The following is a 113,318-nucleotide window of genomic DNA, read 5'->3' on the forward strand; positions in this document are numbered from 1 at the left end:
CGGTGCTTGTTTTATAAAAAATATTTTATGAAAGCAGCGTCCTGTGGTAGTTGTTTATTTTGTTCTCCGGTGGAATTTGAGATAAAAGGGCCAAAAGATAAGGGTTATGTGTATGGGTAACTGTTTTTTAGAAGGATGACAGGGAGGAGAATGGCTTGAGCTTCTGGACTTATCGGGAACATCTGAGCATGGCGAACCGGCTTCGCAGGTCGTATTATGAGTTGCTGAGGGATCAGCTGGATTATCAGATTATTCAGTATGCCCTTGTGGATTCCTATGCCAATTTCAAGGCGAGAAAGGTTCCCTATCCCTTTGTAGAGCGCCGTGAGCTGAAGCCGAAAGCCCGGATTCCCAGCCTTGAGTATGATGCCCAGAATGCTTTTCTGGTAATTTTTGTGGAAGACACCATCCCCGCCATCCATAAAAAATATATCCGTTTTTTTGATGATAACAAAACGACAAAGGTGAATCTTCTCCGTACGAAAACCCTGTCCCTTGCCAATGAATTTGACCGGAGTCAGAAGTATGTTGAATCTGCTCAGTTTATGGATGTGCTGAGGGAGCTTCTTCCCGTTGACTATGCTCTTCTGGTTCAGCGGGATCCCATGAGCAGGGGGCGTGACCGCTTCAGTCTTTCCCATTTTCATGTGCGTATTGACTGGCCCATTGCCGATGCCGCAGAGGACATGGCGCGCAGGCTCCGATATATTTCCAAGGATTTATATGAGAAAGGAGACAAATACGCAGAAGATGTTCAGAAAAAGTTTTTTGAATACTATGCCCAGCCCGTAATGGCTGGAGGACGAAGGACAGCAGCCATTGTGGCGGCTCAGTATCTGCGCAGACTTCCCTGTATTTCTACGGTATATGCCGGGAGCAGTGAGTCCCGTTCTCTGATCCGGCTTTCTGAACGGGGAGTGAGTAAATCCACCCTTGTGCGGTTTTCCGATGAGGAAACCCGCACCCTTGCGGATGAAAATCATATGTCCGTATCCACTTTCCGGAAGCATTATGCCGTTGCAAGGGAAGGGAAAAATTCGGTATTTGTCCTGCAGGTTCTCTATTCCCGTACCCAGCATGCCAAGCCTCCTGAGGACGGAAAGCTCCGGGAAATCAATCCGGATCCGTATTGGGTTACGGTGGGATCCCAGCGTATTCTGCCCATGGTGGATGCCTGGATGTACCCCCCCCTGCCTGTGAACCTGATTTATGCGTAATGGAGCTCCCGCATCATGGCAATTTCATCGCAATCGGGAAACTTGACGCAATGGACGCAGTCGGACCAGATTTTTAGTGGCAGGTCGGCTCTGTCAATACGTTTGAAATCCAGTTTCTCAAAGAAGACGGGCTGGTATGTCAGGGTAAAGAGCTGGGTGATGCCAAAGCTCCGGGCCTCCTCCACCAGAGTTTCCACCAGTTTTTTCCCCATGCCTTTGCGCTGATGGGTTTCGTCCACAGCAAGGGAACGGATTTCTGCCAGATCTTCCCAGCAGAACTGCAGGGCACAGCAACCCGCCACAGCACCGGTTTCCGGTGAAAGATAGACCACAAAATCCCGAACATGGTCGTAGAGTGCACTCAGCGGCCGGGGTATCATTTCTCCCCTGTTACCGAAAAGCTGCAGTAACCGGTATATGGACTGAATATCTTTCACTGTGGCATGCCGGATCATTCTCTGTTCTCCCTGAGGATAAAAAGTTTAAAAAAAATCCTTTACGTCTTTTTGCTCAGTGCGGCAAGCCTAATGTTACAGAGGTGTCGTTCAGGATGGTCTGCGCAAGAGCACCGGGCTGCCTGTTTCCGGGATGTGGCGTTTCAGACCTGGAGGTATGGAAAAATATTCCGGTCGGGTCGAGGGGCCTGTTTCAACCATAATATCTCTCCATATGGGAAGGGCCGTTCGAGCACCGGTTTCCATATGACCAAGGGTGGAGTTATCATCACAGCCTGTCCATACACCCATGGCCATGGCCGGAGAAAAACCAACGAAAAGTCCATCTCTGTAATTGTCCGTACTGCCGGTTTTACCGCCCAGGGCCCGATCCGCTGCCTGTGCACGGCGGCCTGTTCCCTCATGAATAACTGCCTGAAGCATATCGGTCATAATGGCCGCACTCTCCTGGTCCATAACAGCACGGCTTTCCCGTGGAGATGAATACATATGCCTGCCATTGCTGTCTTCAACGCGGATGATGCGCCAGGGGCGGTGTAACATGCCTCCGGAAGGGAAGACGGCATAGGCGCGGGTAAGCTCCTCAAGGGTCACCTCCGAGGTCCCGAGAGCAAGGGAAAGATTGGGTTGTAGAGGACTGTCTATGCCGATTCTATGGGCGAAACGGACGGCTTCTTCCGGCCCGATCTGGTCGATGAGCCGTATGGCAGGGATATTGCGGGAAAGGGCCAGTGAGGTTCGCAGAGTTATATCGCCCATGAAAGTACGGGAGAAATTCCTTGGTGCCCATGTGCGGCCCCGACTCTGGGAAAAGATCACAGGGGTGTCACTGATGATCTGGGTTTGCTCCGCACCTTTCTCTATGGCGAGGGCAAAAATCAGTGGTTTGAAAGCGGATCCGGGCTGCCTTCTGGCCTGCAAAGCCCTGTCAAAGGGGCTGCGTCCATAGTCTCTGCCGCCTACGTGGGCAAGGATGGCTCCCGTATGGACATCGATGGCGAGAACCGCGCACTGCGGCTGTGCCTGATTCCCCTGTTTCTGCATTCGTGCATCCAGCGAGGCCATATGTACCTCAACAGCTTTTTCAGCAGCTGTCTGTACACGGCTGTCGAGGCTGGTATGAACCGTGAGTCCGGATCGGTACAGGTTGTCCGGTCCTACTACTTCTTCCAGTTCCGACCGTACCTGTTCGAGAAACCATGGCGCACGACGACTGGAAGGATGGGGGGTACTCACAAGTTGCAGTGATTCTGATAAAGCCCCATGAAGCTCTTCAGGGCTTATAATCTCCGTTGCCTGCATCTGGCGAAGCACCATATTACGGCGTGCCATTGCCCTCTCAGGATTGGCAATGGGGGAATATCGGGAGGGTGCTTTCGGCAGGCCTGCAAGCAGGGCAGATTCCCCCAGAGTGAGGTCTTTTGCATTTTTTCCAAAATACCGCCGGGCGGCAGCTTCCACCCCATAGGTCCCACTGCCCAGATAGATCTGGTTCAGGTAGAGGGTCAGTATTTCTTCTTTTGTGTAACGTCGTTCAATCTGAAGGGCCAGAAAAGCTTCGCGGACTTTTCTGGTCAGATTTTTGTCCGGTGAAAGAAAGAGGGTTTTGGCCAGTTGCTGGGTGAGTGTACTGGCACCCTCGGCATAGCCTCTGGACTGAAGGTTTCTGATGACAGCCCGGAGAATTCCTTTGGGATCAATTCCGTGGTGGGAGTAAAAGTTTCTGTCTTCCGTGGCAATAAGGGCCTGTTTCAGCGCTTCCGGTATCTGGTTCGATGCTACGGGCAGACGGTTTTCAGCATAAAACTGGGCAAGGAGGACCCCATCGCTGGAATAAACCCGGGTTACAGCAGAGGGCTGATAGCCTTCCAGTATACTGATCTGGGGAAGGTCCCGCATCAGGCCAATGGTAAGCCCTAGTGCCATGCCGACAAAAAGCCCGGGTATGCACCAGAGCAGCAGGGTTCGTTTCATGTGGTTTCCTTGTCAATAAAAATGGACCTGGGCAGAAAAGTGCCGCGAGGTCCATGGCGTCAATGGGCAGTAAGATCTATCAGGTCAGTTTCTGTATACTGGCTGCAAGGTCCGCATCATCAAAGGGCTTATGCATGACCATGGAAATGCCTATCCCTTTCATGCTTTCCGTATCAATGCGTGCATTGGGCTGGCCCGAATGCTGTCCCACAAAGTCGCTTTGGGTGGTAATCATGATGATGGGGAGTTCTGTTTCGGGGTAGCGGCGTCTCAGCTCTTTGGTCAGCTGAATACCGTTGATATCTGGCATGTTGAGATCAGTGATAAGAAGATCAGGTTTTTCCTGAAGGGCGGCTTCAATGGCCCGGGACGGGAAGTCGAACAGAAGAGGTGTATGGCCCATGGCATGCAGCTTGCTCTTGTAGATACGCAGCATCATTTTGGAGTCATCCACAACAAAGATTCTAAGACCCCTTGCCTCTTTCTCGGGCGGAACAGCTGCCATGATTTTCTGGGCCAGGTCGTCCAGTCCCTGACCTTGGATCAGTGTAAGATAATGGGTACGGGTGTCCGGATGGGCAGTGGATGCGAGATGCATGACTGCCATGGAACTGAAGGTCTCTTCACGGATAAGGTTTTCAAAGGCTTTATCTGCACCGGCATCAATGAGGGTGGCCACAACCTGACGTGCGCTTTCATCCTTTGCGGCAATCATGTTCTTAAGACCTGCGGTCAGAATGGGTGAAAGATTTTTATCCACGGCACGGGCTGCTGCCAGACGAACCTGTTCTTCAGGATCTTCAAGCCCCGTAGCCAGGCTTATGGCTGCTTTAGCAGCAGGCAGCCGTTCCATGGCTTCGTAGGCAGCAAAGCGCACGTTGGCATTGTCCGGCTTACGGTAAAGAATTTTCTGAATGGCTGGAATGGCGCTTTTATCACCGATATTACCGAGAACGTTAAGGGTGTGGACCAGGGCATCATCATCGGTTTCCTTGAGATTCTCCACCACCACGGGTACGGCTTTGGGACCGATGGCAACGAGTTTATCGATGGTCCAGTTGCGAACATCCACATAGTGGGAGTTGAGCAGTGCGGTGAGGCGTTCCAGTGCGGTCTGGTCCTGAATTTCTCCCAGTGCTTCAATGATCAACTGGTCCGTTCGGTTGTTGCCCCGTATGGCTTCGGACAGAAGGTGTATGGCCGTAGGGCCGCCTATCTGAGCCAGTGCAAAAATGGCTTCCTGTTTGAGTTCCTCATCACCGTAGAAAATAAAGTCTGCGATGGCGCGGATGCAGGTTTGAGAGGCCATGAGGCTCAAAGCCTTAATGGTTTCCCTGAGAAAATCCGGGTTTGATTTTTGGGAAAGAAAACCGGATAGCAAGGGAATACTTTCTTTAACCTGCAACTCGCCTGCAATACGAATCAGCGGAAGACGCCTGTCCAGGCTTTCAGCCCGCAGCTCCTGCACCAGCAGATCCTGACAGGCGCAGGATTTGTCGAGCAGAAGGTCGTAAAGACGGTTTTTGACACTTGCATCGTTTATGGGCAGCTCCAGCATATAGCAGAGAACGGGGTGTACCACCCGGTCTTCAGCTTTGCTGATTTCATACAGGGTGCGAATCTGACTTTTTGCTTCAATTCTGGGAAGAAACTGGAGCAGAGCTCTGGCTTTGACCATATCTTTGCCTGAGATGCAGAACTTCAGCTCATCAATGAACTCAGAAATGCTGATTTTGGTCATATTTTATCTCCGGCGGAAGAGGTGAAGGCATTGAAAGGCTGCTATGGCTGTCCTCTGAACTGGTAAAATACGGAGTTCAGGTATTTTTTAGGTTCAAAAAGTGCTGTTTCATTGCTTAGGGATTCTGTGGAACCGATGAGAAGATAACCATCTGTTTCCAGTACGCCCGCAATTTTCTGGTACAGGAGTTTGCGGTCCTGAGGGCTGAAGTAAATGGCTACATTCCGACAGAAGATAATATCAAATTTTCCAAATCCGGTAAAAGGTCTCATGAGGTTCATTTTACGAAAGGAGGCCATGGCCCGGATTTCATCTTTGATGCGCCAATGTTCACCGTCCCGGTTGAAATATTTCTGCAGTCTTTGCGGCGTAAGACCACGGGCTGCTTCGAATTTATTATAGCGACCATAGCTGGCCTGGGCAACGGCAGCATCGGATATATCCGTTCCCACAAGGTGGATATCATAATCCTTCAGGTTCAGTCCCAGTTCTTTCAATACCATGGCTATGGAATAGATTTCCTGACCTGTGGAGCTGGCGGCGCTCCAGACTCGGATCGGAGTTCTGCCTCCGAATTTTTTTCCGGCCCGACTCCGTTTGTCAATGAGGTCCGGAATAATCTTGTGCTGAAGCAGATCAAAGGGGTGCTTATCCCGGAAAAAATAAGTCTCGTTTGTCGAAATGGCATCGATGACATTTTTTTCAAGGGTTTTTTGAAAATCCCTCTGAATTTTCTGGTAAAGATCCGTAAAGGTTTTACACCCTTGTTCTTCCAGAAGGGGGTGCAGGCGAGTTTCCACCAGATACTCTTTTCCCGGGGCAAGGGCAATGCCGGATATCTCGAGGATATATTTTGAAAAGAGGGTAAATTCTTGGGGAGTTATTTTAATCATGGGCCACCGGAGTTTAAGGGCGAACGGTTTTTAGAATAGCCGAAGCAATATCATTCAGGGGCACCACAATATCCGCTGTTCCGGATTCAATGGGCTCTTTGGGCATGCCGAATACGGTGCAGCTCGCTTCATCCTGGGCGATGATGTGAGCGCCGGAGTTTTTCATTTCCTTAATGCCTGCTGCACCATCATATCCCATTCCAGTCATGATGACACCCGTTGCCCGCCCAACATAATGGCTGGCCACAGACCGGAAAAGGTAGTCTGCCGAAGGACGACAGCTGTTTTCCGGAGGATCATCCGTAATCTTGATCATTCGGTTTTTTCCGTCTCCTGCTGCGACAACCCTCATCTGTCTGCCGCCAGGTGCTATATAGGCTGTATTGTTCCGCAGGATTTCTCCCTGCTCCGCTTCCTTGACCTCTATGGTGCATTTGGCATTCAGGCTTTTGGCCAGAGAAGCGGTAAAGACAGGAGGCATATGCTGAACAATAAGAATGGGGACTCCCATATCACCGGGCAGCATGGGCATCATGCGGGCCAGTGCATTGGGACCTCCCGTCGAAATACCTATGGCGACAATCTCCGAACGGGATTTGCGCATGGATAGTTTCTGCATCCGCTGGGTAATGTCTGCTGGAGATGGGCTGCGGGCTGTGACGGATGCGGTCTGTCCTGTGCGCAGGCTGTTTCCCACTGGTGGAGGAGTGACTCCTCGCAGGCGCTGCCGTATATCTTTTCTGCGCTGAAAAGTCTGGATAATGGGTACCAGAATACTGCGAACGGCTTCCAGATTTTCCGTCATGGTGCCGCTTTGGGGTTTTGGAACAAAATCAAAGGCACCCAGTTCCAGAGCCCGTATGGTGATATCCCCACCTCGGGTGGTCAGGGTGCTGAGCATGACCACCCCAACATCGGGAGATATACGGTTCAGTTCCTCAAGAACTTCCAGCCCATTCATTTCAGGCATCTCCACATCCAGGGTAATGAGATCCGGTTTCAGGGATGCAATACGGGAAAGGGCTATTTTTCCATTATTGGCGCTGCCAACTACCTGTATGCCGGGTATGGTGGAAAGGATATCGCTGACTATTTTCCGGTATACAATGGTATCATCAACAACGAGAACACGAAGCTGGCTCACGGATAATAATTTCCATTTAGTAAGGTCATGGTAAGGACATCAAGGGCCGGTAACCCGGGAGGTCAGACTGCCAATGGCGGTTGGTCCGGATGGTTTGCTATCAGTGTTCGTCCAGAACGGCGTTGATATCGAGAAGGCCGATGAGTTTTTTTTCTGTCTTGAACACTCCGTGAAAGAAACGACCCTGTACTCCTCCAATATTGGAAGGCGGTGGTTCAATGCGGGAAGCTTCCGCCACCAGTACATCACTGATGCTGTCCACAAGGAGGCCGATCTGTTCGTCTTTGAAGTCAACAATGATGGTACGGTTGTCTTTGCCAGGCTCAATGGATGAAAGCCCGAGCTTGATGCCAAGGTCAATGATAGTGACAATTCTGCCTCGGAGATTGAGTACGCCCTGAACGTATTCGGCAGCCTGGGGTACGGTGGTTACTTCGGTCTGTTTGTTGATTTCCTGGATTCTGAGTATGTCAATACCACAGAGGGCATCTCCGATATAGAAAGTGGCCAGTTCCAGTATTCCGTTTTCAGAAGTGTTTTTTTCCGCATGTTTTTGCATAGTTATTTTCCTCACAAGGCACCGGTAGGAAAGCCTCTGGGGCATGGACCTGCCCCACGGGGCAGGTTATACGCTGCTGGCCATGCAGTCCCGTATGGAAATGAGCAGTTTTTCCCGGTCCAGTTTAATCTGATAGTCATCAATGCCCACAGCCTGCCCCTTTAATATGTCTCCTTCCCCTGCAAGGGAAGTGAGGGCAATGACCGTCAGGTGGGAGAATCGGACATCTCCTTTGATTTTACGGGTAAGTTCAAAGCCATCCATGTTGGGCATTTCAAGATCTGTGAGGACAAGGGTAACTTCATCCATGTGTTTTTCCAAAAGGTGGAAGGCTTCCACCCCATCTTCGGCAACAATCACATCATACCCGTCTTCCTTCAGAAAACTTGTAACCTGGTTGCGGAAAAAAGCCGAGTCTTCCGCGAAAAGAATTTTGGAACCTCCCAGGCTTTTTCCTTCTCCTCCCAGCATAACCGGACTTGCGGAGAGCCCCGTGAACCATTCCGGGTTCAGGGTTTTGACGACTTCAAAAATATCCACCATCAGGGTGGTTTTCCCGCCAATAATCATGGAGCCCATAATACCCGGTTGTTTCAGTGTGGACGCATCCACGTTGAGGGTGGCTTCCACGGCATCCACAGGTGGGCTGACCATGAGTCCAATCTCTTTACCCGCAAATCTGAAAACAATCACCTCCACCTGTTCTCTTTCGGGCAGGGGTTGGATATTGGCTACTTCCCCCAGTTCATGCAGAGGCAGTGAACCTCCCCGGTACTGCACAACCCGTTTCCCCCCAACGTATTCAATGTCGGTGTATTTGATGCGTTCTATGCGCTCCACGAGGTTCAGAGGGACACCGAACTGTTCTTTTTCTGAATTGCGGAAGAGGAGCAGGGAGGCTTTGTCTTCCTGTCGCTGAGTACTTTCAATGAGTTCTTTTTCCGCGTGGGCCAGGGTTTTGGATGCCCCGCTGGAAGAAAGAGTGGCCATTTCCGCAAGGGAAGCCACGTCCAGAATCAGGGCAACCCGTCCGTCGCCCATAATGGTTGCTCCCGCATAGCCTTTGCAGTCTTTCAGATGGCGGCCCAGGGGTTTTACGACAATTTCTTCAGAATCCCGGAGTTGATCCACCACCAGCCCATAACGGAAGGTTCCTGTGGACACAACGGCTATATTGATGGCGCTGTCTGCTCTGAACCGTCGGTCGGTCTGTTTTCTTGGGGATTTTTCTGTTTTGGAGGATTGCTTTTCCTGATCAGAATCCAGCTGGGGAGACCGACGGTCGGCGATGTTGACCCGCCGGTCGGGTTTTTCTTCCCCTGTTTCAGGATCAATATAGGTTTTGGGAAGGCCAAGAACCTCCGAAAGATCCAGAAGGGGAAGCAGTGTGCCACGGAGGCGAACAACGGCCGCTTTGCCTACTTTCTCGATGCGGTCCTTTACCTGAGCGGCCGGAATACGGAGGAGCTCATTGAGGTTCACCTGAGGAATGGCATAGCGTTCCCTGCCCACGGAAATGATCTGGCTGGGAATAATGGCAAGAGTGAGCGGAAGTTTGATGCGAATGATGGTGCCGGATCCGACTTTGGAATCAATATCCACAATACCGCCAAGACGGTCCAGATTGGTTTTCACCACGTCCATTCCCACGCCGCGGCCGGATACATCCGTAACCTGCTGGGCCGTTGAAAATCCGGGGAGAAAAATCAGGTTGATTTTTTCCTTGGCACTCATGGTCTGTACGTCCTGCTCCGTAATCAGTCCCTTGGAAAGGGCAGAGCGGGAGATGGCTTCAGGATCAAGTCCCTTGCCGTCATCTTCGATTTCAATGTTCACCTGTCCGGCTTCGTGGAAGGCTTTCAGGCGTATGGTACCGGCTCGGGGTTTGCCGCTTCGCTGGCGTATATCAGACGTTTCGATACCATGGTCCACGGAGTTTCGGACCAGATGGGTCAGTGGATCATTGATGGCTTCAATGATGGTTTTATCCAGTTCAACCTCTTTTCCTTCGATCTTGAGGTTGATTTCCTTGGCGAGGGATTTGGAAAGATCCCGTACCACTCTGGTAAATTTATTGAAAACGTTGGCAATGGGCTGCATGCGCGTGCGCATGATTGCTTCCTGAAGTTCGGAGGTGATCATGTCGATCCGCTGGCCAGCAGCTTCAATTGCCTGGGAGCTGCTGGTGGAGATGCCCTGCGTGAGCTGGTTACGGCTGAGAACGAGCTCTCCTGCAAGGGTCATCAGGGTATCCAGCAGATTTACATTGACACGCAGGGACGCCTGAACCTTCTGTTTGTCATTCCGGGTGATATCGAGGCCTTCATCATCTCCGTCATCGGCGGTTTCCTGAAGTGGCGCAACATTTGGTACTGTCGGAGGGGGAGGTATCGGAGGCGCAGGCCTTGCCGGTGCGGCTGGAGGCATTTCCTTAGTGCTGGTTTCCTGTTTCCGGGCTGGCGTAGCGGGATGAGCCTCCTGTGCCGGTGGGCTTTTTGAAACGACCTTACTGGGGTGATCCGTAACCGTCAGTCTTTCCTGTGTGGCTTCAGGGGAAATATGGTGAACATATTCGGGATCCAGATCCACAAGAATGGAGGCCATATCCGGCTCAATGATGGATGCAAAAAGAACGAGGAACGGAATTCTGCCGGGCAATTCATCCTCCAGAGTACCGACGGCTTCAAAATTAATTTTTGAGTCCAGTATAATACCGCTGTTCAGGAGAGACGTGATGACATCCAATGGAGTTTTGTTTTTTTTCTGGATGTCCTGAAGCATATCAAATTCAAGGAGATAAAGGAATTTTCCGTGTTTGAATGCCTGATCAAGATCGAAGCGGGATGCTTCGAGCTGTGCGCTTCCCAGAGGATGCTGAATATGGACTTTTTCTCCCACGGTCTTTTTCTCCGCTTCCGGCAGTGAATCCTCCGTAATGGCAACCAGCGCCTGCAGCAGGGGATCAATATTGACATCATTGCTTGTTTCCACCTCCTGGATGAGCTCGCGGAGACGGTCAAAGGCCTGCAGAAGCACAGAGATGGTTTCCGCTGTTGGAACAAGTTCACGGCTGCGGACGAGTCCCAGAATATTTTCCAGGTTATGGGACAGATCTTTAATGGTACCAAGCCCCATAAAACCAGCCCCTCCTTTAATAGAGTGGGCCGCCCGGAACACGTTATTGACAAGATCCTCATCAATGTCAGCACCCTGAGATTCGATGGACAGCAGATCATTTTCAATGTCAGAGAGGTGTTCCAGGGACTCTTCAACATACATGCGCAGGGTTTCGTCATCTTCGAAAATCATGGTGCGCCTCCAGGTGTTACGGATCAAGGATTGTATTCCCCTGCCTGATCATGGAATACGCGGAGCAGGGTGAGGGGTAAGGAGGGGAGTCGGGAGTGTCTGCCGTTGTCACAAGCAGATCTTTTTCCTGAAAGAGGAGCATTCCGGCTTCCCGTTTTTTAGCCAGAAACTGGCTCAGGCCATTCTGAAGACATAGGGAAACGTCTGTTTTATCCATTATAGGGAACTATATCAGTAAAAAAATGGTTTTGGCAAGGGGGGTGAAGAATTCGTATCAGGCTGAATGGAGGGTGGTTGTTTTTCAGGGTGATCAACAGGCGTTCATTGGGGCGGGCCGTGTCAACCGGGGAGTCGGAACCGGATGTCGTCATGGCACAAATATGGTCTGTTGCAGGAGGGAGTCCCGGGCGGAGAATTTCAACCGCATCCCCAATGACAAAACGGTTCCGACAGATGATTTCATGCTTCCCTTCAAGACCAGGGGTCAGTATGTTGCCGATAAAGAGCGCCTTGGGTCCTTTTCCAGCCGTATTCCATGTGTCTGGGGCTGTATCCTTGCTGTTTCCCAGATAAAAACCCGTGCCGTAGCCACGGTGATGAAGGCTGTCCAGTCTTCTGAGCCATTCGGGATCCGTTTTGTATGTGCTGGGGTTTTTGTAATAAAGATCGATGGCCTCCCTGTAAGCCCCAACCGTAACAGCCAGATAGTGAATGCTTTTCATGCGGCCTTCTATCTTGACCGATGATACGCCTGCACGGATCAGATCAGGGAGATGGTCGATCATGCACAGATCTTTGGAGTTAAAAACATAGCTGCCTCTGCTGTCTTCATGCACAGGAAAATAATGTCCCGGTCTCTTGGCTTCAACAACGGCATAACTCCATCGGCACGGGTGGGCGCAAAGACCCCTGTTGCTGTCTCTGTCTGCCATATAGCTGCTCAGAAGGCACCGGCCGGAGTATGCAATACACATGGCACCGTGGATAAAGCATTCAACTTCAATTGTTTCCTTGCAGAGGGTATGGATTTCAGCAAGGGAAAGTTCTCGTGCTGCATTGATTCGTGTCACACCATTGTCAGCCCAGAAGCGTACGGCCCCGCTATTGGTGGTGTTCGCCTGCGTGCTGAGGTGCAGCGGTATGCCAGGGGCGTGTTGTCTGGCAAGGGCAATCACACCAGGATCGCTGACAATCAGGGCATCGGGAGAGCAGGCCGCAAGCTCTTCAAGATAGTGCTGTAAATCGGCCAGTTCGTGATTTCTTGGGTAGACATTGCAGGCTACATAAACTTTTGCATTGCGCTGGTGGGTATAGGTAATGGCTTTTTGGATGTCAGGCAGAGAGAAGTTGCCAGAGAAATTTCTAAGGGAGAAGTTTTCTCCTCCCAGATAAACAGCATCGGCTCCGTATTCAATGGCTATTTTGAGTTTTTCCATGTTGCCGGCTGGTGCCAGCAGTTCCACGGGCTTCGGCAGGGAGATCGGATTGTTTTGCATAATAGCCCTGAGCTGCTCTGTTGCAGTCTGTTTCTGGATGGGATGACCGCAGAGGCCCCGGGAAGGACGTGGTAATCCTTGGCTGTCAGGCTGTCTGTAAACGGCGGTACACGAATGTGGTGCCCCCGGCAGGAATCGAACCTGCGCTCAAGGATTAGGAATCCTATGCTCTATCCACTGAGCTACGGGGGCTGACAAACAAAAAAAATCTTATACCGGATTTTTTTTAAGCGCGCAAGAAAAATGCCTGTCTGTGCGTTTGCCCTGTAAGCTTTTCCGGAAGGGCGTACAGAACCGTCTTCCGGAAAAGGAGAGATTATTCGATGAAGAGTTGTTGGCCGGGATAGATGGTGCTCTGGCGGCTCAGGTTGTTGATCTGCAGAAGCCGTTGCAGGGGCATGTTGTGTTTCAGGGCAATGGTGAAGGGTGTGTCGCCTGCCTGGACGCGGTATGCCTGTCTTTGGGTATCAAGGTTCTTTACCTGTTGTGCACCGCCTGGGATGCGTAGTCTCTGGCCTATCTGCAGCCTTGTGTGGGGAAGCTGGTTGGCTGCAATAATGTTCTGTGTGGATATGTTGAATCTTCTCGAGATGTCCCAGAGGGTATCTCCCTTCTGCACCGTATAGGAAAGGGTCTGGCGTTCCTGGGCGGAAGACGGGGCTATGTTTCTACCGGGTGAAGCGGCAACGGTCTGTGAAGAAGAACCGGAAGGAATTTTTATGACCTGGCCGGCCCGGATCAGGTTGGCTCTCTGGATGCCGTTCTCTGTCATGAGCTGGCGAACGGACACTTTATAACGTGCAGCAATGGTTGACAGGGCCTCGCCCGGCTTGACCCTGTGGTGGAGATAGGCTCTTTGTGGTGGTGTGGCTTCCTCAATGGATTCAATGGAAGCCAGAAAGCGGTCCGTGTATCCTTGGGGTATCTTGAGTGTATAGGTCTCATTGGGCAGGAGATCATAGCGGAGTTCAGGGTTGAGTTCTTTGAGATCTTTCAAGGCTATGCCAGTGACAGATGCGATGGATTGCAGGGTAACCTGCCGTTCCACAGACACATTTTCATAGGCAGGTGGGGCGTCCAGCTGGTTGGGGTCAAAACCGTACTTTTCCATATTCTGCAGGATGTGAATGGTTGCCAGAAATCGGGGTACGTACTGTGCGGTTTCTCTGGGGAGCTTGGTGTAAAGATCCCAGAAATTGTCGAGGTAATTAACATTCTGACTGCGTATGGTCCGGAGCACCCGGCCTTCGCCACAATTGTAGGCCGCCAGTACCGTTGGCCAGTCACCGAAAAGTCTGTGTAGCTCGGTGAGATAGGCAACGGCTGCATCGGTTGCTTTTTCTGGGTCCATGCGCTCATCAATCAGAAGATCCCGTTTCAGGCCGAAACGGACACCCGTGGATGGAATGAACTGCCATAGTCCAAGGGCACGTGCACTGGACAGGGCTTTGACCTGGAACCCGGACTCGATCAGGGGGAGCCAGGCAAGTTCTTCGGGAAGGCCAGCCTCATTGAGTTTTTCAAGAATCATATCCATATAAATGCCTGATCTCCGATAGGCTCTTTCAAAGAAAAGGCGTTCCTGGCCGGTAAAGCGGTCAATTTCCCGCTGCACATATACGTTGTCCGGGATTTGAATGGCGCTCTGTTTTCCCTCCACACCAATGGTTCTGGATGAGTACACTTCTAGAATACGACGAGCTATGGTCAGTCGAATATCATCTCTTTGCTGAAGATCCGTTGGTGTAAGGGTTTCTGCCCGCATAATGAGGTCGTAGGCCTGGTCCAGTGACTCCAGAGCCGAGTCGTATTCTCCCGCCATCCAGAATTCATTGGCGGTGTCGTAAAAATCCAGTGCCTGGTCAAAGGGGCTGGTTATGGTTTTTTCTGCGATTACTACAGGTGTTTTTCTGCGGGATGCGGGAGTAGCTGCAGGTGTGCTTTGCGCTTTGCCGGGGCTGCTGATTTTATCTTCATCGGCCAGTGCTGATTCCGGTGGTGTGGTTTTGGAGTTGCTGGCTGTGGGATTTTGCAGGGAAGCGCAGCCGGAATAGAAAAGAAGGCTGGAGCAAAAAAAACAAAGAAATAAACGCTTCATGCCGGATTAACCTCTATGGTGGGTTTCAGAGTCTGAAGCCTGGGCCTCGGTGTGGCAGCAAAGGGCCTGTGATGGTTTCGATTGCCTTGTTCATAAAAAGTGAGGCAGTCTGGTTTTCCCTGCAGCGCATGTTTGTGGTAAGCCCTGATGCAGGGGAAAGCAGTCGGTAGTTTTCAGAGAATTGATTCTGTTTTTTTCAAAAACATAAAAAAAGTAGCGTAAGGTGATTGGCTGTGTCAATGGAGAATTGGTTGGTGGACCACAGGCGGGCAAAAAATCGGTCTGGTGTTGTCATGGCTTTTGGGATGCGAAGCCGCCGGAATAATTTGGAACGTGTTTTCATAAAATAATTGTCAGAATGTTTATATTAAGGTAAAACCAAAAATTGGTGCCATTTTTTTCAGGTTTTTAAAAAAAAAGCTTGTCAAAAGCCGGTTGGATCGTTTACAAGGAGGCGTTGTCTTTTTAGGCCAACGTAGCTCAGCTGGCCAGAGCGGCTGACTTGTAATCAGCGGGTCGGGGGTTCGAATCCCTTCGTTGGCTCCATAAAAGACGGTGGGGTTCCCGAGCGGTCAAAGGGAGCAGACTGTAAATCTGCCGGCCAAGCCTTCGGAGGTTCAAATCCTCCCCCCACCACCACAACGGTCCTGTAGAAGGTTTGTTTGCAAAAACTGCTTGCATTCAAGCCGCAATTGTACTACATGGCTGCCTGCAAAACGAAAGAAAGGTTCTCAAAAGGAATCTTTTGGGCGGGAGTAGCTCAGTTGGTAGAGCGTCAGCCTTCCAAGCTGAATGTCGCGAGTTCGAACCTCGTCTCCCGCTCCAGTTAAATCTATCAGGTGTCTTTGGCCTGATGTTTTGAAGGCAATAAGCGTGTGCCCATGTAGCTCAGTTGGTAGAGCGCATCCTTGGTAAGGATGAGGTTCACCAGTTCGATTCTGGTCATGGGCTCCATTTGTTGCTTATTTTTTATTTGAGGTTTTCGAGTGGGTCCGACGTCGTGTGTAGAGGCGGACGCAATCCTTCGGAGAAAACGATCAAGCAGGTTTTTTTAGGAGGCGAATAATGGCTAAGGCAAAATTTGAGCGCACGAAGCCGCATGTGAACGTCGGGACCATTGGGCATATCGACCACGGTAAGACTACCCTGACGGCAGCGATCACCAAAACCTGTTCCATGAAAGGTCTTGGTCAGAAAGTTGACTATGATAATATCGACAAAGCTCCCGAGGAGCGTGAGCGCGGTATTACCATCTCTACTTCCCATGTGGAGTATGAGTCTGTTTCCCGTCACTACGCCCACGTGGACTGCCCGGGGCATGCGGACTACATCAAAAACATGATCACGGGTGCCGCGCAGATGGATGGTGCGATTCTTGTGGTTTCTGCCAGCGATGGTCCCATGCCGCAGACCCGGGAGCATATTCTTCTTGCCCGGCAGGTTGGTGTACCCCGTATCGTAGTGTTTCTGAACAAGTGTGATATGGTGGACGATGAGGAGCTTATCGAGCTTGTTGAGATGGAGCTTCAGGAGCTGCTGGACAAGTACGACTTTCCGGGAAGTGACACCCCCATCATCCGGGGTTCTGCTTTGAAAGCTCTTGAGTCTGATGATCCAGACTCAGAAGACTGCAAGTGCATCTGGAACCTTCTCGATTCCGTTGACAGTTATATTCCGGAGCCGGAGCGTGATGTTGATAAAACCTTCCTTATGCCTGTGGAAGACGTGTTTTCAATTTCAGGTCGCGGGACCGTTGTCACTGGTCGTATAGAGCGTGGTATTGTCAAGCCGGGCGACAACGTAGAGATCGTCGGACTTCGTGACACCATTAAAACAGTGTGTACCGGTGTCGAGATGTTCCGAAAGCTTCTGGACGAAGGTCGTGCAGGTGACAACGTTGGCCTTCTTCTTCGCGGTACCAAGCGTGATGAGGTTGAGCGTGGTCAGGTAGTTGCCAAGCCCGGCAGTATTACCCCGCATACGAAGTTTAAGGCGGAAGTATATATCCTTTCCAAGGAAGAGGGTGGACGTCATACTCCATTCTTTAGCGGATATCGTCCCCAGTTCTTCTTCCGAACGACAGACGTTACCGGTATTATGAATTTGCCGGAAGGCGTTGAGATGATTATGCCTGGTGATAACGTTACCATTACGGCTGAGCTGATAGCTCCCATTGCTATGGAAAAAGAGCTGAGATTCGCCATTCGTGAAGGTGGCCGTACTGTAGGTGCGGGCGTTGTTTCCGAAATTATTGCCTAATCCAAGGAGAGTCCGGTGAGAGTCATTGTAACGCTGAACTGCACAGAGTGTAAGCAGCGCAACTATACTACGACCAAGAATAAGCGGACCACTCCGGACAAACTGGAGTTCAGCAAATATTGCAGATTTTGCAAGCATCACACCAAGCACAGAGAAACTAAGTAGGTTCTTTTTTTTGATGGATATGAAAAGTCTGTCGACAGTGTTTGTGTCGTCGGCAGACTTTTTTGCAGGCCAGTAGCTCGAATTGGTAGAGCGGCGGACTCCAAATCCGTAGGCTGGGGGTTCGAGTCCCTCCTGGCCTGCCACCTTCAAAAGTGCAAATTGGTGTTTATGGCTGAAAAACGGGGCAAGGTGCTATGGGACGCTTACTGAAAAAAAAGACGGATAAGCAGCTTCAGAAGACGAGGTTGAAGGCGAAAGCCAGCCAGGAAGAAAATGCTGAGTCCCCCGCTGGAGATATACTCGCCCGTAAATCGGGTGAGGTCAGCACCCAGGCAGAGAAAGCACCCAAAATCCCTTCCGGAAGCCGCTCGGTTGCCAAGCCTGATAAGAAGACGGCTGTAGCCAGGTGGCTTGAATTTTTTCAGGAGGCTCGAGCAGAGCTCGGCAAGGTGGTGTGGCCGTCAAGAAAGCAAGCGATGGCGTCCACAGGGGTTGTGATTGTTTTGGTGATTATATTATCCTTTTTTCTCGGGATTGCCGATGCTGTCCTCACCAGGCTGGTCCAGCTGGCATTAAATTGAATTTATGGGGGGGCATATGGTTAAGAGATGGTATGTTGTGCATGTCTATTCGGGCTTTGAGGGTAAGGTAAAGCACTCTCTGGAAGAACGGATTGCAAGTTCCCCCCTGAAAGAGTATTTTGGCGAGATTATAGTTCCTACGGAAACTGTGGTGGAGTTGGTAAAGGGGGAGCGAAAAGAATCTTCCCGCAAGTTTTACCCCGGTTATATTTTGGTTCAGATGGCCTTGACGGATCTGACCTGGCATTTGGTGAAGGATACCGGAAAAGTTACTGGTTTTCTTGGTGGGCGGGATAAGCCATCACCTATTACCGATGCAGAAGTTGAGCAGATCCTCCGGCGGATGGAAGCGGGAAAACAGAAGCCGCAGCCAAAATATCATTTTGAACCCGGCGATGAAATTCGGGTGATTGACGGACCCTTCACGAACTTTAATGGTACAGTTGAAGAGGTCAACCCGGAAAAAGGGAAGATCAAGGTCTTTGTAAGTATTTTCGGCCGATCCACTCCCGTTGAGCTGGAGTTCGTACAGGTTACCAAGCTTTAAGGGTTAAGGAGTACAGAGCAAGATGGCAAAAAAAGTGATGGCGCAAATCAAGCTCCAGGTCTCTGCGGGGAAAGCGAACCCCTCTCCCCCCATCGGTCCGGCTCTGGGGCAGCATGGCGTTAATATAATGGACTTTTGCAAGGCCTTTAATGCACGGACACAAAATGATGTGGGAATGATTATCCCCGTCGTGATTACAGTCTACCAGGATCGTACGTTTACCTTTATCACCAAGACGCCACCAGCGTCCGTACTCCTGAAAAAGGCCGCGAAAATAAATTCGGGTTCCAGCAATCCGAAGCTGAACAAGGTGGCTAAGATCAGCCGGAATGAGGTTGAGGAAATCGCCAAGCTCAAGATGCCGGATCTGAATGCTTATGACCTGGATACTGCCGTGAGGATTGTTGCCGGCACTGCCAGAAGTATGGGCATCGAGATCGTTCAGTAAAATAAGGAGTCGTCAAAGATGCCGAAGCGCGGTAAAAAATATCTAGAGACCGGTAAAGGTCGTGATTTCACAGAACGATTTGCCTTAAGGGAAGGTATAGAGCTTGCCCTTGATGCTACCTACGTGAAATTTGATGAAAGCGTTGATGTGGCTGTTCGTCTTGGGGTCGATCCAAGGCATGCAGATCAGATGGTCCGAGGGACATGCATTTTGCCCAACGGGCTTGGTAAAGAAGTACGTGTGCTGGTTTTTGCCAAAGGCGAAAAAGCTAAAGAGGCTGAGGAAGCCGGTGCAGACTATGTAGGCCTTGAAGATCTTGTTGAAAAAATTCAGGGCGGCTGGTTTGATTTTGACAAAGCCGTTGCCACTCCGGATACCATGGGTTTTGTTGGGCGTATTGGTAAGCTTCTCGGTCCTCGCGGATTGATGCCGAATGCCAAAACAGGTACCGTTACCTTTGATGTCTCCCGCGCAGTCAATGAGCTGAAAGCAGGTAAGATAGACTTCAGGGTAGAAAAAGCAGGTATCGTCCATGCTCCGATGGGAAAAAAATCTTTTGGTCCTGAAAAGCTGGAAGAAAATATTCGGGCTTTCCTTGATAGTATCGAGAAGCTGAAGCCTTCTGCTGCCAAGGGTGCCTATATTCGTGGGATGGCTATCTCCACAACCATGGGCCGGGGTGTACGAGTTGATACCCTTGCTCTTAAGTAAAAACTGTCTGTATTCAGGTGAAATGACGGGAGGATGTAAATTCCTCCCTGCTTTTTCATAGCCGGAAATTTCGGTTACTGTCCAAGACAGTAGGTACACATGGAGTGTGTAAACGGCGTTGCCGACCTACCGAGACAGATCATGTTTTGGGTTTGGCCGGCACCTCCATGAAATTTAAAAGAAAGGGGGTGTTAGGAAATGAAGTTATCCGAAAAAGAAGCGATTGTGCAGAAACTGCAGGAAGGTCTCGCCAGCGCACAGATTACTATCATTACGGATTATGAAGGTCTCAATGTTGAGAAGCTTTCCAGTCTCAGGCGTGAACTGCGCGAAGCTGGTGCAGAAATCCATGTAGTGAAAAATACACTGCTGAGACGTGCTTCCGAAGGAACAAGTGCAGATCTTCTACGAGAACACTTTACGGGACCCAGTGCAATCTGCTATAGCTCAACAGATCCTGTCCTGCCTGCAAAGGTTCTTACAAAATTCGCAGAAGCTAATGAAAAGCTGGAAATCCGGGCGGCTGTTCTGGAAGGAAAGCCTTTGACTGTTGCTGACTTGAAAGCATTGTCAGAGTTGCCCAGCAGGGAAGAGCTCCTTGCTCAGGTTCTGTCTGCCATGATTGCTGTTCCTACAGGTTTTGTGCGAGTTATCAATGCAGTTCCCAGTGGTCTGGTGAATGTCCTGACGGCCATCAAGGACCAGAAGGAAGCCGCCTGATTTACGCTTGGTTGATAGAGACAAACTCTTATTTCTTATTATATGAATTTATACAAAAACGCTTGTTTTTTGGAGGCTTGATCCATGGCTGAAATTACCAAACAGGATGTAATCGATTTTATTGCTAACATGACCGTTCTTGAGCTTTCTGAGCTTGTGAAAGAACTGGAAGAAAAATTTGGTGTGTCTGCAGCCGCTCCCGTTGCCATGGCAGCCATGCCTGCAGGTGCAGCAGCTGCTCCTGTTGAAGAGAAAACAGAGTTTGACGTTATACTTGTGGCCGCTGGTGACAAAAAAATTAACGTTATTAAGGAAGTCCGTGCCATTACAGGCCTTGGCCTCAAAGAAGCCAAAGACCTTGTGGAAGGTACTCCTGCTCCAGTCAAAGAAGGCATTGCCAAAGAAGAAGCTGAAAAGTTCAAAGCCCAGCTTGAAGAAGCCGGTGCAAAGGTCGAGCTCAAGTAGCCGACTCCTGTCTTGTCCTGTCGTTTTCACCATCCGTTCACATAAACGCTTTTGCGGAACGCAGTCCGTGGGCTCTTGCTCGCGGACTTGTTTCGCTGTTGCGTAAGCAATCGGGGAGAAGCCATGTCCGGAAGCCCTCTGGCAAACAAGCGTGTGAGAAAGCGTTTCGGCGGAAAACACACCATCATTGATATCCCGGATTTAATAGGGATGCAGCGCGAATCTTATGAAAGATTTCTGCAGATGGATGTGTCGCCGGACCAACGTCGGGACATAGGTCTGCAGGCGGTTTTTAAATCAGTCTTTCCAATCAAGGATTTCACGGGAACCGCTTCCCTTGAATTTGTTTCCTATGATTTTGGTGAGGTGAAACATTCCGTCAGCGAATGTATACACCGTGGAATGACCTATGAAATATCCGTGCGTATTCGGGTGCGTCTTGTGGTGTATGACGCTGATAAAGATGCAGGTACCACTACCATAAGGGATATCAAGGAGCAGGAAATTTATTTCGGTACGGTTCCGCTGATGACCCCACGGGGCACCTTTATTATCAACGGTACTGAAAGGGTCGTTGTCAGCCAGCTGCACCGGTCCAGCGGTGTTTTCTTTGACCATGACAAAGGAAAGACCCATTCAAGCGGAAAAATTATTTATACGGCGAGGGTTATTCCTGTCCGCGGTTCCTGGATTGATATGGAGATTGATCCTAAGGACATTGTCTATATCCGCATTGACCGACGCCGCAAGTTTCCCGTTACCATTTTGTTCAAGGCCTTTGGGTATACTAACGAAGACCTTTTATCTTATTTTTATTTAAAAGAACGCATAGAGGTTCGGGGCTCAGAGTATTTTAAGGCTTTTAATGAACAGAGCCTTAAGGGTCAGAGGGCCAGTGAAGATGTTTTGGATCCTGATACTGGAGAAGTGATTGTCCGCAAAGGCCGCTTCTTTACGAAAAGGGCCATCCGTCAATTGCGCACGCTGGGTGTAACAGAACTTAAGGTGAACCCGGAAGAGCTCCTTGACCGCGGTGTTGCAGCAGATATTCTGGATCCTGAAACCGCTGAAATTATAGTAAAAGCCGGCGATATGCTGGAAGAAGAAATTCTGGAACGTATGCTGGAAAGCGGTGTTGCCGAGTTTGAGCTGCTCTTCGTGGACGCCAACTACAGTGCGGATTGTATACGCAAAACCCTTGTTGCAGATAAAACAGTATCCCGGGAGGAAGCTCTCGTTGAAATTTACCGGAGACTACGGCCGGGGAACCCGGCAACTCCAGAGGTGGCGTTGGAGTTTATTGACCACCTTTTCTTCAAGGCTGCCTACTATGATTTTTCGGGTGTGGGTCGTTTAAAGATGAATCATCGGCTTGGAATTAACACCCATATTGATGTACGCACCCTGCGTAAAGAAGATATTCTGCTTACGGCGAAAACACTGGTGGAGCTCCGTGATACCCAAGGGCTTGTGGATGATATTGATCATCTGGGGAACCGCCGGGTGAGGGCCGTCGGGGAGCTGCTCGAAAACCAGTACCGGATCGGCCTTGTGCGCATGGAAAGGGCTATCAAAGAGCGGATGAGCATGCAGGAAGTAGATACTCTCATGCCCCACGATTTGGTAAACCCCAAGCCTGTATCGGCCGTAGTGAAAGAATTTTTTGGAACCAGTCAGCTTTCACAGTTTATGGATCAGACTAACCCTTTGTCTGAAACCACCCACAAACGGAGATTGTCTGCTCTGGGACCGGGTGGACTTACACGCGAACGTGCCGGTTTTGAGGTGCGTGACGTGCATCCATCGCATTACGGTCGTATTTGTCCCATTGAAACTCCTGAAGGACCGAACATTGGTCTGATTGTTTCTTTGTGCACCTATGCCCGGGTAAATGATTTCGGTTTTATAGAAACACCTTATCGCATGGTGCGCGAGGGGCAGGTCTCCAAGGATGTTCGTATGCTGTCGGCTTTTGAAGAAAAAGAGCATCCCATTGCCCAGGCAAATGCTGTGGTGGGCGAGGATGGAAGGTATGTTGAAACCCAGGTTACGGCAAGAATAGCCGGAGAGTTTCAGATGGTTCCGGCGGGGGATGTGGAGATGATGGATATTTCTCCCAACCAGCTTGTGAGCGTTTCGGCCTCTCTAATCCCTTTTCTGGAAAATGACGATGCCAACCGTGCCCTTATGGGATCCAACATGCAGCGTCAGGCCGTACCACTGACCCGTAGTGAAGCTCCCCTTGTGGGAACGGGTATAGAAGGTGTTGTTGCCCGCGATTCTGGTGTTGCCATTGTGTGTGGTCGTGATGGAGTGGTGGTGGATGTGGATGCTTCCAGAATTGTCATTAAACATGAGCTGGAGGAGCATGAGTCACTGGATAAACAGGTGACTATCTTTAACCTTTCCAAATTTACCCGTTCCAATCAGAATACCTGCTTTAATCACAGGCCGATTGTCCAGCTGGGACAGTCCGTTGTGAAAGGTGAGGTGTTGGCGGATGGTCCCTCAACCGAGCAGGGTGAACTGGCTCTTGGTAAAAACCTCACGGTAGCTTTCATGCCATGGGGAGGGTACAACTTTGAAGATTCGATTCTTCTCAGCGAGCGCCTGGTGCAGAATGGCGTTTTCACCTCCATTCATATTGAGGAGTTCGAGGTGGTTGCCCGGGATACCAAGCTGGGTAAGGAAGAGATAACCCGGGATATTCCGAATGTGGGTGAAGAGGCTCTTAAGGATCTTGATGATTCCGGGATTATCCGCCTGGGAGCAGAAGTTGTCCCCGGGGATATCCTTGTGGGTAAAATTACGCCTAAGGGTGAAACTCAGCTTTCCCCTGAAGAAAAATTACTGCGGGCCATTTTCGGTGAAAAGGCCGGAGATGTCAAAGATACCTCACTGCGTGTACCGCCCGGAGTTGAGGGCGTAGTCATTGATGCAAAAGTATTCTCCCGTCGAGGCGTGGATAAGGATGAGCGAACACGAAGCATCGAGGATGCAGAAATACGTCAGTATGAAAAAGACCGGGATGACCGGATTGCTATTATTGAAGATGCTGCCCTTGAAAGAATCCGTGTTCTCCTGACTGGTCAGATTGTTCAAAGTGATCTGCGTAAGGCCAAAAAAGTTTTGCTGGCTGCAGGAACACAGCTTGACCAGGCTGCCATGGAAGGCCTTTCCGTTGTACAGCTTGAGGGCCTTGTGGTGGAAGATGCGGCTGTTACGGAACGGGTTCATGCCGTAATTGACCGGTGGAGAAGCGAGATAGATAATTCACGTCAGGTTTTTGAGGAGCAGGTCAGTCGATACGAGAAGGGGGATGATCTCCCTCCGGGCGTGATCAAGATGATCAAGATTTATGTCGCTATGAAGCGTATTCTTTCCGTCGGAGACAAAATGGCCGGACGCCATGGAAACAAGGGTGTTGTTTCCCGTATCCTGCCTGTGGAAGATTTGCCCTACTTTGAAGATGGAACGCCGGTTGACATGGTTCTTAACCCTCTTGGGGTACCATCGCGTATGAACGTTGGGCAGATACTTGAAATTCATCTTGGCCGCGCTGCACGTTGCTTGGGTAATCAGGTGGAAGAGATGCTCGGAAAGAAAGATACGGCAGCTCTTCGGGAAAAAATGGGGTGCATATTCAGGGGGCAGGAAGAAGTGGAAACGCGTCTTGCTGAACTGGATAATGAAGGGGTGCTGAATTTGGCAGCCCGTTACAGGCGGGGTGTTCATATGGCCACTCCTGTTTTTGACGGCGCACAGGAAGCGGAGATCAAGGGACTTCTTTCCGAGGCTGGTGTCAGCACCTCGGGTCAGGCTACGCTTTATGACGGCCGGACAGGAGAAGCTTTTGACGGGCCCATTACCGTGGGAACAATGTATATGTTGAAACTGCACCATCTGGTTGACGATAAACTGCATGCCCGTTCCATTGGCCCTTACTCTCTGGTGACCCAGCAGCCGCTTGGGGGTAAAGCCCAGTTCGGTGGTCAGCGTCTCGGAGAAATGGAAGTCTGGGCCATGGAAGCTTATGGTGCTGCCCATGCACTTCAGGAGTTTATCACGGTAAAATCCGATGACATGGCGGGCAGGACACGCATGTATGAGAAAATAGTCAAGGGACAGAACGTGCTGGAGCCCGGGCTGCCGGAATCGTTCCGGGTGCTCACGAAAGAGCTTCAGGCACTGGGCCTTGATGTCAACCTGATCGAAGGCGCATAAGGAGGAGGGACCCTTGGAAACTCTGTACGATTTTTTTGCCAAGCCGACGGACCCGAGGAAATATTCGGGTGTTCAGATTTCCCTCGCTTCTCCCCAGACGATAAGGGACTGGTCCTTTGGTGAGATTACCAAGCCTGAAACCATCAATTACCGCACCTTCAAGCCGGAGCGGGATGGCCTCTTCTGTGCTAAAATATTTGGTCCTACAAAAGACTATGAGTGTAACTGCGGCAAATACAAACGTATGAAACACCGGGGTGTTGTTTGTGAAAAATGCGGTGTTGAAGTCATTCAGTCCAAGGTACGCAGGGATCGCATGGCTCATATTGAACTGGCCTGTCCTGTGGCGCATATCTGGTTTCTGAAGAGTCTTCCCAGCAAGATAGGGAATCTTCTGGACATTACGTTGAAAAGTCTTGAGAAAGTACTGTATTTCGATTCCTATGTAGTGATTGATCCCAAAGAGACCGGCCTGGCGCGGCTTCAGATGCTTTCGGATGAGAAATATTACGAAGCTCAGGATCTTTATGGTGCCAGTGCCTTTGAAGCTGGAATCGGTGCGGAAGCCATTCAACGCCTTTTGGAAACCCTGGATCTGGAAACGGTATTTCATCAGCTGCGTGAAGATATTGCGGCAACTGCTTCTGTAGCCAAACGTCAGAAATTATCGAAGCGGCTGCGCATTGTGGATGCCTTCCGTAATTCCGGAGTGAACCCCGTATGGATGATTATGGAGGCAATTCCCGTGCTGCCTCCGGATCTGCGGCCTCTGGTTCCGCTCGAAGGCGGACGGTTTGCTACTTCCGACCTGAATGATCTGTATCGCAGGGTGATTAACAGGAACAACCGCCTGAAACGTTTGATGGATCTTAAGGCTCCTGATATTATTGTTCGGAACGAGAAGCGAATGCTGCAGGAAGCCGTGGATGTTCTGTTTGATAACGGACGGCATGGTCGTGTGGTTACGGGTACCAACAAGCGCCCTCTGAAATCACTTTCCGATACCCTTAAAGGCAAGCAGGGTCGTTTCCGGCAGAACCTTCTCGGCAAACGTGTGGATTATTCAGGTCGATCCGTAATTGTTGTTGGGCCGAATCTTCGGCTTCACCAGTGTGGTCTTCCCAAAAAGATGGCTCTGGAGCTGTTTAAGCCTTTTATCTATCATCATCTTGAGCAGAAGGGCCTGGTCTCTACGGTCAAGAGTGCTAAAAAGATGGTGGAAAGAGAGACGCCGGAGGTGTGGGATACCCTTGATGAAGTGGTCAAGGAATATCCAGTGATGCTCAACCGTGCTCCAACCCTTCACCGTCTGGGGCTTCAGGCCTTTGAGCCTGTCCTGATTGAAGGGAAAGCCATACGCTTGCATCCCCTGGTCTGTACGGCATTTAACGCAGATTTTGACGGGGACCAGATGGCCGTCCACCTGCCTCTTTCCGTAGAAGCCCATATTGAAGCCCGCGTACTGATGCTGGCGAGCAATAACATCTTAAGCCCTGCCAATGGGGAGCCCATAATTATACCGACTCAGGACATTGTTCTGGGGCTGTATTACCTGACCCAGAAAATAGCGGGTGTTAGGGGCGAAGGTGCCTGTTTTGCTAACGTGACGGAGGTACGACAGGCCTTTGATGCCGGTGAAGTGGATATGCATGCAGCCGTCACGGTACGCCTGAAAGATGGTTCGCGTGTTGAAACCACAACCGGGCGCGTTCTTCTCTGGGAGCTGATACCTGATGGTATGGTGTCGAGTTTTAACCACATCATGGTTACTACACCGGAAGACCGTGATAGGGTGGCTAAAGCCCTGGAGGGCGGAGCCCGGTTTACGGAGATCGCTCAACAGTATTCCAAGAGTGCGGATGTCTATCATAATGCCTATATCGGATTCCTTGACCCTAAAGAATTTACGCGTATTTTTGCCCTGAAAGGTGAGGCCGTGCAGAAACTCTTCGCCATGGAACCTGGGTTTTTGAGCGGGGCCATGGAAGAAGGCGGAAGATTCCACTTCTTTGAAGTGCTTGAACGGCAGATGGAGATCCCCTTTTCCGTAGTGAACAAAGTCATGGATAAGAGTACGATCCGTAAACTAGTGGATTACGCCTACAGAAACCTTGGTCCCAAGGGTACGGTTATTCTTGCCGATCGGCTTAAGGATCTGGGTTACGGGATTTCCACCCAGGGCGGCCTTTCCGTTGGCATTGATGACATGATCATTCCGGAAGATAAGTGGGATATTCTCAAAAAGGCTGAGGAAAAAGTGACGGAAATTAATCGTCAGTATACCGAAGGCCTGATTACCCAGGGTGAGAAATATAATAAGATAGTCGATATCTGGGCCAAAGGAACGGATGATATAGCCAACTCCATGATGGAGGGAATGAAAAAGACCAAACGGCACGAGCATGCTGAGGAAGGCGCTGTCGAGCGCATGAATGCCATCTTCATGATGGCGGACTCCGGCGCCCGAGGTTCTAAGGACCAGATGCGTCAGCTGGCTGGTATGCGTGGTCTTATGGCCAAACCCTCCGGCGAAATCATCGAAACTCCCATCACTGCCAACTTCCGGGAAGGACTGACGGTTCTTCAGTACTTCATCTCCACCCATGGTGCCCGTAAAGGTCTTGCGGACACGGCTCTGAAGACGGCCAACTCCGGCTATCTTACCCGTCGTTTGGCCGATGTTGCGCAGGACTGTGCCGTTACGGAGACGGACTGTGGATCCGTACATGGTATTGAGGTCCAGGCTCTCACCGAAGGCGGAGAAGTTATCCAGCGTCTCGGGGAGAGGGTGCTTGGCCGTGTTACCCTTGAAGATGTCCTCGATCCTTTTACGGATGATGCCATTGTTCCCGCTAACGTTGAAATAGATGAAAAGGTTCTTGAAACAATTGAAAATGCAGGGATTAACAGTATAAAAATACGGTCTGTACTTACCTGTCGTGCCGACAGGGGTGTCTGTGCCCGTTGCTATGGCCGGGATCTTGCCTACGGGCTGCCTGTAGAAGTTGGGCAGGCGGTGGGTATAATTGCCGCACAGAGTATCGGAGAACCAGGCACTCAGCTGACCATGCGTACCTTTCATATCGGTGGAACGGCTTCCCGTCGGGTGGAGCAGGCCGACCTGAAAGCCCGCATGGAGGGTGTTGTCCGCTTTGACGGCATTCAGGTGGTGGCCAATGCAGAAGGGAATCGCGTGGTCATGAATCGCCGTGGTGGTGAGTTTGCCATCGTGGGTGACACGGGGCGAGAGCTGGAGCGTCATCGGGTTATTTATGGTGCTACCGTCAAGGTTGAGGATGGGCAGAGGGTAAAGCCCGGAGATCTGCTGGCTGCCTGGGATCCTTTTACAACGCCCATTATTACGGAAGTACCCGGTGTTGTAAAATATGCGGATATTTATTCCGGAAAGACCATGCAGGAGCAGGTGGACCCCGTAACTGGCAAGGCCAGCCGAACAATCATCGAATCCAAACTGGCGGATATTCGCCCCCGTATTTCCATCCGTGATGAAAGTGGTAAAACGGCTGTGCTGCCGACGGGCTCCGGTATGGCCCGCTACTTTCTCCCCATCGGGGCCGTTATGATGGTCGAGGAAGGCGATGAGGTTCGTGCTGGAGATATTCTCGCCAAACTTCCTCGTGCCACCACTAAAACCAAGGATATTACAGGTGGTCTTCCCAGGGTAGCGGAGTTGTTCGAAGTCAGAAAGCCTAAAGAAACAGCCGTTCTGAGTGAAATTGATGGTTACGTGACCATATCCAAGGGGACCAAGGGTAAGCAGAAGGTCACCATCAAGCCGGTGGATGTGGGAGAAAAATGTGAGTATCTGATTCCACGAGGTAAGCATATCAATGTGTATGATGGTGACTATGTACGAGCAGGAGAGCAGCTTTGCGGTGGTTCTGTGAATCCTCAGGACATTCTGAACATTAAGGGTGAAATTGCGCTTGCTGCATACCTTGTGGACGAAGTGCAGGAAGTTTATCGTCTGCAAGGCGTGCGTATCCATGACAAGCACATTGAAGTGATTGTCCGGCAGATGATGCGCATGGTTAAAATTGTAGATGTGGGTGATACGGACTTTATTCTTGAAGAGCAGATTGACCGTCAGGTGTTTGAAAATGTGAACCGGGATGTGGTGGCAAAAGGTGGAATGCCTGCGCAGGGGGAGCCTCTGATTCTTGGTATCACGAAGGCTTCTCTGTCGACGGAAAGTTTTATTTCAGCTGCATCCTTCCAGGAAACCACCAAAGTTCTGACTGAAGCAGCGATAAGGGCAAAAACAGATGCCCTGCGTGGGCTTAAGGAGAACGTAATTATGGGTCGCCTGATTCCAGCAGGGACAGGGGTTGACGAGTACCGTAATCTGGAAATCCGGGTCCTGGAAGATATTGTTGCTATGGCAGAAGAAGAATAGGTTATTGACAAGTTTAATATGTATGTATAAAAATAAACATTTTGTCGTAATGGTGTTTGGGTCCATTGGAAAGGAGAGTATAAAAAAATGCCAACCATTAACCAGCTCGTTCGCAAGGGGCGGAAGCGTATGATCAGCAAGATCAGTACGCCAGCACTGAAGGGCGGGCCGCAGAAGCGGGGGGTCTGTACCCGTGTCTATACCACAACACCGAAGAAGCCGAACTCAGCCCTTCGGAAAGTGGCAAGGGTCCGGTTGACCACCGGAGTTGAGGTGACAGCCTACATTCCCGGTATTGGTCATAACCTTCAGGAGCACTCTGTTGTGCTTGTTGCAGGCGGCCGTGTAAAAGACCTTCCAGGTGTGCGCTATTCCATCGTTCGTGGGGCACTGGACACCCTGGGTGTTGCGGACCGGAAGAAGAGCCGGTCTCTGTACGGTGCTAAAAAACCCAAGTGACGAGAAAAGAGAGAGTATAGGGAATGCCCAGAAGAAGAGAAGTTCCGGAGAGGAAAGTTATTCCGGACGCAAAGTATGGCAGCGTCCTCATGAGTCAGTTCATTAATAAGCTGATGCGGGATGGAAAAAAAAGTACAGCAGAAGCCATCCTCTATGATGCCTTTGATATTCTGGCTGAAAAAAGCGGCGAGCTTCCGCTGGAAACCTTTGAAAAAGCGTTGGAAAATGTAAAGCCGATGCTGGAAGTAAAATCCCGCAGGGTAGGGGGGGCTTCCTATCAGGTGCCGACGGATGTTCGTCCTAAGCGTCGTACGGCTCTTGCCATTCGGTGGTTGATCACCTACTCCCGCGCGCGGAGTGAAAAAACCATGGCCAGCCGTCTGGCGGCCGAGTTCCTGGATGCGGCCAACAAGCGTGGTGCTTCTGTAAAGAAGCGTGAAGACACCCACCGTATGGCTGAAGCGAACAAGGCCTTTGCCCATTACCGCTGGTAGTCGGCAGCTGTAAGCGGAATAGCCGGGATTCTTGAAAGAATAACGATATGACAGACCGGCGCGAAGAGTAAGAGTTCGATCCGCGGGCAATGGTTGGGTACACTCCGCATGAAATGAAGAAAAGACAGGCTGGAGTTGCCGTAGCGTTGCCAATGGCAGGCTAACAGAGAAACCAATGGAAAATTTGATACTATGATGAACGCGAAAATCAGAATCAGGCTGCGGGCCTACGATCACAAGTTGCTGGATCAGTCTGCGCTGGATATCGTGGATACCGCTAAGAAGACCGGTGCCAAGATAGTCGGCCCGATTCCGCTTCCGACGAGCATAAACAAGTTTTGTGTTCTTCGGTCTCCCCATGTCAACAAGAAGTCCCGGGAGCAGTTTGAGGTCCGGACTCACAAGCGCATGCTTGACATTCTGGAGCCGACCCAGCAGACGGTCGATGCTTTGATGAAGTTGGATCTGTCTCCCGGCGTAGACGTGGAGATCAAACTGTAAGAGGAAGCTTGGATCATGTGCAAAGGACTGATCGCAAAAAAGCTGGGGATGACCAGGATTTTTAACCAGGATGGGAACAGCATTCCCGTTACCGTCGTCCAGGCCGGTCCCTGTGTTGTTACCCAGATTAAAACTGTTGAAACCGATGGGTACAATGCGCTGCAAGTAGCCTATGGCCCTAAAAAAGAGCAGCGTGTGAACAAGCCCATGAAAGGGCATTTTGCCAAAGCAGGAGAGCATTGCTTTTCTGTGGTGAAAGAGTTTGCAGTGGAAGATCCTACTCAGTTCACGCTGGGCCAGGAGGTCACGGTAGACCTCTTCAAGGTTGGGGATCTTGTGGATGTGGTTGGGACCACTCAGGGTAAGGGGTTTGCTGGTACCGTAAAGCGCCACGGTTTTCATCGTGGACCGGTAACCCATGGTTCCCATAATGTTCGTGAACCCGGTTCTGTAGGATGTTCGGCATGGCCCTCCCGTATTGTGAAAGGCAAGAAAATGCCCGGTCACATGGGAGTAGAGCGTAAAACGGCCAGAAACCTTCAGATAGTAGATATCCGCCCCGAGGATAATCTCCTCCTGATCAAGGGCGCAGTCCCCGGTCATAAAACCGGAATCCTCGAGATCAAGAAGCGGAAATACCAGAAATAGCTTCCGTCCGGTGCGTCGGGACTGCGGCGTTTGGATATGATGAGGAAACACCATGGCTGTCGTTGATGTTTGGAATCAAAAAGGCGAGAAAGTTTCCGAATTGGAACTTTCGGATAGCGTCTTTAATGTGGAAGTGAAGCCTGCTGTGCTGCATGAGGTTGTGAAAATGCAGCTGGCAACAAGGCGGGCAGGGACTGCGTGTGTAAAAAACCGGTCCGATATCAAGGGTTCTACCCGGAAGCTGTTTCGTCAGAAGGGAACCGGTCGTGCGCGTCGGGGAGATATCAAGTCACCCCTGCTGAGAGGAGGCGGAGTGGTCTTTGGCCCGCACCCCAGGTCCTATGCGTACAGCCTGCCCAAGAAGATCAGGCAGCTGGCTCTGAAGATGGCGCTTAGCAGCAAGCTGAAGAATGACAATGTTAAGGTGCTGGATGACCTTTCACTGGACGGAATCAAAACTAAAAATTTCGTTTCGGTAATGGAAGCCTTGAAAACCCGAAAAACTCTCATCGTTATCAGTGAGGAAAATCGGAATCTGGAATTGTCCGCACGGAACATCCCGGGTGTGAAGGTTCTGAAGTCAGAGGGGCTTAATGTCTATGATATTCTTCGCTATGATGACCTCCTGTTAGTGCCGTCATCGGTTCAGAGTATCGAAGGGAGGTTCGCATTATGAATACCCATGACATTCTCATTCGTCCCCTGAACACGGAAAAAACCAACATCCTTCTCGAAGAAGGCAACAAGGTTACCTTCGAGGTGGCTCCTGAGGCAAATCGTATCGAAGTGAAGAAAGCTATCGAGACGGTTTTTAACGTTAAAATTCTGTCCGTTCACATCCTGAATATTAAAGGCAAAGTGAAGCAGCGTGGCAGAATTGTAGGCAAGCGGAAAGATTGGAAAAAAGCGATTGCCACGTTAATGCCTGGGGAGAAAATCGAATTTTTTGACGGCGTATAAGCAGAGGGCATCCAATGGCAATTAAGAAAGTAAAGCCTACATCGGCGGGTCGCAGAAGTCAGGAGTATTCTGCGTTTGACGAGATTACCAAAACCACGCCTGAAAAAAGTCTGCTGCGTACCCTCAAGAAGAGCGGTGGCCGGAACGTCAATGGACGTATAACCTGTCGGCACCGGGGTGGCGGACACAGACGGCATTATCGTATTGTAGATTTCAAAAGGGACAAGGAAAATATTCCGGCTAAAGTTGCGGCCATTGAATACGATCCCAACAGATCGGCGCGCATTGCTCTTCTTCACTATGCAGACGGTGAGAAGCGTTATATACTTGCCCCGTTCAATCTTAAGGTGGGAGACACGGTTCAGGCTGGTGAAGCAGCGGATATCCGCCCTGGCAACACGCTTCCACTAGCCAATATTCCCTTGGGTACCCATATCCATAATATTGAGCTAAAAATGGGCAAAGGCGGTCAGATTGTCCGGGCAGCCGGTGCCTCCGCTCAGCTTATGGCAAAAGAAGACGGCTACGCCCTTGTGAAGCTTCCTTCAGGAGAGGTCCGTATGGTCCTTCTGCGTTGCAAAGCCACCATCGGTGAGCTTGGCAATAAAGAACACGCCAACCTTTCTCTGGGAAAAGCCGGGCGAAAACGCTGGATGGGTGTTCGGCCCAGCGTGCGTGGTGTGGCCATGAACCCCGTGGATCATCCCATGGGTGGTGGTGAAGGCCGTTCTTCCGGTGGGCGTCATCCCTGTACTCCCTGGGGCAAACCCACAAAGGGCTACAGAACCCGTAAGAACAAGGCCACCGACAAGTACATTGTACGACGGCGTTCCAAATAACCGTCTAACACCGGTGTGATGCCGGTGCACAGGGAGATTTTTCATGCCTCGGTCGCTGAAAAAAGGTCCGTTTGTGGATCAGAGTCTTTTTAGAAAAGTAGTTACGGCGCAGGAAGCCAGAAGTAACAAGGTTATTAAAACCTGGTCCCGGCGCTCAACCATTCTTCCCGAAATGGTCGGCCTTACGCTGGCTGTTCATAACGGCAAGAAGTTTATTCCGGTTTTTATCTCGGAGAACATGGTGGGGCACAAGCTTGGTGAGTTTTCACCTACGCGGACTTACTATGGTCATGCTGCGGATAAAAAATCCAAAATGAGGAAGTAAAGGATGGCGGAGATGGAGGTTAAAGCAGTTACCCGATATGCACGCATCTCTCCCCAGAAAGTACGCATGATCATCGATGCTGTTAAAGGGAAGCCGGTGGATGCGGGGATTAATGTGTTGCATTTTATGCCGCAGAAAGCTGCCGGGATTCTGGGAAAAACGCTCAAGTCTGCTGTGGCCAATGCGGATCAGCAGGAAATCGACGTCGACTCCCTTTATGTGAAAAATGTATTTGTAGACCAGGGACCATCCCTCAAAAGATTCCGCCCCCGTGCTCGCGGAAGGGGTTCCCGGATTCTGAAACGGACCAGCCATATCACGGTCATCGTTGCCGAGAAGACGGCCTAGGAAGGAGGAGAGGTTGGGTCAGAAAGTTAATCCGACTGGACTGAGATTGGGAGTCATTAGAACCTGGGATTCCCGCTGGTATGCTAAGAAGAATTATGCGGACTTTATTTATGAAGATTTTAAAATCCGTACTTTTCTGAAAAAGCGTCTGGGACATGCCGGCGTATCAAAAATTGAAATTGAACGTTCCAACAAACGCGTACGCCTGCGAATTTTTACGGCACGCCCCGGAATTGTGATCGGGAAAAAGGGAGCGGAAATCGCTCAGCTGAAAAAAGATCTGGGCAAGGTGATTTCACAGGAAGTCCTGATTGATATTCAGGAAGTACGTAAGCCTGAGTTGGATGCACAGCTGGTGGCAGAAAGTGTTGCCCAGCAGCTGGAGAGGCGTGTGGCCTTCCGTCGTGCAATGAAAAGAGGCGTTTCTTCCGCCATGCGTTTTGGCGCGGAGGGTGTGAAGATTATTTGTGCAGGCCGCCTTGGGGGCGCAGAAATGGCCCGGACGGAGTGGTATAAAGAGGGACGTATTCCCCTGCATACACTGCGGGCGGATATTGATTACGGTTTCGCCGAAGCCAAGACAACATACGGACAGATTGGTGTGAAGGTATTTATCTTCAAAGGCGAAGTACTGAGCAAGGACAAAGTTCAGGCGGCTGCCGCTCGGTAGGTCGCTTCAGGAGTTTATGAGACATGCTGAGTCCCAAGAGATTTAAGTTCCGGAAACAGCAGCGTGGCAGAATGAAGGGCGCAGCTCAGCGCGGAGCAACTTTGAGTTTCGGAGAGTTCGGCCTGCAGGCCCTTGAGTGTGGCTATATCAACTCCCGTCAGATTGAATCCGCACGTATCGCCATGACCCGCCATGTCCGGCGTGGCGGGAAGATGTGGATTCGGATTTTTCCGGACAAGCCCATCACAAAGAAGCCTGCTGAAGTTCGTATGGGTAAAGGGAAAGGCCCCCATGATAGCTGGGTGGCTGTAGTCAAGCCCGGACGTATTCTTTATGAAATGGAAGGAGTGCCCCGGGAGAAAGCCATGGAGGCCTTACGTCTGGCGTCCTACAAACTTCCGGTTAAAACCCGGTTCGTAGAAAGAGGCGATTGGCAATGAAAGTAAGTGAATTGAGATCGCTTGGCGTGAAAGAGCTTGAGGCAAAACTGAAAGATTTCAGGCAGGAACACATGAACCTGCGCTTCCGTCATGCGACGGCACAGCTCGATAATACGGCATCCCTCAGGCTGATAAAAAGAGGGATTGCTCGCGCCATGACGGTGATCCAGGAACGGAAATCCAAAGGGCAGGATGCGTAATGAATGAGCGTGGAATGAAACGACAGCAGCTTGGTGTCGTTGTCTCGGACAAAATGGATAAGACCGTAGTTGTCCGGGTTGAGCGGGTAATCAAGCACAAACTGTATAAAAAGTATGTGAAATCGCATAAAAAGTATGCGGCCCATGACGAGGAAAACGCCTGCAAGACAGGGGACCGTGTAGTAATCACGGAAAGCCGCCCCATGAGCAAGAGCAAACATTGGCGTGTCAGTAAAATTGTCGATAAAACGGCTTGATATAAGGAAAGATCGCCATGATTCAGGCTGAAAGCAGACTTACGGTGGCAGACAATTCCGGAGCCAAGGAAGTATACTGTATTAAGGTTCTCGGAGGATCTAAGCGGCGCTATGCCGGCATCGGTGATGTTATTGTGGTATCTGTCAAAGAAGCAATCCCCAATTCAAAAGTAAAAAAGGGGGATGTGCAGAAGGCAGTGATCGTAAGGACATCCAAGGAGATATCCCGACCGGACGGATCAAAAATCCGCTTTGATGATAATTCCGCTGTCTTGATTAACAACAACAGAGAACCCATCGGCACCCGTATCTTCGGACCTGTAGCGCGTGAGCTGCGCGCAAAGCGTTTTATGAAGATTGTCTCCCTGGCGCCCGAGGTCCTCTAACCGGCTGGCCGTAAGGAGAATCGAGTCCAAAATGATGGTAAAAACGCATATAAAAAAAGAAGATAAAGTCAAGATCGTTGCCGGTAAAGATGAAGGTAAGATCGGCAAGGTCCTCAAGGTGATCCGTAAGGATAACCGGGTGATCGTAGAGAACATCAATAAGGTGAAACGCCACGTTAAGCCGGATATGAAAAACCGGCAGGGCGGGATCATCGAACAGGAGGCTCCGATTCATCTGTCCAATGTTATGCTGATGTGCAATCACTGCATGAAGTCTTCCCGCATTAGCATTCAGATGCTGGAAAACGGCAAAAAAGTGCGCGTATGCAAAAAATGCAATGAAAACATCGATGCGTAACCGGGCGGATGACTCAGGATCGTGCCGGAGGTTTGAATGTCGTATTTGAAGAAGAAGTACCAAGAGGAGATTGCTCCTCAGCTGATGGAGGCTTTTCAGTACAAGAATCCCATGCAGGTTCCCCGTATTGAAAAAGTGGTTCTGAATATGGGACTGGGTGAAGCCATCCATAATAGTAAAATTCTGGATTCCGCTGCTGAAGAGCTGGCACGGATTTCCGGCCAGAAACCTGTTATTACAAGAGCTAAAAAATCCATTGCCGCCTTTAAGCTCCGAGAAGGAATGCCCATCGGCTGCACTGTGACGCTCCGTCAGGGGCGGATGTATGATTTTCTGGCTCGTCTGCTGAATGCGGCTCTGCCCCGAGTGAGGGATTTTAAGGGGGTTTCCGGTAAGGCTTTTGACGGTAATGGCAACTATACGCTCGGTATTCGGGAACAGATCATTTTTCCGGAAATTGACTATGATAAGATTGATAAAGTCAAGGGGCTGAACGTGTGTATCGTGACGTCCGCCAAAACCAATGGGGAAGCCAAGGAGCTGCTCCGGCTCATGGGGATGCCCTTCCGGAACTGATGCCACGTTCCCGTGGGTAATTTAGGAGGAAAAAAGTGGCCAAGAAATCTTTGATCGCAAAAGCAAATCGTAAGCCCAAATTTCAGGTCCGCGCGTATAACCGCTGCCCTGTTTGTGGTCGCCCCAGAGCCTTTCTTCGCAAATTTGGTCTGTGCCGTATCTGTTTTCGGAAGATGGCATCTGAAGGCTTATTGCCCGGTGTGACCAAATCCAGCTGGTAGAAGGTGGCTCATGGAGCGGAATCAAGGGACGAAAACGGAGATAAATAAATGGCAGCAATCATAGATCCCATCGCGGATATGCTGACCCGCATAAGAAATGGCGGAAAAGCAAAGTTCGCCAGTGTGGACATGCCCAGCTCTTCAATTAAGCTGGAGCTCGCAAGGGTTCTTAAAGAGCAGGGGTATATCAGGAATTTTAAGAAAGTTGATGATGGCAAACAGGGCATACTTCGGGTTTATCTGAAATACACTGATAGCCAGAAGCATGTGATTTATGGCATTGACCGCGTGAGCAAGCCCAGTTGTCGGACCTATGCAAAGGCTGGTGAGATTAAGCCCGTTCTCAACGGACTTGGCATATCAATTCTTTCCACCTCTAGGGGAATTCTCACCGACAAGCAGGCCAGAACCGAGAATGTGGGCGGCGAAGTGCTCTGCAACGTCTGGTAGGAGTCGAGGAGAGATCATGTCAAGAATTGGGAAAAAACCGATCCAGGTTCCATCCAAGGTCACCGTCAACTACACCAACCGAACCGTAGGTATCGAAGGTCCGCTTGGAAAGCTTGCCCGGGAAATTCATCCTTCAGTGGATCTGGAAATTCAGGATGGGGTCATCAATGTGGTTCCCCTTTCCGATGACCGTCAGTCCGTTGCGTTTCAGGGAATGACCCGTGCACTGGTTGCCAATATGGTTACGGGTGTAAGCGATGGCTTTAAGAAGGTCCTTCAGATTAACGGTATTGGCTACAGAGCCGAACTGAAAAGCGATGTTTTGACTTTGTTTGTGGGCTATTCCAATCCAGTGGGCTATCCAGTCCCGAATGGAATCAGTCTTTCTGTTGAGAAAAATAACGACATTACGGTTTCCGGTATTGATAAGCAGCAGGTTGGCCAGGTTGCAGCGGAAATTCGGGCCGTTCGCCCCCCTGAGCCTTACAAAGGCAAGGGAATCAAGTATGCGGATGAACATATTATTCGTAAGGCTGGTAAATCCGCCAAGTAAAGACGGATCGAGCCCAGGCCCAAAGGGGCCGTAGTGGGACGTTTCGAAACCAAAGAGGATTGAGGGAATGAGCAGCAATTCCAAAAAAGCGACGCGGCTGAAAAGAAAAATCCGTATTCGTAAGAAAGTCCGGGGAAGCACAGCGCGTCCGAGATTATGCGTTTTCAGAAGTGCCCGGCATATATACGCACAGATCATAGATGATATTGAGGGGCGCACACTGTTTTCCGCATCCAGTGCAGAAAAAGATATCCTGAGTTCTGAAGAGAGCGCAGGGGTCAAGCTGGAGCAGGCCAAAGCTATCGGCAAAAAAGTAGCAGAGCGAGCAGTGGCCGGTGGGGTGAGCCAGGTGGTCTTTGACCGGAATGGTTTTATTTATCATGGCCGGGTGAAAGCGGTGGCCGATGGTGCCAGAGAAGCGGGTCTGGAATTTTAAGGTAAGGAGGCTGTGCCTTGTTTAAAAAAGACACGGGTGAAAAACAGTATATCGACAAGGTTGTGTATATCAACCGCGTTGCCAAGGTAGTCAAGGGCGGCCGTCGGTTCAGTTTTAGCGCCATTGTTGTTGTCGGAGATGGTGAAGGCAAAGTGGGATGGGGTCTTGGCAAAGCAGGGGAAGTCCCCGAAGCCATCCGCAAGGGTGTTGAGCAGGCCAAGAAAAATATGGTGAAAATTCCTTTGACTGCAGAAGGTTCCGTTCCCTTTGAAGTGGTTGGCAAATTCGGGGCAGGTCGTGTGTTGCTCAAGCCGGCCTCAGAAGGTACCGGCCTTATAGCCGGCGGACCCGTTCGTGCCGTACTTGAGGCTGTCGGCGTTAAGGATATTTTGACCAAATGCCTTGGGTCCAACAATCCTCACAATATGGTAAAAGCAACCATTGAGGGACTAAGCAGACTGGAAAGCCCGGCCCAGATCGCCAGAAGGCGGGGGCTGCGGATTGAAGATCTGTAAGGGGGAATATCGTAATGGGAACCAAGCTTAATATTCAGTTAGTGCGGAGTCTGGTAGGTAAGCCGGAAAAACAGCGTAAAGTGCTGCGGGCAATGGGGCTGACAAAAATGAACAGTACAGTCATCCTTGATGCCAATCCTGCTATACAGGGTATGATTACCAAAATTGCCCATATGGTGAAAGTGGAGGAGGTGTAAGATGGTAAAACTCTATGAACTTTCTCCGGCAGAAGGCTCGACCCGTAAGCGTAAGCGTAAGGGCCGCGGTGTGGCTTCCGGCAATGGCACAACGGCTGGGCGAGGTTACAATGGTCAGAATTCAAGGTCCGGTGGTAAGGTACGTGCGGGCTTTGAAGGTGGGCAGATGCCTTTGCATCGTCGTCTTCCCAAACGCGGTTTTACAAGCATTTTTAAAACCCAGTTTGCTGTTGTCAATCTTTCGGATCTGTCAAAATTTGAAGCGGGCTCTCTTGTGGACGAAGCGACACTTCTTCAGGCAGGCGTGGTTAAGCAGGTGTATGACGGGGTAAAACTTCTTGCAAAAGGAGACATCTCTGTCCCTCTGACCATACAGGTGTCCCGGATCAGCCAGGCTGCCAAGGCAAAAGTCGTGGCGGCGGGTGGCAAAGTTGAAGGGTAAATGACTTATGATGGGTAGTGGCTTTCAGAATATTTTCAGGGTTCCTGAATTAAAACGACGGGTACTGTTTGCTCTGATGATGCTGGTTGTGTATCGCATCGGCGTGCATGTACCCACGCCTGGCATAGACAGGGAAGCTCTGGCTGCGCTTTTTGCTCGCACAGAGGGTACCCTTTTTGCCATGTTTGACATGTTTTCCGGCGGGGCCTTGGAACAACTGTCGGTCTTTGCCCTCGGAATCATGCCCTATATCAGCGCTTCAATTATCCTGCAGCTGCTTACTGTGGCAGTTCCCCACCTTGAGCGATTGAAAAAAGAGGGAGAACAGGGCCGCCGTAAAATAACCCAGTACACACGATACGGAACAATCGTTCTGAGTGTTATTCAGGGCCTTGGTATCAGTATCGGTCTTGAAAGTATGACAGCGCCCGGCGGTGGTGCTGTTGTGCTGGATCCTGGCTGGGGTTTTCGTTTAATGACGGTTATTACCCTGACTTCCGGCACGGCTTTTATTATGTGGCTGGGTGAGCAGATAACGGAAAAAGGTATTGGTAACGGTATCTCTCTGGTAATTTTTGCTGGTATTGTAGCCGGCTTACCCTCTGCCATGGGAAATACCTTCCGACTGATGAAAACCGGAGAGATGAGTGTCTTTCTGGTTGTATTTCTGATCGTTATGATGGTAGCTGTTGTGGGCTTCATTATTTTTGTGGAGCAGGGACAGCGGCGGATACCCGTGCATTATGCAAAAAGAGTTGTCGGTAACAAAATGTATGGTGGTCAGACTTCTCATCTGCCACTCAAGGTGAATACGGCTGGTGTCATTCCGCCTATTTTTGCCTCTTCCATCATTATGTTTCCGGCTACAATAGCCACGTTTATTGATATGCCGGCGATGCGGGGGGTCATGGATTCTCTTCATCCCGGAGGATTTTTGTACGAGATAGTTTTTGTAGCCTTTATTTTTTTCTTTTGTTTCTTTTACACAGCTATTGTATTTAACCCCGTGGATGTGGCAGAAAACATGAGAAAAAATGGGGGCTACATACCGGGAATCCGCCCGGGAAAAAGGACCTCGGATTTTATAGACAGGGTGCTGACTCGTCTGACGCTCAGTGGAGCGGCTTATGTGTCTGCGGTATGTGTTCTTCCTTCCATACTCATTACCCAGTTTAATGTGCCTTTCTATTTTGGCGGTACAGCCCTGCTGATTGTTGTGGCGGTTTCTCTGGATACGGTTTCCCAGATGGAATCCCATATGATCACCAGGAACTACGAAGGTTTTTTGAACAAGAAGACAGGCAAAATCCGGGGGCGGCGCGGATAACAGGTTTTCCCTGCTGCCCCGAAAAGGCAGCAGGGAAATAAGTATAGACTCGGACACCGTGCGGTGCTATATTTTCGGGTCTTTGCATGACACGGGTATTCCATCCGAATACCCAGGAGGTTCAATGGCCAAGGAAGATGCAATCAAGGTGCAGGGCGAAGTAGTTGAAACCTTGCCTAATGCGATGTTTCGCGTGCGCCTCGAAAACGGACATGAGATTTTAGCACACATCTCCGGGAAGATGCGTATGCATTTTATTAAGATTCTGCCTGGTGATAAGGTGACGGTTGAGTTGTCTCCATATGATTTGACTCGGGGGCGGATCACCTACCGATCCAAATAGGATTTGGTTTAAGAAATGAGGAGCTAGCCATGAAAGTCAGGGCTTCAGTTAAAAAGATTTGCACTAAATGCAAAGTCGTGAAGCGCAAGGGCGTGGTACGTGTTATTTGTGAAAACAAGCGGCATAAACAGCGGCAGGGGTAAAGGGGGATACTTTGGCTCGAATTGCAGGTGTGGATCTTCCCAGAAAGAAGCGTGTTGATATCGCTTTGACCTATATTTATGGTATCGGCAGAACCAGTGCATCTAGAATAGTCGGTAGCTTGGGACTTGATGGTTCCACTAAGGTCGATGCCTTGACGGATGACGAAATAAACGGCATCCGCAAAGCGATTGACGGGGAGTTTAAGGTGGAAGGGGAGCTTCGGTCTGAAGTTTCCATGAACATCAAGAGACTCATGGATCTTGGTTGCTACAGGGGCCTGCGTCACCGCAGGGGACTGCCTGTGCACGGACAGCGTACCCGGACAAATGCCCGGACGCGTAAAGGCCCGAGAAGAGCCGCCATCAAGAAGAAAAAGTAAGCAGGAGACAGGATTAGATTATGGCTAAAGCACGTTCTGCTAAAAAGACAAAAAAAGTTAAAAAGAATATTTCGACGGGTGTTGTGCATATACAGTCTACATTTAACAACACCATTGTAACGATTTCCGATACGGCGGGCGGGGTAGTTTCCTGGTCTTCCTCTGGAGCCATGGGGTTTAAGGGGTCTCGTAAGAGCACGCCCTTTGCTGCCCAGATGGCTGCTGAAGATGCGGCAAAAAAAGCCCAGGAGCACGGTATGCGGAATGTGGAGATTTACGTGAAGGGGCCAGGTTCAGGCCGTGAATCCGCTTTGCGCGCCATTCAAGGAACAGGCTTTACCGTGACCATGATAAAAGATGTCACTCCGGTTCCCCATAACGGCTGCCGTCCGCCCAAACGTCGTCGGGTATAGTTTTGTTAACATACCGCAACGCCACAGGCGGGTATCGGTAATCCATAGTAGCGTAGTGTTGAGTGTCTGAAGGAGGATACCTTGTCCAGATATCGCGGTTCCGTCTGCCGTATGTGCAGGCGTGAAAACATGAAATTATTTCTTAAGGGTGATCGCTGCTTTTCGGACAAATGCAGCTTTGACCGCAGACCTTATGCGCCGGGTCAGCATGGCCAGCGTCGAGGTAAAGTTTCCGACTATGGTATACAGCTTCGTGAAAAGCAGAAGGTTAAACGTCTGTATGGCCTTTCTGAGAAGCAGTTCCGCCTGACATTTGGTAAAGCGGAGCAGAAAAAGGGAATTACAGGTACCAACCTTCTGGTGCATCTGGAATCCAGACTGGATAATGTTGTTTATCGCATGGGTTTTGTCAATTCCCGTATCCAGGGTCGTCATTTTGTCCGGCACAATCATTTTATGGTAAATGGTATTCGCGTGAATATTCCCTCCTATGTTGTGAAAGCAGGGGATGTGATTGAAGTCCGCGAAAAAAGCCGTAAGGTTCAGGCTGTCAATGAAGCCATGGATGCCGTAGTGCGCCGTGGAATTCCCCAGTGGCTGGAGTTGGATAAAGACGGGCACAAAGGGACTGTGAAATCTTTGCCTGTTCGTGAAGATCTCACCCTGCCAATTCAGGAGCAGCTCATTGTTGAATTGTACTCCAAGTAGGCTCCGTGAACACCGGCCATATGGCCGGAGGGCTGCGGCTGTTGCTTCCCGAACCACAGATCGGGCATCCTCTGAACCGATTGGAGATAAGGCCATATGTCATTGAACGAACCTATTTATGTTAACTGGACGGACATGATCAGGCCCGATAAGATCCAGGTGGAGACAACAGAAGAATACGGTAAATTTGTATTCGAACCCCTGGAGCGTGGTTTCGGGACTACCATTGGCAACGCACTGCGGAGGACAATTCTTTCTTCTCTGCATGGTGCTGCTATTGTTTCCGTTAAGTTCGAAGATGTAATGCACGAGTTCACGACTATTCCCCATGTCTTGGAAGATGTCAGTGAAATTATTTTTAACCTCAAGGAAGTTCGTCTGAAAACGGAAGATCTTGAGCCTCAGACTATCCGAATTGATGTGGCTGAAGGAAGGGCCATCACTGCTGCAGATATTGTGTCTGATAACGGCAGGGTTTGCGTTCTGAATCCTGAGCAGTACATTGCTACACTCAATCCTGGTGGTCGGCTGCAAATTGAAATGACCGTAAAAAGCGGCAAGGGATATGCACTGGCTGTATCCAATAAAGATCCGGAAGCATCCGTGGGAACACTTGCCATAGATTCGGTCTTTTCACCCATTCAGCGGGTTCTTTATACCGTTGGCAATGCACGTGTGGGCCAGAAGACAGACTATGACAAGTTGACACTGGAAGTCTGGACAGATGGTAGTGTAGCTCCTGAAGACGCCGTTGCTTACGCAGCAAAAATTCTCAAAGAGCAGTTGTCTGTATTTATTAATTTTGATGAAGAGGTTGTGCCGGAAGCTTCTGTTGAGGAAGAAGAAAGTACCAGCCGTGAATTTAACGAGCACTTGTACCGGAATGTGGATGAGCTTGAACTTTCTGTCCGGAGTGCCAACTGCCTGAAAAATGCTAAAATCTTAAAAATTTGGCAGCTGGTCCAAAAAAGTGAAAATGAGATGCTCAAGACCAAGAATTTCGGCCGCAAATCTTTGAATGAGATCAAGGAAGTCCTGTCGGACATGGGACTGTCCCTCGGTATGAAACTTGAGGGGTTTGTGCCCTTGGAAGATGAAGCGGCTGAGGAAGACGACGAGTAGGAGAGCGGAGCATGCGACACAGAAAAGCAGGCGTAAAACTCAATCGTACATCCAGCCATCGGGATGCCATGTTCCGTAACATGGTAACGTCCATGATCAAACACGGCCGTATTCGTACAACGGATGTGAAGGCCAAGGAATTGCGCCGCTGGGTTGACAAGATGGTAACCCTCGCTAAACGTGGAGACCTGCACGCAAGACGTCAGGCACTTTCCGTTATCAGGGAAAAAAATGTTGTCCATCAGCTTTTTGCTGAAGCGCAGGATCGTTTCGGTCACCGGCCTGGTGGCTACACCCGTATCATTAAGCTGGGAAACCGGGCTGGTGATGCGGCACCCATGGCTTTGATTGAATTTGTTGATCCGGCACCTGTTGCAACGGGTGTGGCTGAAGCCTGATGCTGGTTGAAAAAAGGCCGGTTTTTCCGGCCTTTTTTTATTGTCTGATGATATCCCTCAGTATTGATGACTGACAGGATGTTTTGTTTGTGTTTGGATGATTATACAGTAAAGGTGCCTTTTCCCCGGTGGAAAAGAGCACCTTTTTTGTTCAGGCTGACAGAAATCGCATTTTCCCCTAATCTTTTCTGAACAAATTTCTTTTATCCTGCCTCAAGTGATGCGCTGACACCCCTTCGGTGTTCCGGTTACACAATACGATTAAGGAGAAGAAAAGATGCTCAGAAAAACCGGTCTGTTGTTTATTGCCCTTGCTTTCCTTTGCATGGGAAGCGGAGCAGCCTCTGCCGAAAGACTTTCCATCAACGGTTCCACAACCGTACTCCCAGCAGCTCAGAAGCTTGCGGAAGCTTTCATGAAGGTTCGTCCTGACGTAACAGTTTCTGTTGCGGGCGGAGGTTCAGGTAATGGTATCAAAGCCATTATTGACGGAACTACCCACGTAGGCAACTCCTCGCGCTTTATCAGAAACAGTGAAGTCAGAATGGCCGTTGAAAAGGATACCTATCCGGTTCCTTTCCGCATTGCCCTTGATTGTATCGTGCCCGTTGTTCATCCTGGTAATCCCGTTAACGATCTTACTATCGACCAGCTGAGGGATATGTACACAGGCAAGATCCGGAACTGGAAAGAGGTGGGGGGCAGGGATATGCGCGTAGTGGTCATCTCCAGAGATTCTTCATCAGGGACCTTTGAATCATGGGGGGATCTTGTGATGAATAAAGAGCGTGTGGTGCCCAGTGCCCTGACAGTTCCTTCCAATGGTGGTCTGGTTCAGGCAATCTCAACGACTCCCGGTGCCATCGGTTATATTGCTCTGGGTTATGTGAATAAAGATGTGAAGATTGTTTCCGTGGATGGCGTGATGGGCAGTGAGGAGAATACTATCAGTGGACGCTATCCCATTTCGAGGCCTCTTTTCATGTTCACCAGAGGCTGGCCTGAAGGCGTGACATTAGATTTCATCAATTTTGTATTTTCTAAAAAAGGGCAGGAAGAAGTTAAGGCCGCTGGAAGCATATCTGTTTACTGATTGTCATAATACAAAACATAAAAGATGCGGTGTGTGGATGATTCGACAAAGCACACACCGCTTTTTTTACATTTATCATAAGGAAATTAACATGGCGGTTTTACGCAATAGGACGGAAAAAGCGATTCATTGGCTTTTTTTGAGTATTGCCATGGTTTCCATCGGTATTCTGGTCCTGATCATGTTCTTTCTGTTTAACGAGGGGTTGCCAATTTTTAAGACCGTCACGGTGCAGGAGTTTGTTCTGGGTCATTACTGGTACCCTACGGATGATCCTGCGGATTACGGCATTTTTCCCCTTATTGTCGCCTCTCTCTTCGTTACCCTGCTTTCGGCTGTTATTTCTATTCCCCTTGGGGTCATGACGGCGGTCTATCTTTCAGAAATTGCATCGAGAAGGGTGGCAGAACTGGTGAAGCCTGTTGTGGAACTGCTGGCTGCCCTTCCCAGTGTGGTTATCGGATTTTTTGGTATGGTGCTGGTGGGACCTTTTCTTCAGAAAGCATTTGGTATCCCCATCGGCTTGAATCTTTTCAATGCATCTCTGATGCTGGCGTTCATGTCTATTCCCACCATCTGTTCCATTGCGGAAGATGCCTTGTATTCTGTGCCGAATTCCCTGAGGGAAGCTTCTCTTGCTCTAGGAGCAACGGAGTTGGAGACCATCGTCAAGGTAATTGTCCCGGCAGGACTTTCCGGTATAAGTACGGCTATTATTTTGGGTATGAGCCGGGCCATCGGTGAAACCATGGTGGTTCTCATGGTGGCAGGTGGGGCAGCCATGCTGCCGGGTTCCATTTTTGATCCCGTGCGGCCCATGCCTGCCAGCATTGCGTCAGAAATGGCTGAGGCTCCCTTCAGGGGTGAACACTACCATGCGCTTTTTGCCATTGGTATCGTGCTTTTTCTGTTCACTATGGCTTTTAATCTGGTGGCGGACCAGATTGCACAGCGTTATAAGCAAAGCGGGGAGGCGTCATTATGAGAGATCAGTCCCAAGGGGCTCTTATGGATGAACAAGTTGGATTTGTAAGTATTTTTGAAAAGGGAGGTGGCCTGGGAGGGCGGCGCAGGGTACAGGCGCTGTGGTTTGCTTTCTTCAGAGGGGCAGCTCTTATCAACGGATTTGCCCTTGGTCTCATACTTTTCTTCATGTTTTCCAGGGGCTGGCAGGCCATTTCATGGGAGTTTCTCACCCAGCCGCCCAGAGATTCCATGACAGCTGGTGGTATTTTTCCCTGCATTATAGGTACGCTCGGTCTGGCTCTGGGAGCCATTGCCGTGGCCCTGCCCATCGGTGTCGCCTCAGCCATCTACCTGAACGAATATGCCAGTTCGGGAAAAATTATGCGGATTATCCGTCTGGGCATCAGTAACCTTGCAGGTGTTCCTTCTGTGGTTTTCGGACTTTTTGGTCTGGCATTTTTTTGTATCATGCTGGGTATGGGGGTGAGTCTTGCAGCAGGGGCGCTTACTCTTGGTGCCATGACACTGCCAGTGATCATCGGTGCCACGGAAGAAGCCCTGAAATCAGTTCCCGACACGTACAGGGAAGCTTCTCTGGGGCTGGGAGCTACCCGGTGGCAGACCATATGGCGGGTGGTACTGCCTTCAGCTCTCCCCGGAATTCTAACAGGGGCAATTCTCGGTGTCAGTCGGGCTGCTGGAGAGACAGCTCCTGTTATGTTCACGGCGGCTGTATTTTTTACTCCGAAGATTCCTTCTTCAATTATGGATGAGGTGATGGCTCTGCCCTATCATATTTACGTTCTGGCAACGGCGGGAACCAATATTGAGCAGACCAGACCCCTGCAGTACGGAACGGCTCTGGTGCTGATAGCCCTTGTATTGGGCATGAATTTTGTGGCTATTGTTTACCGTTCGAAGCTGCGTAAAAAAATGCGTTGAGAATGAGGGAACAGGTTGGTTACCGGTATGGTGAGATAAAGGGTGAGCCATGGAAAAGAAATGGAAAATGCAGGCCAGAGGACTGAGTTTTTATTACGGTAATTTTCAGGCACTGTACGATATTGAGCTGGGTTTTCGGGAGAGGGATGTAACGGCACTGATTGGTCCTTCGGGGTGTGGTAAAAGTACTTTTCTGCGCTGTCTGAACCGGATGAATGATTTGATTCCCATCAGTCGGGTTAAGGGAGAAGTGCTGCTGGGTGATGAGAATATTTATGCTCCTTCCGTGGATGTGGTCCGTCTTCGGAGAAGAATCGGTATGGTTTTTCAGAAACCGAACCCTTTCCCCAAGAGTATTTTTGAGAATGTGGCCTACGGGCTACGGGTAAACGGGGTCAGGGACAAAAATATGATTGCAGGGCAAGTGGAAAAAAGTCTGCGGCAGGCAGCTCTCTGGGAGGAAGTGAAGGACAGGCTGCAGGAGTCAGCCCTTGGGATGAGCGGCGGACAGCAGCAGCGCTTGTGTATTGCCAGGGCCCTTGCCGTTGAGCCGGAGGTTCTGCTCATGGATGAGCCAGCTTCTGCGCTGGATCCTCTGGCAACCCAGAAGATTGAGGAGCTGATACATGAACTGAAAAAGGTCTATTCGATTATTATTGTCACTCATAATATGCAGCAGGCAGCCAGGGTTTCTGATGTCACAGCATTTTTTTACATGGGGCATATTATTGAAACAGGTGATACGGACACCATTTTTACCAATCCTAAGAACAAACAAACGGAAGAATACATCACCGGCCGTTTTGGTTGATGGGAAAAGGAATAACCAATGAGTTTATTTCTGCATAATGAGCTGGAAAGTCTCAAAAAAAATCTTCTTTCTTTGGGGACTATGGTGGAAGACCGTGTGCACAGAGTCAGTACTTCTATTGTATCCATGGATCATGAAGTGGCCAGACAGGTAGTATCCACTGACCATGAAATTGATGAACGGGAGGTGGAAATTGAAGAGGAATGTTTAAAGATTATAGCCTTGTATCAGCCTGTTGCCGTGGATTTGCGCTTTTTAGTATGTGTGATTAAAATCAATAATGATCTTGAGCGCATTGCTGATCTGGCTGTGAACATTGGCCGTAGGGTCATGACCATGGCATCGGCAACCCGGCATGTGCCATTTTATGATTATACGGCTATGGCTGCGAAGGTTGGCAGCATGCTGCAGAAAAGCCTGGATGCCTTCGTTACTATGGATGCGGGGCTGGCCAATGCGGTTCGGGCTATGGATGATGAAGTGGATGTCATGAATAAAGATGTGTACGACAGGGTGAAAAAACGTATGGGGGGGGATCCTGAGAATGTTGGATATCTCATTAATATGTTCCTTATTTCACGACACCTGGAGCGGATAGCCGATCATGCTACCAACATAGCCGAAGAAGTGATTTATGTAATTGAAGGGCAGATAGTCCGTCATAGTCAGGCCCGGGTATAAGGGGAGTTATATGGCCAGGGAAACGATCCTCGTTGTGGATGATGAAGAAGATATTGTGGAGTTGATCCGTTACCATCTCAGCCGGGAAGGATATCAAGTTCAGATGGCCAGAAGCGGTGAAGACGCCTTACGTCTCATCCAAAATCAGCCTCCTGACCTGGTTGTGCTGGATTTGATGCTGCCTGGTCTGGACGGGCTGGAAGTAACACGCCGTGTCCGCAGACAGGCCCGGGGAGGGAGTCTTCCCATTGTCATGCTCACGGCAAAGGGAGAAGAGGCCGACGTAGTAACCGGTCTTGAGCTCGGAGCCGATGACTATGTTGCCAAGCCTTTCAGCCCGCGCATTCTTCTGGCCCGTATCCGTTCCGTACTCCGGAGGCAGCAGGTTCCTTGGGTTGATCAGCAGGGGGAGGCGGAGCCTCCGCTGGAAATGGGAGGGCTTGTCATTCATCCGGGACGTCATGAGGTTCTTGCGGATGGAGAAGCTCTGGTTCTCACATGGTCGGAATTTCAGATCCTTTATTTTCTGGCCCGCCGCCCGGGGTGGGTGTTCACCCGTACTCAGATTGTGGATGCCATCCATGGGGATGATTATCCGGTAACGGATCGGAGCGTGGACGTCCAGATTGTGGGTCTGCGGAAAAAGCTCCGCTCATATGGAAAACGAATCGAAACGGTACGCGGGGTTGGGTACCGTTTCAAGGAGTAAAAAGAGTATATGGTGAGGAAACGAACTCTTTTGTGGCAGCTCTACCCTTCCTATTTTCTGGTAATTTTCATTGGTCTGGTTGCGGTGAGTCTATATGCAGCGGGAACCATGAAAACTTTTTTTCTGGATAATACGGAAAAAGAGTTGATGGCCAAGGCCTTTATTTTAAAGCCAAAGATGATCTCACTCCTGTCAGAGAGAAAGTATGATGAGCTGAATCGCATCTGCCGGGAAACAGGGCTTGTTTCTGAGACCCGATTTACCGTTGTTCTGGCTTCGGGCCTTGTTGTGGGTGACAGTCTTGAAATACCGTCAGACATGGAGAATCATAAAGACAGAATAGAAATTGCGAAAGCGGCATCCGGAGGGATAGGAGTGGTTTCCCGATATTCGGAAACCGTGAATCATGCCATGATGTACGTGGCCATACCCCTTGAGAACAGGGGAGAGCTGGCAGGCGTGCTGAGGGCAGCGGTACCCATTACGGCGATCGACAGTCTGATGAATGCTTTTCGTATGCGGATTTTTCTCTGCGGAGCTCTGGTTCTTGTTTTTGCAGCAGGACTTTCCTTGCTGATTTCCCGTAAACTGACACAGCCGCTTCTGCTTCTGAAGGATGGTGCTAACCGTTTTGCAGGGGGCGACTTTTCCCACAGGCTGTTTGTTCCCGCCATAGAAGAAATGGGTGCGCTTGCTGAGGCTATGAACCGTATGGCTTCCGATCTGGATGGGCGGATCCGTCTTGTGGTCAGACAGAAGAATGAGCTGGAGGCTGTGCTGTCCAGTATGCAGGAGGGGGTGATAGCTTTGGATGCAGAAGGGCGAATACTGCGGCTTAATCAGGCTGCTGCCTCAATGTTTAGCGTGGCTCCCATGGCTTATGAAGGAAAGAATGTGTACGAGGTTGTGAGAAATCTGGAGGTCTTACGCTTTGTAGACAGGGCTTTTGCTGCCGACTGCGGAGTTGAGGCGGATATGGATCTTTATCAGTATGGTAAAAAGAAGGTGCATGCCCACAGTTCTCCACTCCTGGATGGGTATAACCGCCGTATGGGAACCCTTTTTGTACTTCAGGATGTAACCCAGTTGCGCAGACTGGAACATATGCGTAGAGATTTTGTGGCCAATGTTTCCCATGAGATCAAAACGCCGCTTACAGCTATCAAGGGTTTTGTGGAAACCATCCGGGAAGCCGGTGGTGTGGAGCCCGAAGAGGTGCAGCGGTTTATGGCAATTATTGACAGGAATGTCAACCGCCTGATTTTCCTTGTGGATGACCTGTTAAAGCTATCCAGTATTGAGCAGGAAGGAGATTCCGGAGATCTGCTTCTGGAAGAAAAATCTGTTAAAGACTGTCTTAGTGCTGCGATTCAGATCTGTTCGGCTAAGGCAGAGGAAAAGAATATTGAAATCTTGATGGAATGCCCGGATGACTGTGTGGTTCCCATGGACAGTCATCTGATGGAACATGCGGCCGTAAACCTTTTGGATAATGCCCTGAAGTATTCACCGGACCATAGCAGAATTCATATCCGTGTCTTTCAAGAGGATAATGGGATTACAATTACCTTCACGGACAGCGGTATGGGCATTGCCGAAGAACATCTGGGGCGGCTTTTTGAACGTTTTTACCGTGTGGACAAGGCAAGGAGCCGTAAGCTGGGAGGTACGGGACTGGGGCTTGCCATCGTCAAGCATATCATGAATGCCCATGGAGGGAGGGTTGCGGTCCATAGCCGCCTTGGTGAAGGAAGTGTGTTTTCCCTTTTTTTGCCCCTATAAGTTTGTATTCTATGAAAATTGGGATATGATAAAGCATAGGTCAGTGGCTGCTGGTACGGGCCGATGAAAGGACTTCTCAGATGAAGAGGCGGGTCGGATCCCATGGATCTTGGAGAGCTCAAAGAAAAATTCCAAAGCAAGGCGGTTGCCGATCTTAAGGATATCAACCTTGTTTTGAAGGCCACTCCCTTTCTTGTGCGGGAGGTTATCCGACTGGAGGAAGCACTGGTCGAGTCGGAGAAGCGCATTGAGCGCCTGGCAGGTATGTTAAGGCGAACCCCCCCTACTTTCCGTTCCGGTAAAAAAGATCAGGCAGCCTGGAAAATATGGATGGATGAAAGGAAAAACCGCCTTTACATTCAAATTTTCGGGAAAGTGGAAAGGCGATCCGGAAAAATGATTTCCAATGCCATTCTGGCTGTTATGGAAAATCTTCACCATGGGTTTATGGTAGTGGTAGACCTTCGAAAAATGACAGCAGATGTGGATTCCAGAACCCGATTTTATTTTCGTAAAACAGCCTATGCCTTTGGGCTGATGCAGGCAGAACCCGTTATACGCGTGATTGATGAAGGCCAGCCCCTGGATTTTCTTTTTGATAATGAGGAAAACTGTCCTTCTCTTCAGGGCTCGGGTGATGTGAATCGGGTTCGGACCATGGAAGAAGCGGATCGTCTTCTGGACAATATCGGACGACATTTGCGATCCTGAAAGCATCCTTTCCTTGCCCCGGGGCCATAGGAAGAAAGATATTTCGGGATACGGTTCTTTTGTTGATTCGGAGTCAGGGGAGTATTCCGGCTCTGAGGGTTTGTGCAAAATGTTTGCTCCGGCCTGATGCGGACTTAATGTAGGATCTGCTTTTTTCAGGGAGCAGCCCATCGTGGGGGCATTGTCATCCGGTTTTGCAGGATGGTATGGTTGCTGTGCAGCGATGACCATGTATTCATGCCCCGGCCTCTGCCGCATGCAGACTTGTCGCGAGGTGGGTACTGACCGGGTGCTGTATAAAACGGTCTTTCCATATGGATAATCACAGAGAATAAGGTTGCAGGGCTGTCTGGAGAGTACTCAAAGAGATGCCGTGCGGATGGATTCCATGGGTGATGAATGAGGACGAGGTCAGGAGGTTGTTGTTGAATCCCTGGAAGGAAGCTGAAAAGGTAGTAGCTGGCCAAAAAGTGGAGGATTCTTTTTTTCTGGCCATTCTTAAAGCAGAAGCGGCGGATATGGCTGCGATTTTGGCGGGTGCCGATCGGATTCGAAGAACCTTTTTTCGGGATGATGTCCGTCTTTGTGCCATTTGCAACGGCAAATCCGGAAGATGCTCAGAAGATTGCAGTTTCTGCTCCCAGTCCGTTCATGCCAGCTGTGATATTGATGTCTATCCCCTTATGTCACAGATGGAGTTGGTTCGAAGTGCCCGGGATGCGTCAGCATGGCCCCTGGACCGGTACAGTATTGTCACCAGTGGAAGGGGAATGGAGGAGGATGAGCTCCGTTTGCTGCTGGATGCGTTACGGGAGTTTCCTCAGACGGGAATGGCCTATTGCGCTTCCTTGGGCATTCTCTCCGAAAGATCTTTGAAATGTCTGAAGGCTGCTGGTATCAGCCGCTATCATCATAACCTTGAAACAGCGGCTTCACTCTTCCCTTCGGTATGCAGTACGCATTCCTATGAAGAGCGTTTGCAGACTGTGAAGGCTGCCAAAAGAGCCGGGCTTGAAATCTGTTGTGGTGGAATTTTCGGGCTGGGTGAGAGCGATGAGCAGATTCTTGAGTTCGCCAGAACCCTTGAAGGTCTGAACGTGGATGCTGTACCCATGAATTTTCTGGTTCCCATTGCGGGAACAGCCACAGGGCATTATGAAGGCTTATCCCCCTTACGTTGTCTGAAAATTCTGGCGGCTTTTCGTTTTAAATTGCCCAGAACCCCTCTCATTGTCTGTGGTGGGAGGCAACAGAATTTTGCCAGTCTGGAATCCTTTATTTTTACCGCTGGTGCTACGGGCTTGATGACAGGAGATTTTCTTACCACACCCGGCAAGGCTGTGGAAAGGGATCTTGCCATGCTTGCTGATGGGGGATGGCGGGTGGTAAGGGCAGACTTCAATGGAATAAAGAAAATCTATAGTGGTGACAGATAGTACAGAGGAGGCATTCAATGAATATTGAACGAGTGGTAATGGCTTTTGCCGGTGGTATGATTCTTCTGAGTTTGTTACTTTATCTGGTACATAGTCCTTACTGGCTGCTACTGACGGCTTTTGTGGGGGGCAACCTCCTGCAGGCTGTTTTTACGGGATTTTGTCCCTTGGCCATTGTGCTGGGGTTTTTCGGAATGAAGACCGGTATGGTTTTTGACAGGAAAAAATGAACCGGGGGTAGCTTTCCGGAGATTTTGAAGAAAAAAAGCAGGCCTGCTATCATATTCATGACCGCAGGCCTGCTTTTTTTATGGAAATGGTAATGCTGTTCCGATCTGAATTTTACGTATGGCTGAATTCACCGCAAAGGGCGCCTACCAGGCCGGGAATGGTAAATTCCTTTGCTTCAATATCCACCGTAAAACCAAGTTTTATAGCCGTATCAGAGGTGATGGGTCCAATGGAAGCTACCTTGAGATGGCGGGTAAGTTCTTCAAATCGGTTGGCAGGAATAAGACTTGTAAAGTTTTTGACGGTGGAAGAGCTGGTGAATGTGACGAAATCCGCATCCCCTTTTTCCAGTATGGATGTGAGGGCATCGGCCTGGTCTGTGACGGGAAGGGTCACATAAGCTGTAACTTCATCTACGTTTGCACCCATTTCCCTCAGGGCATCAGGCAGCACACTTCTGGCTTCTTCTGCTCTGGGCAGGAGTACATTTTGACCTTTCATGGGAACCCCCATGAAAGCATCCGCCACAGATTCCGCACGGTAGCTTTGGGGCAGGATATCACAGCGGATACCGAAGTCCAGCAATCTTTCTGCCGTTACGGGCCCGATGCAGGCGGTTTTTACCCGGTGCAGGGCTCGTACGTCCAAGCCCTTTTCAAACAGTCTGTGGAAGAAATGCCTGACTCCGTTGACGCTGGTAAAAATCAGCCAGTCATAGTGGTCAAGGGTATCAATGGCCGCATCCATAGCGCTGAGATCCTTGGGCTTTTCAACACGTATGGTTGGTATTTCAATGCAGCAGGCTCCCAGCTGTGTAAGCTGATGAACAAGATCGCTGGCCTGCTCCCGGGCACGGGTAACAAGAATACGTTTACCCAGAAGGGGGCGTTCTTTTTCAAACCAGGCAAGATTGTTGCGCAGCTGCACCACGTCACCGACCACAATGATGGCGGGGGCTTTTAAGCCTGCCATGCGGACCTTTTCTTCAATGTCTGTAAGGTTTCCGGTAAGCGTTTGCTGCCGTGTCGTGCTGCCCCAGCGGATGAGAGCCACCGGGGTCATGGGATCCCTGCCGTGTTGAAGGAGCCTGGCTGTGATAAGGGGCAGATTTTTAACGCCCATATAAAATACGATAGTTCCGATGCCGCGACTCAGGGCTTCCCAGTTGATGTTGGAGTCTTCCTTGGCAGGATCTTCATGGCCTGTGACAAAGGCAAGAGTAGCCGTCATTTTCCGGTGCGTAAGGGGGATGCCGGCATAGGCTGAAGCGGCGATGCCAGCGGTGACACCGGGAACCACTTCAAAGGGAATGCCGTTTTCCTTCAGTACTTCAGCCTCTTCTCCACCGCGACCGAAAATAAAGGGATCGCCTCCTTTTAGGCGGACAACGGTTCGGCCTGTTCTTGCCTTGTCCACAATGAGCTGGTTAATGGCATCCTGTGAGAGGGTGTGGTCTCCTCCTTTTTTACCCACGTAAATACATTCTGCTTCCGGAGATGCCAACGCAAGAAGTGGGGGGGCAGCAAGGTAATCATAGATAATCACTCCTGCCTGAGCCATGCATTCCTTACCTTTCAGGGTAAAGAGACCGGGATCTCCGGGGCCGGCACCAACGAGAAAAACTTTTCCGGGTTTCATGATCAATCCTTGTTCTACCCTGGTGCTGGAAGGCTTCAGGGCCAGAGTGTCTGTCTTGGCAGACGTTGCCGATGTGGTTGATGTCCATGGGTACGGTTGACTACACGCCACATCCCGCGCAGCTGGAAGCAGAACATCCGGAACATCCGGATGTGGCCGCACTCCTTGTTACGGTAGGTTCTCCTCCGGTACCTGTACCTTTGCTGACAAAACCACAGGCAGACATCAGACGCTGGGCATTTTCGCTGTTGCAATAGGGACAGCCGGGAGTTTCATCCCGTTTCATTACCAGAGATTCAAACTTTCTGGAGCAGGACTGACAATGGTATTCATAGATGGGCATGGTATCCTCCCTTTTGTAAGTAGTTGAAAAATATAAAAAATCATTTTTTACAGGGTTGGCTGGTTGCGTGCTTGCCCTGATCCGGGTACCTGTATAAACCTTACTACAATAAGCACTCTGCTTCCGGAGTCAAAGAAGCTTATGGCTGTCTGAAGAGGAAGATTCTTCGGTATTATTTTCAAGCAGAGTTTCTTCACTCTCCGTCAGCACCATTCCTTTTTTCTGCGCCAGACGAAAGAGCGGTTGTGCCATTTCTATCTGTTTCTGACGGAAGCGGATCCGTGCCAGGCGGAGGGCAAATAAGCCATTGTCAGGTTCTTCCTTCAAGGCTTCTTCGCAGAAAGTAGCTGCTATATCCGGATTTTCTCCCTTCAGATCGAAGCATGCCCCCAGACCGGACAGTACACCAGGGTCCCTTGGCATGCGGCGCAGGGCCTGCCTGTACAGGGCAAAAGCGCGGGTAAGGTCATTGTGTTGAAAGCAGGCTTCCGCCAGATTTTTGAGAACGGGCCCGTTTTCTGGCTTTAGAGAATGGGCCTTTTCCAGGCAGGGAAGGGCTTCGGCAGTTTTGCCTTGCATCATAAGATTTTTCCCAAGGTGGAAGGCGCTTTCAAAGCTATCCGGATGAAGATGGAGAGCTTTTACAAAGCATTGTCTTGCTTTTTCTGTCTCTCCCTGCATCTCGTGAATCAATCCCTCATTGTACACGGGCATGGCCTCTGTGGGCTCTGCAGCATGGCTTCTGGCAAAGGCATCCAGTGCTTTGGGAAGATTCTGCAGCACACCAAAACAGACGCCAAGGCTGTTAAGAACATTGGCATTGTCAGGGTCCAGGGTCAGAGCGGCTTCATATTCGGCAATGGCGTCCTTGATATGGCCTTTCTGGTATGCCTCATCTCCGGAGATGTTGAGGCTCACGGCATCAAATTCTGCAACGGAGCCAGGGCCGAGAAGAAGACTGTGGGCCAGAGCTTTGCGACCATAGCCGATAGCCATGGAAGAAGAAAAGTTGGCCAGCGGATGGGAGTATATGCCTGCCGAAAGTAGGCCGTGCTGATGCTGTTTCAGTCTGTGAAAAATACACTTTGCCTCGGCAGATCCCTTCTGGTGCAAAAAAATAAAAAAGACATCCTGCTCCTGGGCAACGAGGATTTTTTTCTCCGGTGTGTCAGCAAGACCGGCAAGTTCCCTTTCCAGCTCAGGGCAGGGGCTCTCCGTTCGGAGGAGCATGATAGAAAAAGGAAGGCAGGACTCCTGCCCGATAACGGACAGGAGAGCTTTTGGATCCGGAAACCGTGCAGGTTCTTCCTTGATCGGCTGTGTGGCTGCCTGAGAAGGTGAGGGGGCTGCAGAAGGATCGGGATTCCCGTTGCTGCGGAGAAAAGGATCCGGGGATTCCTGTAGCAGGGCACTGGCCTTCATGGAGTCTCCTTTTGGGGGCGCTCATGGATGGATAGGGTTGAAAAAAGGGTGGCAAAGGCCTGAACAATGATAGCCGTTTCTTCTTCCTGCAGGGTGCGGACATCCATAAGAAAGGAATCTTCCTCCACCCGGCCCATGATGGGCGGTGTGTGACTGCGCAGTTGCCGTTCAAGGGCTGCGGCGGAAAGGTGAGAACACCGGATGACTACACAGCGGCTGGGAAGATCCTGAGTGGGCAGCGAGCCCCCGCCAGCTCTGGCTGTGCTTGGCTGGATACGGATATCCATTGCCGGAAGAGAAAGGGATCGAAGCTGGTCCTGAAGTTCTTGCGCTTTGCGGATGCAGGCGTTTTCTGAAAGGGTCAGCATTCGCAGGGTCGGGATAGTTGTGAGGGCTTTGGCTGGATCCCGGTACAGTCGTAAAGTTCCTTCCAGTGCGGCAAGGATCAGTTTGTCGATACGGAGGGCACGGGTCAGAGGATTGCTGCGAATGGTTTCGATCCAGGATTTTTTCCCCACAATTATACCGGCCTGAGGTCCGCCAAGGAGTTTGTCTCCGCTGAAAGTGACAATATCCGCGCCTGCTTCAAGGGATTCCTGTACGGTAGGCTCTTTGGTAAGGCCATAGGGAGAAAAATCAATGAAAGAACCGGAGCCGAGATCATCCATTACAGGGATTCCATGTTTGCGGCCCAGAGCGGCAAGGTCTTTCATGGAAACGGAAGCGGTAAATCCCATAATCTGAAAATTGCTGGTATGAACTTTGAGAAGAAGGCCTGTTTTTTCGCTGATGGCTGTTTCATAATCCTGAAGATGGGTCCGGTTGGTGGTACCCACCTCCTTCAGAATGGCTCCGCTTTTGGTCATGACGTCCGGGATGCGGAAGGAGCCTCCTATTTCCACTAATTCGCCCCGGGAGACGATGGCTTCTTTGTTTCGGGTAAGGGTGTCCAGACATAAAAGAACGGCTGCCGCATTGTTGTTGACAACCATGGCAGCCTCGGCTCCGGTGATCTCTGTGAGAAGGGAGGAAACGGCTGTGTAGCGCAGTCCCCGTTTCCCGGTGTCGAGATTGAGTTCGAGGTTGCTGTAGTGGTTCGCAACGGAGAGAATGTGCTGGAGGGCTTCTTCCGCAAGAAGGGATCGGCCCATATTGGTGTGAACGACAACACCGGTGGCATTGATGACTCTCCTTAGATTGGGCTGTATGGCTGCGGAGAACAGCGGATGGATTTCTGCGATGAGCCGGGGAATCTCGAGAGTGCTTATGTCCTGCAGCCTGCCTTCAAGGATAGCCCTACGCTTTGCCTCCAGAACCTGTCGGATAATGCGGGTTCTGAGGTTTTTGGGCAGATCCTCCCCGCAGCGGATATGGTCCGTTTCCAGAAGAAGGGTGTCTACTCCGGGAAGATGCCGCAAAAGTTGCTGGGTGCTCATGGGTTTTCTGTCAACTTTCTGCTGCCAGCCCTATCGGGAGGGCCCGGATTTCAGGTAAAGGACATTTTCCGGTTGCATACCAAAAACATCCATGGGCAGGGTGTCAATGAATTTTTCAAAGTCCGCAGGTGTCATGCCGATGACGGCCAGACGTTCTGTGATGCTCCCCTTGCTGGATTCCGGAAAAACACCGGACTGGAAGCGGGCCATGATGAGATCCGCAGCATGAACAATATAGGCAAGCCGACTGACCCCATGACCCTCTTCGGGTTTATGATGATGGCGGATGGCATGGATCAGACTTTCCGGAAAGGCCCATTTCAGTCCCAGCTTGGCACCCACTTCACAGTGATCCACTCCGAGGATGCGCCGCTCTACTTCAAGGATACGGTGTTTTTCATTCTTCATACCCCTGTAGAAAAGCGGACAGGCGGATGTGATATGCTGATCCAGCACAACCATGCCGATGTCATGCAGAAGTCCGGCCGTATAGGCCGTAGCCGGATGAACAATGCCCGTGGCAACGGCAAGGTGTTCCGCCACAACGGCAGTACCCATGGCATGGTGAAAGAGGCCGCCTTTGCAGAGCGAATATACGGAGTCGCTTTGCTTGTAAAAGGTTTTAAGTGCAGCTGAAATAATTGATTTAACGAGCGTTTGCTGGCCAAGCAGGACAAGTGCATCGTCAATGGACGCAACCTGATTCCGGCCCGCATAAAGGGCTGCATTGCACATACGCAGTGTTTGGGCCGTTATGACCTGATCTTTACGGACTTCCTTTGCAATATCCCTGAAATCAGCATCCTCGTAGGTGATCATCCGAAGAATTTTGAGGGCCACCTGAGGAATGGGTTTGAGGGCGGTGACACTGGCGGCAATGGCATCAGCGGAAGGAGGTTCGTAATGAAAGGCTTCCTCCGGATCCCGAAGAAGGCCGGAGGGATGGATGCGGGTTTTGCCACTGGTAAGGTTCAGTTCCAGTGTACAGGTGAAAAAACCGCCGGTTTCCGATGCAACAACAGGAACCTGGTACCGCTTCAACAGTTCATGGACCATTTCCGTTGTGCGGCCGCCTATGTCTAGGGCCATATCCTGTTCGCTCACTGGTCCCACCAGCGCACCTCCTGCTACGGTGGCCCGCATGTTATCGGGATGTGAACCTTTTTCAATGAGAGCTTTCAGGAAAGCGGGGACACCGGTGCTGGCATATTTACCCGGATGGGTGCCGGAAGATCCGGAGACAGGCTCGGGAAGCAGCATATGCAGAAGTCCTCCCACCCCTGCCACTGTGTCATAAATTGATACGCCCACACAGGTTCCCAGAAGGGCTTTGAGGATCAGTGGCTGGTTACCGGAAGCAACGAGAAATTGTCCCGAAGCAACGTAGTGGATGCTGGATTCCATAAATACTCCCATTGTTTACCGGCTTTTGCCGGAATATTGCAAAACGTTCCTACATACCATTTCAGAGGCGTTGGATTCAAGCCCGATTCCTGTACCCGGAAAAAAGACCTTGCCCTGTAAAATGTTCTCTGCAAATCTCTTCCGTTGGATACGGCAGGCAATGCCTTGCCGTTCTCTTCTGTATCGTGGTGAAGAATCACAGGTTTTTTTAAGAAAGGGTGTTGTGGCAGGCCGTTGATCTCTGTGAGCCCGTTTGTTGACGGGTTGGAGGGCGCCCAAGCCTGGTATGATTAACTCAATGTATACTATTTTGGAGGCTTTATGCATACGGCTGTTTCGTCCCGTCTTATTTTTGCCCTGGACTTTCCAGATTTTTTGTCCGCAGCTCCCGTACTTTCCATGCTTGCTGGGAAGGTGGGAGTGGTGAAAATCGGTCTGGAGCTTTTTTTAGGAGAAGGGCCTTCGATTGTAGAAAAAGTTCGGGAAAAAAGTGATGCCCTTGTTTTTCTGGACTTAAAACTCCATGATATTCCGGCTACCGTGGAAAGAAGTGTCCGGAATCTGAAAAGGCTGGGGGTAGATTATCTGACCCTGCATACGGCAGGGGGCAGGGAAATGCTGTCCAGAGCTGCGGATGCTGCCGGTGCGGAAATGAAATTACTGGGGGTAACGGTTCTTACCAGCAGCGGACCGGAGACACTGGAGCAGACGGGACTTATGCTGTCAGGATGCGGGGGTATGGAAAACCTTGTTCTGATAAGGGCCCTGCTTGCAAAAGAATGCGGTCTTGCCGGTGTGATATGCTCCGCCCATGAGGCCAGGGAGGTGAAAAGGGTGGGAGGGAACGTCTTTCTTGCCGTGACACCGGGAATCCGGCCTCTCTGGAGTCTGGGGCAAGGGGATGACCAGCGACGGGTAATGTCGCCGGGAACAGCCCTTAAGGCAGGGGCCGATATGCTGGTTGTGGGGCGTCCCATCCGGGATGCGGCGGATCCCGGATGGGCAGCAGACCAGATTCTTACGGAGATGGCAGCCGGATAAGGGCCAGGACAAAGAGCAGGACCGCCAGTATCAGTGCAAAACAGCACTGTTTTCTCGTAAACAATATCATGGTGTCAGCTTAATATGTTTTCTTCGGGCTTATCAAGACCGAAGCAGGTATGAAGAGCGCGGACGGCCAGTTCCGTATACTTTTCTTCGATGATGCAGGATATGCGGATTTCCGAAGTACTGATCATGAGCATGTTGATATTTTCCTCGCACATGACCGCAAACATTCTGGATGCCACACCGGAATGATTTTTCATCCCTACACCGATAACCGAAACCTTGGCAATATTGGGATCTGCCACCACTTCTTCCGCTCCGATTTCTTCGGCTACTTTTTTACTGATATCCAGTGCTTCCCGTATGTCGGTTTTGGGAACGGTAAAGGTGAAGTCCGTAATGTTGCCGGAACGGGTATTCTGGATGATCATATCCACAAGGATGCCGGCTTCGGCAATGGGGTTGAGAATTCTGAAGGCAATACCCGGACGGTCCGGAACTCCCTTAAGGGTAATTCTGGCTTCATTCTTATTGTAGGTAACGCCGGAAACCACCAGGCGTTCCATATCCGCATCTTCCTGCATTACCATGGTCCCTTCCTCCTCTTTGAAGGATGATCTGACGTGTACGGGCACGTTGTATTTTTTGGCAAACTCCACAGAGCGGATTTGCAGCACTTTGGCCCCCAGGCTGGCCATTTCCAGCATTTCATCGTAACTGACTCTGGAAAGCTTGCGGGCTTTTTTGCATATATTGGGATCCGTTGTGTATACTCCATCAACATCGGTATAAATTTCACAGGTTTCTGCTTTGAGGGCTGCGGCTATGGCCACGGCCGATGTGTCGGAACCACCACGACCCAGTGTGGTGATATTGCCATGGATATCCGCTCCCTGAAAGCCAGCCACAATAACAATCTGGCCGTCTTCCAACAGGGTCCGGATGCGGGATGCACCGATATTGAGAATACGGGCAGCCCCGCAGGAACAGTCTGTAATGACTTCCGCCTGAAATCCCAGAAGGGATGTGGCCCTGTATCCCATGGATGTAAGAATCATGGCCAGCAGAGCCACGGTGGTTTGTTCTCCCGTTGCCAGAAGAACATCCAACTCTCTTTTATCGGGTCGGTCACAGGCTTCCTGGGCCATGGCGATGAGTCTGTCTGTGGTTCCGGACATGGCGGAAAGAACGACCACCACGTTGTTACCGGCTTCATAGGTTTTGGCAACCCTGCGGGCAACATTCCGGAGCCGGTCTATGCTACCCACCGAGGTCCCCCCGTACTTCTGTACGATCAGTCCCATGACTGCGTTCCTCCTTCGAGGCTTGAAAAATATCGTTGTAGATGGATGCGCCGGGCTGAGGTCCGCTGCCGGTGCTTTTGTCCGAACCTAAAAAAAGCCTTTTCCTTCGGTTGCGTCAGGAGAGGCTTTTCTGAACGTATCTTTACATCGGTTTCAGGCCGGACGGCTGACTTGTTGCCAGCTCCTTACCAGATCCTGAAAATGAAGTCCAGAGGCCTGTGCGTGGATCTGTCTCTGGTTTTCTCCCTGGATGGCAATGTGGATCCGTATGTCAAAGATTTCCGTACTGTCCATGCGTTCTGCCCATTCCACAACGGTGACGGCCGGGGAAGCCATGAGTTCGGCAAGGCCGATGTCAAAAATTTCATCCGGGTGGGAGAGCCGGTAGAGATCGGCATGGTGAAGGGGCAGGCGGGCCTCATAGGAATGAATAAGGGCATAGGAGGGGCTGGTGACATAGATATGATCCGGAACACCGAGCCCCCTGGCCAGTCCCTGAACAAAATGGGTTTTTCCTGCGCCGAGATTTCCCGAGAGGGCAATGCGGCAGGGGCGCTGAATGAGACTTCCCAGCCTGCAGGCCATGCAAAGGCTTTCTTCTGGGGAGTTGCTGATGAGGGTGAGATTATTCATGGCCTGGGTTTTCCCGGTTGGGTGGTATACAGGTTGTCTGGATGATACGGGGTATGGTGTGGGCCACTTCCGATGGAAGATAGCCAATGGGTCCCTTGTTTTTTGCCAGGTGATCGCCAGCCAGACCATGGACATAGGCCGCCAGAGGAACCGCCTCGTCTGCAGGCAGGCCCTGAGCCATTAAACCTGCAAGAATACCGCAGAGAACATCTCCGGACCCACCTGTGGCCATGCCGGGATTGCCGCTGGTCACAATGCGGCAGAATCCTTCGGGTGTGGCTGCCACTGTGGATGCTCCCTTGAGAAGGATGTGGCAGCCGCTGTCTGTGGCAAGGCAGACGGCGGCTGCAATACGGTCCTGCTGAATGGCTGTTGAAGATGTTTGGCAAAGGCGGGCCATTTCTCCGGGATGGGGCGTGAGCACGGTGGTATGGGGCCGACGGCAGCATTTTTCCATCAGTTCAGGGTGGAGGGCAAGGAGATTCAGTGCATCGGCATCCAGCACAAGGGGCAGCGGGCAGTCCAGAAGCCTTTGCAGGATACGGGCAGCCGAGCTGCTGGTTCCCATGCCGGGACCTGCAGCGACCAGAGTCTTTCCTTCAAGAAGATCGGCAACACTCTGTAGGGCTGTGTCATCAAATCCTGTCCTGTTGTTACCCCCAACGGTATGGAGCATGACTTCCGGAGGGATGCCGGGCAGAGGAAGGGATGCTTCCGGTACCATAAGGCTAAGAAGGCCTGCTCCGGACCGTAAAGCTCCTGTTGCGGCGAGAACGGCAGCACCCCTTGTGTCCGGAGCTCCGGCCACCAGAAGAATATGGCCGAAGTTGCCTTTGTGGCTTTCCGGAGAGCGCATCGTAAGGATTTCTTTGGCCCATTCAGGATCGGTGCAGGCAAGATCGGACGGAATTTTCCCGTAGATGACCTCCGGAATACCGATATCCACCGTGTGCAGAATACCCCTGTGGCTCCGGCCGGGTTCCAGAAAATGACCGGGTTTGGCAAAGCCGAATGTGATGGTATGGTCTGACCGGAAGGCTGTTCCCAGCACATGACCCGTGTCCGCATGAATTCCCGATGGGATATCCAGGCTGATCAGGGATTTGCCGCTCTCCCGGACCGTATCTGTCAGGGTGGCAAAGTGTCCTTTGACATCACGGTCAAGGCCGATACCGAAAAGGGCATCCACAAAAAGGGCTGCCCGTTGGAGTGCGCCCCTGTGGCCTGCGAGGCGGCTGTCATTGTCAGCCGTGAGAACACAGCCCCCGGCTTTTTCGTAGAGACTGCGGTTGATGAGGCTGTTCTGGGTGAGTTTTTCCGGAGATCCTGCCAGCAGAACCGAAACCTGTGCTCCCCAGCCGAGAAGATAACGGGCGGTCACCCAGCCATCACCGCCGTTATTGCCGTTCCCGCAGAGGATGAGGATGGGGGTATCCCGCAAAGGATAGTGCTGCCGGATAATCCGGGCTGCTTCCCGGCCAGCCGTTTCCATGAGTATGCGGCCCGGAAGCCCGAATTCATCCATGGTGGCCCGGTCCATGGCTGCCATGGTGGAAGCTGTAACAATGCGGGCCATGCTCAGAGGTTCCTTATCAGCTCAGCCATGCGGCGCACGGCGTTTTCCATGCCCACAAGGGCTGCATGGGAAACAATGCTGTGACCGATACTGAATTCATCAATATCCTTAACACCTTTAAATGACTGAATGGTGCGGTAGCAGATTCCGTGACCTGCGTTAACGCCAAGGCCTATTTCTTTTCCCCTGCGGGCCGATCGGAGGATGGCGGTGAAGGCTTCTTCTTTTTCCAGAGAGTCGGTGGCGTCACAGAAGGTCCCTGTATGCAGTTCTACGGAGTCGGCACCGGCTGCATGGGCTGCCTCAATCTGGGAGATGGACGGGTCCACAAAAAGGCAGGCTGGGATCCCGGCACTTCGCAGGGTTTCAATGGCGTTGGTGACAGCTGCCTGCTGGCCGAGAACATCGAGACCGCCTTCCGTTGTCACCTCCTGTCTGCGCTCGGGGACGAAAGTTACCAGATCGGGGAGCACTTCCAGGGCAAACTCCAGCATCTCCGAGGTGGCAGCCATTTCCAGAATCAGGCGGGTCTGTACCGTATCTCTGAGGATGCGCACATCCCTTTCCTTGATATGGCGCCGATCTTCCCGCAGATGCACCACAATGGCATCGGCGCCGGCCAGTTCGGCAATGACAGCAGCGGCAACGGGGTCGGGATAATTGGTTTTTCGTGCTTCCCTGATGGTTGCAATGTGGTCCACGTTCACGGCAAGTTTGGGCATGAAAACCTCCTTCTCAGGCTCAGGGAGCAAGCCAGCCTGCAAGATCGTTGTTGTTTTCAAGCATACGGACAAGTTCCGTGCTTTTGGATTCCATGGCTGCTTCTGATTCGGGGCCTTGTTCGTGGTCATAGCCCATGAGGTGGAGAATGCCATGTACAAGAAGTTGGGTAAGGCGGATCATGGGGTCCATTTCCCATTCAAGGGCTTCCCTCATGGCTGTCTCCGTTGAAATGACCACGTCTCCCAGCAGATCGGGATTGATATGGCTGAAATCTCCGTCATGCATGGCAAAGGACAGCACATTGGTGGGTTTGTCCTGGTGACGGTATTCCATGTTGATTTCCCGCATGGCGGCATCGTCCACAAAAAGGAGTGATAGCTCGGCATCAGGACATCCCAAGGCGTTTAAGATGCGCGTCGCTTTTTGGATCACTTCCTTTTCCTTGAGGGGCATCAGATTCTGGGAGTTGTCGATCTGTATGGACATTTTTTTTCTTTGTTCCTCCGGGAGCAGCGCTTTCCGCATATTCAATGCGATGGTGGTAGATTCCTGTGAGAATTTTATTGAAACTGCGGGCTATTCTGTGAAGGTCTTTCAGTGTGATATCGCATTCATCCAGCTGGGAGTCGGAAAAGATGCTGTTAATCATTTTTTGTACCAGTCCCTGAATCCTTGCTGATGTGGGGTTTTCCAGAGTGCGGGAGGCTGCTTCCACAACATCAGCCATCATGACAATGGCGGCTTCCCGCGTCTGGGGTCTTGGACCAGGGTACCGGTAATCGTCGGCATTGACAGGATCTGCTTCTCCCTTGAGCATATTTGCCTTTTCATAGAAGAAACGGATAAGGCTGCGGCCATGGTGCTGGGCAATGATATCGGTAATGGCTTCTCCCAGTTTATGTTGTCTGGCCATACTGACCCCATCCCGTACATGGGTGATAAGGATAAGAGCCGACATGGAAGGAGCCAGTTTGTCATGACTGTTTTTACCGCCACCTTGATTTTCTATAAAGTAGAGAGGTTTGGATAGCTTGCCGATGTCATGGTAATAGCCGCCCACACGGGCCAGGAGCGAGTGAGCACCAATTTCAGATGCGGCTGCTTCTGCCAGCGTGCCTACAATCATGGCGTGGTTATAGGTCCCGGGAGCCTCCAGCATGAGACGCCGGAGCAGGGGTTGTTCGGGATTGGCCAGCTCCAGCAGTTTAATGTCTGTTGTGTAATCAAAGATAATTTCAAGAAGCGGGACGAGTCCAGCTGTAAGAATACCCGAGAGCATGCCACCCGTAAAGGCCAGGATAAGCATCCAGAAGAAGAGGGACAAGGAAATATTTTCCATCTGCAGCAAAAGGGCAAGGGCGAGAAAGATATGGAAAAGCCCCAGTTTCCATCCTGCCTTCACAAAAACTTTCCGTTCCTTGCAGTCCTGCATCCAGTATGCGCCCATGGCCCCGCTCAGGATAAAGAAAAGAGCCAGCGCAAGGTCCGCTTTCAGCACAATGGCTGTCAGGCTGCCCATGACCAGTGCAAAGGGCAGTGCCTGGGTCATGGTAAAAAAGAGACAGATAAGCATGGCGGCTCCGGCTACAGGCAGAACGATGAGCAGGGGCGTGGGAGAAGTAAAGCTGGCTGCTTCGCTGACCATGGGCAGGGTGAGAACCTGAAAGCCCTTAGCCATGGCAAGTACAGAAAGGAGCACTGTGGTTAGCAGAAACATGTTTTTGTTAGGATTGCGGCTCTGGGATAGGGGACGACGGAAGCATAGGCAGTAAGCCGTAAGAAGAATGAGGAGTGAAAGAAATACGTTTCCTGCATTGCTTCGGAAGATGTCCTGAGTGCGGATCTGAGAGGCTAGTGCGTCAAGTTTTATTTTGTGCACTGGCGTTACTCGTTCACCTTCCCGGAGAAGCATTTCTCCAGCCTTAATCTGGTACAGAACCGGTTTTACCGTGCTGGTAGCCTCTCTGGTTCTTTTCTGGGTCTCACTGCGGTTAAGGGTGATATTGGGCCGTATGAGACGTTGGCTGAGATCCACAATGAGATTGATCTGGTTGTAATGCATGCCCCGCAGCAGGGGTTCTCCCACAATGCGCACCATGGTTCGGGCCTGATCCGGTCCATAAAAGCGGCGGAGATTGGTTTCGGTGGTTTCTTTATCGCTTTCAAGGGTACGAAGGGTGACCCCTCTGTCCTGTTCATCCAGAAGAACGGTTTTGTTGGCTACCACACCGTTTTCATAAATTGCCCGCAGGATTTCCGTTATTTTGTCTTCGATGTTTTGAGAAAAGGCTTCTCTTTCCAAAAGCCGAAAAGCGCCTTCGCTGACGGGGATTCCGAGGAGATTTTCGAAGCGTGGTTTGGCTGTCCATACCTTTTGGGAACGCAGAGCATCCATGGAAAGAGGTGCGGTTTCTCCGGAGGGCAGGGGGACGGGTTCTTCCAGAAGCTGGCGCATTTCATGGAACCCTGCTTGAACATTGGCAATGACCTTGGGTCCCAGGCCTTCATCCAGATCATAGACTACGCGTACAGAGGCAGCGGCAAGCTGTCGGCTGGTTTCCGTGGCCTCACTGTTTTCAATGATAAAATTCCTGGGAGCCTTGATATTACGGGGAGCCACATCACCAACGTCCAGGTGGTACTGGAGGGATGGCATATCGGGGACCATGAAAAGGGAAAGGGATACAAGTATGATGCAAAGCAGGCCCAGTCGGATACCCGTGTGGGTGACGAGGAAACGGGTTATGGCTTTTTTCTGATGGGAGAAGTTTCTCATGATTGTTCCGGAGGGAGAGTCTCCGTACCGGTCTCCTTTGCCTGAAGTTTTTCATAGGCATCGATGATGCGCCGGACAATATGATGACGAACCACATCTTTTTGATGGAAAAAGGTAAAGGCTATGCCTTCCGTACCCTGGAGAATGTCCATGGCCTGGAGGAGGCCGGATTTTTTTCTTGAGGGAAGATCAATCTGAGTGACATCTCCCGTAACGATGGTTCTGGAGTTGAAGCCGATGCGGGTAAGAAACATTTTCATCTGCTCTGCTGTTGTATTCTGGGCTTCATCCAGAATAATAAAGGCATCGTTCAGAGTCCGGCCCCGCATGAAGGCAAGGGGAGCCACTTCAATAACACCCTGCTGGATAAAGGCTTCTGCCTTTTCAAATTTCATCATGTCATGCAGGGCATCATAAAGTGGCCGGAGGTAGGGATCTATTTTTTCCGCCAGATCACCGGGAAGAAAGCCCAGGGATTCGCCGGCTTCCACAGCGGGCCGGGTGAGAATGATCCGGCTGACTTCCCCCTTTGTCAGGGCTGCTACGGCCATGGCCATGGCAAGATAGGTTTTTCCGGTGCCGGCAGGGCCGATGCCAAAGACAATATCATGGGAACGAATGGCGTCGATGTAGCTTTTCTGACTGGGGTTTTTGGGTGTGACACAGCGTTTTTTTGCTGTAATATAAATGGTGTCCAGAAAAATTTTTTTGAGATCCACTTTGTCGTTGGCCTGGATAGCCTGCACGGCATAGTCGATGTCGTTGGGGTAAACAGGGTAGCCACTGCGCATGAGTCCATAGAGCTGGTCCAACACCTGTCGGGCCAGCTCTATCTGACTGGGCTCTCCTTCCAGTATCAGTTTATCTCCTCTGGAATGAAGTGAGATGGCAAGGCTGGAAGCAATACGGTGGAGGTTGCGGTTTTGTTCACCAAACAGCTGGCGTGCCAGCAGGGGATCATCAAAGGAATGGCTTGCCTGGGTCTGCTCGTTCTTTTGGTTTTTCATACCTGTTCGGCGGTGTGCGCCGTCCTGTGTTGATGAGTGCCGGGGGCAGAAAGCACACGGCCCCAATCCCCGCGAAACTTTAGGGGGTGGGGCTGGGTGGGTCTGGCAATCCGGCCAGAGTCGTCTCTGCGACACTCCTTTCATAGCATATTCTGTTTTCCAAAGGCAAACACGAGAAGCCAGGAAAAGCAAAGCCCTGTTATTGACGCCACATGGGGGATCTGTTACGAAAATATGGCTGTTTTCCGATATCTTCGTATTTAAAATTGAAAGGTTGCCAGGTGTTTCATGGCGTTTTATAAAGCAGGTAAGCGTATGGTTTTTTAACCCTCTGGGCAGAAAGATGAGGCAGGATGAATCCGCTTGATATGGGTATTCTTTGTATTGTGGGATTTTGTCTGATCCGCGGTATTTTTCGCGGTCTGATCCGGGAGGCCTCCTCCATAGTCGGTGTTCTTGCTGGGTTTTATGCGGCCTTTACCTATTACCCCTTATTAACAGATAAAATAGCGACCTGGTTTGCCGAGCCTGATATGGCAAGAATGTTGGCTTTTCTGGCTATCTTCCTTGGTGTTTTTATGACGGTTGCCCTTCTGGGAGCTCTGCTCCGTACGGTTCTTTCCGTGGTCTTTCTGGGTTGGGTGGATCGTCTGGCCGGAGGCGGTTTTGGTTTTGTAAAAGGGATTCTCATTGTTTCTGTTCTTCTTGTGGCGCTGGCGTCCTTTCTGCCAAGGGAGAATCGTCTTCTGGCAGAGTCAGGTCTGGCTCCCCGTGCCATGGTAATTTCTGAAGGGCTTGTGTCCATGGTGCCGCAGGAATTAAAAGATCAGTTTCATGATAAAGTCAGCTCGCTGAGAAATGCATGGCCGGAAAAGGAAAAGGGACGTTTTGAAAAATGAACTGAGTGACGTGTGGAGTGCAGAATGCTCGCTGGTGTCTTTATGGCAGATTCTCAAGCGTCTGCGGGGTGAAGGTGGGTGCCCATGGGATCAGAAACAGACTCCTGAGTCTATGATTTCATACTTTTTCGGTGAAAGCTATGAGCTGGCCGATGCCGTTGACGAGGGCCGTCCGCAGGAGGTATGTGAGGAGTTGGGAGATGTTTTGTTCCAGCTCCTTTTCATTGCCTTTCTTTATGAAGAAAAAGGAGCGTTCCGCTTACAGGATGTGTTGAGAGCCATTGAAACCAAGCTGATCCGGCGTCATCCCCATGTGTTTGGCGAAGAAAAACTGGATACCGTGGAAGCGGTGGCACAGCGATGGGAAGAAATCAAGGGTGTGGAAAAGATGGAAAACAGCCGTCAATTTTCTGTTCTGTCTGGTATCCCCCGCAGTCAGCCATCCCTTGCCCTTGCCATGGAAGTTTCCCGAAAAGTGGCTACGGTTGGTTTTGACTGGCAGAAAGAAGAGCAGGTCTGGGAAAAGGTGAACGAAGAGATGGCGGAATTCCGTCAGTCTCTTGATCAGAATGACCCGGATCAGGCGGCTATGGAGTTTGGAGATCTGCTGTTTTCTCTGGTGAATGTGGCCCGTTTCCGGGCAATCGATCCTGAGCAGTCCCTTACGAATATGGTGGTCAAATTTACCCGTCGTTTCCAGCATATGGAGGCGGCACTTCTGGATGCAGGAAAACAGGCCGCCGATCAAGGCCCGCAAGAACTGGAACGCTTATGGCAGGCGGCTAAGGCCTGTGAGCTGAAGGAATAAAACATGATTGCTGTGGTGGATTATGATGCAGGAAACCTGACCAGTGTGGGCAGAGCCCTTGCCCATCTTGGCCAGAAGTATGTGATTACCCGGAACCATGATGAAATTATGGGGGCTGACAGGGTCGTATTTCCCGGGGTGGGGGCAGCGGCTTCCGCCATGGAGAGCCTGCGCAGGTATGGCCTTGCTGATGTGTTGAAAAGGGTGCTGGCTTCGGGCCGACCGCTGCTGGGTATCTGCCTGGGAACCCAGATCATAACCGGTTACAGTGAAGAAGGGAGTGTCCCTTGTCTGGATCTGATTCCGGGAAGAGTGAGAGCCTTTCCCCTTGCCATGACAGAGGATGGAGGCAGGCCGTTAAAGATTCCCCATATGGGATGGAATACGGTGGTTGTCCGGAAGCCTCATCCCGTTCTGCAGGATATGGAAGAGGGGGATGCCTTTTATTTTGTCCATGGCTACTATCCGGAGCCTGAAAACAGGGAGCATATTCTGGCCACCACGGCCTACGGCATTGATTTTGTTTCCGCCATGGGATTCGAAAACCTTGTGGCTACTCAGTTCCATCCGGAAAAAAGTGGGGAGCCCGGCCTGAGGCTGTTGGATCACTTCTGCCGCTGGGAGGGGCGTCCATGAAAAGTACCATGACCAAGCGTATCATTCCCTGTCTTGATGTGCGTGAAGGCAGAACCACCAAAGGTGTGAAGTTTGAAAACAATGTGGATATCGGCGATCCGGTTGAAATGGCCCGTCATTATTATGAAACCGGTGCCGATGAGCTGGTTTTTTATGATATTACGGCATCCCATGAAAAACGGGGTATCATGATTGATGTGGTGCGCAGGGTGGCGGAAACCATTTTTATTCCCTTTTCTGTGGGCGGTGGCATTGCGTCTGTGGCGGATATGAGGGATGTCCTGCTGGCAGGTGCAGAAAAGGTCAGTGTCAATTCTGCTGCCATCCGGAGTCCGGAGATTATTGCCAAAGGTGCTGATGCCTTTGGCAGTCAGTGTATTGTGGTGGGAATGGATGTGAAAAAAGTTGAGAAGAGCGAAACCATCCCTTCCGGATATGAGATGGTGATCCATGGAGGAAGAACCTTTACGGGTATGGACGCCCTTTTCTGGGCAAAGGAAGTCCATCGCCTGGGAGCAGGAGAAATCTGCCTGAACTCCATTGATGCGGACGGAACCCGTGATGGGTATGAATTAGCACTGACCGCCATGATCTCCGGGGCTGTTTCCATTCCGGTGATTGCTTCCGGCGGAGGCGGTACTCCTTTACACCTGGAAAAGGTGTTGACCGAAGGCAGGGCGGACGCGGCACTGATTGCTTCCATGGTCCATTATGGGGATTACACCCTGCCCGGCATCAAAGATCATCTCCATGCTGCCGGTATTCCCGTCCGGCGGCGGTGGTAACACCCCGCATCCGGCATGGAGATGCCGTTTTCTGAGGTATGAGTCTTCTATGGCTGTCTGGCGGTTAGCAAGGCAGTCATGTCAGAAGAAATCTCCCCTTCGGAATTTTTCCACTTCCACTCTTGCCAGAAGGGCCGTTCGGCGGGCAAGGGTCTGTGCCGGGTCTTCTTCTGTTTCAGCGCTTTCCTTGAAAAGGGATTCCGCATCCCGGCCCAGCTTTTCCACCATGGGTTCCAGATCTTTCAGATCCTGAATGGGATTCAGGAGGGCTGAGCTGAAATGATCCATAAGACTGACAAGATTCCGGGTACGATCTTCCACGGAAGAATCAAAAAGAGTACCCATTCCCATGGCTCTGGGAGGAGGCAGGGGCGTTTGTGCTTTCAGAGTCTGCATGCTGGAAGATGTCATGGGATTCATGGCCGTTTTAAGGGCATCCTGAAAATCTGTGCCCTGGGTTTTATGGCGCAGATCTGTTTCCGTATTCCGGATATCAGGGGCCGGTGTATATTCGGGGCGGTTTGTAATGCGGTCCATACGGCCTCCTTGGTCAAAGGAAAATCATGTTCGTTTGATAATTTAGCAAATGTGGTGCCAGAGTAAAAGCCTTTGGGCCTGCCGCCTCTGTTTTTTGGGTTCCGTTGATAACATGAGCCCTGATAAAGCAAGAGGTACCGCGTAGAGTTTTTTCTGTAGTTTATAGGTCATGGTTATCAGAAAAGGTCTGTGAGTGTACCCGTGGGGAGGAAGGGGAAGCGAACCCGGTAGGAAAAAAGTTCCTACCGGTAAGGCATGAGTAGAAAGGAGGGGAAGTTTTTTCTATATCATGGAATCTCTGTGGGCAGAAAGCATGGCTTTGGCAATTCGTTCAGGATCCGGTGTATAAGTACCGCTTTGGATCTGATGTTTCAGCCGTTCAATACGTTCCGACCGGAAATCCTCCACTGATGAGGCTTTTGTCTCGCGGATCTCCATCCGTTCCCGTGAGTTGGAGGAAAGGCTTACTTTGTCAGCTCGGTTTTCTGCTCCTGCCTTTTGGTTTTCTTTTGTTTTTTCACGAACCTGCTGCGTTTCTTTTGACAGCGAGGCACTTTTTATGCCTGAGAGCATGGTATGGATTTTCATAATTTCCCCCCTTCCTTTCCTTATTTGCCATGTATGCCCGAAAACCGTTTTTATAATTCTGGTATGAAAATCATACGGGATACAGAGAAAAACAGCTTTTGGCCAGACACTACCACGTTATATTCGGCGGTTTTGGGTCTCCGCGGTTGTGCCTGCCAGACGTTTCAGCACAATATCCGCATCTTTCAGTGAAACACTCCGTGTTGTCTTCCGGTTCCGGTCATCCAGCGTATTGTAAACAAACTTTTGCTCGCTGTCTTCTCTGACAGAAGAGCTGGTTTTCCAGCTTTCTTCTTCCGGAAGGGGGTATCTGTTTGTACCCGTGGAATCCTGGGGACCGTCTTTGGTTATTCTTTCAACAATATCCGATGTGATTTTCTGGATCATGCTTTCCCTCTTGCCTTCGGCGGAGAGAAGGGTCGGATCTTCCTTGGTCTCAAGGGGCTGTGACGGAGAAGAGTCGTCAGCCAGCCGCTTACGGGTGATCTGCTGACTGTAAAGCTTCAGGACATTGTGTATCTGATAGCCGGGTACATGCATGGCCTTCTCCTTATAGTCTGTTGTCCCTATCGGCGTCTGAAAAGGAGAGCTTTAGATTTTTTTTAAAGGAATTCTTCCGGACAGATAGTAGGAGAAATTGTTGCAGAAAGTCAAGCCATGTAGAGATCCCGGTAGATACGGACGAAACGCTCGTGGCTGTCAAAGGCCAGAGGAGGGAGGGCCGTCATGGGAAAAAATGCCAGATCCATGGCATCATCTCCGGAGGCAGGTTCCCCTGAAAAGGTTCGGATAAGAAAGCCTGTGATGAGAACCGCACCGTACATGGCGCTGGGGTGGGCCGTCACTCCGATGAGTTTATGGATTTTGCCACGGAGGCCTGTTTCTTCAAAAAGCTCTCGTAAAGCTGTGTCTTCGGGGCTTTCTTCCAGTTCCATGAAGCCCCCTGGCAGGCACCACTCCCCTTTTTTAGGGGGGACGGCACGGCGGACCAGCAGAAGACGGTTCTCTGTATCGATAACCAGAGTACAGGCCGCAGGTATGGGGTTTTCATAGAGAATTTTGCCGCATTCACGGCAGCAGGAACGGATACGGCCCTCCGTTGTTCGTTGCTCCAGAAGACCAGAGCAAAAAGGGCAGAATTTTTTGGCTGGCATGACTTTTCCCCGATGATTGATAAAGCCATGCCGGGAGGGAGTTACTCCCGGCGGCTAGTGGGCTGACTAAATAAAGCATGGCAGGGCTGCAAGGCTGTGAACAGAGGTAAGTTTTCTGTTACTACCGGTTTGTATCCGTCATAGCGTTCTGATTCTCATGGCCAGGCAGGTTGCAGCACGGCGCCAGGTGGAGGGAGGCAGCCATACGGAAACGATAGCAAGGGATTACTCGTCAAAGTCGCCTTCAGGTCCCTTGTCTGTGTCCATGAGGGAGGCTTTGTGAATGATTTTTTCTTTTGTCCAGTTTAAAGGGTCCTCTATGCGTTCGGCTTTGGGACCGGGATCGAAGCTCTGTTTTTCAAGAATTTCTTCCATGACCAGGTTTGCCGTGTCTTTTGCATTGAAAACATTGACCAAAAGATCATAGGTGAAGGCTTCAATGCGTGCGACCATGCGGTCCCGGATTTCCTTTGGCTGTCCGAGGATTTTGTTTTCAAAGGGAAGATTGAGTTTTTTAAAGTTGCTTCCCTTGATATCCCTTTCATCAGCATAGGCTTTCATTTCCGTCCAGAGGCTGTCATCAAGCCCCTCACCGGCAAGTTTTCTGACATCTCCTTTTTCATCCATCACCGCATTACCAAAGGGATTGACCTCCATACCCCAGCCGATCATCTGCAGGGCTGTGGCTACATTGGCTTTGGTGGTGGCGGTTTCCTTTGCGATGCGACGGAGTTTTTCCGCATCATTGCCAGAAGTGCCGTGCTGAGCACCGGAAATTTTGTAGGGAGCAAGGGCCTTGTGAATTTTTTCGGTCAGTTCGATCTGTATGCCGTCTTCACTGGCCTCTATGCCATGGGTGGTGCCGTTATTCAGGGCGATCCAGTTGGGGAAAATACCGTGTGCGTTGAGCCCCTGAATAAGGAACAGTGCTTCTTCGGGTGTGGAGAGTCCTTGATTCCCCTTGATTTCTCCTACTTCCGTTTCCAGTCCTGCCCAGGAGGGGATGAGGTCGGCAACGGCAATATTTGTCAGAAGATTGAGATCATCGGGCATGTGAGAGGCATCAATGGCAATGGATGTGATGCCAGCTTCAAACAGGGACGGGATTTCCCTGCGGGCACCGGGGAGGTCTTCTTCTTTTTTGATGCCGTAGTGGTCGGCGTGTATGGCCACGGGGATGGTAATGTTCAGCTCGTTGGCAATGGCATCCACCTGCCGGGCCATGTTCCACAGGCTTACGGGGCAGTAGGCATCTGCTCCTCCTTCGGATCGGGCGATTTCTATAATGATAGCTGCATTGGCCTTCTGGGCTGCCAGCAGTACACCCCGGATGATGATATGGCTTCTGGCATTGGCAGCGATGGTCATGCACTGGCCTTTTCGAATCATGGCATTGTCAATGTATTTACCACTGACCAGAAGCGCTTTGGAATTGGGGAAAAGGCGGGTGATATTCGGCGGACGGCCTACTTTGACGGCCTTTTCAAAATCCGCATTGTACAGGGTCATGGAAATCTCCTTGGGGTTGGGTTGCTTTCCCATTTTGGCAAAGGGGTTATGGAAAGGCAGGCAGGGTGCCTGCTTTATTATGTAAAAAAGCCAGTCAGGTTTCTTTATAAGGAAGAATGCTTTGAATATCAAGCACCGCAGGAGAGAATGCTTGTTACCAGCACAGGGGTTAAAAAGGTGAGAATCACTCCTGAAAAAAGAGCAACGAGGGCATACTCTTTTCCAGTGAAGCGTACAATAACGGGCAGTGTGGTATCCATGGCCGTGGCCCCGCCTGCCGCTATGCCCGAAAACCTGCCGCAGTAGCGCACCAGAAGGGGGGTGGCCGTGAGAGCCACAATTTCACGAATGATATTGGAGAGAAGGGCAATGAGACCAAGGGTTTCTCCGGCCATCTGTGAAATGAGAATGCTGGACAGAGAGTAATATCCCAGACCGGCCCCTATGGCGGCGCCTTCCTGAAAGGTAAGGGGCAGGAAAAGGGCGGCTACCATTCCCGGAAAAAGAATGGAGCCAGTGGCGATGGCAAGGGGCAGGAGGAGAAGGGTGGGCCGGATACGGCGTACCATGCTCATGGTTTCCTTTTTGCTGCCAATTCCTGCTCCCACAAGAAAAAGGAGGAGGTACAATGCCGCAAGGGACAGCTGTTCCGCCGGTATGGTGTGGGAAAATGGTAGAAAAAGGGCTGCGGTTAGCCCAAGGATAAAGGCGGCAATGATTTTCAGGCTACCCATTATCAGCCTTTTGGGTCCGCGGATGGGATCCGGTTCTGAAAAGAAAGTGGTAGAGCGGCCAGACAAGAATGATGCTGCCCGCTGTGGCCGCAAGGCTGAGAACAAGGGCAAAGAAACCGGTGGTCCCTGCCATGGAAAGAATTTCCGGCTGCAACCCGGTGGAAGCTCCTAGAAAAAACAGTAGAAGATAAACTGCCCAGGAGGCAGCATGGTCAGACGCTTTCAGCAGGTGGGTTCTGTTCCGGAGAAGAAAACCAGCCACAAGTCCTGTGCTGAGAAAAAAAAGAACATTTTCCATAAAAAGCGGTAAGGCCTCCTGTCAACGGGTTCGGTGTATGGTACCACATGATGGTGAATGAAAATCTCACTTCTTGTTCAGGGCCATACACGAGGCATGAATCCATGTCAACGGAGTTGCATTTCTGAGGTCCAGTAAGGGTTTTCTGGCGGCAGAAGGCAAAAATCCATTGAGGGCCAGGGTCTGCAGAAGGAGTGGCTTGGGTGGAGTGCCATAGCAAGGAAAGAAAAGCTTTATATTGAAGCAGGAGATGGGGCGGATCGGATACAGCATTGTTGAATTCGTACGGACAGTCATTCCATAAGGATGTCATTTTGGTTATATAGTCAGAATAAGAGTAGGGTGAATTTATCGTATACCATATATCAGAAAACCGGAGAGAGCAAAAAAACGTCAGGTAGATTAAGGAAGGAGTTGCATGCAGCTTAGAAAATTGATTGGTGGAATGGTTGTGGGTTTTGGGCTTTGCTGGGGCATATCCCTCCGTCCCGGCTGGGCAGGGGATGCCGCCATGGCTCTTCAGGAGGCGCATCAGGCCCAGGCAGCCATGGATATTCTCATGGAGGAGATGGCTGTGGCTCGGGCGGATTTCAGGCGCTTGCAGATGGAGGCGGAAGTCCTTGTCTATGAAAACCGCATTCTGGACGAACGTCTGGATGTGCAGGAGAAGAAGCGGAAGCAACGGAAGGCTGTAGGTGGGGATACTCTGCGTTTTACCCGTCATGTGGAATGGGTTATGGGTGAGCTTGCTGAACGGATGGGGTTGCGTATGGATTTTCTTCCTCCCTTTCGTATGGAAAGTCGCATAGAGCGGCTGGATGCCTTTCGCTCTATGCTGGTAAATGCTGAAAAATCAACGGAAGAACGGTTTTATGCGGCCCTTGATCTTCTGGAAGCAGAACTGAATGTAGGGATTTTTCCGGATGTGGTTTCCGGATCCATGGAGCAGGAAGGTGAGGTTGTGCGGGGTAGTCTGCTGCATTTGGGGGCAGCAGGACTTTTCTTCCTCAGCCCGGATGAGAGAAGGGCTGCCAGATGGTGCGCGGATAAAAAGACTTTTCTGATGTTGGACCGGAGCGAAGCAAGGCTTGTCAGTCAGGCCTTTGCCATGGTGGAACGCCGTATGCCTGCAGAAGTGGTGTTGCTTCCTGTCATGTCCGAGGTGCCCTGATGTGCTTCCTGTGGAGATGGGGCCTTTGGCTTATGATCTGTATGATGGCTGGGAACCTGTACGCTTCACCCCAGGATGGGCCGTTGCTGCGCCTTAAAGAGGATGCCGCCATGCAAAGGGTGTTGCTGGAACAGGAAAAAAAGGCGCTTGGGGAACGGCGAAGTCTCCTTGAGGAGACGGTGTATCGGCTGGAGGTGGAAAACCGGAAAAAGAAGCAGGCTCTGGATCTTCTTGTGGCGGAGACCCGCAGGGCGGAAGAGGAAAGGGCCGCGCTGCGCAGTACGGAAACCGCGGTGATGGCATCCATGGCCGAAGCAAGGGAGCGTTTTGTCACTCTGTTGGGCGCTGGTATTACCTTGCCCCTGAGGCCTCTGGATCCGAAGGGTGAAGACCCGGAGGAAGAGGTTCGTTTTTTCATTGAATCCCTGTTATTTCACCTTGACGCTGCCGATGGCATTGGGCGTGAGGTTCACTCTTTCACCGCTGGAGATGGCATGACGGAGGAGGCTTTTGTGACCCGGGTGGGCGCTCTGGCTCTGCTGGGTCATAACGGTGAGGGCCGTTTTTTTTTCCTGACTCCACGGGAAGATCAGAGACAATACATGGAGGCGCAGCGGGTGCCTGGGTTCCGGGAACGCCGCATCGTCAGGCAGTTTATGGAAGGGCAGGGCTTCCTTTTGCCGGTGGATCTTTCCGGTGGCAGCGTTTTGTCCGGCTCTTCGGGCCATGTGGCTTTTGCCGACCGACTGCGTGAGGGCGGCCTCCTGATCTGGCCCATTGTCCTGCTGGGAGTAACGGGCGGGCTGCTTTTTGTGCAGAGGGCCTTTTTTCTTTTCAGGCTTTCTTTCTCCCATGGCCGGACGGAAGATCTGATTGGCCTTGCCCTTGAAGGAGACCGGAATCACCGGAATGGGAAAAGCCGGAGAAGCCCGGCTTTTGATGTGGTGGCAAAGGCTGTGAAGATGCGCCATGAGCCTCCTGCCGTGAGGGAACAGGCCGTGGAAGGCGCGGTGGCATCCTGGGCGGATAGCATGGAGAAAGGGCTTGCCAGTCTGGGGGTTATGGCAGCTCTGGCACCCATGCTCGGGCTTCTGGGAACGGTTACGGGCATGATGGCCTCCTTCAGGGTGATGAGCCGTATGGGAGCGGGAGATATCCGGCTTATGTCCGGAGGAATTTCAGAGGCTCTGGTGACAACCCAGTGGGGACTTGCCGTTGCCGTACCTCTGATGCTGGCCCATCATCTCCTTGCCCGCAGGGCGGAAAGACTGGCTCTGGAGGCGGAAGACAGAGGTGCCGAAGCTCTGGTTCTGCTGGAAAATGACTGTCACAGAGGGGCAGGGAAGCCTGCCCGGACAACCGGAAACGGCAGCGAGGAGTCATGCTGATGATGCCGGATTGGATAAGCGCATTCTGGCATGCATGGCTTGAAGGCGGATTCTGGATCTGGCCGCTGGCTCTGATGGCTTCATCCATATGGGCTCTGGGACTGAAAACACTGTGGGATATGAGGTTTTCCCAAAGAGATGATTTCCCGCCGGATTTTCCGGGATATCGTATACGGGCGATCCGTGTACTGTCTGCGGCAGCTCCCCTTCTGGGACTTCTGGGTACGGTTTCTGCCATGACAGGTATCTTTACGGGGCTGGAGGCGGGAGGTTTTGCAGGGGATCGTGCCATGGCAGGAGGCATTGCCCAGGCCCTTGTCAGTACCCAGGCCGGATTGTTGACCGCCATACCGGGAGTTTTTCTGGCTCATGTGCTGGAGTTGCGCCAGCGGTCTGAAAAAGGGAGAATGTGGGAATGAAACGGGCATTGCGTCAGCGTCGGAACCGAAATGTACCGGGATTGGACATGGCGCCTCTTCTGGATATGATTTTTATTTTGCTGATTTTTTTTGTGGTACATGCCAGCTTTATCCGGGAGACAGCCGTACCCATCGAAAGGCCTTCTGCCCGGAGTGCGGTCAATTCGGATCAGGTCCGGCTGGTGCTCACTGTCGATGCGGCGGGAACCGTCTATCTGGAGGACAGGGCGGTGGATCCGGGAGTTCTTCGAGGACGGATGCAGGATTTTGCTTCTAAAAATCCGGGAGCCGTTGTGGTGGTGGCTGCCGACAGGGATGCGGCTTCCGGAGCCCTGATCCGGGTGCTGGATATCTGTCGGCTGGCTGGGGTCCAGCATCTTGCCCTTGCGGCAAGGAGGCCTCTGTGAAACAGGTGGTTGTCTGGCTGGTGTGCTGGTTGCTGGGGCTGGGGCTGGCCCTTGTTGTTTTCGGTGTGTTTCTTCTGTCTGGAGGGCACCGGGCTTCCGTGCCCGTATGGGAGGGAACTCCCTTTCTTCTTCAGACGGATTTGTCCCCTTTCATGGAGGAGTCCGCTGTCAGGCGCTCGGAATCTCCTCCCGCCGTGCCGGAGCTGGGTGAAGATCTTCCGGATATTCAGGGTTTTACCCTGCCTCCGGCCTTCGACCCCGCCTTACCTGAAGTTTCCCTGAATTGGATGGATACGGAAAGCAGAGTATTGTTGCCCGATGCAGCAGATCTGCCTGTTTTCCCGGCCGGGAACAGTGCCTCTGGAGAGAAGGGGCTGTCTGGTTCGATTGTGTACGGTCCTGGAGAGCTGGATGAGATTCCCTATCCCGTTCACCGGGTGATTCCTCCTTTTCCCCAAGCTGCTAGAAGGCAGGGTATCCGTCAGGGAAGGGTACGATTGCTGCTTGAAGTGGACAGCAGTGGCCGGGTACGGGAGATTCAGGTACTGGAGGCGGATCCGCCCGGTTATTTTGAAGGTGTTTCCGTGGATGCGGTGAAAAGGTGGCGCTTTACACCTGGCAAAGTGGACGGGTTGGATGTGCGTACCCGTTTTGAGCTGCCCATACAGTTTGGAGATGAGAAATCGTGAAAAAAGGCCGAAGCTTTCTGACTGCAGTGCTTGCAGTATGGTTCGGTTTGTGGAGTCTGCCTCCCTTGGCTTCTGAATTCCGTGCGGGTGATGTTCTGGAGCAGGTCAGGCAGCAGCTGGAGTCCGGAGAGAATGAAAAGGCTCTGGAGCGGCTGCTGGTATTGGAAGCGGAACGGAAGGGGCAGTCTTTTTTCTGGCAGCTTCTCGGGATTGCCCGGCTCCGCATGCAGGACAGGGAAGGGGCTGCAGCAGCCTTTGCCAAAGGGCTGGAAAGGGATGACACGGATGCCCTTCTCTGGCGGAACCTGGGCTGGGCTTTTCATGGTATGGAACGCTGGGCAGATGGAAGAGAAGCTTTTGAACGTGCCCTTTCATTTTCGGGTGAAGGGGAAGATGCCTATGGTATGGCCCTTTGTCTGTACGGGGAAAAACGATTCCGGGAGGCCATGAACATTCTCATTCCATGGATGGAAGAGGACGGTGACGGAAGCAGAACCCGTCTTTTTCTCCATGCGGCCCTTGCGGCAGGTATTCCGGAGAAGGAGATTCTGGGAAGGGCCAGGGCGTTTACCCGGAATGGTGGGCATGCTTCAGACTGGCAGTTTCTTGCTCAGGTGGAGCATCTGGCGGGCAATCCGGGCAGGGCTGCCCTGGCCATGGAGACAGCCTTGGGAATGGGGCCTTCAGAGCCGGATGGCTGGGTGCAGGTGGCCAGGCTGTATGCAAGGGAGGGGCTTTTTGCTTCCGCGGCCAGAAGTCTTCAGAATGCAGGATCGGGGTGGGAGCAGGAAAGGGTGGGCTATCTCCTTGCAGCGGGAATTTACGGGGAAGCTCTGGATCTTCTGGAAAAGACCGGTGGCACGGAGGCGGGAATGCTGGAGGTCCGTATCCGTATACAGCAGGGAGATCCCCGTGCGGCCCTTGCCCGTTTGAACCGCATGGAAGAAAATCCGGAAGTCCATTACGCGAGGGGGCTTTGTTACTGGGAGTTGGGGGAATATGAAAAAGCCGGACTGTATTTTTCCAGGCTGTTGGAAAATCCCGCATGGAAAGAAGCTGTGCAGGGTCTTTCTGATCGTATGAAGAGACTGGAAAGCAATCCTTAAAATGGAAGCCTGTGTGCGTGCAGGCAAAAACAATAACAGGGGGGATGTATGCGAATCCGTATTCTTTCTGGGGTATGGTTTCTGATCCTATTACTGCATGGCAGTCCGTGGGCTCTGGCGGAAAAAGAGGGAGTGGACTGGCCGTGGCAGAACAGCGACCTGACTCCGGATCCGGCTTTGATTTATGGAAAGCTGGAAAACGGGTTCCGTTACCTGCTTTATCCGAATGATCATCCCGCAGGCCGGGTGCATATGCATCTGCTGGTCCGGTCCGGTTCCCGCCATGAAGCGGAGGGACAGCAGGGTCTGGCTCATTATCTGGAACATATGGCCTTTAACGGGTCCACCCATTTCCCGCCGGGAAGTCTTGTACCCTTTTTTCAGGAAATCGGTATGAATTTTGGCGGCGACACCAATGCGCATACAGCATTTGACCGAACGGTCTATGACATTGTGCTTCCGGAAGGACGGCCGGAAACCATTGCGAAAGGCTTACGAATCATGGCGGATTACGCAGGTAAACTCCTGTTTCTTCCCGAGGAAATTGACCGGGAACGGTGGATTATTCTTGCGGAGAAAAGGGACAGGGATTCTGCAGCCTATCGCCTTCATCAGGCGAAGCAGGCCTTTTTTCTGGAAGGGAGCCGCATACCGGAGAGGCCCCCCATTGGTCATCGTTCTGTGATACTGTCCGCTGGCCCGGACGATTTCAGGGCTTTTTATGACAACTGGTACAGACCGGATCGTATGGTGCTTCTCGTGGTGGGGGATATGGATCCGGCAGCCGTGAAGAAGGAAATGTACCCTGCCTTTGGTTTCCCTGAAAGGGGGCTGCCGGCTCCTGAAGAGCCTCCTGTGGGGATTCCGTTTCATGAGGGACTGCGGTTTTTCTGCCACCAGGAAGTGGGAAGCGGTGAGCTGAATATGGGGGTTTCAACGGTTGTTCCCATGGAAGTCCGCAGTCACACTTCAGAGACCGAACAGGAGGAGGTGCTGCGTTATATAGGTATGCGCATTCTGGGTTTCCGGCTGGAAAGGCTGAAGGAGGAAGGCCATTTGCCCGCATTGGCCACAGCAGCTTTTACCTATGATTTATATGGGCGTATTCGCATGACAGATATGCGGGTGATCTGCCGGGACGGGAATTGGGAGGACGCCCTGGAAGTGAGTGTCCGCACCCTGCGGGATGCACTGGTTCATGGCTTTGCACCGGCGGAGCTGGAAAGGGTGCGCAGGGAACTCATTGCCTGGTATGAAGACCGGTCTGATGCAGCGGCAAGGCAGAGCAGCCGGGAGCTGGCTGATGAGCTGCTCGAAGCTCTTTACAGCCATCGGGTTCCTGTGGCTGCTCCGGCCATGGCAGTTCATATGATTCCCTTTGTAAAAGGCGTGGGCCTTGATCAGGTCAACCGGGTATTCAGGGAACTCTGGTCCGGTAACCATCGTCTGGTATGGGTGACGGGAGAAGGGATGGGGGCCGGTCCGGATGTGGTGAAAAGCCGGATGCGGCAGCGGTATCTGGCTGCTGGCGATGGTTTTCCGCCAAAAATACCCTGGGAGGACGGGGCTGTTTTCCCTTATCTCCCGTCTCCGGAGGAAAGGGGCCGGGTGGAAAAGGTCTGGGAGGATCCGGCACTGGGTATCCGGGATGTGCTTTTCGAGGACGGGACCCTTCTGCATGTGAAGGCAACGGATTTTGAAGCAGGTCGTGTCAGGATGCGGGTGCGGTTGGGAACGGGTCGCAGCGGTGAACCGTGGCCGGGTCTTTCTTTTGTTGCGGCGGAGACACTCAATCTTTCAGGGACGGCTGCCCTTACCCGGGAGGATCTGGATGGGGCTTTGGCTGGTAAACGGATTTCTCTGCGTATGGGCATGGAGGTTGACCACCATTATTTTGACGGGGAGGCCCGTAAGGCGGAACTTGAAAATTTGATACACCTTCTCCGTGCACGGCTGGAGGATCCGGGATTCCGGCAGGAAGCACTGGATCTGGCCAGAGACCGCTATATTAGAAGTCTTGATCAGGCAAAGGGGAGTGTGGAAAGAACTTTTCGGCGGGAAAGTTCCTGCTTTTTTACCGGTGGTGATACGCGAATCTGTCCACCGGAAGCGGAGGCGGCGGGTGCATGGTCCCTGGATGCCATACGGGGGTGGCTGGCACCTTCTCTGAAAGGCGATTCTCTGGAAATATCCGTGGTGGGTGATGTGGACCCTCCTACGGTGGAGCTGCTGGTGGCCCGTATTCTGGGTCCAAGGTCTCTGCAATTCGGGCAGAATGCGGGTATGATGAGGGAGGCTCCGGAATTTGTGGAGGGATCATTCAGAAAACAAAGCGTGTCCGCCAGCCCCCCATCCAGCATGGTGCAGTGGGGGTTCCCCACGGGTGGAATTTCCTCCTCCCTGCAGCACAGAGGGGTTAATCTTCTCTCCGCCATTATGGACGAGCGGCTCAGGGAAGAAATCCGGGAGAATATGGCCGTAGCCTATGCTCCCTTTGCATGGCACTGGAGCCATCCGGCATGGCCGGAGTGGGGAGGGGTCATGGCGGCAGTGTCCGTAGCACCCGAGGCTGCCGATGAGGTGACAGGGCGCATTCGGGCCCTTGCCGCCGAACTCGGCAGCACCGGAGTGGAGCCGGCGTTGCTGGAAAGGGTGAGGGGGCCGCTGATCAACAGCCTGAAAACCCGGCAGCAGGATAACCGCTACTGGCTCCTGGCTGTTCTGGATGGTTCCGGGGCAAGGCCAGAGGTGCGCCAATGGGCCAGAACCCTCATATCCGATTACAGAACATGGAACGTGGAGGATCTGAGTGCCCTTGCGAACAGGATTCTGGATCCTGAAAAGGCCTCCTTTCTGCGCATGGATACGGAGAACGGAGAGAGGCATTTCTGGTAGAGAGTTTGTCCGAAAATAAAAGTTTGCAGCCAATAGTGCACAATATATGACAATGATAGGTTGGCAATGCAGGAAAATATTGTGTGCCGAGTTGTTCGGATAGGGATTTTTAGACAGGCTCTAAAGGGAGTGTCTGCTTTGAAGGGAGAAGGGCAGGGAACCGGCGTTGACATCTTCTGCCCCTGATTTTTTTGCCAGTTTATAGACATGGTGACCTGAAGCAGCTTTCCTTTTCTGGCAGTTGTTATGGAAAGCCTGTTTATGGTCCTGGCTTTTGGATGCTAAATGATGGGAGGCGTGCTAAGGTGACTTCATTTCTCCCTGCTAGTAAGGGTTGTTTGAAAGGTGGCACAGATGCGGGAATGGCGCACAAGGAGCAGAGTCTTTTTTTTATTTCTATGGCTTGCGCTCTGGGCCGGTGCCTGGGCGGATGATGGTTCAAGACACGCCCTTTCCCTGGGTGACAGCCCTATGTATGGCCCTGATTTCAGTCACTTTGCCTATGCCAACCCCAAGGCCCCAAAGGGCGGGACCCTGCGTATGGAAGCCTTGGGCAGCTTTGACAGTTTTCACCCTTTTATTCTCCGTGGCATGGCAGCCTCCGGTCTCAGCCTTCTTTTTGATACCCTCATGACCTCATCGGAAGATGAACCATTTGCCATGTACCCTCTTCTGGCCGACAGTGTAACGCTGGCGAAGGATGGCAGCTGGGTACGCTTTTCCCTCCATCCGGAAGCCCGCTTTCATGACGGGAGTCCGGTAAGGGCTTCGGATGTGGCCTTTTCCTTCAGAAAGCTGGTGTCGGAAGGCAGGCCCCATTATGCCAAATACTACAGGGATGTGACCGGTGTGGTGGTGGAAGATGAAAGGAGAATCCGTTTTGACTTCAGGGCTTCGGATAACCCTGAGCTGCCCCTGATCCTCGGGCAGTTTCCTGTTTTGTCGGAAAAGGACTGGGAAGGGGTGGACTTCGGGCGATCGGGTTTTCGGGTTCCCCTGGGAAGCGGTCCTTACAAGCTGGAAAGCCATGTGCCGGGAAGGCGGGTTGTGTATGTCCGGGATCCGGATTACTGGGGGCGGGATCTTCCTGTGAACCGGGGGCAGTATAATTTTGATGAGGTCAGTTATGAATATTTCAGGGATGCAACGGTGTCTCTTGAGGCCTTCAAGGCGGGATATTATGATCTGCGTCAGGAGTATACGGCGAGGATATGGGCTACCCAATATACGGGCGCTCCTTTCCGGGACGGACGCATTGTGAAAAAGGAAAGGAAGCACAGACTTCCTGCAGGGATGCAGGGCTTTGCCATGAATACCCGGCGTCCTCTGTTTCAGGATGCGCGGGTACGCAAAGCCTTACATCTTGCCTTTGATTTTGAGTGGAGCAATCGGGCTCTTTTTTATGATCAGTATACCCGTTCGGATAGCTATTTCAGTAATTCTGATATGGAAGCCAGTGGTTGGCCTTCGGAAGGTGAGCTGCGCTATCTGAAACCTCTGAAAGAGTTTTTGCCGGAAAAAGTTTTTGGAACCGTACCTCTGCCGCCTGGAAGTGACGGCACGGGATTCATGCGGGGCCATCTTCTTCATGCGGCAGCCCTTCTGGAAGAGGCGGGATACACCCTGCAGGGAGGACAGCTCCAGACACCGGAAGGAACACCCTTCCGTTTTGAAATTCTCCTCAGTAATCCGGCATTTGAAAGGGTGATGCTTCCCTATGTGCAGCATCTGCGGCGTTTGGGAATCCATGCGAGGGTGCGGGTAGTGGATCCTTCCCAGTATATTCATCGTATGCGCCGTTTTGATTTTGACATGACCGTTGCCGTTTTCCCCCAGTCCCTCTATCCGGGGAATGAGCAGCAGGATTTCTGGAGCTGTAAGGCGGCGGATACCCCGGGATCCCGCAATGTGGCAGGAATCTGCGATCCGGCCGTGGATGCTCTGGTGCAGGCCATAGCCACGGCCCCGGACCGGGATACTCTGGTGGATGCCTGCCGCAGTCTGGACCGGGTGCTGCGCCACGGTTATTATGTAGTGCCCAACTGGCACACCTCTTTTTTTCGGCTGGCCTACCGCAGTCATATTGCCATGCCCTATGAATATCCTCCTTATGGTCTGGGACTGTGGACCTGGTGGGACAGGAATGCCGGGTCATGAAGGGGCTCGGTTTGGAGAGCCGGTGCAGCGCAAGGGTCATGTGCAGACGGACTGAATAAGGGGCAGGGGTTGCGGATATGGCCGTACCTGTATGGGGGCTGGCTGAAAGATACTCCTGCCTGAGACTGAACCGCGGAGGTACGGATGGGTTCCTATATCACACGAAGGCTGCTGCTGATCATCCCCACACTGCTGGGCATTCTGACCATTAATTTTTTTGTGATTCAGGCTGCACCCGGTGGACCGGTGGAGCAGATGATCCATCAGCTGGAGGAGGGGGGAACTTCCCTCACATCACGGATTTCCGGTGTGGGAAGCTCTGAGGTGAGGGCGGCTACGGGCAGCCACGAATCGCGTTATCGGGGCGGGCAAGGCCTGGATTCTGATCTGGTGGAGCGTATTGAGGCCATGTATGGTTTTGACCAGCCCCTTCATGTCCGTTACGTTCGCATGTTGAAGGATTATCTCCTGTTTGATTTTGGAGAGAGCTTTTTTCGCAGTACCCCGGTGCTGAAACTCATTGGAGAAAAATTGCCCGTATCCATATCACTGGGTTTGTGGAGTACGCTGATTATTTATTTTGTTTCCATACCTCTGGGAGTGGTGAAAGCCCTGCGCCACGGATCCCGTTTTGACATATGGACTTCTTCCCTCATCGTGCTGGGCAATGCTGTGCCCGTTTTTCTTTTTGCCGTTCTTCTGGTGGTTCTGTTTGCAGGTGGTGCATGGTTGCAGATTTTTCCTCTGCGGGGATTGACCTCGCCCCATTTTTCGGACCTTTCGTTCTGGGGTAAAGTCGTCGATTATTTCTGGCATCTGGCCCTGCCCGTCACCTCCCTTGTCATTGGTGGTTTTGCCACCCTTACCCTTTTAACCAAAAATGCCTTTCTGGATGAAATCCATAAACAGTACGTGGTTACGGCCCGGGCAAAGGGGCTTTGCGAGCGCAGGGTGCTGGTGGGGCACGTGTTCCGCAATGCCATGCTGATTGTGATTGCTGGGTTTCCCGCTGCATTTGTGTCCATGTTCTTTACGGGCTCTCTTCTGGTTGAGGTGATTTTCTCCCTGGATGGACTGGGACTTTTGGGCTTTGAGGCTACCATGGGCAGAGATTATCCCGTTATGTTCGGAACTCTTTATATCTTTACCCTTCTGGGGCTCCTGCTCGGTCTCATCAGCGACATCACCTACTCTCTGGTGGATCCCAGAATTGACTTTGAAAGCAGGGAGGTTTGATGGCCGGATCAGGTTTTGTATCCGAAGGTTCTGCCGGTGTGCGACGCTGGCAGCAGTTCCGCTCGAATAGAAGGGGGTACGGGTCTCTGTGGATTTTTACGGTTCTTTTTGTTCTGACCCTTGGGGCCGAGCTGGTTGCCAATGACAGGCCCCTTTATATCTATTTTCAGGGAGAGCACTTTTTCCCCGTTGTGATTTCTTACCCTGAAACCCGTTTTGGCGGTGACTTTGCCACAGAAGCGGTGTACAGGGATCCGCATGTGCGGAAACTGATTGAAAAGGGTGGCTTCATGCTGTGGCCGCTCATTCCATTTTCCTATGAAACCGTTCATTTCGGCAGGAGTCATGCGTTTCCTGCGCCGCCTTCCTCCGAAAACTGGCTGGGAACGGATGATCAGGGCCGCGACGTGATGGCCCGACTGATATACGGGTTCCGGGTGTCTGTTCTGTTCGGCATCTGCCTGGCTGGCCTTGGCTCTGCCATGGGTATTCTTGTGGGTGCCGTGCAGGGGTATTTCGGGGGCTGGGTGGATCTTGCGGGGCAGCGCATGGTGGAAATATGGTCCGGTCTTCCCGTTTTGTATCTTCTTATTCTTTTATCCAGCCTCATTATGCCGGATTTCTGGTGGCTTCTCGGTATCATGCTGCTGTTCGGCTGGATGAACCTGGTGGGCCTGGTCCGGGCCGAATTTCTGAAGGGCAGGAATCTTGAGTATGTACGGGCGGCCAGAGCTCTTGGCATGGGACACGGTCGGGTCATGTATCGGCACATCCTGCCCAATGCCATGGTTGCGGCCCTGACCTTCCTTCCCTTCCAGGTGAGTGCGGCCATCGGTTCCCTTACGGCCCTGGATTTTCTGGGGTTTGGCCTGCCACCGGGTTCGCCTTCCCTGGGCGAGTTGCTGGCACAGGGCAAGGCCAATTTACATGCTCCCTGGCTGGGTATGGCTGCTTTTATGGTGCTGGCGCTTCTTTTAAGTCTCCTTGTTTTTATCGGTGAGGCCGTACGGGATGCCTTTGATCCCAGGCTGGAAGGATAAGTATGCATGCTCCCCTGCTCTCCATACAGGATCTCCGCATTGCTTTTCATAGAAAAGAACTTTCCCCACAGGAAGTGGTGAAGGGGATAAGTCTGGATATTCATCCATCGGAAACCCTCGGTCTTGTGGGGGCCTCCGGTTCGGGCAAGTCCCTTACGGCCCATGCCATTATGCGGCTTCTTCCTCCTCCTCCCGGGTGCAGGGTTTCCGGCTGTATACGTTTCCGTGACCGTGATGTGTTGTCCATGGATGCTCCGGAGCTGAAGGCCATCAGAGGCAACCGTATTGCCATGATTTTTCAGGAGCCCATGACGGCCTTGAATCCCTTGCATCGGGTTGGAAAGCAGATCGGCGAAGCATTGGACGTCCATGGCACGGTTTCAGGGAAAAAAAAGATTCAGTGCCGTGTACAGGAACTTCTTGATTATGTGGGTATTTCCGAACCCCACCGCCGTATGCAGGCCTGGCCCCATGAGCTTTCCGGCGGTCAGCGCCAGCGGGTGATGATAGCCATGGCCATTGCCAATAAACCGGATCTTCTCATTGCTGATGAGCCCACCACAGCTCTTGATGTGACGGTTCAGGCTCAGATTCTGGAACTCCTTGTACGGCTTCAGAAGGAAATGGGGATGGCCATTCTGATGATTTCCCACGATCTGGGTGTGATCCGCCATGTGGCCGACCGAATGGCTGTGGTGGAGGATGGGCGTATCGTGGAAGAAGGGAAGACACGGGATATTTTCAATGGGGGCGGGGATCATGCCTGTACCCGGAATCTTTTGATTGCTGAAGTCATCGATCCCCTTCCTTTTTCAGAGTCCGGTGGGAATCCTGTACTGGAAACCTCCGGTATTACTGTGCGATTCCCTTTGAGAAGGGGATGGTTTGGGAAAAAAAAATGGTTTGAAGCGGTTTGTGGTGCCGGTTTTACCCTGCATCGAGGGCAGACGCTGGGACTGGTGGGGGAATCTGGATCGGGCAAAACCAGTCTGGGGCTTGCTGTTCTCAGGCTTTTGGCCTGTGAGGGGCGAATTTTTCTGAACGGAAAGCCCATCCATGGGTTGGCTCAGAAGGAGATGCGCCCTTTGCGCCGCTCCTTTCAGGTGGTTTTTCAGGATCCCTTTGCAAGCTTGAGTCCCAGAATGAGTGTGGGCGAAATTATCAGTGAAGGACTGGCCGTACACCGTATCGGGGACAGAAAAAAACAAGATGATAAAGTGGTAAAAGTGCTCGGTGAAGTGGGGCTGGATCCTGATATGCGTTTCCGTTATCCGCATGAGTTCTCCGGAGGCCAGCGTCAGCGCATAGCCATCGCAAGGGCGCTGGTTCTGGACCCGGATGTGCTTGTGCTGGATGAACCAACATCTTCGCTGGATCGGGCCGTTCAGTTCCGGGTGCTGGCACTTCTCAGGGAGTTGCAGCAGAAACGGGGACTTGCCTATCTTTTTATATCCCATGATCTCAAGCTGATTCGTGCCATCAGTCATCAAATAGCGGTAATGAAAGACGGGTGTATCGTGGAGCAGGGAGAGGCGGAGTCCATTTTTGAAGCACCCCGGCATGGATATACGCGCAGTCTTTTGTCCGCTGTTCTGACTTGACAGCAGGCCCGGAAGGCGTTTGTCGCCGTGTTTCTCACCGTACAGCATAGGCCATTTTGATCTCCGTATTTTTTCCCCTTTGACTGACGGAGGGCAAGAGAAGGGCCGTTTTCTTTTCCCGCGAAAAACATCGTTCTCTATAGGGTTTTACGATTATAAAAGTCTTGACAGTTCCTGTTTATGATTGTTATTTGAAGGTATCTTCATTTTTAAAAATTGGTGGGGCCATTCAATGGAACCCTTGTTTTGTTACCTTATTTTAGTGTGGCTACGGATTGAAACAGTGTTCTCTTGGTGAGGGAGGTTCTTATTTCTCGGATCGATAAGCAGGATAAGTACCAGCGGATTCTGCAGGCAGGCATAACGGTGTTCGCCCGGCGGGGAGTGTTCCGGGCGACCATATCGGAGATTGCCAGAGAAGCCGGTGTGGCTGACGGAACGATTTATCTCTATTTTAAAAATAAAGACGATATTTTAGCCCGTTTTTTTGAGGCAAGGGCTGATGATATTTTTTTGCGTTTCCGCAAGGCCATTGATGGGGCTGGCACGGCAAGGGAAAAATTTGCGCGTTTGATTACCTGCCACCTGGAAGCCTTTCAGGAAGACAGGGAAATGGCCGTGGTCTTTCAGGCCGAAAGCCGGAAAATTCATGCCATGGCAGAGCAGGTGAATGCCATCTCATCCCGTTACAGGGAGCTTATCGCGGAAATAATTGAAGAAGGTCAGGCGGAAGGTCTTATCCGGAAAGACCTGTACCTGGCCCTTGTGAAAAGATTCATTCTTGGTGCTGTGGATGAGGTGGTCAGTACCTGGGTGCTTGCCGAAGGGAAGTATGATCTGGTCAGCATGGCAGACCCTCTTGTGGACCTTTTTATTCGGGGCATTGGTGCTGGTTCCGAGGACTGATGCGTCGATTGAATTACAATTTTTTTTATGCCTAACCTGAAAAACCAACACACACAACCAGCAAGGAGACCGGAAGATGGCGCAGCTGATTTCTGAAAGACGGGATGTGGACTTTGTTCTGCATGAACAGCTTGAAGTAGGCAAATTTGCCGAACAGGAAAAGTTTGCGGATTTTAACAAAAAAACCGTGGACATGATTGTCAACGAGGCAAGAAACCTTGCCATTAAAGAACTTCTCCCCACCTGGAAGGATGGAGATACTATTGGCTGTACCTTTGAGAACGGTAAGGTACGGATTCCTGAATCATTTGAACGTGCCTATGATCTTTTGAAAAAGGGTGAATGGACAGCCATGAGCGAGGACCCCGAGTGGGGTGGGCAGGGCATGCCGAAAACCGTAGCCCTTGCAGCCAGTGAATTTTTCAACGGGGCTAATTATCCGTTTATGATGTATCCGGGACTGACCCATGGCGCAGGCAAGCTGGTGGAAACCTTTGGCACGGATAAACAGAAGCAGCTTTTTCTTAAAAAAATTTATACCGGGGAGTGGTGTGGCACTATGCTTCTCACGGAAGCCTGTGCCGGTTCGGACGTGGGAGCCCTTGAAACCATGGCTTACCCCCAGTCCGATGGAACCTACAGGATTGTAGGTAACAAGATCTTTATATCCGGAGGTGAGCAGGACCAGCTTTCTGAGAACATTGTTCACCCGGTGCTGGCACGCATTGAAGGTGCTCCAGCGGGTACCAAAGGCATTTCTCTCTTCCTTGTTCCCAAATATCGCGTCAATGACGATGGCAGCCTGGGTGCTTTCAATGATGTGGTTTGCACAGGTATCGAGCACAAAATGGGTATCCATGGCAACTGCACCTGTTCCCTTGCCCTTGGAGGTAAGGATGACTGTGTTGGTGAACTTCTTGGTGAGCCCAACAAGGGAATGGCTCACATGTTCCTCATGATGAATGAGGCCCGCCAACTGGTGGGAATGCAGGGTTTTGCCTGTGCATCCGCAGCATATATGTACTCGTTGAATTATGCGAAAGAGCGCGTTCAGGGTGCTCTTCTGACCAATCCCAAGGCCGGTGGCGTTCCTATTATCCAGCATCCGGATGTGCGGCGTCAGCTTATGATGATGAAAAGTTATACCGAAGCCATGCGTTCCATCCTTTATTATCTGGCTTACTGTGATGATATGGCTCATCTGGCGACAGATCCGGAAGAAAAAGAGCTGTATGAAGGGCTTGTTGAAGTACTGACGCCCATTGGTAAGGGATATGTGACGGACCGTAGTTTTGATGTGGTTTCTCAGGGTATGCAGGTATACGGAGGGTATGGGTTTATTGAGGAATATCCGTTGGCCCAGCTGCTTCGTGATGTGCGCATCACCCTGATTTATGAAGGGACCAACGGTATTCAGGCCATGGATCTTCTGGGGCGCAAGCTGGGTATGAAAAAAGGTAAAATTTTTATGTCGCTCCTGCAGAAGATCGGTGCTGCCGTTGCCGAGGCCAAAGGCGTTGATGCCTTGGCACCCCTGGCTGTCCAGACCGAAGCCAGCCTGAACAAACTGGGCGAAGTGGCCATGCACATGGGGAAAACCGCCATGAGTGAAAAGGTCATGACCGCCTTCAGTTTTGCTCATCCTTTTCTCGATGTGGTGGGAGACCTCACCGCCGCATGGATGCTTCTGTGGCGGGCTACCATCGCTCAGTCAAAGCTGGGGAAGAAGAAAAAGGAAGATGCCTTTTATAACGGTATTATTAAATCTGCAGAGTTCTTTATTTTTAATCAGCTCCCGGTGGCCGATGGGAAAATGAATGCCATTCTTCGCATGGCGGATGCTTCCGTTTCCATTGAAGAAGACTCTTTCCTTTCCTGAAAAAAGCCGTATATGAAAAATGAGGGCGGGTTCCTCGGGAATCCTGCCGGTATTCAACCGGGGCTTTGTCCCCGGTTTTTTTTTAAAAGAACTGTTTTTTTCGGGGGCACGGAGTGGAGGGCACGGGGAAGTGGCAGGGACCACCACCCATGGATGTCTCTGCGGAAAAAGATTCGCAAAAAAAGACGGAGAGTACCGAAAAACAAGGAAGGGCCGGAAGCTGTTTGCCGTTTTTTTACTTGACGGAACCGCATTTTCTTTATTAAGTGTGTTCCGATCCATATACCCAGCGATACTGCGGAAATAAATTCGCATCATAAAAGTTTTTGGTCTGTAACCATTTATCAATTTCAGGACTTAGTCAGGGGAAGGAATGATTCCATGGAACCATTGATTGCGCCCGCGCAGTACACGTTTTTAGGCATCCCCACGGTATTGTTTTCCGTGCTGATACCAATCGTGGGTATTGCTTTGTTTACTTACATCATGGCCAAGCGGATAGCGCCGCTGACCAGAGCCCGCAAGGATGATCGTTTCGACGCCATCCCCCAGCGCATCTGGAATGTGGCTTTGATCTGGCTTGGTCAGATCCGTCAGCCCCGTTACATGATGGGCGGCGTGCTGCACATTCTTATCTTTTTCGGTTTCCTTGTGCTGGCTCTTCGGTCCATGAGCCTTGTGGTGATTGGTGTGATTCCCGATTTTGCCCTGCCGGGATTCGGCCATGATCAGATTATCGGCATGGTATACAATGTTGCTAAGGATTATGCGGCAACCATTGTCTTCATTGCCTGCTTTGTGGCTGCCATCCGCCGTGGTATTTTCCGGCCTGAGCGCTATGAGGTTCCCGCACGCTTTGGAAAAGATCATACTGCTGAAGCTGTATTTGTTCTCTGCATCATCATGACCCTTATGGTTTCCGAGTCTCTTTTTGAGGCTGCCATTGTTGCTGCCCAGATCCAGACCGGTGCCCATGCCCACTTTCTGCCTCCGGGAAGTCTTCCCTGGTTCCTGAAGAACAGCCTGCTGACTACACCCATGGAGACTCTGCAGACTCTGCATGTGGCGGCTTACTTCATTCACGATTTCACCTTCTTTTTCTTTCTCTGCTTTTTGCCTTTGGGCAAGCACTTCCATGTTATCACCTCACTTTTCAACGTCTACTTCATGCGGATCCGGAGAGGGAATATCAAGCCCATCGAGTATGGTCTGAGTGCCGAGGAGATGGAAAACCTGAAGTCCATTGGTGTGAAAAAACTGGAAGATTTCACCTGGAAGCACATCCTTGATTTTTACACCTGTGCTGATTGTGGCCGCTGTTCTGATCAGTGCCCGGCGAATACCGTAGGTCGTGCCCTGTCTCCCCGCTTTATCTCTATTAAAGGTCGTGAAGCGGTCTTCAATACCTATCCTCTGTCCGGTCCCATTCTGAAGAGTGAAAACCTGATGGGCAATGTCTATGAAGAGGATGAAATCTGGAGCTGTACCACATGTGGTGCCTGTGAGCAGGAATGCCCCATTGGTATTGAATACATAGATAAGATTGTGGATTTACGCCGGGGCCTTGTTGATGATGGTGAGGTTCCCCAGACCCTTCAGAAGCCCATGCAGGCTCTTGCCAAACGCGGGAATGCCTGGGGTAAAATGGAGAAGAAGCGTGCTGACTGGACCAAAGACATTGCGGAGGAATGTCCGGTCAAGGTTGTGGAAGGAGAAACGGTCAACACGCTGTATTTTGTGGACTCCATTACATCCTTTGACGACCGCATGGTGAATATTGCCAAGAGCACATCCAAGCTGCTGCAGGCTGCCGGTGAAGATTTCGGCATTCTTGGCAAGGCGGAAAAGGATTCCGGCAATGAGGTAGTCCGTTTTGGTGAGGAATTCCTGTATCAGGATTTGAAAAACCATAACATGGAGCAGATCCAGGAGTCCGGTGCCAAGCGTATCGTAACGGCAGATCCCCATGCTTTCAATGCCCTTAAAAACGATTATAACCTGTCCATTCCGGTGGAGCACATCAGTTCCGTTATCACCCGCGCCGTGAAATCCGGAAAAATCAAGCTGAAGCCCGTTGAAGATGCAACAAAGGTTTACACCTACCATGATCCCTGTTATCTGGGACGTCATAATGGCGTGTATGAGGATCCCCGTGCAGCCCTCAACGCAATTCCGGGTATCCGTACCGTTGAGATGCTGAAAAGCGGAGATCGTTCATTCTGTTGTTCCGGTGGTGGTCTGATGCTGTTCTATGAACCCCACGAAGAAGAGCGTATGGCTGTTCTCCGTGTGAAGATGGCAGCCAAGGCAGGGGCGAGTGTGATTGTTACGGCCTGTCCTTTCTGTCTGGTTAATATGGAAGATGCCATTAAGGTTGCCGGTTATGAAGGTAAGATGGAAGCTCTGGATCTGGCGGAGCTCATTGAGCAGCATATGGTACGATAAAGCCCATGTCCGGTACCGGAAGTCCGGTACCGGATTCGGCCAGGGGGTTTTGCTGTCATGATTCCATAGGGAACCCTGAGAAAAAGTTGGCCAAACATTATTTTAACTGGGAGGAATTCATGGAAATCTTGGTATGCGTCAAGAGAGTTCCCGATACTGCGGAGAACGAAATTGAGCTCAACAGTGCGGGGAATGACATCGAGCGTGATGATCTGGTTTACTCTGTCAACGAGTGGGACAACTATGCCGTTGAAGAAGCTATTCAGATTGTAGACAAGGTTGGCGGAACGGTTACGGTTGTAACCGTAGGTGATGAAGATGCAGACGAAGTTCTTCGCCGTGAGATGGCCATGGGTGCCCAGAACGGTATCCTTCTCAATGATGAAGCCTTTGAGGATTCCGATGCCATGGGTGTGGCCACTCTTCTGAAGGCTGCTGTGGAAAAAGGTAAGTATGACCTGATTCTGACAGGTGCCCAGGCCGATGCCGGTTATGCTGCCGTTGGTGGTATGCTGGCAGCCATGATGGATCTGCCCTATGCTTCTCTGGTAAACATGATTGAAGTGGGTGACGGCAAGCTGACCGTTGGTCGTGAAATTGAAGGCGGCAATCAGGAAATTAATGAGATTGAGCTGCCCTGTGTGCTTTCCATTCAGACCGGTATCAATGAGCCCCGTTATGTGGGTATTAAGGGTATCCGTCAGGTTTCCGGTATTGAAATTCCGGAATATGATGCTGACGCTCTGGGTGTGGACCCTGCCACGGTGGGTGCCGCAGGTGCCAAGACCAAGAGGGTTGATTATTTCATCCCCGAAACCGGTGAAGGTGCGGAAATGCTTACCGGCAGTACGGAAGAAATCATTGCTAAACTCATTGACATCATGAAGGCGAATGGAGGGCTGAAGTAATGGCAACTGTATATGCTTTCGTAGCGCATAATGATGGCGTTCTGGATGATTCTGCAGCTGAGCTTGCCGCTGCCGCCAAGAAATTTACCGATGCACCTGTAACAGCCATTGTCAGTGGTTCCGGCGTGGATGCAGCTGCTGCCAAGGCAGCCGAACTTTTTCCTGCTGTATGGAAGATGGATGCTGCCGAGCTGGCCTATCCCAATGCGGAAGTGGTTCGCAAGGCCCTTCTGAACAACCTGGATGCCGGTGCTGTGGTTCTGATGGCCCACAACACGTTTGGCATGGATTTGGCCCCCGGCCTTGCTGTTAAAACCGGTGGTGCTTTTGTGGCCGATGTTGTGGCTATTGAAGGCGCAGACGGAGATACCCTGAAGGTTGTCCGCCAGGAATTCGGTGGTGTGGTTTCCACTCATGTTACCGTTGATATGTCCGCAGGTGCTGTGATTACCATCCGTCCCGGTGCTATTGCTGCTGAAGAAGGTGCTGCTGCTGGTGGTGCCGTTGAAGAAAAAGCTGTTGGTGATGTTTCCGCCAAGCGTAAGTTTATCGAAGTCCGTGAGCCTGAGGCCGGTGATGTGGATATTACCAAGGCGGAAGTTCTTGTTTCTGTCGGCCGTGGTATTGAAGATCAGGATAACATAGAGCTGGCCCATGAGCTGGCCAAGGCCATCGGTTCACAGGCAGAGGTTTCCTGTTCCCGTCCCATCGTGGATGCCAAGTGGATGGACGCTTCCCGTCAGGTAGGTACCTCCGGTAAAACGGTTAAGCCTAAGGTTTATCTTGCCATGGGTATTTCCGGTTCCTTCCAGCACATGGGTGGTATCAAAGGTGGCTTGATCATTGCCGTCAACAAAAACCCCAATGCTCCCATCTTCCAGGTGGCTAATGTGGGTATCGAGGCAGACATTCTTGAGTTCATTCCTGAGCTGACCGAAGCCCTTGGGGAGCTGTAAGAATAAGAGTCTTGTAGTCTGAGTCTTTGTGTAAGCAAGAAGCCGGAACCTTTTTTTGTGAGGGTTCCGGCTTTTTTGATAATGAAGAAAATACGGATCATGGAATGATGACTGAGGATAGTCACACAAAGGAGCGTAAATGACAGATGCATCTTTGCTGCTTTTACAATATGGCCGAAAAATGCATGCGGCAGGTCTGACGACTGGTTCCGGTGGCAATCTCAGCATGCGGGTTCAGGACGGTGTTCTGATAACGCCCAGTGCCATGGATTATGGGGATATGGGAGTTGATGATCTTGTGCTGGTGGACCTTGACGGCAGGGTGCTTCAGGGCAGGAGGAAGCCCTCCAGTGAATTGGATTTTCATCTTTGCCTATATGGCGCAAGACCGGATATCCGAGCGGTAGTGCACACCCATTCCCCATGGGTAACTACCCTTGCCTGTCTGGGCTGGCCGCTTCCTGCCGTGCATTATCTTGTGGGCTTTGCAGAAAGAAGCGAGGTTCCCGTGGCTCCCTATGCAACTTTTGGTACCAGCGAGCTGGCGGAGCAGGTAGTTCGCGGGATGGTAGGTGGAAAAGCTCTTATTCTTGCTAACCACGGCCTGGTTGCCATCGGGACGGATTTGAAAGAAGCTTTTAATATTGCAGAAGAAATAGAGTTTGTTGCGGGGGTCTATCTTCGGGCAAAAGCGGTAGGGGAGCCGGTAATTCTGGATGAAAAGGCCATGGGGCCGGTTCTTACAAAATTTAGAAGCTACCGGAACCCCTTGTAGTACGGCAGATGAATGGGGGGGCGTTGGTTTATGGTTGTGGTTTTTTCCCTTTGTCCGTGACCTCATCCTCCGCCGGAAAAAGAAATTCAGAAAGTTTTTCGCAAAGATCTTCTGGCCAGACCTCGCTGTGGAGAAAGATTTCCCTTTCTTCGGGTGTAAAGCTGTTGCGAACATTGGCAGGAAGATTTTTGAAAGCCTCTTCCCGTTTTTTATATTCGCGCGTTCCGAATGTATTCTTTTGCATGCGAAAACTCCATTGTAAAGCTGCAGAACCAGAGGCAACTGCATGGCAGAAGACCTCTGGTTCTTATGTAATGATTTGTATAGAAGTGCTGCACAGTGATGAAAGGACGTCTTTTATCAGGCGCTTTGCTTCCTGTAGTCAGGGCGTGCGTTTTTCCTTGGTGCCAGAGCCTTGACCGATACGCTGCGGGTTCCCAGAGGGATATCCCGGATATGTTTTTTCAGGAGAGCCGCAATGTCCGGTTCCACGTCCACAAAGGAGAACTCCCGGCGCATATCAATTTTACGAATACGGGTTGCCTGAATTCCGGCTGTTTTTGCAATAAAGCGGCTCATGGAAGCGGGGGTCAGCCCATCCAGTGTGCCGGCATTGACAAAGCAGCGGCACAGGCTGTTGTTGCGGCCGGAGGAAGGGGCCTGACCAGACTTCTGGAAAGGCCGGGCCGTTCTTGGTGCATTCATGGGTGCATCCAGTTTTTCATGGGCGCCGGGCAAATTGCCAAGGGTCGGGGCATGGGCAGCAAGCAGTGCACGGATAAGGTCTTCCCTTGTGCAGGAAGCCATGTGTTTTTCTGCATCTTCCATAAGGGCCGCATCCACAGGCTGATTGTTCTGAATGGCTTCCGCAAGGTGGCAAAGCTGGCGTTCCTGGATTTCTACCGGATCGGGCAGGGGGCTTGGCACAAAGGAAAGGCCTGCTCTTCTGATAATGGCTGCCATGCGTCCCCGTTCTTCCGGAGAGATGAGGGCGACGGCAATGCCGCTGTGCCCGGCACGGGCTGTTCGGCCCGATCTGTGGGTATAGGTTTCGGATACTTCGGGCAGCCGGTAGTGAATGACCAGAGGAAGTCCTGGGAGATCGATGCCTCGGGCTGCCACATTGGTGGCAACGAGAAGACGGAAGCGGTCCGTGCGGAAACGGTTGACCGTTGTTTCTCTCTGGGCCTGAGAAAGGTCACCATGCAGGGCTTCGGCAGGAAAGCCCGATGCTGTCAGTCGTTCAGTCAGTTCCTGAGATTCTTTGCGTGTACGGCAGAAAATCAGGGCGCGGGCACCGGGGTGGGCCTGCAGTACACGAAGCAGTGCAGGGAAGCGGTGGCGTTCCCGTATGCAGTGGCAGATATGTTCCAGCCGGTCCGGTGATTCGGGGCTGTCTTCGGCCCGTATGACAGCCGGTTTTCTCAGGAGAGTGAAGACTTCAGACTTAATGGAGTCCGGCAAAGTGGCGGATACCATGGTACGGATATGTTCTTTTGGCAGATATTCCTGAATCTTATGAATATCTTCAAGAAAGCCGGGCGTAAGAAGTTCATCTCCTTCATCCAGAACAAGACGCTCAACGGAAGAAAGATCGGCATCTCTGCGGGCGGCAAGATCAAGAAGCCGACCGGGCGTAGCCACAAGTATGGATGGTTTTCTGCTCAGGGCGCGGGCCTGAAGACTGATGCTGGATCCTCCGTAGGCAATGCAGACGCCAAAACCTGGAATCTGGGAAGAAAAAGCGGTAATGGCTTCGCCAACCTGAATGCATAGCTCCCTTGTCGGGACAATAACCAGGCCTCGGATGCCTTTTGTTTCGGGTGTCTCCGCGAGATGGTGGATCATGGGCAGACCGTAGGCGGCTGTCTTTCCAGTTCCTGTTGCAGCAAGAAGCAGTGCATCCTGCTCCGGGTTAGCCAGCAGATGGGGAATGGCCGAGCGCTGGATAGGGCTGGGGTCGCTGAAGTTTTGAAGGTTGAGTGCATCGAGAATACGGGGGTGAAGATTAAATTCTGAAAAAGTCATGAATATTCCTGAAGATAAGATGAAGCGTGACGGGCACGCTTTCCGGTTCAGGGGAAACTCCCCTTCCGGTGGGTGAAGGGATGACCCGCACCACGTAATGGTTCCGTGGTTATGGGAGGGGTGCCATCCCCGACCTTCAGGAAAAGTAGTATGTTTTCAGCAAGGCCCATCCAAAACGGCATTTGGATATGTAGTATGGTTTGCATTAAAATGCAAGAAAAAAAGACCTGCTGATGTTGGTCTCTTTTTTAGTAAGGAGGTACGTTTTTGGATGCGGGAGAATGAGAGATAATACTATGGGGGGCAGGGTCCGTAAAATTTTGAAAGTGAATAATTCGGCCGGTCTGGCTGGAGTGGCAGGGTTTCTTGGTATGGCTCCGGCATAAGACAGGTTGGGATCCGGCCGGTCAAGGAGCCATTTTCTGATACGTTTTTCCCCTTACCCTTTCGCTGTGATGGGAGAGACGGTTTTACAGGATCTGAGGGCAGGTTTCCTCGCCTTGTTTCAGGGCTAAACGAGTACGGTCAGCCCTGAAACAAGGGGTAAATGAGAAAGAGGGCCAGAGCTTTGTGGCCCTGAAATTCAACTCGATCTGAATAAAAAAGCGGGTTGGGTCATGAGGCCCCGAAATCTTGTCTCAGCTCGTGTGCAGCGGTCACCATGGCCCTGAGGGCAGCGTTTACTTCCTCTTCCCTGCGGGTTTTGAGTCCGCAATCGGGGTTGACCCAGAGGCGTTTCGGATCAATGACGTCGAGCAGTACCTGCAGGGTATGAAGAATTTCATTTTTGTCTGGAACCTGAGGAGAGTGGATATCGTAGACACCCGGCCCGATATCTCTGGGATAGGGGTGCTGGCGCAGCTGATCCACAAGGCTCAAGGCGCTTCTGGATGCTTCAATGGTAATGACATCTGCATCAAGGGTATCAATGGCGTCCAGAATATCACCGAACTCACTGTAGCACATATGGGTATGGATCTGGGTATCCGGGCGCACCCCGTCATGGCAGAGCCGGAAGGCATTGACCGCAGCTGTGAGATAACTTTCCCACTGGTTCTTTTTCAAAGGCAGTTTTTCTCTTAATGCGGCTTCATCTATCTGTATAATCGCACAACCCCGGGCTTCAAGGTCCAGAACTTCATCTCTTATGGCCAGTGCCAGCTGGAACAGGCAGTCTTGCTGACTGATGTCTTCACGGACAAATGACCAGTTTAGAATGGTGACCGGTCCCGTTAACATTCCTTTTACGGGTTTTTCCGTACAGTTCTGAGCAAATTGCCATGTGTCAACGGTCATGGGCCGGGGCCTGTTTACATCTCCTAGGAGAACGGGAGGTTTGACACACCGGGTACCATAGGACTGTACCCATCCGTTTTTTGTAAAAAGAAAGCCTTCCAGCTGTTCTCCGAAGAATTCGACCATGTCGTTGCGTTCAAATTCTCCGTGAACGAGAACATCAAGGCCCATGGATTCCTGCAACAGAATGGTATCCCGTATGCGTTGTTGAATGAATGATGTGTACTCTTCCATGCTGATGTCGCCATTTTTGAAGGCCCTGCGCCTGGAGCGTATGTCGGCGGTCTGAGGAAAGGATCCGATGGTGGTGCAGGGAAAAAGGGGAAGCTTCAGTCGTTGAGACTGACTTGCCCTGCGGGTGGCCTCATCGGGAAAACGGCGGAATCCTTGTCCTTTCAAGGGTTCTGTTTTGCGTCGTACATCGGGCAGGACCCGCCCCGGGATGCGGGCTGCCTGCTCCAGTCTCTGCTGATTCTGCAGGAAGAGAGGATGGAACTCCGCCTTGTCTTCGCCAAAAAGAGTGGCAATCTCTGTCAGTTCTTCGAGCTTTTCTTCAGCAAAGGCAAGTGCCCCGAGCGTTTCAGGGCTGAGGTCGGTTTCAGGTCCCAGAGAGTAGGGAAGATGCAGCAGGGAGCAGGATGGAGCCAGGACAAGACGATCGGAAGAGACGATGGCTGCAATGCGGCGGAGAAGAGCCAGACTTTTTTGATAATTATTGCGCCAGATGTTGCGGCCGTTGATGATCCCTGCGGTGAGAATTTTGTCTTCAGGAAAGCCTTCCTGCTCAAGGCTTGTGATGGTGGAGATCCCTTCCACAAAATCAAGCCCTATGCCCTGAACCGGAAGCGCATACAGGGTTTTTAACAGGGGGCTGGCATCACCGAAATAGGTTTGTAGCTGAAGGCTGACGCCGGCATCGGGATCGGCAAGGGATTCGTACAGGGAAATAAAAAAGGCTTGGTCTTCCTCGCTTACATCCGTAACAAGACAGGGCTCATCCAGCTGTACCCATGTGGCTCCAGCTGCGCCCAGTGCCCGTATGAGTTTCCGGTATGCTTCGATCAAGGGGGCTGCGATTGTCTGGGCTGAGGTTTTGCCGGAGAAGCGTGTAAGGCGTAAAAGTGTGTAGGGCCCTGGAAGAACAGGCCTTGTATGGAAGCCGTATGCAAGGGCTTCTTTAAACTCCGTGAGGGGCTTGTGCCCCATAAGGCCGATGGTGCTGCTGTCGTCTACCTCAGGGACCATATAGTGGTAATTGGTTGTAAACCATTTTTTCATGGCAAGGGCTTTGGCTTTGTGGCCGTTTTTTTCATACCCCCTTGCCATGGCAAAGGTGCGGATTATGGGGTCCTGGGGCAGGGAACGGAAACGTTCCGGGATCATGCCGAAAAGAAATGCCGTATCCAGCAGGGTGTCATAGTAGGAAAAGTCGTTGGAAGGTACGGATTGAATGCCCTTTTCATGCTGTTTCTGCCAGTGCTGCCAGCGGAGATTTTTTCCTTCCTGCAGCAGTTCATCTGCCGTGACGGATCCTTGAAAGTATCGTTCTGCGGCTTTTTTCAGCTCCCTGTTTTTCCCGATTCTTGGGTAGCCTATGGTGGTAACTGTCAACATGCCTGCTCCTTTATGAGTAGTTTTTTATATCAGGATATATTGATTTATTGAAGTGTGCAAGGGTTTTCAGGTTTTGTCCCCATCATCAGAAAAATTTTGGTGTTATGGAGTGCAGAGAGAAGGGCGGTGTTCAGGGTTGTTTATGGCTGCTGGAAGAGGATGGTTCAGATGATAGCATCCTTTATGATGAAGGGTAATCCAGTGAATTCTAAAAGGAGGCCAGGTAATTTACGGAATAAAATCAGAGGTGCAGGGACGAATGGGATGGCAAAAAACACTTGCGCATGAAAATAATCTGGCTTATACCCCCTCCATGCACTGGATGTGCCTTTATGGGTTCCGATAAAAAAGCAGAGCGCTCACTGAACCGGGTTTGATGGGCTCTTTGTGCCCCGCAGCCTTTTTACCGGCAGCAAAAGCGGGGTACGGCTTGCCACGGATATGGAAAGAAACGTGCCGTATGGTAATTTTCTCCGGTCAGCCTTCAATGCAAAGGATCGGGCCAGAGAGAAATTTTCTTTTTCCGGATTCCGGCCTTGTGTGGGGCCTTTTATGCTGTGAGATCAGGCAGGGGCGGAAACAGGGGCGAGCGGCCTGATTTTATAGCCAGTATCTCAGGCTGATGAACAGGATGCAATAATGTGGAATAGGCGCCGTAAAGATTTGGATGGAGCCAGTCCTGTTGAACAAGCGGGCTGGAGCAGCCTTTGACTGGTTTGCAGGAGATCCCTGCATTAATAAGGATGAAGCAAAAGGAGAATATGCATCTATGAACGCATCATGGTTGGACAGCCTGGAAGAGTGGGTAACCATTGCCGGCTCCTTTGTTTGGGGAGCCCCACTGCTCGTCCTTCTGGTTGGAACAGGGTTCTGGCTGACCTGGGCATTGCGGGGCATTCAGATTTCAGCCCTTATGCATGCTCTCTATCTTGCCCTTGTCAAACGCAGGGAAGATGAGGAGGAGGATGGAGATATTTCCCATTTTCAGGCGCTGATGACGGCACTGTCCGCAACGGTTGGTACCGGTAATATTGCTGGTGTTGCAACGGCCATTGCCATTGGAGGGCCGGGGGCTCTTTTCTGGATGTGGGTGACAGGGCTTCTGGGCATGGCAACGAAATATGCCGAAGCCGTTCTGGCCGTCGTCTATCGAGAAAAGGATGAAAAAGGTCAGATGCGCGGTGGGCCTATGTACTATATTGCCAAAGGAGTCGGCTGGAAGTGGATGGCTGTGCTTTTTGCGTTTTTTGCCAGCGTGGCAGCCTTTGGAATCGGTAATATGGTACAGTCAAATTCCGTTGCGGATGCGGTTCGCACTACTTTTGGTGTTCCTGTGTGGATTACGGGACTTGTGCTGATGGTGCTGGTGGCCACAGTGGTTCTGGGAGGCATAAAAACCATCGGAAGGGTCACCAGTATTCTGGTTCCTGTGATGATTGTTTTTTATATGGTGGCTTCCATAGCCGTACTTCTTTTGTTTGCGAGAGAGATTCCAGAGGCTTTCAGGCTGATTTTTGTCCATGCCTTTTCACCAATGGCTGCTACGGGTGGCTTTGCGGGCTCCGTTCTCATGCTCACCATACGAATGGGGGTTTCGAGGGGACTTTTTTCCAATGAATCAGGCCTCGGCAGTGCTCCCATCGCCGCTGCTGCAGCCCAGACGGCTCATCCCGTCACACAGGCTCTGGTGTCCATGACCCAGACCTTCATCGATACACTGGTTGTATGCACCCTTACGGGTCTCGTTCTGATCCTGACGGGTGCATGGTCTTCCGGAGCCACGGGCGCTTCTCTTACGGCGGGTGCTTTTGAACTGGCACTTCCCGGACTGGGTTCCTATATTGTTACCTGCGGCCTGATACTTTTTGCCTATTCAACCATGCTTGGATGGTGCTATTATGGTGAAAAATCCATAGAGTATCTTCTTGGAGAAAAAGCCGTACTGCCCTATCGGGTATGTTATGTTGTGTTTGTTGCCATTGGAGCCACGCTGAAACTCGAGTTGGTATGGGGGCTTGCGGATCTTTTCAACGGGCTGATGGCTTTCCCGAACCTTGTGGCTCTTCTGGTATTAACCCCGGTGGTTGTCCGGTATACTCAGGAGTATTTTCGGGATGTGCGCCCTTGAAAGGGCAGGAAAACCAGCTTCGGTATCCGCCCGCGCATGAATGAGGGAGTTTCGGGTGCTGTTACGTATGATGAATAAGATTATCTGCCCTGATGGAGATGCGTGAGCATCGGTGGATGGGGGTGTCGTGCCGGAGACGGGATGGGACCCCCTTTTTTTATTTTTATTCTTGCAGATAAGTGATTTTTTTATTAAACATCCATTGAATAACTATGGGGAGGATCAATTATATTGCGGAAACGACAGAATGCTCAGGAAAGAAAGCCCGTTATTCTTGATGCCTTTTATGCTGCCATACGGGAAGAGGGCATAGAAAACGCATCGGTTGCCAAGGTTGCGGCACGGGCAGGTATTCATCCCAGCCTGGTGATTCATTATTTCGGAACCAAGGAAAAAATGCTCATGGAGCTTGTGGATCAGGTTCTGGAAACCTATGGTGCGCTCATCGGCAGTCTTCCCCGGGATGGTGCTCCGGGTGAGAGACTTCTGAGGATACTGGCAACCATATGGGGGCCATCCTGGTACGGTGCCGTGGCTCCTTCCGTTGTCTATTCCTTCCTTGCCATTGCCAGGAGAAATCAGGAGGTTGCCCGTCGTGTCGACCATCTTTATGGGAAGTACAGGCGCTTTCTGGAAAAAGAAGTTGCAGCCGCTGCCGCTGCGGGCGTGGTCTCGGTCAGGGATGTTCCGGCATCTGTTTCGGCCCTCTTGTCCCTTAGTGAGGGGTCTCATTATTTTCGTCACCACTTTGGAGGCAGTGAAGAGGCCCACAGGCAGGCCATGATGCGCGCCGCCCTGATCATTCTCGGAGCATCACCAGAAGTTATGGTTTTATACGAAGGAGGTTTTGGTAGTGGCGGAGTGGAGAGCTCTTAAGAATATTGATCCCCATTGTTTTGCCTGTGGTCAGGGGAATTCCCATGGACTGCATATGCGTTTTTTTTCCAACGGAGAACGGGTGAAATCCCGGCTGGTGATCCCCGACCACCTGAGGGGCTGGCATACGCTGGTTCATGGGGGGGTGTTGGCTACCATACTCGATGAAGCCATGAGCTGGGCAGCCATTCATCTTACCGGGCATTTTATTCTTACCCAGGAGATGACGGTGCGTTTTAAAAAGCCGGTTCACATTGGAGAAGAGATTCGGGTTCAAAGTTTTGTGAATGAACGTGTTTCTCCTAAGAAGGCTGGACTCAAGGCAGAAATCTGCAACATGTCCGGCGATGTCTGTGCGGAAAGTTCGGGTCTGTTTGCCCTTTTTACGACGGAAGATTTCATCCGGAAAGATCTGGTTCCGGCTCATATGCTGGAAGCCATGAATGAAAGTATGTGGAGGAGTGCATGAAGCCGCTTCTTTTTCTTGCCGGCCCCAGAGCCTATAAGCGTATTCGGGAGAAAGGTCTGGGGCCTGATGATGTACGCCTGGTTCTCGGAGCTTCCGGTGCCGCCAAATGGCTGGGCATCCATGGTTTGGATGTTGCCGTTTTTTCAGATTTTCTTACCGGATCGTCCCGACCGGTTCCATTTTTTGGAACCAGTATCGGAGCATGGAAGCTGGCAGCGGCAACCCGAAAAGATCCACGGGCAGCCTTTGATTTTCTGGCCCATGCCTATATGCATCAGTTTTATAAAAAACCTGTGCGCAGACGCCACGTAGACCAGGAAGCTCTGCGTATTGTCGATGCGTTTTTGCCTCCCGGAGCAGCCAGGGAGATCCTTTCCCATCCGAAGTTCCGGTTGCACCTCTCGGTCATTCGCTGCAATGGTGCCCTTGCTTCGGAAAATGCCATGGCACTGGCGTGGGGGCTGGGTATGGCGTTTACCGTGAATTGGAAGGGCCGGTCCCAGTATATCCGCCGTTTTGACCGGGTTATTTTTCATGACCCAAGGGAGGAAAGCCTGGTAAACGGTGCTTTTAATGGTGCTTCATCCGTTCCTTTGACTCCGGAAAATTTTCGTTCTGCCCTTCTTGCCACAGGGTCCATCCCTTTTCTGATGAGTGGTGTTCCAGAAATTCCAGGAGCCGGGGAAGGAACGTTCAGGGATGGTGGGCTTGTGGACTATCACCCCTTGCCTCCGGAGGAGCTTGAGGAGGGTATTGTTCTGTATCCTCATTTCTATCCGGAAGTCATACCGGGCTGGTTTGATAAAAGAATGCCACGTCGCCGGGCATCGGCAATGGATCTTGCCGATGTTCTCCTGCTGGCACCATCATCGGAATATGTGGAAAAACTTCCCTTTGGTCGGATTCCGGACAGAAGAGATTTCAAGGTTTTTGAGGGCAATGATGCCGCAAGGCTCTCCTTTTGGAAAAAGGCAGTGGCAGAGAGCCGGCGTCTCGGTGATGCCTTCCTTGAAGCTCTTGAAAATGGGCGTATCGAAGATTGTATACAGCCCATGGGCATGGATGCCTGAATCCGACAGCTGTGCTCCCGGAGTGTGCTGGAGCACCAGAGGAGGAAAAAAGCCGTAACCCGCATAGCCCTTAGGGCTGGCCAGACATCGTAAGGTTTTCAGGCAGTACCTTGCCGATAGGTGGCCTGCATGTTAGCCCGTCGGTATGTCCGTCCACTATGGTGAAAAGGGCAGAGGTCTCGGATGAAATGGTCGTACATTGGCGTTTGCCGGTTCCGTTTTTTTTAAGAGACATAATAAGGAGGCAGTATGATGCAGGTTCAGAGGGTTCTGATTGTTGGCAGCGGCACCATGGGCAGGAAAATCGCTTTCCTGTCCGCAGCAGCGGGTTTTGATACGCGTATCTATGATATTAGCGAAGGAGTTCTGTCCGATGCTCGCCAGGGTATGGAGCGCATTATTGCAAAAGCCGTTTCAAGGGGGCGTATAACATCTCAGGAAGAATCGCTCGTCCGTGGGCGGATCGCATATTTTACGGACAAGGTTCAGGCCGCTCAGGATGTGGATTTTCTCAGCGAATCCATTCCGGAAGATCCTGTTCTGAAAGGGCAAGTTTTTGGTGAGTTTGACAAGCTTTGTCCTGAACACGCTGTCTTTACAACGAATACTTCTTCTCTGATGCCCTCCATGTTTGCCGATGCTACAGGACGTCCGGATCGTTTCGCGGCCCTGCATTTTCATAATCCGGAGGTGGACCGAATTGTGGACATCATGCCTCACCCGGGAACCTCCGGGGAAACCATGGGCGCCATCCGGAGGTTTGTGGAGGCTATCCACATGATACCCATTGAAATGAAAAAGGAGAATCCGGGCTATGTATTTAATTCCATGTTTATGTCTTTGCTTGGTTCTGCTCTGACCCTTGCGGCGAGGGATGTGGCCAGTCCCGAAGATGTGGATCGCTCATGGATGGGCGTTATGCAGATGCCCATCGGACCTTTTGGCATGATGGATCAGGTTGGACTGGAAACGGTATGGAAAATTACAGACTACTGGGCTTCCGTGACCCGGGCTTCTCAGGCCAAAGCCAATGCGGCGTATCTTCGTCCTTTTGTGGATGAGGGCAGGCTTGGAGCAAAGACGGGTGAGGGGTTTTATTCCTATCCTTCTCCTGCCTGGAGCCGGCCAGATTTTCTGGAGGGTAGCCAATAGGCAGGTTTTCTTTGCTAATAAAACATATGTTCATTGGGCTTGGCTGGTTTCATAACGCTATCGTTTGCTGTTCCATCAGGCCTGATGAGCCCGGTTTGCTGTGATACCAAAGCCCTCCATGTGGAGGGCTTTAGCGTTCTTAGGGTATTGGAAGGTCGTTCACGGATTCACGGCACCGGCGGTTTGGGTGGAGAAACCGGCTTACATGGCATCCTTGAAGGTTTTTCTCATGCGGAATTCTGTCTGTTTGCCGTTATTCCACTGGTTTACCGGTCTGAGATAGCCCACAACTCTGGAATAGACCTCCGTGGGTCCCTGGCAGGTAGTGCAGGCTTTTTTCTCTCCCCGCATATAGCCGTGGGAAGGGCATACGCTGAAGGTGGGGGTCAGGGTGAAATAAGGAAGCTTGTAATTGTTCGTTATTTTCCGGACAAGGTTGCGTGTAACAAGAGGATCCCGGATTTCTTCTCCGAGGAAGGTGTGCAGAACGGTTCCTCCCGTGTACTTGGCCTGGAGGTCATCCTGATGATCAAGGACTTCAAAAAGGTCTTCGGAGAAATTGACCGGAAGATGGGTGGAGTTGGTATAGAAGGGATCGCCTCCTTCTTTGAAATCTTCTTCATTGGCGCAAAGAATTTCAGGATACATCTTTTTATCTTTTAAAGCGAGGGAATAGGAAGTGCCTTCTGCTGGCGTGGCTTCCAGATTGAAAATATCTCCGGTTTCATTCTGGAGTTCCTCAAGCCTCATGCGGATGTGGTCCATGATGGAAAGAGCAAAGTTCTTCCCTGTTTCTGTGGAAATATCCTCCCCGAGAAAATTGAGGCAGGCTTCGTTCATACCGTTGATGCCGATGGTGGAGAAGTGGTTTTTCCAGTAGACGCCGGTTCTTTCCTTGATGTGGCGGAGATAGAATTTGGAGTAGGGGTAGAGGCAGCCATCGGTGAAACGTTCCAGTACTTTGCGTTTGATATGAAGGGAGTCCCTTGCCAGCTCAATCGTGGTATCCAGAAGCTTTTTAAATTCCTCCTCCGTATCAGCCAGATAGGCGATGCGGGGCAGGTTGATGGTGACAACACCGATGGAACCCGTAAGGGGATTGGCGCCAAAAAGTCCGCCGCCTCTTTTGCGGAGTTCCCGGTTATCAAGGCGCAGGCGGCAGCACATGGACCGTGCATCATCTGGGTTCATATCGGAGTTAACAAAATTAGAGAAGTAGGGAATGCCGTATTTGCCTGTCATTTTCCATATGGCTGTCATACGGGGGTTTTCCCAGTCAAAGTCTTTGGTGATGTTGTAGGTGGGTATGGGGAAGGTGAAAACGCGCCCCCGTGCATCCCCTTCCATCATGACTTCTGCAAAGGCCTGATTGAGCAGGTCCATTTCAGCCTGAAAATCTCCGTAGCTTATATCCATATCCCTGCCACCGATAATCACAGGCACATCTTTCAGAATGGAAGGGACATTGAGATCCATGGTGATGTTGGTGAAAGGTGTCTGAAAACCTACCCTTGTGGGTATATTGATGTTGAATACAAATTCCTGGAGAGCCTGCTTGATATCGGCATAGTCGAGTTCGTCGTAACGGATAAAGGGGGCCAGGAGGGTATCAAAATTGGATACGGCCTGAGCACCGGCGGCTTCGCCCTGGAGGGTATAGAAAAAATTGACCAGTTGCCCTAAAGCTGTCCGGAAATGACGGGGAGGAGCACTTTCCACCTTGCCGGCAACTCCTTTGAAGCCCTGACGCAGCAGATCCTGCAGATCCCAGCCCACACAGTAAACGGAAAGGAGGCTCAGGTCATGGATGTGAATATCCCCCTGCTTGTGGGCTCTGCGTATTTCCGGGGGATAGATGCGGTTCAACCAGTATTCAGCCGTGATGTCGGAGGAAATGTAGTTGTTCAGCCCCTGAAGCGAGTAGCTCATGTTGCTGTTTTCCCGGATTTTCCAGTCCATCTGCTTCAGATAGTTGTCCACGAGGTCACCGTTGACCCGGGTGACGATGTTGCGTAGCTGGCTGCGCTGCTCCCTGTAAATAATATAGGCTTTGGCCGTCTGCAGGTAAGGAGAATCCAGCAGCACCCTTTCCACTATATCCTGAATGGATTCCACATCCGGAGAAGGGCCAAGGCGCATGTCCTTGATCAGTGTGAGCGCCCGGAGGGTAAGTTTGCGGGCCTCGCGCTCTCCGAATTCGGCCGTTGCTTTACCAGCCTTGGTAATGGCTGCTGTGATTTTGGAGGAGTCGAACTCAACAATGCGACCGTTGCGTTTTTTAATACTTTCGAGCATGGCATCTCTCTGGGAATAGGGGTTAGGCTGCGGTGATTGCAGGACAAGGTATCAGAGGCTTGTTTGATCAGCAGGCTCCCGTTTTGCGGGGAGGAAGAAGTCCTTTTCTTTGCCAAGATAGGGAAGAGACCACGGGAAGTCAAGTCTGTATATTGGTGTTTGGAATATTTTTTTCCTTTATGTTGTGGTGCGATTGGGATCTATGTGGTTTTTTTGAATAAAAAAAAGCTGGTACAGGCGGAAGGGAAAAAAATCTGACGGCCATGCCATGGCTGAAGAGATGGCTCACCCCATCTTGTTTTTTTACTGCGTGAGTCCCTTAATTCGTTCTGGGCGGATCCGTTGTATGAGCTCTTTGGTGTGGAGGGGATGGTGGGTTGGGAAAAAGGGTTTCTCCTGCTTGAAAAAGGTTTTGGAATGGTTCATGCTGACCATTTGCGGAGCTGCTGATTCCGGCCATGTTCAGGTTGCTTTTTTCGTGCATGGACTTGCATTCTGGTTCATGGGCGGCCGCGTAACAGGGGGAGCAGTTGAGGATCATATTCATGGAGGAGGCCTCATGGGATGGGAAAGAAAACCGGTACACCGGCAGCATATGATACCCTGGTATGATACGGGTTTTGTATGTCGGGTGGTCTTCTGGCTGCTGTTGCCGGTTCTGATTTTTGGTATGGTGGGGGTGCTGGAAGCACTGAAACGTGAAGCGTGGCCCCTTTATATAGGGATGCCTTTGTCCATGAGTATGATCAGTGGGTGGATCATGGTGCGGATGACCTTGAGGGTCTTCCGGCGGAAAATGTCAGGAGATGGCTGTCAGGGGAAATGAGGCATTCCATGAAGTGGTGGATGATCCGGGCTGTTGCTCCCCAGATAACCGCATCATCCAGAGGGTAGCGCAGTTCTGTCCAGTCGGGCTCCCGTCCTGCAAAACCCTTTTCTAAATGAATTTCCATGAGATGGGTTAATGAAATATCCAAAACTCTGCTGATTTCTGAAGGATCAGGGTGGATGGGGCCTGATCCATTCCACCAGCCGGCCAGGACTTCAATGCAGACATTGTTCAAGGTCATGAAGTGCCCCATGGAGCCGATGATTGTTACCTGATCAGCCGGTATGGCCAGTTCTTCTTTCAATTCGCGAAGGGCCGTGTGGGTTGGGCTTTGGTCTTCAGGATCCACATGCCCTCCGGGAAGAGCCACCTGACCTGCCCATGTGTAGCCGGGATGAGCCGCCTTCTGTATGGCCAGAAGGCGGTTCTCTT

114 protein-coding genes and 6 tRNA genes (1 of these 120 only partly in view) are annotated in these 113,318 nt (G+C 51.3%); 85 read left to right on the forward strand and 35 right to left on the reverse strand.

The window, feature by feature from the left end; all coding sequences use genetic code 11:
- The first annotated feature begins 155 nt into the window (after positions 1-155).
- Positions 156-1,217 carry a hypothetical protein gene (locus OOT00_RS00240; RefSeq protein WP_265423284.1) on the forward strand — a complete coding sequence of 354 codons (1,062 nt, stop codon included), beginning with the start codon at positions 156-158 and terminating at the stop codon, positions 1,215-1,217.
- On the opposite strand, the gene OOT00_RS00245 is transcribed toward OOT00_RS00240, so the two are convergent.
- The 11 genes from OOT00_RS00245 to OOT00_RS00295 all read right to left on the reverse strand — a co-directional run bounded on the left by OOT00_RS00245 (position 1,208) and on the right by OOT00_RS00295 (position 14,886).
- Positions 1,208-1,672 (reverse strand): N-acetyltransferase, encoded by a 465-nt coding sequence (locus OOT00_RS00245; protein WP_265423285.1) that lies wholly within the window; start codon positions 1,670-1,672, stop codon positions 1,208-1,210. The two genes, OOT00_RS00240 and OOT00_RS00245, sit on opposite strands and share 10 nt — an antisense overlap.
- 90 nt (positions 1,673-1,762) lie before the next feature.
- Positions 1,763-3,646, reverse strand: coding sequence for a penicillin-binding protein 1A (locus tag OOT00_RS00250; RefSeq protein ID WP_265423286.1), 1,884 nt, complete (start codon positions 3,644-3,646; stop codon positions 1,763-1,765).
- Between the two features lie 79 nt (positions 3,647-3,725).
- On the reverse strand, positions 3,726-5,387 hold the full coding sequence (locus tag OOT00_RS00255) for a HEAT repeat domain-containing protein (protein ID WP_265423287.1): 1,662 nt from the start codon (positions 5,385-5,387) through the stop codon (positions 3,726-3,728).
- Positions 5,388-5,428: 41 nt separating this feature from the next.
- Complete coding sequence (locus OOT00_RS00260; RefSeq protein WP_265423288.1) at positions 5,429-6,280, reverse strand: CheR family methyltransferase; 852 nt, start codon at positions 6,278-6,280, stop codon at positions 5,429-5,431.
- Between the two features lie 13 nt (positions 6,281-6,293).
- Positions 6,294-7,424, reverse strand: a complete 1,131-nt coding sequence (locus OOT00_RS00265; RefSeq protein ID WP_265423289.1) for a protein-glutamate methylesterase/protein-glutamine glutaminase — start codon at positions 7,422-7,424, stop codon at positions 6,294-6,296.
- A 100-nt stretch (positions 7,425-7,524) separates the two neighbouring features.
- The gene (locus OOT00_RS00270; protein WP_265423290.1) at positions 7,525-7,983 is read right to left on the reverse strand and encodes a chemotaxis protein CheW; all 459 of its coding nucleotides are present in this window, start codon (positions 7,981-7,983) and stop codon (positions 7,525-7,527) included.
- Between the two features lie 66 nt (positions 7,984-8,049).
- Positions 8,050-11,292 (reverse strand): hybrid sensor histidine kinase/response regulator, encoded by a 3,243-nt coding sequence (locus OOT00_RS00275; protein ID WP_265423291.1) that lies wholly within the window; start codon positions 11,290-11,292, stop codon positions 8,050-8,052.
- A gap of 16 nt (positions 11,293-11,308) precedes the next feature.
- On the reverse strand, positions 11,309-11,509 hold the full coding sequence (locus OOT00_RS00280; protein ID WP_265423292.1) for a hypothetical protein: 201 nt from the start codon (positions 11,507-11,509) through the stop codon (positions 11,309-11,311).
- Entirely contained in the window at positions 11,502-12,788 is a 1,287-nt protein-coding gene (locus tag OOT00_RS00285) for a peptidase U32 family protein (RefSeq protein WP_265423293.1), read from the reverse strand. The genes OOT00_RS00280 and OOT00_RS00285 overlap by 8 nt, the downstream gene beginning before the upstream one ends.
- Before the next feature lie 117 nt (positions 12,789-12,905).
- Positions 12,906-12,980: transfer RNA gene (locus tag OOT00_RS00290), tRNA-Arg, on the reverse strand.
- A 124-nt stretch (positions 12,981-13,104) separates the two neighbouring features.
- On the reverse strand, positions 13,105-14,886 hold the full coding sequence (locus OOT00_RS00295; RefSeq protein WP_265423294.1) for a lytic transglycosylase: 1,782 nt from the start codon (positions 14,884-14,886) through the stop codon (positions 13,105-13,107).
- 469 nt (positions 14,887-15,355) lie between these two features.
- Between OOT00_RS00295 and OOT00_RS00300 the strand changes: the two genes are divergently transcribed.
- From OOT00_RS00300 to OOT00_RS00575, 56 genes are all read left to right on the forward strand, one after another.
- Positions 15,356-15,432: transfer RNA gene (locus OOT00_RS00300), tRNA-Thr, on the forward strand.
- 8 nt (positions 15,433-15,440) lie between these two features.
- Positions 15,441-15,525: transfer RNA gene (locus OOT00_RS00305), tRNA-Tyr, on the forward strand.
- Between the two features lie 110 nt (positions 15,526-15,635).
- A tRNA-Gly gene (locus tag OOT00_RS00310) sits at positions 15,636-15,711 on the forward strand.
- 52 nt (positions 15,712-15,763) lie between these two features.
- Positions 15,764-15,840: transfer RNA gene (locus OOT00_RS00315), tRNA-Thr, on the forward strand.
- A 111-nt stretch (positions 15,841-15,951) separates the two neighbouring features.
- Positions 15,952-17,145, forward strand: coding sequence for an elongation factor Tu (gene tuf, locus OOT00_RS00320; protein ID WP_265423295.1), 1,194 nt, complete (start codon positions 15,952-15,954; stop codon positions 17,143-17,145).
- 15 nt (positions 17,146-17,160) lie between these two features.
- Positions 17,161-17,310 carry a 50S ribosomal protein L33 gene (rpmG, locus tag OOT00_RS00325; RefSeq protein ID WP_139448063.1) on the forward strand — a complete coding sequence of 50 codons (150 nt, stop codon included), beginning with the start codon at positions 17,161-17,163 and terminating at the stop codon, positions 17,308-17,310.
- A gap of 66 nt (positions 17,311-17,376) precedes the next feature.
- A tRNA-Trp gene (locus OOT00_RS00330) sits at positions 17,377-17,453 on the forward strand.
- 51 nt (positions 17,454-17,504) lie between these two features.
- On the forward strand, positions 17,505-17,891 hold the full coding sequence (gene secE, locus OOT00_RS00335; protein ID WP_265423296.1) for a preprotein translocase subunit SecE: 387 nt from the start codon (positions 17,505-17,507) through the stop codon (positions 17,889-17,891).
- A gap of 16 nt (positions 17,892-17,907) precedes the next feature.
- Positions 17,908-18,438, forward strand: coding sequence for a transcription termination/antitermination protein NusG (nusG, locus tag OOT00_RS00340; protein WP_265423297.1), 531 nt, complete (start codon positions 17,908-17,910; stop codon positions 18,436-18,438).
- A gap of 22 nt (positions 18,439-18,460) precedes the next feature.
- Positions 18,461-18,886: a 50S ribosomal protein L11 gene (rplK, locus tag OOT00_RS00345; RefSeq protein ID WP_265423298.1), complete on the forward strand. Its 426-nt coding sequence runs from the start codon at positions 18,461-18,463 to the stop codon at positions 18,884-18,886.
- Positions 18,887-18,904: 18 nt separating this feature from the next.
- Positions 18,905-19,597, forward strand: coding sequence for a 50S ribosomal protein L1 (rplA, locus tag OOT00_RS00350; protein ID WP_265423299.1), 693 nt, complete (start codon positions 18,905-18,907; stop codon positions 19,595-19,597).
- A gap of 198 nt (positions 19,598-19,795) precedes the next feature.
- On the forward strand, positions 19,796-20,317 hold the full coding sequence (rplJ, locus tag OOT00_RS00355) for a 50S ribosomal protein L10 (RefSeq protein WP_265423300.1): 522 nt from the start codon (positions 19,796-19,798) through the stop codon (positions 20,315-20,317).
- Between the two features lie 84 nt (positions 20,318-20,401).
- Positions 20,402-20,782, forward strand: coding sequence for a 50S ribosomal protein L7/L12 (rplL, locus tag OOT00_RS00360; RefSeq protein ID WP_265423301.1), 381 nt, complete (start codon positions 20,402-20,404; stop codon positions 20,780-20,782).
- A 123-nt stretch (positions 20,783-20,905) separates the two neighbouring features.
- Complete coding sequence (gene rpoB, locus OOT00_RS00365; protein ID WP_265423302.1) at positions 20,906-25,006, forward strand: DNA-directed RNA polymerase subunit beta; 4,101 nt, start codon at positions 20,906-20,908, stop codon at positions 25,004-25,006.
- Between the two features lie 13 nt (positions 25,007-25,019).
- Complete coding sequence (gene rpoC, locus OOT00_RS00370; protein ID WP_265423303.1) at positions 25,020-29,423, forward strand: DNA-directed RNA polymerase subunit beta'; 4,404 nt, start codon at positions 25,020-25,022, stop codon at positions 29,421-29,423.
- Positions 29,424-29,510: 87 nt separating this feature from the next.
- Complete coding sequence (gene rpsL / locus OOT00_RS00375) at positions 29,511-29,882, forward strand: 30S ribosomal protein S12 (protein WP_265423304.1); 372 nt, start codon at positions 29,511-29,513, stop codon at positions 29,880-29,882.
- A 23-nt stretch (positions 29,883-29,905) separates the two neighbouring features.
- The gene (gene rpsG, locus OOT00_RS00380) at positions 29,906-30,376 is read left to right on the forward strand and encodes a 30S ribosomal protein S7 (RefSeq protein WP_265423305.1); all 471 of its coding nucleotides are present in this window, start codon (positions 29,906-29,908) and stop codon (positions 30,374-30,376) included.
- 192 nt (positions 30,377-30,568) lie between these two features.
- Positions 30,569-30,877, forward strand: coding sequence for a 30S ribosomal protein S10 (rpsJ, locus tag OOT00_RS00385; protein ID WP_265423306.1), 309 nt, complete (start codon positions 30,569-30,571; stop codon positions 30,875-30,877).
- Between the two features lie 15 nt (positions 30,878-30,892).
- Positions 30,893-31,525, forward strand: a complete 633-nt coding sequence (gene rplC / locus OOT00_RS00390; protein WP_265423307.1) for a 50S ribosomal protein L3 — start codon at positions 30,893-30,895, stop codon at positions 31,523-31,525.
- Between the two features lie 52 nt (positions 31,526-31,577).
- On the forward strand, positions 31,578-32,201 hold the full coding sequence (gene rplD, locus OOT00_RS00395) for a 50S ribosomal protein L4 (RefSeq protein WP_265423308.1): 624 nt from the start codon (positions 31,578-31,580) through the stop codon (positions 32,199-32,201).
- Positions 32,198-32,485 carry a 50S ribosomal protein L23 gene (gene rplW / locus OOT00_RS00400; RefSeq protein WP_265423309.1) on the forward strand — a complete coding sequence of 96 codons (288 nt, stop codon included), beginning with the start codon at positions 32,198-32,200 and terminating at the stop codon, positions 32,483-32,485. The genes rplD and rplW overlap by 4 nt, the downstream gene beginning before the upstream one ends.
- 14 nt (positions 32,486-32,499) lie before the next feature.
- A complete protein-coding gene (rplB, locus tag OOT00_RS00405; protein WP_265423310.1) occupies positions 32,500-33,324 on the forward strand; it encodes a 50S ribosomal protein L2 in 825 nt (274 codons plus the stop codon).
- A 43-nt stretch (positions 33,325-33,367) separates the two neighbouring features.
- Positions 33,368-33,649, forward strand: coding sequence for a 30S ribosomal protein S19 (gene rpsS, locus OOT00_RS00410; protein ID WP_265423311.1), 282 nt, complete (start codon positions 33,368-33,370; stop codon positions 33,647-33,649).
- A 12-nt stretch (positions 33,650-33,661) separates the two neighbouring features.
- Positions 33,662-33,997 (forward strand): 50S ribosomal protein L22, encoded by a 336-nt coding sequence (rplV, locus tag OOT00_RS00415; RefSeq protein WP_265423312.1) that lies wholly within the window; start codon positions 33,662-33,664, stop codon positions 33,995-33,997.
- Positions 33,998-34,010: 13 nt separating this feature from the next.
- Positions 34,011-34,667 (forward strand): 30S ribosomal protein S3, encoded by a 657-nt coding sequence (rpsC, locus tag OOT00_RS00420; RefSeq protein WP_265423313.1) that lies wholly within the window; start codon positions 34,011-34,013, stop codon positions 34,665-34,667.
- A gap of 23 nt (positions 34,668-34,690) precedes the next feature.
- On the forward strand, positions 34,691-35,107 hold the full coding sequence (gene rplP / locus OOT00_RS00425) for a 50S ribosomal protein L16 (RefSeq protein ID WP_265423314.1): 417 nt from the start codon (positions 34,691-34,693) through the stop codon (positions 35,105-35,107).
- On the forward strand, positions 35,104-35,307 hold the full coding sequence (gene rpmC / locus OOT00_RS00430; protein ID WP_265423315.1) for a 50S ribosomal protein L29: 204 nt from the start codon (positions 35,104-35,106) through the stop codon (positions 35,305-35,307). Before rplP ends, rpmC begins: the two co-directional genes overlap by 4 nt.
- Complete coding sequence (rpsQ, locus tag OOT00_RS00435; protein ID WP_265423316.1) at positions 35,307-35,564, forward strand: 30S ribosomal protein S17; 258 nt, start codon at positions 35,307-35,309, stop codon at positions 35,562-35,564. The genes rpmC and rpsQ overlap by 1 nt, the downstream gene beginning before the upstream one ends.
- A gap of 17 nt (positions 35,565-35,581) precedes the next feature.
- A complete protein-coding gene (gene rplN, locus OOT00_RS00440; RefSeq protein ID WP_139448022.1) occupies positions 35,582-35,950 on the forward strand; it encodes a 50S ribosomal protein L14 in 369 nt (122 codons plus the stop codon).
- Positions 35,951-35,981: 31 nt separating this feature from the next.
- Positions 35,982-36,308, forward strand: a complete 327-nt coding sequence (rplX, locus tag OOT00_RS00445) for a 50S ribosomal protein L24 (RefSeq protein WP_265423317.1) — start codon at positions 35,982-35,984, stop codon at positions 36,306-36,308.
- A 36-nt stretch (positions 36,309-36,344) separates the two neighbouring features.
- Complete coding sequence (gene rplE / locus OOT00_RS00450) at positions 36,345-36,884, forward strand: 50S ribosomal protein L5 (protein ID WP_265423318.1); 540 nt, start codon at positions 36,345-36,347, stop codon at positions 36,882-36,884.
- 35 nt (positions 36,885-36,919) lie between these two features.
- On the forward strand, positions 36,920-37,105 hold the full coding sequence (locus OOT00_RS00455; RefSeq protein WP_139448017.1) for a type Z 30S ribosomal protein S14: 186 nt from the start codon (positions 36,920-36,922) through the stop codon (positions 37,103-37,105).
- Between the two features lie 48 nt (positions 37,106-37,153).
- Positions 37,154-37,555 carry a 30S ribosomal protein S8 gene (rpsH, locus tag OOT00_RS00460; protein WP_265423319.1) on the forward strand — a complete coding sequence of 134 codons (402 nt, stop codon included), beginning with the start codon at positions 37,154-37,156 and terminating at the stop codon, positions 37,553-37,555.
- 16 nt (positions 37,556-37,571) lie between these two features.
- Positions 37,572-38,108, forward strand: a complete 537-nt coding sequence (gene rplF / locus OOT00_RS00465) for a 50S ribosomal protein L6 (RefSeq protein WP_265423320.1) — start codon at positions 37,572-37,574, stop codon at positions 38,106-38,108.
- 67 nt (positions 38,109-38,175) lie between these two features.
- A complete protein-coding gene (rplR, locus tag OOT00_RS00470) occupies positions 38,176-38,544 on the forward strand; it encodes a 50S ribosomal protein L18 (RefSeq protein WP_265423321.1) in 369 nt (122 codons plus the stop codon).
- 17 nt (positions 38,545-38,561) lie between these two features.
- Positions 38,562-39,059 carry a 30S ribosomal protein S5 gene (gene rpsE, locus OOT00_RS00475; protein ID WP_265423322.1) on the forward strand — a complete coding sequence of 166 codons (498 nt, stop codon included), beginning with the start codon at positions 38,562-38,564 and terminating at the stop codon, positions 39,057-39,059.
- Positions 39,060-39,073: 14 nt separating this feature from the next.
- Positions 39,074-39,256 (forward strand): 50S ribosomal protein L30, encoded by a 183-nt coding sequence (gene rpmD / locus OOT00_RS00480; RefSeq protein ID WP_265423323.1) that lies wholly within the window; start codon positions 39,074-39,076, stop codon positions 39,254-39,256.
- Between the two features lies 1 nt (position 39,257).
- Positions 39,258-39,698 carry a 50S ribosomal protein L15 gene (gene rplO / locus OOT00_RS00485; RefSeq protein WP_265423324.1) on the forward strand — a complete coding sequence of 147 codons (441 nt, stop codon included), beginning with the start codon at positions 39,258-39,260 and terminating at the stop codon, positions 39,696-39,698.
- A gap of 7 nt (positions 39,699-39,705) precedes the next feature.
- Positions 39,706-41,025, forward strand: a complete 1,320-nt coding sequence (secY, locus tag OOT00_RS00490) for a preprotein translocase subunit SecY (protein ID WP_265423325.1) — start codon at positions 39,706-39,708, stop codon at positions 41,023-41,025.
- A 124-nt stretch (positions 41,026-41,149) separates the two neighbouring features.
- Positions 41,150-41,368 (forward strand): translation initiation factor IF-1, encoded by a 219-nt coding sequence (infA, locus tag OOT00_RS00495; RefSeq protein WP_139448003.1) that lies wholly within the window; start codon positions 41,150-41,152, stop codon positions 41,366-41,368.
- Positions 41,369-41,397: 29 nt separating this feature from the next.
- On the forward strand, positions 41,398-41,511 hold the full coding sequence (rpmJ, locus tag OOT00_RS00500) for a 50S ribosomal protein L36 (RefSeq protein ID WP_144684866.1): 114 nt from the start codon (positions 41,398-41,400) through the stop codon (positions 41,509-41,511).
- An 11-nt stretch (positions 41,512-41,522) separates the two neighbouring features.
- The gene (gene rpsM / locus OOT00_RS00505) at positions 41,523-41,891 is read left to right on the forward strand and encodes a 30S ribosomal protein S13 (protein WP_265423326.1); all 369 of its coding nucleotides are present in this window, start codon (positions 41,523-41,525) and stop codon (positions 41,889-41,891) included.
- A 20-nt stretch (positions 41,892-41,911) separates the two neighbouring features.
- Positions 41,912-42,304, forward strand: a complete 393-nt coding sequence (gene rpsK, locus OOT00_RS00510; protein WP_265423327.1) for a 30S ribosomal protein S11 — start codon at positions 41,912-41,914, stop codon at positions 42,302-42,304.
- Positions 42,305-42,385: 81 nt separating this feature from the next.
- Complete coding sequence (gene rpsD, locus OOT00_RS00515) at positions 42,386-43,012, forward strand: 30S ribosomal protein S4 (RefSeq protein WP_265423328.1); 627 nt, start codon at positions 42,386-42,388, stop codon at positions 43,010-43,012.
- A gap of 96 nt (positions 43,013-43,108) precedes the next feature.
- Positions 43,109-44,134 (forward strand): DNA-directed RNA polymerase subunit alpha, encoded by a 1,026-nt coding sequence (locus OOT00_RS00520; protein ID WP_265423329.1) that lies wholly within the window; start codon positions 43,109-43,111, stop codon positions 44,132-44,134.
- An 11-nt stretch (positions 44,135-44,145) separates the two neighbouring features.
- Positions 44,146-44,532: a 50S ribosomal protein L17 gene (rplQ, locus tag OOT00_RS00525; protein WP_265423330.1), complete on the forward strand. Its 387-nt coding sequence runs from the start codon at positions 44,146-44,148 to the stop codon at positions 44,530-44,532.
- Positions 44,533-44,809: 277 nt separating this feature from the next.
- A complete protein-coding gene (locus OOT00_RS00530) occupies positions 44,810-45,625 on the forward strand; it encodes a phosphate ABC transporter substrate-binding protein (RefSeq protein ID WP_265423331.1) in 816 nt (271 codons plus the stop codon).
- Between the two features lie 91 nt (positions 45,626-45,716).
- Positions 45,717-46,610, forward strand: a complete 894-nt coding sequence (gene pstC, locus OOT00_RS00535) for a phosphate ABC transporter permease subunit PstC (RefSeq protein ID WP_265423332.1) — start codon at positions 45,717-45,719, stop codon at positions 46,608-46,610.
- Between the two features lie 23 nt (positions 46,611-46,633).
- Entirely contained in the window at positions 46,634-47,533 is a 900-nt protein-coding gene (gene pstA / locus OOT00_RS00540) for a phosphate ABC transporter permease PstA (RefSeq protein WP_265423333.1), read from the forward strand.
- A gap of 49 nt (positions 47,534-47,582) precedes the next feature.
- Positions 47,583-48,344, forward strand: coding sequence for a phosphate ABC transporter ATP-binding protein PstB (gene pstB, locus OOT00_RS00545; protein WP_265423334.1), 762 nt, complete (start codon positions 47,583-47,585; stop codon positions 48,342-48,344).
- An 18-nt stretch (positions 48,345-48,362) separates the two neighbouring features.
- Positions 48,363-49,025, forward strand: coding sequence for a phosphate signaling complex protein PhoU (gene phoU, locus OOT00_RS00550; protein ID WP_265423335.1), 663 nt, complete (start codon positions 48,363-48,365; stop codon positions 49,023-49,025).
- Between the two features lie 10 nt (positions 49,026-49,035).
- Positions 49,036-49,734 carry a response regulator transcription factor gene (locus OOT00_RS00555; RefSeq protein ID WP_265423336.1) on the forward strand — a complete coding sequence of 233 codons (699 nt, stop codon included), beginning with the start codon at positions 49,036-49,038 and terminating at the stop codon, positions 49,732-49,734.
- A 9-nt stretch (positions 49,735-49,743) separates the two neighbouring features.
- Entirely contained in the window at positions 49,744-51,516 is a 1,773-nt protein-coding gene (locus tag OOT00_RS00560; protein WP_265423337.1) for a sensor histidine kinase, read from the forward strand.
- 102 nt (positions 51,517-51,618) lie between these two features.
- Entirely contained in the window at positions 51,619-52,227 is a 609-nt protein-coding gene (locus OOT00_RS00565; RefSeq protein WP_265423338.1) for a hypothetical protein, read from the forward strand.
- A gap of 425 nt (positions 52,228-52,652) precedes the next feature.
- A complete protein-coding gene (gene bioB, locus OOT00_RS00570; RefSeq protein WP_265423339.1) occupies positions 52,653-53,663 on the forward strand; it encodes a biotin synthase BioB in 1,011 nt (336 codons plus the stop codon).
- A 17-nt stretch (positions 53,664-53,680) separates the two neighbouring features.
- Positions 53,681-53,893, forward strand: coding sequence for a YgaP family membrane protein (locus OOT00_RS00575; protein WP_265423340.1), 213 nt, complete (start codon positions 53,681-53,683; stop codon positions 53,891-53,893).
- Positions 53,894-54,005: 112 nt separating this feature from the next.
- Here OOT00_RS00575 and cobA read toward each other — a convergent pair whose 3' ends face one another.
- The 5 genes from cobA to OOT00_RS00600 form a co-directional block, all read right to left on the reverse strand.
- Positions 54,006-55,532 (reverse strand): uroporphyrinogen-III C-methyltransferase, encoded by a 1,527-nt coding sequence (gene cobA, locus OOT00_RS00580; RefSeq protein ID WP_265423341.1) that lies wholly within the window; start codon positions 55,530-55,532, stop codon positions 54,006-54,008.
- Between the two features lie 100 nt (positions 55,533-55,632).
- A complete protein-coding gene (locus OOT00_RS00585; protein WP_265423342.1) occupies positions 55,633-55,875 on the reverse strand; it encodes an FmdB family zinc ribbon protein in 243 nt (80 codons plus the stop codon).
- A gap of 129 nt (positions 55,876-56,004) precedes the next feature.
- On the reverse strand, positions 56,005-57,297 hold the full coding sequence (locus OOT00_RS00590; protein ID WP_265423343.1) for a tetratricopeptide repeat protein: 1,293 nt from the start codon (positions 57,295-57,297) through the stop codon (positions 56,005-56,007).
- Entirely contained in the window at positions 57,294-58,733 is a 1,440-nt protein-coding gene (gene selA, locus OOT00_RS00595; protein ID WP_265423344.1) for an L-seryl-tRNA(Sec) selenium transferase, read from the reverse strand. The genes OOT00_RS00590 and selA overlap by 4 nt, the downstream gene beginning before the upstream one ends.
- Positions 58,734-58,763: 30 nt before the next feature.
- A complete protein-coding gene (locus OOT00_RS00600; RefSeq protein ID WP_265423345.1) occupies positions 58,764-60,137 on the reverse strand; it encodes an HDOD domain-containing protein in 1,374 nt (457 codons plus the stop codon).
- Between the two features lie 321 nt (positions 60,138-60,458).
- Between OOT00_RS00600 and pyrF the strand changes: the two genes are divergently transcribed.
- Positions 60,459-61,178 carry an orotidine-5'-phosphate decarboxylase gene (gene pyrF / locus OOT00_RS00605; RefSeq protein WP_265423346.1) on the forward strand — a complete coding sequence of 240 codons (720 nt, stop codon included), beginning with the start codon at positions 60,459-60,461 and terminating at the stop codon, positions 61,176-61,178.
- Between the two features lie 74 nt (positions 61,179-61,252).
- Here pyrF and OOT00_RS00610 read toward each other — a convergent pair whose 3' ends face one another.
- From OOT00_RS00610 to OOT00_RS00640, 7 genes are all read right to left on the reverse strand, one after another.
- Positions 61,253-62,488 (reverse strand): aspartate kinase, encoded by a 1,236-nt coding sequence (locus tag OOT00_RS00610; protein ID WP_265423347.1) that lies wholly within the window; start codon positions 62,486-62,488, stop codon positions 61,253-61,255.
- 153 nt (positions 62,489-62,641) lie between these two features.
- Positions 62,642-63,121 carry a tRNA (adenosine(37)-N6)-threonylcarbamoyltransferase complex ATPase subunit type 1 TsaE gene (gene tsaE / locus OOT00_RS00615; protein WP_265423348.1) on the reverse strand — a complete coding sequence of 160 codons (480 nt, stop codon included), beginning with the start codon at positions 63,119-63,121 and terminating at the stop codon, positions 62,642-62,644.
- Positions 63,114-64,697 (reverse strand): NAD(P)H-hydrate dehydratase, encoded by a 1,584-nt coding sequence (locus OOT00_RS00620; protein WP_265423349.1) that lies wholly within the window; start codon positions 64,695-64,697, stop codon positions 63,114-63,116. The genes tsaE and OOT00_RS00620 overlap by 8 nt, the downstream gene beginning before the upstream one ends.
- A gap of 2 nt (positions 64,698-64,699) precedes the next feature.
- A complete protein-coding gene (locus OOT00_RS00625) occupies positions 64,700-65,419 on the reverse strand; it encodes a pyridoxine 5'-phosphate synthase (RefSeq protein WP_265423350.1) in 720 nt (239 codons plus the stop codon).
- 19 nt (positions 65,420-65,438) lie between these two features.
- Positions 65,439-65,852: an rRNA maturation RNase YbeY gene (gene ybeY / locus OOT00_RS00630; RefSeq protein ID WP_265423351.1), complete on the reverse strand. Its 414-nt coding sequence runs from the start codon at positions 65,850-65,852 to the stop codon at positions 65,439-65,441.
- Positions 65,806-68,196 carry an HD family phosphohydrolase gene (locus OOT00_RS00635; RefSeq protein WP_265423352.1) on the reverse strand — a complete coding sequence of 797 codons (2,391 nt, stop codon included), beginning with the start codon at positions 68,194-68,196 and terminating at the stop codon, positions 65,806-65,808. Before OOT00_RS00635 ends, ybeY begins: the two co-directional genes overlap by 47 nt.
- Positions 68,193-69,203: a PhoH family protein gene (locus tag OOT00_RS00640; RefSeq protein WP_265423353.1), complete on the reverse strand. Its 1,011-nt coding sequence runs from the start codon at positions 69,201-69,203 to the stop codon at positions 68,193-68,195. Before OOT00_RS00640 ends, OOT00_RS00635 begins: the two co-directional genes overlap by 4 nt.
- Positions 69,204-69,556: 353 nt before the next feature.
- On the opposite strand from OOT00_RS00640, the gene OOT00_RS00645 reads away from it, so the two are divergent.
- Genes OOT00_RS00645 through hisF form a run of 4 tightly spaced genes read left to right on the forward strand, consistent with a single transcriptional unit; the run spans position 69,557 to position 72,331 of the window.
- Positions 69,557-70,102 carry a CvpA family protein gene (locus OOT00_RS00645; protein WP_265423354.1) on the forward strand — a complete coding sequence of 182 codons (546 nt, stop codon included), beginning with the start codon at positions 69,557-69,559 and terminating at the stop codon, positions 70,100-70,102.
- Positions 70,092-70,910 carry a nucleoside triphosphate pyrophosphohydrolase gene (gene mazG / locus OOT00_RS00650; RefSeq protein ID WP_265423355.1) on the forward strand — a complete coding sequence of 273 codons (819 nt, stop codon included), beginning with the start codon at positions 70,092-70,094 and terminating at the stop codon, positions 70,908-70,910. The genes OOT00_RS00645 and mazG overlap by 11 nt, the downstream gene beginning before the upstream one ends.
- A gap of 3 nt (positions 70,911-70,913) precedes the next feature.
- Positions 70,914-71,546 (forward strand): imidazole glycerol phosphate synthase subunit HisH, encoded by a 633-nt coding sequence (hisH, locus tag OOT00_RS00655; protein ID WP_265423356.1) that lies wholly within the window; start codon positions 70,914-70,916, stop codon positions 71,544-71,546.
- Entirely contained in the window at positions 71,543-72,331 is a 789-nt protein-coding gene (gene hisF, locus OOT00_RS00660) for an imidazole glycerol phosphate synthase subunit HisF (RefSeq protein ID WP_265423357.1), read from the forward strand. Before hisH ends, hisF begins: the two co-directional genes overlap by 4 nt.
- Positions 72,332-72,412: 81 nt before the next feature.
- Here the strand turns inward: hisF and OOT00_RS00665 are convergent, their stop codons facing one another.
- The 7 genes from OOT00_RS00665 to OOT00_RS00695 form a co-directional block, all read right to left on the reverse strand.
- Positions 72,413-72,868, reverse strand: coding sequence for a hypothetical protein (locus OOT00_RS00665; protein WP_265423358.1), 456 nt, complete (start codon positions 72,866-72,868; stop codon positions 72,413-72,415).
- A 282-nt stretch (positions 72,869-73,150) separates the two neighbouring features.
- The gene (gene flgM / locus OOT00_RS00670) at positions 73,151-73,456 is read right to left on the reverse strand and encodes a flagellar biosynthesis anti-sigma factor FlgM (protein WP_265423359.1); all 306 of its coding nucleotides are present in this window, start codon (positions 73,454-73,456) and stop codon (positions 73,151-73,153) included.
- Between the two features lie 117 nt (positions 73,457-73,573).
- A complete protein-coding gene (locus tag OOT00_RS00675) occupies positions 73,574-73,996 on the reverse strand; it encodes a DVU0524 family FlgM-associated protein (RefSeq protein ID WP_265423360.1) in 423 nt (140 codons plus the stop codon).
- A gap of 110 nt (positions 73,997-74,106) precedes the next feature.
- Positions 74,107-74,610, reverse strand: a complete 504-nt coding sequence (locus tag OOT00_RS00680; RefSeq protein WP_265423361.1) for an NUDIX hydrolase — start codon at positions 74,608-74,610, stop codon at positions 74,107-74,109.
- Between the two features lie 225 nt (positions 74,611-74,835).
- Positions 74,836-76,119 (reverse strand): class II fructose-bisphosphate aldolase, encoded by a 1,284-nt coding sequence (locus OOT00_RS00685; protein WP_265423362.1) that lies wholly within the window; start codon positions 76,117-76,119, stop codon positions 74,836-74,838.
- A gap of 128 nt (positions 76,120-76,247) precedes the next feature.
- A complete protein-coding gene (locus tag OOT00_RS00690; RefSeq protein WP_265423363.1) occupies positions 76,248-76,853 on the reverse strand; it encodes a LysO family transporter in 606 nt (201 codons plus the stop codon).
- Positions 76,846-77,151, reverse strand: coding sequence for a LysO family transporter (locus tag OOT00_RS00695; protein WP_265423364.1), 306 nt, complete (start codon positions 77,149-77,151; stop codon positions 76,846-76,848). Before OOT00_RS00695 ends, OOT00_RS00690 begins: the two co-directional genes overlap by 8 nt.
- 418 nt (positions 77,152-77,569) lie before the next feature.
- Between OOT00_RS00695 and OOT00_RS00700 the strand changes: the two genes are divergently transcribed.
- From OOT00_RS00700 to OOT00_RS00780, 17 genes are all read left to right on the forward strand, one after another.
- Positions 77,570-78,322, forward strand: a complete 753-nt coding sequence (locus tag OOT00_RS00700) for a DUF3450 family protein (protein ID WP_265423365.1) — start codon at positions 77,570-77,572, stop codon at positions 78,320-78,322.
- Between the two features lie 83 nt (positions 78,323-78,405).
- Positions 78,406-79,710, forward strand: coding sequence for a MotA/TolQ/ExbB proton channel family protein (locus OOT00_RS00705; RefSeq protein WP_265423366.1), 1,305 nt, complete (start codon positions 78,406-78,408; stop codon positions 79,708-79,710).
- Entirely contained in the window at positions 79,710-80,129 is a 420-nt protein-coding gene (locus tag OOT00_RS00710; RefSeq protein ID WP_265423367.1) for a MotA/TolQ/ExbB proton channel family protein, read from the forward strand. Before OOT00_RS00705 ends, OOT00_RS00710 begins: the two co-directional genes overlap by 1 nt.
- Positions 80,126-80,536, forward strand: a complete 411-nt coding sequence (locus OOT00_RS00715; protein WP_265423368.1) for an ExbD/TolR family protein — start codon at positions 80,126-80,128, stop codon at positions 80,534-80,536. The genes OOT00_RS00710 and OOT00_RS00715 overlap by 4 nt, the downstream gene beginning before the upstream one ends.
- A complete protein-coding gene (locus OOT00_RS16310) occupies positions 80,533-81,225 on the forward strand; it encodes an energy transducer TonB (RefSeq protein ID WP_265423369.1) in 693 nt (230 codons plus the stop codon). Before OOT00_RS00715 ends, OOT00_RS16310 begins: the two co-directional genes overlap by 4 nt.
- A gap of 65 nt (positions 81,226-81,290) precedes the next feature.
- Entirely contained in the window at positions 81,291-82,331 is a 1,041-nt protein-coding gene (locus OOT00_RS00725) for a tetratricopeptide repeat protein (protein ID WP_265423370.1), read from the forward strand.
- Between the two features lie 48 nt (positions 82,332-82,379).
- Positions 82,380-85,226, forward strand: coding sequence for a M16 family metallopeptidase (locus tag OOT00_RS00730; protein ID WP_265423371.1), 2,847 nt, complete (start codon positions 82,380-82,382; stop codon positions 85,224-85,226).
- 354 nt (positions 85,227-85,580) lie between these two features.
- Positions 85,581-87,383: an extracellular solute-binding protein gene (locus OOT00_RS00735; protein WP_265423372.1), complete on the forward strand. Its 1,803-nt coding sequence runs from the start codon at positions 85,581-85,583 to the stop codon at positions 87,381-87,383.
- Between the two features lie 144 nt (positions 87,384-87,527).
- Positions 87,528-88,619 (forward strand): microcin C ABC transporter permease YejB, encoded by a 1,092-nt coding sequence (locus OOT00_RS00740; protein WP_265423373.1) that lies wholly within the window; start codon positions 87,528-87,530, stop codon positions 88,617-88,619.
- The gene (locus tag OOT00_RS00745; RefSeq protein WP_265423374.1) at positions 88,619-89,659 is read left to right on the forward strand and encodes an ABC transporter permease; all 1,041 of its coding nucleotides are present in this window, start codon (positions 88,619-88,621) and stop codon (positions 89,657-89,659) included. Before OOT00_RS00740 ends, OOT00_RS00745 begins: the two co-directional genes overlap by 1 nt.
- Before the next feature lie 2 nt (positions 89,660-89,661).
- Positions 89,662-91,260 (forward strand): ABC transporter ATP-binding protein, encoded by a 1,599-nt coding sequence (locus tag OOT00_RS00750; protein ID WP_265423375.1) that lies wholly within the window; start codon positions 89,662-89,664, stop codon positions 91,258-91,260.
- 294 nt (positions 91,261-91,554) lie between these two features.
- Positions 91,555-92,166 carry a TetR/AcrR family transcriptional regulator gene (locus OOT00_RS00755; protein WP_265423376.1) on the forward strand — a complete coding sequence of 204 codons (612 nt, stop codon included), beginning with the start codon at positions 91,555-91,557 and terminating at the stop codon, positions 92,164-92,166.
- A 76-nt stretch (positions 92,167-92,242) separates the two neighbouring features.
- Positions 92,243-94,045, forward strand: a complete 1,803-nt coding sequence (locus OOT00_RS00760) for an acyl-CoA dehydrogenase (RefSeq protein WP_265423377.1) — start codon at positions 92,243-92,245, stop codon at positions 94,043-94,045.
- Between the two features lie 381 nt (positions 94,046-94,426).
- Positions 94,427-96,490 (forward strand): (Fe-S)-binding protein, encoded by a 2,064-nt coding sequence (locus OOT00_RS00765; RefSeq protein ID WP_265423378.1) that lies wholly within the window; start codon positions 94,427-94,429, stop codon positions 96,488-96,490.
- Positions 96,491-96,609: 119 nt separating this feature from the next.
- The gene (locus tag OOT00_RS00770; RefSeq protein WP_265423379.1) at positions 96,610-97,398 is read left to right on the forward strand and encodes an electron transfer flavoprotein subunit beta/FixA family protein; all 789 of its coding nucleotides are present in this window, start codon (positions 96,610-96,612) and stop codon (positions 97,396-97,398) included.
- Positions 97,398-98,354 (forward strand): electron transfer flavoprotein subunit alpha/FixB family protein, encoded by a 957-nt coding sequence (locus OOT00_RS00775; RefSeq protein ID WP_265423380.1) that lies wholly within the window; start codon positions 97,398-97,400, stop codon positions 98,352-98,354. The genes OOT00_RS00770 and OOT00_RS00775 overlap by 1 nt, the downstream gene beginning before the upstream one ends.
- Before the next feature lie 139 nt (positions 98,355-98,493).
- Positions 98,494-99,129, forward strand: a complete 636-nt coding sequence (locus OOT00_RS00780) for a class II aldolase/adducin family protein (protein ID WP_265423381.1) — start codon at positions 98,494-98,496, stop codon at positions 99,127-99,129.
- A gap of 28 nt (positions 99,130-99,157) precedes the next feature.
- Here OOT00_RS00780 and OOT00_RS00785 read toward each other — a convergent pair whose 3' ends face one another.
- From OOT00_RS00785 to metE, 3 genes are all read right to left on the reverse strand, one after another.
- Complete coding sequence (locus tag OOT00_RS00785) at positions 99,158-99,373, reverse strand: hypothetical protein (RefSeq protein ID WP_265423382.1); 216 nt, start codon at positions 99,371-99,373, stop codon at positions 99,158-99,160.
- Between the two features lie 116 nt (positions 99,374-99,489).
- The gene (locus OOT00_RS00790; RefSeq protein ID WP_265423383.1) at positions 99,490-101,157 is read right to left on the reverse strand and encodes a DEAD/DEAH box helicase; all 1,668 of its coding nucleotides are present in this window, start codon (positions 101,155-101,157) and stop codon (positions 99,490-99,492) included.
- Positions 101,158-101,772: 615 nt separating this feature from the next.
- The gene (gene metE / locus OOT00_RS00795; RefSeq protein ID WP_265423384.1) at positions 101,773-104,067 is read right to left on the reverse strand and encodes a 5-methyltetrahydropteroyltriglutamate--homocysteine S-methyltransferase; all 2,295 of its coding nucleotides are present in this window, start codon (positions 104,065-104,067) and stop codon (positions 101,773-101,775) included.
- A gap of 682 nt (positions 104,068-104,749) precedes the next feature.
- On the opposite strand from metE, the gene OOT00_RS00800 reads away from it, so the two are divergent.
- From OOT00_RS00800 to OOT00_RS00820, 5 genes are all read left to right on the forward strand, one after another.
- Positions 104,750-106,195, forward strand: coding sequence for an alanine/glycine:cation symporter family protein (locus tag OOT00_RS00800; protein ID WP_265423385.1), 1,446 nt, complete (start codon positions 104,750-104,752; stop codon positions 106,193-106,195).
- A 231-nt stretch (positions 106,196-106,426) separates the two neighbouring features.
- Complete coding sequence (locus OOT00_RS00805; RefSeq protein ID WP_265423386.1) at positions 106,427-107,071, forward strand: TetR/AcrR family transcriptional regulator; 645 nt, start codon at positions 106,427-106,429, stop codon at positions 107,069-107,071.
- Entirely contained in the window at positions 107,049-107,540 is a 492-nt protein-coding gene (locus tag OOT00_RS00810) for a PaaI family thioesterase (protein WP_265423387.1), read from the forward strand. Before OOT00_RS00805 ends, OOT00_RS00810 begins: the two co-directional genes overlap by 23 nt.
- Positions 107,537-108,610 (forward strand): patatin-like phospholipase family protein, encoded by a 1,074-nt coding sequence (locus tag OOT00_RS00815; RefSeq protein WP_265423388.1) that lies wholly within the window; start codon positions 107,537-107,539, stop codon positions 108,608-108,610. Before OOT00_RS00810 ends, OOT00_RS00815 begins: the two co-directional genes overlap by 4 nt.
- A 249-nt stretch (positions 108,611-108,859) precedes the next feature.
- Positions 108,860-109,762 (forward strand): 3-hydroxyacyl-CoA dehydrogenase, encoded by a 903-nt coding sequence (locus tag OOT00_RS00820; RefSeq protein WP_265423389.1) that lies wholly within the window; start codon positions 108,860-108,862, stop codon positions 109,760-109,762.
- Between the two features lie 201 nt (positions 109,763-109,963).
- Here OOT00_RS00820 and OOT00_RS00825 read toward each other — a convergent pair whose 3' ends face one another.
- Positions 109,964-112,057 carry a ribonucleoside triphosphate reductase gene (locus tag OOT00_RS00825; protein ID WP_265423390.1) on the reverse strand — a complete coding sequence of 698 codons (2,094 nt, stop codon included), beginning with the start codon at positions 112,055-112,057 and terminating at the stop codon, positions 109,964-109,966.
- 424 nt (positions 112,058-112,481) lie between these two features.
- Here OOT00_RS00825 and OOT00_RS00830 point away from each other — a divergent pair, with 424 nt between their 5' ends.
- A complete protein-coding gene (locus OOT00_RS00830) occupies positions 112,482-112,883 on the forward strand; it encodes a hypothetical protein (RefSeq protein WP_265423391.1) in 402 nt (133 codons plus the stop codon).
- Here OOT00_RS00830 and OOT00_RS00835 read toward each other — a convergent pair.
- A protein-coding gene (locus OOT00_RS00835; protein ID WP_265423392.1) for an NUDIX hydrolase crosses the window boundary here: on the reverse strand, positions 112,816-113,318 show its 3' portion. The gene runs 115 nt beyond the window's last position; 503 of the gene's 618 nt are visible here — the last part of the coding sequence; its start codon lies beyond the right edge, outside the window — the gene reads right to left on this strand; the stop codon is at positions 112,816-112,818. The two genes, OOT00_RS00830 and OOT00_RS00835, sit on opposite strands and share 68 nt — an antisense overlap.

The organism is Desulfobotulus pelophilus, from assembly GCF_026155325.1.
GTDB lineage: Bacteria > Desulfobacterota > Desulfobacteria > Desulfobacterales > ASO4-4 > Desulfobotulus > Desulfobotulus pelophilus.

What these genes read in the sequence shown, in the direction of transcription:
- OOT00_RS00245 (WP_265423285.1), bottom strand. Translation starts at nt 1,672, where the DNA reads ATGATCCGGCATGCCACAGTGAAAGATATTCAGTCCATATACCGGTTA.
- OOT00_RS00250 (WP_265423286.1), bottom strand. Translation starts at nt 3,646, where the DNA reads ATGAAACGAACCCTGCTGCTCTGGTGCATACCCGGGCTTTTTGTCGGC.
- OOT00_RS00255 (WP_265423287.1), bottom strand. Translation starts at nt 5,387, where the DNA reads ATGACCAAAATCAGCATTTCTGAGTTCATTGATGAGCTGAAGTTCTGC.
- OOT00_RS00260 (WP_265423288.1), bottom strand. Translation starts at nt 6,280, where the DNA reads ATGATTAAAATAACTCCCCAAGAATTTACCCTCTTTTCAAAATATATC.
- OOT00_RS00270 (WP_265423290.1), bottom strand. Translation starts at nt 7,983, where the DNA reads ATGCAAAAACATGCGGAAAAAAACACTTCTGAAAACGGAATACTGGAA.
- OOT00_RS00275 (WP_265423291.1), bottom strand. Translation starts at nt 11,292, where the DNA reads ATGATTTTCGAAGATGACGAAACCCTGCGCATGTATGTTGAAGAGTCC.
- OOT00_RS00280 (WP_265423292.1), bottom strand. Translation starts at nt 11,509, where the DNA reads ATGGATAAAACAGACGTTTCCCTATGTCTTCAGAATGGCCTGAGCCAG.
- OOT00_RS00285 (WP_265423293.1), bottom strand. Translation starts at nt 12,788, where the DNA reads ATGCAAAACAATCCGATCTCCCTGCCGAAGCCCGTGGAACTGCTGGCA.
- OOT00_RS00295 (WP_265423294.1), bottom strand. Translation starts at nt 14,886, where the DNA reads ATGAAGCGTTTATTTCTTTGTTTTTTTTGCTCCAGCCTTCTTTTCTAT.
- tuf (WP_265423295.1), top strand. Translation starts at nt 15,952, where the DNA reads ATGGCTAAGGCAAAATTTGAGCGCACGAAGCCGCATGTGAACGTCGGG.
- secE (WP_265423296.1), top strand. Translation starts at nt 17,505, where the DNA reads ATGGGACGCTTACTGAAAAAAAAGACGGATAAGCAGCTTCAGAAGACG.
- nusG (WP_265423297.1), top strand. Translation starts at nt 17,908, where the DNA reads ATGGTTAAGAGATGGTATGTTGTGCATGTCTATTCGGGCTTTGAGGGT.
- rplK (WP_265423298.1), top strand. Translation starts at nt 18,461, where the DNA reads ATGGCAAAAAAAGTGATGGCGCAAATCAAGCTCCAGGTCTCTGCGGGG.
- rplA (WP_265423299.1), top strand. Translation starts at nt 18,905, where the DNA reads ATGCCGAAGCGCGGTAAAAAATATCTAGAGACCGGTAAAGGTCGTGAT.
- rplJ (WP_265423300.1), top strand. Translation starts at nt 19,796, where the DNA reads ATGAAGTTATCCGAAAAAGAAGCGATTGTGCAGAAACTGCAGGAAGGT.
- rplL (WP_265423301.1), top strand. Translation starts at nt 20,402, where the DNA reads ATGGCTGAAATTACCAAACAGGATGTAATCGATTTTATTGCTAACATG.
- rpoB (WP_265423302.1), top strand. Translation starts at nt 20,906, where the DNA reads ATGTCCGGAAGCCCTCTGGCAAACAAGCGTGTGAGAAAGCGTTTCGGC.
- rpsL (WP_265423304.1), top strand. Translation starts at nt 29,511, where the DNA reads ATGCCAACCATTAACCAGCTCGTTCGCAAGGGGCGGAAGCGTATGATC.
- rpsG (WP_265423305.1), top strand. Translation starts at nt 29,906, where the DNA reads ATGCCCAGAAGAAGAGAAGTTCCGGAGAGGAAAGTTATTCCGGACGCA.
- rpsJ (WP_265423306.1), top strand. Translation starts at nt 30,569, where the DNA reads ATGATGAACGCGAAAATCAGAATCAGGCTGCGGGCCTACGATCACAAG.
- rplC (WP_265423307.1), top strand. Translation starts at nt 30,893, where the DNA reads ATGTGCAAAGGACTGATCGCAAAAAAGCTGGGGATGACCAGGATTTTT.
- rplD (WP_265423308.1), top strand. Translation starts at nt 31,578, where the DNA reads ATGGCTGTCGTTGATGTTTGGAATCAAAAAGGCGAGAAAGTTTCCGAA.
- rplW (WP_265423309.1), top strand. Translation starts at nt 32,198, where the DNA reads ATGAATACCCATGACATTCTCATTCGTCCCCTGAACACGGAAAAAACC.
- rplB (WP_265423310.1), top strand. Translation starts at nt 32,500, where the DNA reads ATGGCAATTAAGAAAGTAAAGCCTACATCGGCGGGTCGCAGAAGTCAG.
- rpsS (WP_265423311.1), top strand. Translation starts at nt 33,368, where the DNA reads ATGCCTCGGTCGCTGAAAAAAGGTCCGTTTGTGGATCAGAGTCTTTTT.
- rplV (WP_265423312.1), top strand. Translation starts at nt 33,662, where the DNA reads ATGGAGGTTAAAGCAGTTACCCGATATGCACGCATCTCTCCCCAGAAA.
- rplP (WP_265423314.1), top strand. Translation starts at nt 34,691, where the DNA reads ATGCTGAGTCCCAAGAGATTTAAGTTCCGGAAACAGCAGCGTGGCAGA.
- rpmC (WP_265423315.1), top strand. Translation starts at nt 35,104, where the DNA reads ATGAAAGTAAGTGAATTGAGATCGCTTGGCGTGAAAGAGCTTGAGGCA.
- rpsQ (WP_265423316.1), top strand. Translation starts at nt 35,307, where the DNA reads ATGAATGAGCGTGGAATGAAACGACAGCAGCTTGGTGTCGTTGTCTCG.
- rplN (WP_139448022.1), top strand. Translation starts at nt 35,582, where the DNA reads ATGATTCAGGCTGAAAGCAGACTTACGGTGGCAGACAATTCCGGAGCC.
- rplX (WP_265423317.1), top strand. Translation starts at nt 35,982, where the DNA reads ATGATGGTAAAAACGCATATAAAAAAAGAAGATAAAGTCAAGATCGTT.
- rplE (WP_265423318.1), top strand. Translation starts at nt 36,345, where the DNA reads ATGTCGTATTTGAAGAAGAAGTACCAAGAGGAGATTGCTCCTCAGCTG.
- rpsH (WP_265423319.1), top strand. Translation starts at nt 37,154, where the DNA reads ATGGCAGCAATCATAGATCCCATCGCGGATATGCTGACCCGCATAAGA.
- rplF (WP_265423320.1), top strand. Translation starts at nt 37,572, where the DNA reads ATGTCAAGAATTGGGAAAAAACCGATCCAGGTTCCATCCAAGGTCACC.
- rplR (WP_265423321.1), top strand. Translation starts at nt 38,176, where the DNA reads ATGAGCAGCAATTCCAAAAAAGCGACGCGGCTGAAAAGAAAAATCCGT.
- rpmD (WP_265423323.1), top strand. Translation starts at nt 39,074, where the DNA reads ATGGGAACCAAGCTTAATATTCAGTTAGTGCGGAGTCTGGTAGGTAAG.
- rplO (WP_265423324.1), top strand. Translation starts at nt 39,258, where the DNA reads ATGGTAAAACTCTATGAACTTTCTCCGGCAGAAGGCTCGACCCGTAAG.
- secY (WP_265423325.1), top strand. Translation starts at nt 39,706, where the DNA reads ATGATGGGTAGTGGCTTTCAGAATATTTTCAGGGTTCCTGAATTAAAA.
- infA (WP_139448003.1), top strand. Translation starts at nt 41,150, where the DNA reads ATGGCCAAGGAAGATGCAATCAAGGTGCAGGGCGAAGTAGTTGAAACC.
- rpmJ (WP_144684866.1), top strand. Translation starts at nt 41,398, where the DNA reads ATGAAAGTCAGGGCTTCAGTTAAAAAGATTTGCACTAAATGCAAAGTC.
- rpsK (WP_265423327.1), top strand. Translation starts at nt 41,912, where the DNA reads ATGGCTAAAGCACGTTCTGCTAAAAAGACAAAAAAAGTTAAAAAGAAT.
- OOT00_RS00520 (WP_265423329.1), top strand. Translation starts at nt 43,109, where the DNA reads ATGTCATTGAACGAACCTATTTATGTTAACTGGACGGACATGATCAGG.
- rplQ (WP_265423330.1), top strand. Translation starts at nt 44,146, where the DNA reads ATGCGACACAGAAAAGCAGGCGTAAAACTCAATCGTACATCCAGCCAT.
- OOT00_RS00530 (WP_265423331.1), top strand. Translation starts at nt 44,810, where the DNA reads ATGCTCAGAAAAACCGGTCTGTTGTTTATTGCCCTTGCTTTCCTTTGC.
- pstC (WP_265423332.1), top strand. Translation starts at nt 45,717, where the DNA reads ATGGCGGTTTTACGCAATAGGACGGAAAAAGCGATTCATTGGCTTTTT.
- pstA (WP_265423333.1), top strand. Translation starts at nt 46,634, where the DNA reads ATGGATGAACAAGTTGGATTTGTAAGTATTTTTGAAAAGGGAGGTGGC.
- pstB (WP_265423334.1), top strand. Translation starts at nt 47,583, where the DNA reads ATGGAAAAGAAATGGAAAATGCAGGCCAGAGGACTGAGTTTTTATTAC.
- phoU (WP_265423335.1), top strand. Translation starts at nt 48,363, where the DNA reads ATGAGTTTATTTCTGCATAATGAGCTGGAAAGTCTCAAAAAAAATCTT.
- OOT00_RS00555 (WP_265423336.1), top strand. Translation starts at nt 49,036, where the DNA reads ATGGCCAGGGAAACGATCCTCGTTGTGGATGATGAAGAAGATATTGTG.
- OOT00_RS00560 (WP_265423337.1), top strand. Translation starts at nt 49,744, where the DNA reads ATGGTGAGGAAACGAACTCTTTTGTGGCAGCTCTACCCTTCCTATTTT.
- OOT00_RS00565 (WP_265423338.1), top strand. Translation starts at nt 51,619, where the DNA reads ATGGATCTTGGAGAGCTCAAAGAAAAATTCCAAAGCAAGGCGGTTGCC.
- OOT00_RS00575 (WP_265423340.1), top strand. Translation starts at nt 53,681, where the DNA reads ATGAATATTGAACGAGTGGTAATGGCTTTTGCCGGTGGTATGATTCTT.
- cobA (WP_265423341.1), bottom strand. Translation starts at nt 55,532, where the DNA reads ATGAAACCCGGAAAAGTTTTTCTCGTTGGTGCCGGCCCCGGAGATCCC.
- OOT00_RS00585 (WP_265423342.1), bottom strand. Translation starts at nt 55,875, where the DNA reads ATGCCCATCTATGAATACCATTGTCAGTCCTGCTCCAGAAAGTTTGAA.
- OOT00_RS00590 (WP_265423343.1), bottom strand. Translation starts at nt 57,297, where the DNA reads ATGAAGGCCAGTGCCCTGCTACAGGAATCCCCGGATCCTTTTCTCCGC.
- selA (WP_265423344.1), bottom strand. Translation starts at nt 58,733, where the DNA reads ATGAGCACCCAGCAACTTTTGCGGCATCTTCCCGGAGTAGACACCCTT.
- OOT00_RS00600 (WP_265423345.1), bottom strand. Translation starts at nt 60,137, where the DNA reads ATGGAATCCAGCATCCACTACGTTGCTTCGGGACAATTTCTCGTTGCT.
- pyrF (WP_265423346.1), top strand. Translation starts at nt 60,459, where the DNA reads ATGCATACGGCTGTTTCGTCCCGTCTTATTTTTGCCCTGGACTTTCCA.
- OOT00_RS00610 (WP_265423347.1), bottom strand. Translation starts at nt 62,488, where the DNA reads ATGGGACTGATCGTACAGAAGTACGGGGGGACCTCGGTGGGTAGCATA.
- tsaE (WP_265423348.1), bottom strand. Translation starts at nt 63,121, where the DNA reads ATGAATAATCTCACCCTCATCAGCAACTCCCCAGAAGAAAGCCTTTGC.
- OOT00_RS00620 (WP_265423349.1), bottom strand. Translation starts at nt 64,697, where the DNA reads ATGGCCCGCATTGTTACAGCTTCCACCATGGCAGCCATGGACCGGGCC.
- OOT00_RS00625 (WP_265423350.1), bottom strand. Translation starts at nt 65,419, where the DNA reads ATGCCCAAACTTGCCGTGAACGTGGACCACATTGCAACCATCAGGGAA.
- OOT00_RS00635 (WP_265423352.1), bottom strand. Translation starts at nt 68,196, where the DNA reads ATGAGAAACTTCTCCCATCAGAAAAAAGCCATAACCCGTTTCCTCGTC.
- OOT00_RS00640 (WP_265423353.1), bottom strand. Translation starts at nt 69,203, where the DNA reads ATGAAAAACCAAAAGAACGAGCAGACCCAGGCAAGCCATTCCTTTGAT.
- OOT00_RS00645 (WP_265423354.1), top strand. Translation starts at nt 69,557, where the DNA reads ATGAATCCGCTTGATATGGGTATTCTTTGTATTGTGGGATTTTGTCTG.
- hisH (WP_265423356.1), top strand. Translation starts at nt 70,914, where the DNA reads ATGATTGCTGTGGTGGATTATGATGCAGGAAACCTGACCAGTGTGGGC.
- hisF (WP_265423357.1), top strand. Translation starts at nt 71,543, where the DNA reads ATGAAAAGTACCATGACCAAGCGTATCATTCCCTGTCTTGATGTGCGT.
- OOT00_RS00665 (WP_265423358.1), bottom strand. Translation starts at nt 72,868, where the DNA reads ATGGACCGCATTACAAACCGCCCCGAATATACACCGGCCCCTGATATC.
- flgM (WP_265423359.1), bottom strand. Translation starts at nt 73,456, where the DNA reads ATGAAAATCCATACCATGCTCTCAGGCATAAAAAGTGCCTCGCTGTCA.
- OOT00_RS00675 (WP_265423360.1), bottom strand. Translation starts at nt 73,996, where the DNA reads ATGCATGTACCCGGCTATCAGATACACAATGTCCTGAAGCTTTACAGT.
- OOT00_RS00680 (WP_265423361.1), bottom strand. Translation starts at nt 74,610, where the DNA reads ATGCCAGCCAAAAAATTCTGCCCTTTTTGCTCTGGTCTTCTGGAGCAA.
- OOT00_RS00685 (WP_265423362.1), bottom strand. Translation starts at nt 76,119, where the DNA reads ATGACCCTGTACAATGCGGATTTTGAAAAGGCCGTCAAAGTAGGCCGT.
- OOT00_RS00690 (WP_265423363.1), bottom strand. Translation starts at nt 76,853, where the DNA reads ATGGGTAGCCTGAAAATCATTGCCGCCTTTATCCTTGGGCTAACCGCA.
- OOT00_RS00695 (WP_265423364.1), bottom strand. Translation starts at nt 77,151, where the DNA reads ATGGAAAATGTTCTTTTTTTTCTCAGCACAGGACTTGTGGCTGGTTTT.
- OOT00_RS00700 (WP_265423365.1), top strand. Translation starts at nt 77,570, where the DNA reads ATGCAGCTTAGAAAATTGATTGGTGGAATGGTTGTGGGTTTTGGGCTT.
- OOT00_RS00710 (WP_265423367.1), top strand. Translation starts at nt 79,710, where the DNA reads ATGATGCCGGATTGGATAAGCGCATTCTGGCATGCATGGCTTGAAGGC.
- OOT00_RS00715 (WP_265423368.1), top strand. Translation starts at nt 80,126, where the DNA reads ATGAAACGGGCATTGCGTCAGCGTCGGAACCGAAATGTACCGGGATTG.
- OOT00_RS00730 (WP_265423371.1), top strand. Translation starts at nt 82,380, where the DNA reads ATGCGAATCCGTATTCTTTCTGGGGTATGGTTTCTGATCCTATTACTG.
- OOT00_RS00735 (WP_265423372.1), top strand. Translation starts at nt 85,581, where the DNA reads ATGCGGGAATGGCGCACAAGGAGCAGAGTCTTTTTTTTATTTCTATGG.
- OOT00_RS00740 (WP_265423373.1), top strand. Translation starts at nt 87,528, where the DNA reads ATGGGTTCCTATATCACACGAAGGCTGCTGCTGATCATCCCCACACTG.
- OOT00_RS00745 (WP_265423374.1), top strand. Translation starts at nt 88,619, where the DNA reads ATGGCCGGATCAGGTTTTGTATCCGAAGGTTCTGCCGGTGTGCGACGC.
- OOT00_RS00750 (WP_265423375.1), top strand. Translation starts at nt 89,662, where the DNA reads ATGCATGCTCCCCTGCTCTCCATACAGGATCTCCGCATTGCTTTTCAT.
- OOT00_RS00760 (WP_265423377.1), top strand. Translation starts at nt 92,243, where the DNA reads ATGGCGCAGCTGATTTCTGAAAGACGGGATGTGGACTTTGTTCTGCAT.
- OOT00_RS00765 (WP_265423378.1), top strand. Translation starts at nt 94,427, where the DNA reads ATGGAACCATTGATTGCGCCCGCGCAGTACACGTTTTTAGGCATCCCC.
- OOT00_RS00770 (WP_265423379.1), top strand. Translation starts at nt 96,610, where the DNA reads ATGGAAATCTTGGTATGCGTCAAGAGAGTTCCCGATACTGCGGAGAAC.
- OOT00_RS00775 (WP_265423380.1), top strand. Translation starts at nt 97,398, where the DNA reads ATGGCAACTGTATATGCTTTCGTAGCGCATAATGATGGCGTTCTGGAT.
- OOT00_RS00780 (WP_265423381.1), top strand. Translation starts at nt 98,494, where the DNA reads ATGACAGATGCATCTTTGCTGCTTTTACAATATGGCCGAAAAATGCAT.
- OOT00_RS00785 (WP_265423382.1), bottom strand. Translation starts at nt 99,373, where the DNA reads ATGCAAAAGAATACATTCGGAACGCGCGAATATAAAAAACGGGAAGAG.
- OOT00_RS00790 (WP_265423383.1), bottom strand. Translation starts at nt 101,157, where the DNA reads ATGACTTTTTCAGAATTTAATCTTCACCCCCGTATTCTCGATGCACTC.
- metE (WP_265423384.1), bottom strand. Translation starts at nt 104,067, where the DNA reads ATGTTGACAGTTACCACCATAGGCTACCCAAGAATCGGGAAAAACAGG.
- OOT00_RS00815 (WP_265423388.1), top strand. Translation starts at nt 107,537, where the DNA reads ATGAAGCCGCTTCTTTTTCTTGCCGGCCCCAGAGCCTATAAGCGTATT.
- OOT00_RS00820 (WP_265423389.1), top strand. Translation starts at nt 108,860, where the DNA reads ATGATGCAGGTTCAGAGGGTTCTGATTGTTGGCAGCGGCACCATGGGC.
- OOT00_RS00825 (WP_265423390.1), bottom strand. Translation starts at nt 112,057, where the DNA reads ATGCTCGAAAGTATTAAAAAACGCAACGGTCGCATTGTTGAGTTCGAC.
- OOT00_RS00830 (WP_265423391.1), top strand. Translation starts at nt 112,482, where the DNA reads ATGCTGACCATTTGCGGAGCTGCTGATTCCGGCCATGTTCAGGTTGCT.